The organism is Roseomonas haemaphysalidis, from assembly GCF_017355405.1.
In the GTDB taxonomy this organism is placed as follows: domain Bacteria; phylum Pseudomonadota; class Alphaproteobacteria; order Acetobacterales; family Acetobacteraceae; genus Pseudoroseomonas; species Pseudoroseomonas haemaphysalidis.
In genome coordinates, this window is the sequence record NZ_CP061180.1 from 1 (window position 1) to 109709 (window position 109709).

The window sequence follows — 109709 nt, forward strand, 5'->3', positions numbered from 1 at the left end:
AAGTAGGGATACGATAAGGTGGAGTTATCGCGCGTCGTACAGTGTGAGGGGATCTGCTTGGGTCGGAAAGCGACCCTTAGGTCGGCATCTCACATTGAAGATCGCCATCTACAGGCACAGTACCTACCGCCTAGGCGGCCGATGGATAAAAGACTGGAACGTTGACGCAATTCGCCTTTAAGTAGAACAATTGCATAGGGAGAAATTTCGCTTTGGATGCTCCCACTCATGGTTCGGACAGCAGCGTGGATCTTATTTCTGAAGCAGTTTCGCTACGGCCCTCCGATGAGGTCGAGCGGGTTTGCTCCGTGCAACGGACCGGACTGCTGGATACGCCGCTGGACCCCCGCTTCGACAGGCTCACACGCCTAACAGCACGCCTCTTCGACGCGCCACTGGCCATGGTCTCACTGATGGATAGCGACCGCCTGTGGCTCATGGCGGCAGTGGGCTTTGCTCAAGGCCTCAGCGCCCCTCGGGACGACACCTTCTGCGCTTACACTGTCCTCGATCCGACCCAGCCCCTCATCGTACCTGACACCCGTCAGGATCCACGTTTTGCATCAAACCCCTTCGTCACCGGTCCTGAGAGTATCTGCTTCTATGCAGGCGTGCCGGTGCTTGATGCAGAGAAACGAGTGCTTGGCAGTCTCTGCGTCTTTGACACCAAGCCTCGCCATCTTTCCAGCAGTGAAGTAGAAACGCTGTGCGATCTGGCCTTCCAAGCTTCGGTCATTCTGCAGATGGAGCAAGCCGCCGCTGCACAGCGAGAGAGTGAGGAGCACCATCGCTGGGCCGTGGCTTTGAGCCCGCAGAGCCAATGGGTCGCCGATGCCAACGGCAACCTCCTCGAAATCCGGGCTGAGTTCCTGGACCAGCTGGGCATGACACTTGATGAAGTGCACGACGAAGGTTGGATACGTTCTGTGTTCCCGGACGATCAGGCAAGGGTCAGGGACACCTTTGTCCATTCGCTCCGGACGGGAGAGCGCATGGATTATGAATTCCGGTTCTGCATGGTCGACGGCTCGCGACGCTGGGTGAGAAGCCGAGCAGCGCCGCGTCGGGATGAAGCGGGACAGATTGTCCGCTGGTACGGCGCTGTCGAAGATATCGACGACCGCAAGACGATAGAACTGGCAGTGGAGGAAGGACGGCGGCGCCTCGAAGGGGTCCTCGAGAGCACCACGGACTTTGTCGCCTTCTTCGACCGTGACTGGCGCGCGACTTACCTGAATCCGCACTTTCGCTGTATCGAGGCTTATGCCGAATTACTAGGCAAGGTCCTGTGGGAGGCTATGCCAGACCTGATTGGCAGCTCGGTCGAGAAAAGCCTTCGACAGGCACAGGACAGCGGATCGCCGGTGAACCTGGAATGGTACAGTTCGCGCCTGGGTGGCTGGATGGATGTTCACGCCTATCCAACCCCGCAGGGCATCTCGCTGTTCATCCGCGACGTGACTGAACAGCACCAGCTGAGCCAGCAGCTGCTGCACCAAGTTGAGCATGATCCGCTGACTGACCTGCCCAACCGCACCCTCTTGCATAGCGAGTTGCGAGCACGTCTTGGGGGAAACCCGCAAGGCGTTGGGGGCCAGGCTCTGTTACGGCTGCGGTTGGACGGTTTTCGGTCTGCGACCGATACGTTCGGTCCGGCGATGGGGGAAGCGCTGATACAGCGCGCAGCCGAGCGGTTGCAGCACTTCGTGCAGGCTGGCTGCTTTGTCGCCGCCCTAGATGGGCCTGAATTCGCAGTGCTGCCAGTTAGTACGATACAGAGGCCAACCCTGGATGCTTTGGCGAATGACCTTCTCGACACTCTTGAGCGACCCTACAGCGAGAACGGCAGCACGATCCGCCTCAAGCTCAGCGTTGGCATTGCCCGGACACCCGACGATGCGCAGGATGCCGACCAGCTTCTCCAAGCCGCCGAGATTGCCATGTCCCAGGCAAGGAGCGGTGACGGGCAAGGCTACAGCCATTTCACGGCCAGCATGCGTCAGGGGCTCGAGAACCGACATCAGCTGGTTCGCGACTTGCGCGAGGCGGCGGAACGCTGCGAAATCAGCTTGGCCTACCAACCGCTCGTCGACTTTCCCCTAGGTCAGATCGGTGGTTTTGAGGCTCTGATGCGCTGGCGCCATCCAACGCGAGGCGCCGTGTCGCCGGCGGAATTTATCCCAGTGGCCGAGCAGAGCGGCGTGATCATGGAACTTGGCGCCATCGCTCTTCGCCAAGCGTGCCAAGACGCGATGACATGGCGGTCCCCTGTGCGCGTGGCCGTCAACCTATCTCCGGTCCAGTTCCGCGACCCAAAGCTGGTGGCCTTAGTCGCTCACATCCTCGAGGAAACTAAGCTCCCGGCATCCCGCCTCAAGCTGGAGATCACGGAAACAGTGCTGCTCGAGGACAGTGAGACGAACCTTGCAGTTCTGCACCAGCTCAAGGATCTCGGCGTACTGATTGTCCTCGACGACTTCGGGACTGGCTACTCCTCGCTCGGCTATCTCCAACGTTTCCCGTTTCATAAGTTGAAGATCGACCAGAGCTTCGTGCGCCCGCTGATCGAAAGACCCGAAAGCCAAGCCATCGTGCGGTCTATCCTCGACCTCGCACGCGCCCTGGGGATCGACACCACGGCTGAGGGTGTCGAAACGCAGGAACAGCTGCAGTGGCTTGTCCGAGAAGGCTGTGGCCAGATCCAAGGCTATTTGCTAGGGCGTCCGATGCCGGCCGGGGACGTTAACCGCTTCCTCCAGGACTTCGCATGCCCAAGGGGTCATTGATCCTTCGAATCAAGCTTTGTGTTCTAGCTTCTGAAAGGGGCGGCACACCGGTTTAAACGTTATCGTTCTTGAGACTGAACGATAAGTAGGTCAGGCGCTTCGCACCTGCCGCAGGAAGTCCCGCACCGACCCCGACAGTTCCTGCACCTGGCCGTTCAGCGCGCGCGTTTCCTGGTCCACCTCGCCGGTCATGCGGTGGCTTGTTGCGGCGGTGTCGCGCAGCCCTTCCATCTGCTGGTCCACCACCCGGTTGCCGTCCGCCGCGCCCTGCACGCTGCGCGAGATCTCCGCCGTGGCACTGCCCTGCTGCTCCACCGCGGCGGCGATGGCCGTGGCGATGTCGCCCATCTCGCCCACCGTGGTGCTGATGCTGCGGATCGCCTGCACCGCGCCCTGGGTGGCGGATTGCATCTGCTCGATCTGCTGGCGGATGTCGTCCGTGGCGCGGGATGTCTGGCTGGCCAGCCCCTTGACCTCGCTGGCCACCACCGCGAAGCCCTTGCCGCTGTCGCCCGCCCGCGCCGCCTCGATCGTGGCGTTCAGCGCCAGCAGGTTGGTTTGCCCCGCGATGTCGCCGATCAGCCGCACCACGTCGCCGATCCGCCCGGCGGCATCCGACAGCGTTTGCACCACCTGGTCCGTTTCGGCGGCGCTGCGCACGGCGCGGCTGGCGATGTCGGCCGACTGCGTCACCTGGCGCGTGATCTCGCGGATGGAAGCGGTCAGCTCCTCTGTCGCGGCGGCGACGGTGTTGATGTTCTCGCTGGCTTCGCGCGCGGCGCCGGCCGCGGTGCCCATCCGCTCGCTGGCCAGGGCAGCGGTTTCGCCCATGCCGTGCACGCTGGTGGCCAGGTGCTGGGTGGAGGCCGTGACACCGTCGATCACGCCGTTCACGCCGGTTTCGAACCGCTGCGCGAAGCCGTGCATCAGGGCCCGGCGCGCGTCCTGCTCGGCCACCGCATAGGTTTCCAGCAGCACTTCCAGGTCCAGCCACGCGGCGGCGGACAGTGCCGCGGTCATGGCGGCATGCCTCCGCTGCTGCTGGCCGCGCCGCCAGCCCCAGCTTCCGGCCGGTGCCAGCCGCGCGACCACGGCGGCGGACACGGTGCGGTGGCACAGGGTCACGGCATAGGCCGGCGCGCCGTGCCGGTACAGCGCCTCGGCCAGGGCCTGCGCGGACGCGTAGAAGCCGTCGCCGAGCTCGCCGCAGATGACGCGCTCCCAATGCGCCAGGCGCGGGCCGTGCACCGCCGGCTGCTCCAAGGCGTGGCGGATTTCCGGCCAGGGGTCGAAGGCTTGGTGCAGCTGTTTCAGCAGCACCGGAAGCGCTTGGCGGGCGAAGCCGGCGTTGCTTTGCAGCAGCAGGATGCTGTCCGGCGTCAGGCCAAAAGCATTTAGACGGTGACGGTGGGCACGATCCGACGCGTCGATCATGAGATGTCTCCTGTCAGGAGGCTTCATGCTTCTATCAGGATTGCTGCATTATGAATGTCACCAAAGAAACTCGTATTTCTAGCTATCGACTGACCTGTCCCCGTAGAAGTGGGCCGCCGATCGTGTGAGATCGGTGGTGCAATTTGGAGGGTTGGAATGGCTCGGAAGCAGCACAAGCCTGAGGAGATCGTGGCCAAGCTCCGGCAGGTCGAGGTTCTGGTGGGTCAGGGCAAGACGGTGGCTGACGGTGCTCGGGCCATCGGGGTGACGGAGGCGACCTATTATCGCTGGCGATCGGAGTATGGCGGCCTGAAGCTGGACCAAGTTCGTCGGCTGAAGCAGCTCGAGCAGGAGAACAGCCGCCTCCGGCGGGCAGTATCGGACCTGACGCTGGAGAAGGTGATCCTGAAGGAAGCCGCTTCGGGAAACTTCTGAGCGCTGCCCGTCGTCGCGTCGCGGTGAACCATGTCACAGCGGCGTTGCAGGTCTCTGAGCGCACGGCCTGCCGGGTGCTGGGCCAGAACCGTTCGACGCAGCGCAAGCCGCGGCGGGCGGCCGACGACGAGGCAGCGCTGACCCGGGCTATTGTTAGACTGGCCAAGCAGTATGGCCGCTACGGTTACCGGCGCATCACCGCCCTGCTGCGCGCTGAGGGCTGGGCGTGCAACCACAAGCGGGTGGAGCGGATCTGGCGGGCCGAGGGGCTGAAGGTGCCACCGCGACAGCCAAAGCGCGGGCGGTTGTGGCTGAATGACGGATCCTGCGTGCGGCTACGCCCGGAGCGGGCGAACCACGTTTGGGCCTACGACTTCGTGGAGGACCGCACCCGGGACGGACGCAAGCTGCGGATGCTGAACGTGGTGGACGAGTTCAGCCGCGAATGCCTGGCGATCCGGGTGGCGCGCAAGCTGAACTCCCTCGACGTCATCGACGTGCTGGCGGACCTGTTCATCCTGCGCGGGATCCCCGGGCACATCCGCTCGGACAACGGACCGGAGTTCGTGGCCACCGCGGTGAAGAGCTGGATCACCGGGGTGGGTGCCGGAACGGCCTACATCGAGCCGGGCAGCCCGTGGGAGAACGGCTACGTGGAAAGCTTCAACGGCAAGCTCAGGGACGAGCTGCTCAATGCTGAGGTGTTCAACAACCTGGCGGAAGCCCGCGTGCTGATCGAGCAATGGCGCAAGCACTACAACACGGTACGCCCGCACTCCGCGCTGCGCTATCGGCCACCCGCGCCGGAGGTGATACTGACATTACCAGCCGTGCTGACGGGAACGCCAAGTCCCGCCGGTTCAACCCCACCCAGGCCGCCCGTACACTGACATTTTGCTCGGATCACCTCATGGGGGCTGGTCAGTACCAGGCTGCCTCCACGCGAGAAAGACTATAAATGGTGATGAGCGCTGTCGACGCATGGCATACGATGCTAGAGAGTCAGTGGTTGCGTGAGCGGCCGGACGACATGCGTACACCGTTTGCCCGGTATCAGCCGGGTTCTTACGTCAACCTGCGCCGAACTCACGTAGACGCCTGCTGCCTTGTCCCATGCTGGATGTCCAGTTCGGGCAGCCATGCAATCCGCCCGTGAATTGCTACCAAGCCGATATTGCTGAAAAACTACCGCCCCGGCCCTCGGCCAAGCCGGATTCCTAGCCGCTGCTGCTCAGCCTCCTGCGATCGTACCTGGGCCCGCTCCTGCGCCTGCACCGCCTGCTGCCCGTCTCGTACCGCGCTGACGGCCCGGCCGATCCCCGCCAGTCCTTCGCGTGACAGTGTGGCGGTGCCTGGGCCCGCTGTGTTGCTCGTCCCTACCACCTGCGCTCCGAGCCGCCGCTCTGCAGCATCGGCCATTGCATGGAGCTCCGCTGCTACCTCCGGCCACGCCAGCACTTCCCGCTGCCAGGCCTTGGCGACCTCCGGGCTCTGCCTGGCCACCATGCTATGCCAGTAGGCCTGTGGGCCTGTCTGAGTGCCCTGGGCCATGCTGGCTGCCCTGGCCTGCTCCACCGCCTCCACAGCCCGCCAGGCGCGCTGCGACAGCCCGGGCACCTTGACGCTGTCCCGGGCCCGCTGTGCCTCCACCTGTGCCACGTAGTCCGTCCCCGCCTTCTCGCGCGCCACGTCCTCGCGCTGCAGCCCGCTGACGATCGAGCCCGTCGCACTCCTGGCCCCAGCGCGGTCCAGCTGCGCCCCATGACCAGCGAACAGTCCTTCCCGCCCGCGCAGTGCCCCCAGTTGTTCCGGCCGCTCCCGCAGCCTCCGGGCCGCCTCGGCGCGGTCGCCCTGGCTGTCCTGGAGCAGGGCCACCAGTTTGGCCTCCGCCTGCCCTGGATCGCGATACGCCGCCCGGAGCCACTGCGCCCGGTCTGCGGCCTCCTGCCGTACTCTCGGATCCTGCTCCACCGCCCGGGCGATCTCCTCCAGGGTGCTCCCCCGCCCCAGAGCGTCGCGACCCGTCGGATCCCGGTAGGCCGGCAGCAGCGGCGGGGGTGGTGGCTCCAGCTTCCGCTCCGCCCAGTCCAGGTACTGCGCTGCCGCCTGATTGCTCGCCCGGGCCCGCTCGATCGGCGAGCGCAGCACGATTTCGCTGTCGGGTGCCAGCGGGTGAACGCCGCGGCGGTTGGCAAAGGCGGTCTGCGCCCGGGCTGTGCCTTCGGATCCCGCGTAGTCCAGCGTCAGGTCCTTGGCCCTCTGCCGCGACAGCGTCCGGGTAAGCCCTTCCCGGCTGCCCAGCTCGTCGCGGGCCCAGTGCAGCCGGACCCCCTCGCGGTGCCGCGTCAGCGCCACGTAGGCGCTATGCCGGTCCATCGCGGCGCTCGCCAGCACATGGGCGCGCTCCACCGTCACCCCCTGCGCCTTGTGGATCGTCGCCGCGTAGCCGTGCGTCAGGGCGTCGTAGTCCTTCACCGCGAATGAGACCTCGGGGGCTGGGGTGGCCGCGTCCTTCGGGTCGAGCCGCACCGTCAGCCGTGCCGCCTCGCCCTGCCCCTGGACGCCGGTCACCGTGCCCAGCGTGCCGTTCTTCACCGCCGTGCCGCCCTGCCCGTCCGGTGTGGCCCCCAGCGCCCGTTCGTTGCGCAGGAACATGATGCAATCCCCCACGGCCACAGGGCGCTCGCCTTGCGCGGTCTGGATGCTATGGTCCGGGCCGAGCGCCCCAGCCCCCCCGAGCTGCTCGCGTGCCAGCCGGTTCAACTCGGCCGCGTCCGCCCGTGTCGCGGCTAGCATCAGCTGGCTGCGACCGGACGCCTCTTGCCACCCTGCCAGCCAGCCCTCGACCAGCGCCGCCCGGGCCTCCGCCTGCGTCGCGTGCCCCACCACCATGCCGGCCTGCTCGTAGCGGTCGAGGGCGGCGCCGGTCCGCCCAGTGGCCAGCGCGCGGGTGGCGTCTCTTTGCCACCCCTCTCGCTGCCGCCGCACCTCGGAGATCTCCGCAGCCCCATGCCGCTCCGCCAGCGCGCGGAATGCCGCCCCCGCCTCGATCGCCTGCAGCTGCTCCGGATCCCCCACTAGCACCACCTTGGCGCCCGCCTGCTGCGCGTGCTCCAGCACCCGCTGCATCTGCCGCGAGCCGACCATCCCCGCCTCGTCCAGCACCAGCACGTCGCGGGCCGTCAGCTGCTCCCGCCCCCGCGCCCATTGCCACTCCAGGCTGGCGATGGTCCGCGAGGCGATGCCGCTGCCCGCCTGCAGCCCCTCCGCCGCGATGCCCGACAGCGTCGCGCCCCGTACCCGCAGCCCCTCGGCTTCCCAGGCCTCACGCGCCACGCCGAGCAGCGCTGACTTGCCGGTGCCGGCATAGCCTAGCACCAGCGACAATCCCTCCGCGCCGGCCAGGTGCCGCACCGCGTCGCGCTGCTCGTCGCTGAGCGTCAGCCCCCGCCCCTGCGCCTGCCGCAAGGCGCGGTCCTGCAGCCGTGGTGCCACTCCATGCGCCTGGGTCCCCGCCAGCGCCGCCGCATGCCCTTCCATGCGCTGCTCTGCCGCCAGCATGTCGCGCGTGGTCCAGCGCTCCCGCCCCGCCGCGTCCTGCCCTAACCGCACCAGCTCTGGTGCCCCCTCCACCCGGGCCATCGCCTGGGCGAACTGCTCTGGCCCATCCGAATGCCGGGACACGAACCGCGCCAGGTCCTGCCGGGTGAAGGTCGACTGCTGCTGCGTCAGGGCGTCGAGCACCACCATGGGATCGGCCAGGATGCGCTCGCCATTGCGGCGCGCGATGGCGTCGTGCTCTGCCTGCCGCTCCGCCGCCTCGCCCCGCTCCGCCCGCCGCATCCCGGCCGGCCCCACCTTGTGCTGCGGCTCCAGCGCGATGCCCTGTGCTGCCAAACTGCGGTGGTCGATCCGCACATCGTGCCCCAGCGTGGCCAGCCGCTCGTTGGCCAGCTCGCCCCAGCGTGCCCGCCAGCCTTCCAGCAGGGCCGTGCTGTTCCAGTCGCGCTGCTTGGCCCCGAACGTCGCGTCCGACCCGTCCGCCTGCTGCCCCGGCACCACATCGCGCATGGTCAGCAGCACATGCGCGTGCGGCTTCGGTTGACCGTCCTCGCCCACCGGGCTGTGCACCGCGAGATCGGCCACCATGCCGCGCGCCACGAACTGCTCGCGCACGAAGTCCTGGGCCAGGGCGATCCCCTCGGCGCGTGACAGCTCGCGGGGCAGCGCGAACTCCACCTCGCGGGCCAGCTGCGCGTCCTTCCTCTTCTCACCCACCTCCACCGCGTTCCACAGCACGCTGCGGTCGGCCCAGGCGGCCGGCGCGCCATCGGGCAGCAGAACCTCGGTGTGCAGCACATGCGCCTTGGCCGTGAAGTCGTGCGCCACGCCGGTGCGGTTGTCCTGCAGCCGTTCGGCCGCACGATACGCCGCCGCCGCCACCACCGAACGTCCGGCACCACGCGAGATCACCTGCGCCGAGAGGTGGTAGATCGCCATGCCGCCCTATCGCCCGGATCGGCGACCGGTGCGAGCATCGTTGCGCCGCCATCAGACTCACCGTTCCGCGACGTCGCCGCAGGCGACGTATAAGCGCCATTTCTCCGCTTTGCTTTGGCATGACGGGATGGGCGGGTCTGCTATGGCGGTGACGATCTTGGGGGGTGACCTCGCCCGCCTGGAACTGATCTGCGATGCTGCGACCGACCCTGAATGTGGAGTTGATCGTCGATGTGGGAACCCTACCTGCGGGCTGTTCTGCCCGAGACCACCGCTGTTCACCGCCAGCGGCTGGAAAGCCTGCTCGGTCACCCGCTGCCGGACCACTACTGGTCGCTCGCCGTGGCGCACCAGGGCGAGGGCCTCGACGAGGACAGCATGGCCGACCCGCAGTTCGCCTCGCTGATCCTGCTGCTGGTGCTGCCTCCCGAGGAGGTCAGCCCGGACGCGGTGAGCTACTGCGTCGAGACCTGCTGGCAGACCATGCGCGATCGGTATCCCCCCGGCCTGCTGCCCTTCGCCGATGACACCGGCGGCAACCTCTGGGCCTTCGATGCCCGCAGCCATCCCGAGGATCCCGCCATCGTCTTCATCGACCACGAGCTCGCCGGCGAGGACGGTATCTCCCCTGTCGCGCCCAGCTTCGATGCTTTGCTGGCGATGCTCGAGGCCGGCAGCTGATCGCAATCGACGCATGGGCCAGGGCAGCGCTGATGCAGCGCTGCCAGCGTGCTGGAGGAGCATCATCCCGTTGCCCGTCGCCAACTATTGCCGGCTCGATTCTTCCCTGAGGTAAGGGTTTCCCCTCGCGTCCCAGCGTGTCATCCCCCGCCGCGTAACGCCCGGACACCCCGCGGCACTGAGTAAGGGGGATCCCACCATGGCACCACGCCGTCCGCGCGACATCGACGCTGAGCTACGCGCCCTGCAGGACAAGGCCCGCCTGCTGCGCAACAAGCAGAAGTCGCAGCTCGGCGAGCTGCTGCTGGCCACCGGCGCCGCCGACACCCTCGATCCCGACGCGCTCGCCGGCCTGCTCTTGCACGGCCTCGAGCAGGCCAAGGCCAACCCACAGGCGGCCGAAAGCTGGCGTCAGCGTGGCGAGGCCTTCTTTCGTCGCACCACCAGTGGAGCCAACGGCGGTAGCGCAGCCACCGACGGCAAGCCCGCGCCCGCGACTGGTCGCATTGCGCGCCGCGATGCGGAGGACGCGGCACGCCCGGCTGCGGAGTAGCCAGGCCATCGCCCGCGCCGGGGCCGCCGCCGCCCGCGGTGATCACCGCGACTGGGCCGCAGCGCGCCGCGAGCGCACCCGCCAGCTGATCGAGCTCGGCGGCCTGGTGCACAAGGCCGGACTGGTCGAGCTGGTCGATGATGACCGCGCCACGCTGCTCGGCGCCCTGCTGGAGCTAGCCGGACGGCTACGCGACGGCGAGGCATACGGCAGCGTGGAGGCCGCTGCCCCGGAGCATCTCTGCGCCCGCTGGCGGCATGCCGGGCTGCGCGCCTTCCATGCCGAGCGCGAGGCGGCACAGGCCGATCCCGCGTGATGGGTGTGCTGCATGGGCTGCGCCTGCTGGCCAGCCTGCTCCTGCTGCTGCTCGCCCTGCCCTTCGCCCTGGTCGGCTGGGCCTGGGTGTGCCTGCGCAGGATGGGCCCATGCGCCCTGGTCGGCGCGTTCCTCGGCTTGTCCTGGAACGCCGTCATCGTGCTCGAACCGCTCAATGGCCGCCACGCCGTGATCGGACTGCTGCTCGGCGCCCTCGTTGGCCTGGTGGTGGCGCTGGTCGAGCTGATCGGTCCCGCCTTCTCCGGCCGCGCCGCGCCCGGCACCTCGCACGGCTCCGCCGCCTGGGCCTCGCGCCGCGCCCTGCGGCAGGGGCTGGCCGCCCCGGCCCTGGCCCGCGATCCCGCTGCCCTGCTGGTCGGCCGCGATCCCGGCCGCCGTGGCGGCCTGCTGCGGCATGCCGGCCCCGCCCACCTGCTCACCATCGCCCCCACCCGCTCCGGCAAGGGCGTGGGCACCGTGCTGCCCAACCTCTTGCTCGCCGACCGCGCCATCCTTTGCGTCGACCCCAAAGGCGAGAACGCCCGCATCAGCGCCCGCGCGCGGCGGCGCTTCGGGCCTGTCTTCGTGCTCGATCCCTTTGGGGTGTCAGGACAGCCCGCCAGCGCCTTCGATCCGGCGGGGCTGCTCGACGCTGGCTCACCCGACCTCGCCGACGACGCCACCACGCTGGCCGATGCCCTGGTGTTCGACCCGCCGGGACAGGTGTCGGACGCGCATTGGAACGAGGAAGCCAAGGCGCTGATCAGCGGCCTGTTGCTGCACCTCGCCTGTCGCGGCGCCCCAGGGCAGCGTGGGCTGCCCGCGCTGCGCCGGCTGCTCACCCTGCCGCCCGGCGACTGGCAGGCCCTGCTGCGCGCCATGCTGGCCGATACGGCGGCCGCCGGCGGGTTGGTGTCCCGCGCCGCCGCCCGCCAGCTCGGCAAGGCCGACCGCGAGGCTGCCGGCGTGCTGTCCTCGGCCCAGCGCCATACCCACCTGCTCGACAGCCCGCGCCTGACCGCCTCGATGAGCCGGACTGACTTCCAGTGGAGCGACCTGCGCCAGGGCAGCGCCACGGTGTTTCTGGTGCTGCCGCCCGACCGCCTGACCACCTACAGCCGCTGGCTGCGCCTGCTGATCGCGCAAGGCATCCAGCAACTCGCCCGCACGCCGCAGCGGCCCAACACACCGCCAGTGCTGCTGCTGCTCGACGAGTTCGCCGCCCTCGGCCGGCTGGAGCCAGTGCTGCAGGCCGCCGGCCTGATGGCCGGCCTCGGGCTGCAGCTCTGGCCCATCCTGCAGGACCTCGCCCAGCTGCGCGCCGCCTACGGCCCGTCTGCCGCCACCTTCCTAGCCAATGCCGGGCTGATCCAGGTCTCGGCACCGGCCGACCTCGACACCGCGCAGTGGCTGTCCCGGGCACTCGGCAACAGCACCGTGGTCTTCGAGACCGGCAGCACCTCCCGCTCCATCCCGGACAACCCCGAGGGCCACGGCTCGAGCAGCCACAGCAGTTCCACCCAGCTCACCGGCCGCCCCCTGCTCAACCCCGACGAGGCTATGCGACTGCACCCCGACCGGCAGGTGCTGCTGCGACCGGGCCAGCGACCGGCATTCACCGCCAAGCTCAGGCATTACGAGGACAAGGAGTTCGCTGGGCTGGCGGACAGCTAATCCAGTTCCCAACGATGTTCCGCGACCAGACAGCTAGGGGCCGGTGCTTGGCAGACCTTCACTCGATCCGGATCGTCATGTTTCGGATCAGGGGTCCCCTGCGGTCTGACCTGGATCGGGTGAAGACCCGTATTTCTTCCCCCCCCCCCAGCTTCGCGGAACGAAGCTGAGTGTCTTGAACCGCTCTCCGTCACGGGCGACCGCATGGCGGCATGTGCCGCAGCCTCGTTCAAGGCACAGATGGTGTCCAATGGCGTTCTCACCGACACTTCGCCAGTGAATCAGGTGAAGGCGGACAGCTCCAGATAGCCGCCGGAATCACCCGCCGGCTGGCGGGCGATGCGCTGGCCTTGATCTCATGCTAGGAACAGCACCGATGCCCCTGCTGGCGAGAGCAGGGTCATCGGCGACATGGACCGCTTTCCGTCACCGGGGCGTGTGACCCGTCAACCCGTTCAGCAGTCCGGCCAGGCCACCCTGCCCCAGCTCGCCCTCATGCCGCGGCACGCCGCCCTGGGGCGTCGCGCGGTCAACCAGTTGGGGCAGCATGGTGCTCAGTTCGGCCAGCAGGCTGGAACGGTCGGTGCCGGCGTGCCGCGCGGCCTCGTCGAGGTCCTGCGGATCGAAACTCGCCTCGAGCTGCTGCGGCGAAACCGCTTGGTTGGGACCCGGCGCCATCCAGGAGTCGACCTGCGACCCCAGCCCCTGCCCCCGCATGGTGCCAAGCAGGCCGCCGAGCCCTCCCAGCAAGCCGCCCAGCCCACCGCCCGAGCCACCACCGAGCAGGCCGCCCAACCCGCCCGACGTGGCCGAACCTCCGCCCAGCAGGCCACCCAGCAGCCCGCCGAGGCCACCGCTCGCCGACGATGCCGCACCGCCGCCCAGCAGGCCGCCCAGAATGCTGCCAAGCCCGCCGCCCGCCGTGGGGGCCGCCTGCATGTCGCCCGTCTGCGTGCCGCTGGCCTGGGCATGCTTCATCAACTGCTGGATGAGCAGCGCCACGGCGGCCATCTTCACCGTATTGCTCATGCCGCCGCCCAAGCCACCGCCGGACTGCCCGAACAGAGAATTGCTCATGTTGCCGTTGCCTTTCCAAGGATCTCGGGAAACAACGTCCACACCGGCAGTTCTGTTGTCGGGGGCCCGCCGCTTTCACGGCGGAGGGCGGCCCGTGCCTATTCGGCGCGGATGCCCGCCTCGCGCACCAGGGTCGCCATGCTGTCGCGCCCCTCGCGCACGAAACGCGCGAACTCCACTGGCGAAGAGCCCACCGGCAGCGCCACGATCTGGTCCAGCCGCGCCCGCACCTCGGGGTCTACCAGCGCCGCCGCCACGGCCGCGTGCAGCCGCTCTGCCACGGCGGCTGGCGTGCCGGCGGGGGCGAACAGCGCGCACCATTCGGCAATGGTCAGCCCCGGCAGCCCTGCTTCCGCGAAGGTTGGCACGTCCGGGCGCGAGGGCAGCCGCGCCTCTGTGGCCACCGCCAGGATGCGGGCTCGCCCACTATCGGCGACCGGCCCGGCCGAGAGTGCGGTGATGAAGCAGCCGTCCAGCACCCCCGCCGCCAGGTCGCGAGCCGCATCCGCCCCGCCGCGATAGGGCGCGTGGGTCAGATCGATGCCCGCCAGTCGCTGCAGCTGCACCAGCGCCAGGTGTCCCGCCGTGGCGTTGCCCTGCGTGCCAATGTTCAGCGCGCCCGGACGGGCCTTGGCGAGGGCCACGAACTCCGCCAGCGTCCGCGCCGGGCTGTCTGCCTTGACCGCCAGCACCTGCGGAAAGGTGGTGGCCAGCGTCACCGGCAGGAAGGCCGTGGTGTAGTCGAAGGACAGCCCGCGCAGCAGGCTCGGATTGACGAGGTGCGAGGAGGCGTCCCACAGCAGCGTGTGCCCGTCTGGCGCCGCCTGCGCCACGGCCGCGCCGCCGTTGGAGCCGCTGCCGCCTGTGCGGTTCTCCACCACGACGCTCTGCCCCAGCCGCTCGCCCATCCGGGGGGCGAGGACCCGGGCCGCGCTGTCCGCCGCGCCCCCGGCCGCGAAGGCCACGACCAGGCGGATGGGCCGCATGGGGAATGTCCCCTGCGCCCGCACCAAACAGGGCGTGGCGAGAGCCGCGGAAACGCCCAGCAGCGCGCGACGATGCAACATGGACCGCTTTCTCCCCACCCTGGATGCAGACTTTCTTGCCCGGATGGGAAGCCACCCCTGCCCGCCCCGTCAAGCCTGCCGATGTCTACCCGCTTTTGCTGAGGGACGGATGACGCATCCGATCCGCCGCGCCAGTCGGCTCCGACCGCCCGAACGGAGTGGTGCAGCGGCGGGCATGGTTGCGGATGGGTGAGGTGCAACGAACGGAACCAAGGTCGCGCAGCCGGAGCTGCAGCAGGCCAGGGCCGTACGTCCTCCTGTCCGCGCTATCAGCCGCGCACGGAAAACCGCTCCAAGGCCGTCAGCCGGCGCATGGGCAGCTCGACTGGCCGGCCGTAGATGCTGTCGCAAAGGAAGGCGCATTCCTGTTCCTGCGCCCCCTCCGGCACGTCGGTGTACCAAGCGCGCGGCTGGTCGTTGACCTCGCCGTTCCAGCGGTAGCCGCGGGCCTTGAGCGTGTCCTTGTGCTGGAACGGCGCGTCAGCTGCCCAGATGCGCCAGCTGGCCTGCCGAGCGGTCTCTAGCAGGCGGGCCAGGCCAGTGACACCGGAGCGCAGCAGGGGGCGGGCCAGCACCTGCAGCGTGGCGTGGCAGTCGTGCACGGCGCGATGGCCGTCGAAGAACAGCCCATGCTTCATGGCGAGGTAGCCGAGCTTGCTGCCCTCGAAGCCCTCGGCGGCCCAGTCCACCTGCTTCAGGGAGCAGGCCCAAGGCTTGGTGGCGAAGGCGTTGCAGAACGCCTCGGCGAAGCGGCGGTCAAAGGCAGCGTTGTGGGCGATCACCAGGGCGGCGGGGGCGACGAACTGCGCCACCTCCGCCGGGTCGATGCTGTGGCCGGCGACCATCTCGTCGGTCAGGCCGGTCAGCGCGGTGATGGCGGGTGGGATGGGTTCTGCAGGCTGCCGCAACCGGCTGAAGGGCTCGCCCACCGTGTAGACGGTGCCATCCAGCCCGTAGGTGAAAGGCAGCAGGGCGAACTCGATGATCTCATGCTGCAGCGGGTCGAGGCCGGTGGTCTCGAGGTCGAGCAGCAGACCCAGGCGTGTCGGCACACCAGACGGGGCGTGCAGCGGCGGCGGCGGCGTGATCCGTCGCAGCACACGGTAGTGCCCGCTGTTCTCCAGCAGGGCTGCCATGGCCTCGAGTTGCGAAGCATCAGGCAGGTCATTCAGCGCATCCGGCATCGCAGGTGCATGCCCGCGTTGCCGTTCTGGCGCCAGATGGTCAGAGCGCGAACGAGGACGGTCCGCCATTCCGGCTTGGCTGTCGCCTGTGTCCGAGCCGCAGCGTCCGGCTCCGTTTCAGGGCGGAGCCCCGCTCGACCTGATCCGAACGACCCGGCCGCAGGGTTTGCAGGAGGCCAGCTGTGGCCTGACGCAGATGGTCCTTTGCCGGTCGCTGCAGGGTGACTAACCGGGTGATCGCGGACTGCTGAGCGCGGCGGCACTCTGCCCGCTGATCTGACGGCCGCCACCCCGGATGAGATCACCAAGGCCCTGGCCTGTACGCTGCGCTACGACGCCCGCGGCAAGCCCCGCCCGTCCGGCGGCCAAATGGTCGCCATTTGACACCAAGCTGGCCGATGCCTTCGCGAAGGCCAAGGGCTAGCCGGTACCACCCAACGAGCTGCTACGGATCGGCGCGCAGGGTTTTGCGGTTAACGAGCTGCAGCGTTTTTTGGTGCGGCGGGAATACCCGGTGGTGGTGGACGGCATCTTCGGCCGGGGCACCGACGTGGTGGTGCAGCAGTTCCAGCAGGCACGCGGCCTGAAGCCGGACGGGATCGTCGGCGCGGCGACCTGGGCCATGCTGCGGGATGGCGAGCGATAGGGCGGTTGCCCTACCGCTCGCCACAGCGTCACGCCTTGCGGCGGCGGACCATCGCCAAGCCAGCCAAGCCGGCGCCGAACAGCGCGATGCTCATCGGCTCGGGTACGGAGGTCGGGGTCGAGACGGTCCAGGCGCCGCTCACAGCGCAGGTGGCTGTGTCGATCCTGCAGGGGGACTGGGCCTGAGCAACGAGGCCGCTGGCCGTAGAACCCGTGCCGGTGAGGCGAGCATCGTAGCTGCTGCCATCATAGACGAGGCTGCTCCCGGTCACGTTGCCGACGCTGTCAAACGCCAGGGCGAAATTGATCATGCCAGTCACGAAGCTTGGGCCGACACCATCACGACCGATGGTCATGCTGATGAAGCGATCAACATCGCCGCGAAGCGTGGTCTGATTGCCGTTGGCATCGCCGTTGCCGACGATGGAGAAGACGGTCTCAGCGGACGTCAGCACCAGCTGGATGTTCAGCGGCACGGGGGCAGCAGCGCCCGGCTGTGACACGCCAGCGAAATTATAGATCACCGCAGCCTCGGCCGAAGCGAGCGGCGCGACGGCAACGGCGGTCATCAAGGCAGCAGCAGCGAAAATGGACTTCATAGGTATCCCCTCCCGGAATACAGTGGGAGGTTGCAAAACCCATGCCTATGCGATTTTGGCTCTAAATCTATTGCGTTAAACGGCCGATTAAGAACCGGCGCGCACGATCTGTAAAGAATATGAACGGGGTGTCAGGTAGCGACGGCTATCGGGCTATCCCGTCTAGCGGGACTATCCACTGCGCTCAGTCGAGCGTGGGGGCATGCCGAATTGGTCCGCGGCGGCCATGCGTGGGTGTACCGGCAATACATGACCGACCGCTCGCTACTGCCGCTGGAGGCAGAGGCCCGGGCGGCGCGGCGGGGGCTGTGGTCGCTGCCTGAGCGCGAGCGTATCCCGCCCTGGGCGTGGCGTCGGCAGCAACGGCGGAGATAAATGCCGCACAGCGCACGGTGGGATATCCCACCGTGCGCTGTGCTTGCCATCACGCCTTACGGCGGCGAACCACTGCCAGACCAGCGAGGCCAGCACCAAACAGCGCGATGGACATCGGCTCGGGGACGGTGGTGGTGGTGGTCTGCACGCCACTGAATGTGCAGCCCGGCTGACTGTCGTTTGCTGTGCAAAGGCTGGTGCCGTCGCTGGCGAAGCGCCCGAAGACAGATGCGGTGCCGTCAAACGACAGCCACGAGTTTTCCATGCCGGTGTCGACGCGGACGAGGCCTGAGAGCAGACCACCCGCGGCCACGGAGATATCAATCCGGAAGCGGGCCTGATCAGGAAGGCCGAAGGGCGGCGGCGTCACAAAGTCATTCAGGTCAAAGCTGACCGTGCCGCGCCGCTGTGGCGCGTTGAAGAGGTTGAACGACAGGCCCACGACCCCTTCGAGCTGCGTCGGGCGCGTGCCAGTGAAGTTGAAGTTGTCCGAATAGGCGCTGAAGCCGTTCAGGGCGGCTTCATCCGTCACCGCCAGCGTGAAGCTGGTGATCACCGGCAGTGTGGCTCCGGTGTAGGGCGAAGAGGTCGGGCTCTGCGTGGTGTGCGTTGTCTGCGTGAAGCTGTAGATCACGTCGGCCTGGGCCGAGGTGAGCGGTGCGGCGGCCAAGGCGGCAACCAAGCCAGCGGCGATCAACGACTTCATGGGTATCCCCTCCTGGAACAGATACCTCCGGTTGCAAAACCCATGCCGGTACAATTCAGCTTACGATTCCATTGCGTTACGATTTTGGTGGCGACCTGCACTCGCGATATGTAAAGATCACGAACGCGTTGTCATGGTACGCAGAGTGACCCTAAGTTCAGTAAGCCAGTACCCGTAGGATGTCCTCCAGCCGCGTCGTGTAGCGCGGTGACAGCCGCTGCGCCCGCGTCGCCCAGCTGCGCGTGAAGCCCGTCGCCGCCACACGCAGCGTGCCTCGCCCGTAGCGGGCGTTGATCGCGTCCATCACCCCCATGGTCTTGGCCGAGGCCTGGGGACTGCGCGTGGCAAACAGCCGCTGCTGCTGCCCGGCCGGCACCAGGTCGTTGAGGATCACCCCCGCCTTGGCGTAGCGGAAGCCGTCCCGCCACAGCGGCTCCAGCAGCCGCACCGTCTCGCTGATCAGCGACCGCGTGTCGCTGGTCGGCTCCATGCGGCAGGCGCGGCTGGCGCTGTACTGCCGCCCCTGCTCGTGCGGGTTAATGTGCAGGAACACCGATAGGTGGCAGGCCTCCAGCCCGTCCGCCCGCAGCTTCTCCGCCGCCCGCGCGGCATAGGCCGCCGCCGCCTCGCGCATGTCGTCCCAGGTGGTGACCGGCCGGCTGAAGGAGCGCGTGCAGGCCAGCCCCTTGCGGGTGGCCGCCAGCAGCTGCAGCGGCAGGCAGGACACGCCGCGCAGCTCCATCTGCACCCGCGCGCCCACCACGGTCAGCCCGTCGCGCACCGCCCGGGCGTCCAGGTTTATGAAGTCGGCGATGGTCTCGATGCCGCTGGCCTGCAGCTTCTCGGTGGTGCGGCGGCCGATGCCCCAGACCTCATCCACCGGCAGGCGGCGGTACCAGTCGGCGCGCACCTCTGGATCGGTGAGGTCGCACAGCCCGCCCAGTTCTGCGTGGTCTTTGGCGATGCCATTGGCCAGCTTGGCGATAGTCTTGGTCGGCCCCCAGCCAACGCAGGTGGGGATCTTCGCTACCCTTCGCACCTCCTGTCGCAGCCCAGCGCAGAAGCTCTGGAGATCCACAGGAATGTCCAGGTCCAGGAACATCTCGTCGATGCTGTAGGACTCCACCCGGGGCACCCGCGACACCAGCACGTCGTACACCCGCCGGCTCATGTCGCCATACAGGCTGTAGTTGGACGGCAGCCACTGCACCTCACGCAGGTCGCGGCGGTCGCGCACCAGGTGCCAGGCGTCGCCCATCTTGATGCCCAGCGCCTTGGCCTCGGGGGTGCGGGCGATGGCGCAGCCGTCATTGTTGGACAACACCACCACGGGCTGCGCTCGGAGGGTCGGGGCGAAGGCGCGCTCGGCCGAGCAGTAGAAGCTGTTGCCGTCAATCAGGCCGTAGACGGCGGGCATCTCACACCCGCTCGCGCACCAGGCTGGCGACCACGGCCCAGATCTCCGCCCCCTCGCCCAGTAGCAGTGGCTCGCGGTCGGCCTAACCGGAACGCAGCCACCACTGCCCGGCATGCCAGCGCAACTGGCCGAGCAGCACCTCACCGCCGATCATGATGATGGCCACCACGCCGGAGCGGGGCTCGGCCGCCGCGTCGACGATCAGCACGTCGCCAGGCAGGATCCCTCGCCGGGCGAGGGCCTCGCCCAGGGTGATCGCCGGCGGGCGACACAAAGCCGGTGGTCTCGGCGCCCGTGTAGGCGCCCTGCGGCGACAGGTCGGGATGACGCGGCGGGGGCATGCTGCGCGCTCAAGCGGGATCAGGGCGTGCTGAAGCTGTACCCGATCCCGCGACCCACGGCCTTCGCCTGGGCCAGGAGTTCGGGCAGGGCGTCGAGCGGGCCGAGTGGGGCGCGGGACAGCGCCACGATCGGATCGCCTATTAGGGTCATCACCTCGAAGTCGAGCTGTCCCTCCTCGGTAAGCGTCACCCAACAGCGATGTGGCGCGAAGGCCGCCTTGACCTGCTGCCGCACTGCTTCGGCCTGTGCCGCGTCGAAGGACGCGGTCACAGCCGCAGGACCGCTTGGCCGAAGGCGTCGCGCGCCGCCATCAGGGCGCCGAGGCTGCGCTGGTGCAGCTTGGCGCTGGCGGCGTCGCCGGGGTCGATCTCGCTGCCCATGTCCTCAGCCGCTTCGACGCCTTCGGCGAGCTGGCCGTGCACCTCGTCCAGCAGTTCGCGGAGGTCGTCGGCCTCCATGGTGGTGGCCCAGCCACTCAGCACATCGGCGGCCTCACGCGTCAGGCGACCGGCGTCGAGGCCGCGGGCGATCAGGCCGGAGATGCGCTGCAAGGCTTCCTTGGCGGGATCGGTAGCCGCACGGGGGGGGGGCAGAGACTGGCGGCGGGTGGGCGTGGGCATGGCGGGGGACTCCATGTGGGAAGCAGATCCTATAATCATGAACGAAAGTAGAACAAACCTTAAGCGCGACCACGTGATTTGCGTGTCGCGAAAATTCTACCCAGGCTGCTTATGGCGTTTGCTGTGGCACCGCCGCCCTACGGTCGTCCGGGGGGACAGCGAGGGGTTGCCGCCGCCTGGACCCTCTGTGTCCGGGCGGCGTGCAGACAGGATGTCAGGCTTGAAGTCCAAGCAATGGAGGCCTGCGAATGCCCCCCTCCCTTATCGAACGTGGCGTCTACTCGGCTGATGGCTTAACCAGCGAGAACCACGTGATTGTTGTCGTTCTCGATCTGCTCAAGGTGTTGAGCAAGCGGGGAGCAAAGCCACCTCCTTTGCCGTCTAATCCTCCGAGCCTCGTGCCCTGCTCCATCGTGATCACTGAATGGGATGATCCAAATGGAGTCCGGCTAGGACGTGTGCGCTTCGTTCATCGGGATGGCGCGGACCTGTTCAATCAGATCTGGCAGATGTCTGATCCGACTAGCGCACGATAACTCACAGGGGCGGATCGCGAACCAGTGGCGCGCGTGGTGACCTATGAGTTCGACATAGATCGCAAGACATCCGCCAGGTCGCGGAAACAGCGTTTATGCATAGGAAACACCAGCGCATAAGCGTCGGAGATCAATGCTGGCTCCTCATCATCACCGTCATATTTCTGTTTCCATCGGAGCCCGGCGACGAGAACCATCAATGCGGCCCGAAGCGATCCCTCCGCGCCCGCCGCATACGCTTCCACGAGGTCCGCAGCTATGGCGTAGCTGATCGTTTTCGACATGGCGCTTTTCCTAAATGGGCGCACCACGCCATAGAGCCTTCTAGCAGCTGAGATTGCGGCCAGCACCATCACGATCTGGTGCGACAACAGAACATTTCAGGCCGCCGCCGCAATCATATGCACGATAAGTATGTATTATCGTTCCTAACAAATTGACATGCGCGATTGTCCCGACTGCCGCCGATACAGCTGCTTAAAAGTGGGGCTGGGCGCCACGTGCCCTCTACGAAACCGGCAGGGGTACGGTGATCGATAACGTCTCCCCTGCTCGCCTGGAGTGGCCCCCGATTCGACCGGACACGGGGCATAGACCTGAGGGCCTAGGCTTACGCCTGGGCATACGCCTATGCCGAACGATCCGACGCGTGTTGAAATTATCACCCGCCGAGAGCGGCGCCGCGACTACAGTGCCGACCACCAGCTGCGGTTGGTCGAGGGAACCATGCAGCCGGGTATGACGGTCTCGGCCGTGGCCCGCCTGCACGGTGTCTCAACTAGCCTGCTGTTCGGGTGTAGGCGGCACATGGGCGAGGGCGGCAGGGCCGCTATCCAGGCCGACGACGACGTGGTGGCCGCAGGGTGGCTGCGTGAGCTGGAGGGCCGCGTCATTGCCCCGGCCTCGAACTTGCGCTGGTCCTCCGATGGTTTGGAGATCCCGTGCTGGAACGGCGAGGTCGTCCGACTGGCGTTCGCCATCGACACCCACGACCGCGAAGTCATGGCCTACGTCGCCACCACCAGTGGCATCAGGAGCGAGATGATCCGGGATCTCATGCTGGCCTGCGTCGAGCGGCGGTTCGCCGCCCTACGGGCGCCCCACCCCGTGCAGTGGCTGGCCGACAATGGCTCGGCCTACACACCGCCCACGATACGCGGGAGATCGCCGTGGCGCTGAACCTGCTTGTCTGTTTCACACCCGTCCGCAGCCCTGAGAGCAACGGTGTCAGCGGAGCCTTCGTGAAGAATCTGAAGCGCGACTACGCCCACATCCACCCCAGGCCCGACGCTGCTACCGTTCTGCAGCAGCTCCCGACCTGGATCGAGGACTACAACGACGTCCACCCCCACAAGGGCTTGTAGATGCGCTCACCCAGTGAGTTCATCCGTGCCCAGTCTTAACCAGCCCCGTGTCCGGTTTGAGGGGGGCAACTCCAGCGCCCCCTTGTTTGGCGTTGCTTCCGAGCCGTTCGCACTATGAACCCCGAAGGCCGGAAATGCTGGAAGGGGGATGCCCTGATCCACGACGCCGCACCAGGAACGGACAGGGGACATAGATGGCGGGCCCAGGGGCCGTGACGAGCGGGATTAACCTATCTATCCGAGTCGCAGAAATACGTGGGGAATCCAGTGAGCCTTCACCTGTTGAGGAATCGAGTGAGCGCACAGGCTGACCGGGGAAATGAGTGAGCAAGGCAGGGAAAGGAGTGAGAAGGCCTATCGAGAATCAAGGACTTGCGAACGCTGTCCCGAGGAAAGGAGTGAGCAACCTAATAGTAGAATCTCTAATAGCTTCTAGTAGCTCGGCTCACTCCTTTCCTCAGGGACTTTTACGCAGCGATGCGGCAGTGTCGGCCCATGGGAACGGTGCATGAGCTGCTGGAAGCCAAGGGACGAAAGGGCGCATTGGAAGCGGGCATCGACCGGTCCGTTGTCGAAGCGGCCGCTGCCTACCTTGCAGACGAAGACAATGGCCTCGGATTTGCCTATTCCGGCTGGGCGCAATGCGCTTTGCCTCATAAGCGTCTGGCAAACGACGCGCCCTGGGGCATTATCTCCGAACGCGTAAAATTAATGGTAGAACCAGGTCGCCGCCAAGTTGTCAGCTCGGATGGACAACAAAGCTTTGAGTTCGTAGGCGTCCCTTTCGGCAGCCATGCTCGACTCATTCTGCTTTATCTACAGACTGAGGCGCTTAGAACAGGAAGCCGGGAAGTAGAACTGGGAGGATCCATGCGCGGATGGTTGGCGCGTGTTGGAATTCCAGCAGGCGGAATGACAGGGAAGTCAGTCCGAGACCAAGCTGAACGCATTTCCCGATGCAAGTTAACATTTGATATTTCAACGGGAGGGCGAGCTTCGGGTCTAGTGCAACAGACTATCGTTGACCGCGCCCTCTTTATTGAAGGTGAGGAGGGCCAAGGGTCGCAGGGCCGTCTCTCTTTAGAAACGGCCAAACTAAGTGAAGGCTTCTTCGAGCAGCTGCAGAAACATCCTGTTCCACTAGAAGAGGCTGCTATTAAAGCTCTTAGCAACAATGCACCCGGCCTAGATTGTTACCTTTGGCTAGCATATCGCCTGCACGCCCTCCGAGATGATCGGCTAGTCCCTTGGACTGCCCTCAAGGCACAGTTCGGCACTGGTTTTTCGAAACTTTACCATTTTAAAAACAAATTTCCTGGCACATTAGCCCTGGCTACTGCCGTATACCCAGGAGCTAATGTTGAGGTTACAGACGCTGGTGTAATTCTCAAGCCGTCCAGGCCTCCCGTCGCGCCGAGACAAATTTCTTCAGGCCGATAAATTTCATCGGCCCTGCTCCATATCGGAGATACGGCTCACTGGATTCCCCGCCCTCATTGGAGGACAAATGGGGTCAAGTGTTCATGAAGCGAAATGGCAACCGCATAGTTGCCGCCTCCGCCCCGCCCCTATCCATTTGATTCAACTTGGCCCTCGATAATTAGAGAGCGCCCCCCGAGTTCCTTTTCGATCTGCGAAATTTCCTCCGAGAGCCGAACAATTTGCCGAGCAAGGATTTCCCGGCGCCTAATCAAGTCATCCCTACGTTTCACCGCAGAGGCATCCACTGGCTTTATTTCGGATAGAAACCGCATGATCTCCGATCTTGCGGCTTGAGGGCGAACCAAACCGCGGTTCCGAGCCAACGGCATGTGGTGCTCCGGCACTAAGGTCAAGTAGTACGCGGCGCTGTAGCTACGAGGAAGTTCAGCCTCCCTGAAACGACCTCTCTCAACGGCTTCGGCTACCTCCCGTAGCTGGTAGGCCACTGCACGTCCGAATGGAAGCTGCGGCAGGATCTTAGATTCGAACTCGCCTTTATTGGCCGTGATTGCATGTAAAAGATAACGCCCGATGGACAAGAAGCGCCTTTGCGCCTCGTCCCAAAGCTTTCCGATTTCCCGGACATAGTCCTCAGGGCGGTTTAACGGGACTATGGTCGCTGCGAAATCCTCAGAGCGAGATGTCGTTGATATGATGGGCGCTGCAGCTGCGCGAGCCTTGATGTCTCTGGACGAAAAAGTTTTTAGAGGAGGCTTAGACATCGACCGACACCTTCATACCGAGAGCGTGCATGGCGAATGTGAAGACACCGCGGACATCGGACAGCCCGTTCGCTCCCTTCATTTCTGCCACTCCTAAGCCTATTTCATCGCTCACTCGAATGCTTTCGTAGAGGCGGATATCGAATGGGCATAGGTCGCCAGCCTCTATGAGGCGCTGCTTGGCGCGGTCGAAACTACCCGCGGAACGCATTGTCAGATTGAGCACAAAAGCTGAAGGTCTCTGTTCACGGCGGATAAAAGCCATCCACTCAACAACCGATCGCAGGTCACCAGCTCCTTGTCCTGTCGGCACGAGAACAAAATCAGCCAGGAGGAGAAGATGACGCATTTCTACAGGAGAAGCGTCCACACCAGGAGGCGTATCAATGACGAGGAGGTCTAATTTTCCCAGAGCCTCAGCCTGATGCATGGCTTCTTGAAGCCTAGACAAAGGGATAGCTACGTTCGGGATGTTGACAGCTTCGTCCGGTCGAACTGCGTACCAATTGGTGAGGCCACGTTGTGGATCGAGGTCGATTGTTGCTACGCGTAATCCAGCGTGTGCTGCGAAGACAGCCAAATTCCGCGTCAGACAGGTTTTGCCACTCCCACCTTTGCCTGATGAACAAACCAAAATTTTAGGACGCGCCAATTTGGATGGAGAAGCTGCTATGTCCCGCATTTTGACCCGAGCCGCTTTTCTGCTGCGTGTCGTCGCTTTCACCGCAACCACTCTCCTCCAAACTCGAAAATGCTTACCGAGACCTGAATAACACTGGAAGCTGTGGCTCAGCAACCTGACGTCGGCTGCAAGGTCTTACGGCGTAAGATGTGAGGAGGAGCGTTATCCATATCGCTTCAAATTGCAGGACGCGATGACCATGCACAGTCGGGTGGGGTAGAGACCGTGCAGCTTTCGACCGTAGAGTCAGTATATAAATTCACGGCGGCAGAACTGCGGTCGAGTACAGCGTCACAAAGCGGGCTGCCTTGAGCGAGCAGTTCCGCATACCTTAGGTCGGCTTGGTGTCGCGGACGGACCACCGCCTAAGGACCTACCGGCGCCATCGACGCCGGCGTGGTGGAGCTTGGAGCTCAGCCCGCCGCAACTGCGGCCGAACGCATCTGCGGCAGTGCGTAGGGCGGCACCAAGCGCGGCGCAGTAAGCCTCGCAAGCGGTGCTATTTAGTAGCAAAATCCCGTCCTTGTGCGGGTTCTAGCGGAGCACCTCGATTAGCATCTCTCTGCAGCCACGCAGGTATCGGGGCCGCCAGAATGATGGCCGCTCGACAACAAGCCCAGCGCCTTGCGCGTGCCGCGGCATGACGAGTTGCTCTGAAATAATCAGATTGGCGTCCTTATGAAGGCGAAGCGCCGGCTCATCATGCTGCCATAGGAGACGCTGCCTGGAAGCCGCGCGTCAGAGCCGCCCGATGCTGCCACGCCGAGGCCATGCCGGCGATGCTACCGGCTAGCGCCAGCAGCAAGGCCGGCACACGCGGGTCGCCCAGCACGGCAACCACGCCTTCAACACCCTTGGACCCGATCGAGGGTACCAGACAGGCGTCCAACATGGCCCGGAAAGCATCGCCCGCCGCCCCAGGCGGATGCAGCTTAGCGCGATGGCCACGGCCAGATGCGTCTAGCCCGTGCCGGTGCCGCCGACCAGCACCGCGTTGCGCTGATCATCGAGGAACGCACCGGTGGCCATCTCCCGCACCAGCCCCTCGTTGATCGGGGTGTCCGCGAAGTCGAACTCGGCGATCTCCTTGATCAGCGGCAGCTTGGCCACGCCGACCTGATAGCGGATCGAGCGCGCCTGCTTCTCGGCAATCTCGGCTTCCAGCAGAGTGCCGACCAGCTGCTGCGCCGGATACTGCCGCTTGAGCGCGGTGCTGAGCAGCTCGTCATAGGCGGCTTTCATGCCCACCAGCTTGAGCTCGCTCATCAGCTCCAGCACCTGATGTCGTTCCATGACTTTGGCTCCTGAGGGTGTCGTAACGGGCGCAGTCGGCGATCGGCTCATGCCGCAGCCGCAATGCGTCGGGGGTGGCGATGTCCGGCGGGGTGGTTGCGGGGCGCTGGCGCGACAGGGCGTTCAGCACCACATCGCTGCTGCACAGGCCTGCCGCGAGCGCCTCGACGCAGGCGGCCTCCACGGCGGGCAGACCGTCCAGGGATACGGCCTGCAGGATGGCCACCATCTGCCGGTCGCCATCCACGCTGCCACGCAGCCGCCCCTGCACACGGCCCAGGGCGCTGGGCAGCACCCAACCCTTGAACGGGGCACCATTGCGCAGCGCACCGGGCTTGCGCGCCAGCACCGGCACGTAGTGCCAGGGATCGTAGACGATCTGCTCGCGGCCAAAGCAGCGCGGATGCTCGCCGACCACCTGCCCGTCCTGGCGGATCAGGATCCGCTCGGCATAGGCATGCACCTCGACCGGCCGCCCGACCGCCTGCGCCATCACCGAGTAGCGGTTCTTGTCATAGGCCACGAGGCAGGTTTTGGAGACGGCCGAGGTCCGGGCGTTGAACCCGTCGAACGTCCCGACATAGGGCACCAGGGCGGGCCGCTCCTGCTCGAACATCTCCCACACCGGGCAGTCGCGGCGCTCGGGATGCGGGTGGCTGCGGGCGTAGAGCACGCATTGCTCGAGCAGCCAGCCATTCATGTCGTGCAGCGAGGCGAACTTCAGGCGTGGTTTAAAGAACCGGTTTCGCACCAGGCCGACCTGGTTCTCCACCTGACCTTTCTCCCAGCCCGAGGCCGGTGTGCAGGCCGTTGGCTCGACCAGGTAGTGGCTGCACATCTGCAGGAACCGGCGATTGAACTGTCGCTCGCGCCCCACCCCGACGACGTCGACGGCTGTGCGCATGTTGTCATAGATGCCGCGCTGACAGGTGCCGCGGAAAAACGCGAACGCCTTGTCATGCGCATCGAACACCATCTCCTGGCTTTCGCGCGGATAGGCGCGCACGAACAGCATCCGGCTGTGACACAGCCGCTTCTGCGCCACCCGCACCGCGACCGTGGCGCCGTGCAGCACGACGACCTCCTGCGACCAGTCGAACTGGTACGCCTCGCCGGGCTCAAAGCTCAGTGGGATATAGGCGTCTGAGGTCGCCGTGCCGCGCTGCCGCTGTCGCGCCCGGGCGTAGCGGCGCACGGTATCATAGCCACCGGTGAACCCCTGCTGCTGCAGGTCCTCGAACACGCGGATCAGATCGAGCCGCTCACGACTGGGCAGCCGCTCATTGGCGCCGAGCCGCTGCTCCAGCAACTGCGTCCAGGCTCCGAGCTTGGGCCGCGGCTGCACCTGACGCTCGTAGGTGAAGGCTGTCTCGCCCGAGCGCAGCACCCGCCGCACCGTGTTGCGCGCCAGACCCAGCTCGCGCGTGATCTGCTTGATCGACTTGCCGTCCACGAAATGCGCCCGACGCACCCGGGCCATCATGTCCACCGTCAGCATCCCCCCCGCTCCCCCTCTGAGGAGGGGCAGCATCTCAAATTCAGGGGGTCACTTTTGAATGCCGATCACCCCGACAGAGGGGTCAATCTTCGGGTCTGACTCAATTTCGCTGCTGTCGCGTGGTGCCGTGGAATGGTGTTCATCGCAGGAACGACCATGACCTCGAGATTTGACTTCGCATCCCTGGTGCCGCCCGGGCTGAGGGTCGACACGGTGGTCGACCATCACGGAGTGCTGGTGGTGACGGCCCGCAGCAGCGCCAGCACGGCTTCTTGCCCACTGTGCGGCACGCCCTCGCACTCCGTGCAAAGCCGCTACCTGCGACAGCCAGCGGATCTGCCCTGTGCAGGTCGCCGCGTGCGCCTACAACTGCTGGTGCGCCGCTTCCGGTGCGGGCTCGAGAGGTGCCACGCCAGATATTTGCCGAGCGGTTCGGCACGGGGGTGCTGGCCGAGAGGGCGCGTCGCACCGGGCGGCTGGATGAGATCGTTCATCATCTCGGTCTGGCTCAGGGTGGCAGGCCAGGCCCCGCCTTCGCCCAACGACTGATGCTGCCCGCCAGCAACGATACGCTGCTCCGCGTCGTGCGGCGGCGAGCCTCGCCTCGCATCGGGCCACTGGCCGTCGTTGGCATCGATGACTGGGCTTGGCGCCGCAATCATCGCTACGGCACGATGGTCTGCGATCTCGAACGTCGCAGCGTGGTGGCCTTGCTGCCAGACCGCGAACCATCGACCGTCGAGAGGTGGTTGCGGCAGCATCCCGGCATCCACGTCGTGTCGCGCGATCGCGGCGGTGGCTACGGTGAGGCCGCGGCGCGAGCCCTGCCCCATGCAGTCCAGGTCGCCGATCGCTGGCACCTGATGGAAAATGCCAGCACTGCGTTCCTCGACGCCGTGCGCCTGTCCATGCGGGCAATCCGAGGAGCACTCGGCGCCACGACCATTGACCCGGCGCTGCTGACCGCGGCCGAGCGACTGCAGCACGAAGGCTTCCTTCGGCGCGAGGATACTGCGCGGCAGATCCTCACCCTCAAGCAGGCGGGCCACTCGATCAAGGAGATCGTGCGTTGGACGCGACATAGCCGGTGGCTGGTGCGCCAAACCATCCAGGGCGTACCGAGCGAGGTATTCCGTACGCGGCAGACGTCTCTGCAGGCCTACCTGCCGACCCTGCAGGCCGAATGGCAGGCGGGATGCCGCAACGGGGCGGAACTCTGGCGCAGGCTCCAAGAGCAGGGCTTCAAAGGCTGCTTGCGCGTCGTGGCCGAATGGGCGGCACGGCGGCGGCGCGCGGAGCTGATGCAGGCGCAGGGCCTGCAGAAGACACCATCAGCCCGTATGCTGGCCCGGCTGATGACGATGGCGCGACAGCATCTGACCCGGGCCGACAGCGTGATCGTGGCGGCTATCGAAGCGGGTGTGCCCGGCCTCGCCGACGCCCGGCGTCTCGTGGACCAGTTCAGGATCATGATCCGCACCAAGGTCGTGGGTGGTCTGGAGGCGTGGATCAAACAGGCCCAGACCAGCCTGATCGCCCCGCTGGCGCGAGGAGTCGCCAAGGATGTCGCCGCCGTCCGGGCTGCCATCACCGAACCCTGGTCGAACGGGCAGACCGAGGGACAGATCAACCGGCTGAAGATGATCAAACGGCAGATGTATGGTCGCGCCAAGCTCGACCTGCTGGAAGCAAGGCTCATCGGTGCCCCGTAAGCGCACAGCTATCAGGGAAACTGCGTCAGACCCAATCTTCCACGCCGATCCACAGCTCATCCCACGGAAGCCCGACTGAGATACGGCCTACAGTGCCAATTAAGGCACCTCGCCGTCCTCTTCTGCATCGGGACGATAAGCCGAGAATCGCGTTCCAAGGATCGCAGACCAATGTCGGGGAAGGGTGGAAAGCGGTCATAGTCTTGGCCAGCAAGAGACTCGTGTCCGCTTCCGTTCTCCCATCTCACCCGTGCTTCCGCAGATCAGTCTTGCATCGTGACGACAACGTTGCCGAACGCGCCATGGCCGAGATGGTCAAGCGCGGTCGGTAGCTCGGACAACGGGTAGCAGGAGTCTATGACCGGCTTGATGCCGGCATGGTCCACAGCCCGGACAAGTCGTTCCAGTGCGCTTCGACTGCCGGTGCCGATGCCATGGATCGTCACATCCTTGAGCATCAACGGCATTGCGGGGGCCGTGAAGTCAAAGCCGGCAAGCGCACCGATCTGACAGACCTTGCCGCCGACCGCTGCCAACTCGACGGACTGGCCGAGGTGTGCACCACCGATGACTTCCAGGACGACGTCCGCCCCTCGATCACCTGTGAGCCGGTAAACCTGCTCCATCCAGTCGTCACGTTCAGCGAAAATGAAGTGGTCAGCCCCAATCTGTCGTGTTCGCTCCTCATCCTCGGTACGACCACAGACGATCACCTCAGCACCGTGCGCCTTGGCGATCTGCAACCCGAAAAGGGCCACCCCCCCGGTGCTGGGGATGAACACCGTGTCGCCCGCGCGAAGGCCGGCGCGTTCAACCAGCCCGAACCAAGCCGTGAGGCCGGCCACTGGCAGGGTGCAAGCCTGTCGATCATCCAACGACGCGGGTGCCCGGACGAGCCAATCTTCCGGCATGGCAAGGTACTCGGCGAGTACGCCAGGATAGTAACCTCCGAGCGTCCTGTATGCCGGCGTTCGGGCTGTGCCCGGGCGCAGTCCATCGATCCAGTCCGGCGTGGCGGTCGAGATCACACGATCCTGCATGGCGAACCGTGACGCTCCCTCGCCCAATCCTACAATTTCACCCGCCAGATCGGAGCTGGGCGTGAACGGGAAGCGGAGCGGCAGACCGCGGCCCGTCTCGATCACCATCTTGTCGCGATAGTTGAGCCCCACCGCCGCGACGCGGACAAGGACCTCACACGGGCCGGGCACTGGGACCGGTACATCGCGCAACCTCAGATGCTCACGCCCGATCGCATCGATCTCCCACCGCCGCATTGTCGTCATCCCGATCTCCTCGTTCATGGCGGGCGGCATTATGCCCGTTGCTCAGGAGATAGCTGGGGGCATTGTTGACGAAAATGACCTATGACCGGCACGATCTATTGCGCCTGGAAGGTACAATCCATGACGCCAAGCGAATTCGCCGAAGTGCGGGCATTTCTTCTGGTGGCCAGTGAGCGGAGCTTCCGCCGCGCGGCAAAGCGTCTTGGGGTATCACCTTCGGCACTCAGCCGGACGATACGCTCACTGGAGGAGCGCCTGAACGCCCGGCTTCTGAATCGAACGACGCGCAGCGTGGCGCCGACAGAGGTAGGACAAACGCTGTATGACCGTGTGGTGCCCACCATGCAGGCGATGACCGCCGCCATGCGCGACGTGGGCGGACACGCCAGTTCTCCGTCGGGCACGGTCCGAGTCAACCTGCCAAGTATAGCAGCGGACCTGACGATCGGTCCCAAGCTGGGTGCCTTCGCCGCGGCCTATCCCGCGATCCGGCTCGATCTGGTCGTGGACAATGAGATGGTCGACGTCGTGGGTGCCGGGTTCGACGTTGGCGTCCGCTCCGGCGACCAAGTCGGCCGCGACATGATCGCAGTGAGGCTCTCGCCGGACTTGAACATGGTGGTTGTCGGTTCGCCAGCCTATTTCGCCGATCGCCCTCCTCCCTGCTCACCACGCGACTTGGCCAGCCATCGCTGTCTCACCTACAAATGGGCGAAGACCGGCGCGCTGATGCCCTGGGAGTTTGACGGGCAGAAGGGGCGGACAACGATACTCGTCGACAGTCTGCTGACGGCAAACGACACCGATGTGCTAGTTGCTGCTGCTTTGCAGGGCGTGGGTGTGGCTTACCTCGCCGAAACGACCGCGCTGCCGCACCTTGCCGCCGGTCGATTGGAACGTGTGCTGGACGGGTGGAGCAGGCCTGTTCCAGGTTTTCATTTGTATTATCCCGACAAGACGCGCATGCCACCAGCGGTCCGGGCTTTCATCGACTTCATGCGATTACGTGATGACTAATGGCGAGAGTCTGGTGTGGGTCGGGGGCGGCGCTAGCTGCCCCAGCCACAGGGCCTACCGCTGCCGGGGGTGGAAAGCGGTCTAAGATGCTGCATGGTACTGCCACCGACTTGGCCGGCCACCTTGGTCGTTCAACAGAGAGGGGCGCTCAATGACGCTGCGCAGTTTGGCGACCTTCGCATGGCAGGCCGACTACGGGCAGTTCTACCTGATCGACCCCGAGGACACGGCCTTCCTACCGCCCACTGAGATAACGGCCGAGATGGAGATGCGCCGTCTCCAAGCCCTTCCCTGCGGCCTCGTGATCTATACGGAGGGGTGCTTGCAGCAGCATATCCGCATCGCCATCCACGACGCCGAGCCCGATCATCCGCAGCAGGATCCGATCAGCGGTGAACCATGGACCCAGGTGGAGACGAGCGACGCACGATTTCCCTCGCGAAGGTTCGCAATCACCAGCCCGTCCATGCCTGATGCCTTGCCCGGTGGCCCTTTCTTCTTCCTAGACACCGATAGCTACCGAGTTCGCGTCAGCTGGAAGGAGTTCCAGGGCAGCCGGGACGACAGCGTTCCCGTCGAGCCGGATGTCATAGAGTTGACGCTCTGGCCGAGCTGATCCACCGCACGAGAGATGCCGAAACGTCTGCAAAGGGTCGCCTGCTGCGGTAGCCCTTTCGGCCGGAGCTTGCATCGGATCAGGTGGGAAGCGGACTTCTTTGCGACCGGCATCTGCCAGCGCATCTGTCAGAGCTATAGTCTCCGCATGAGCGGCGCCCCTCGCATTTCATTACTCCTCGACCTGCCGGAAGGACTCGATAAGCTGCGAGCCAAGGCCGCTGGAGAGGGCTTTCGCTTTATGGAAAAGCTTGCTGCCGAATGGCTCTCCGGTGCGAATAGATTTGCCGGGCCAGGTGAGGTGCTCCTCGGTGCTTTTCAGGCGACGGAACTCGTCGCGGTCGGAGGCCTCAACCGTGACCCTTATGCAGACCAAGCTGGTATCGGTCGGCTGCGACACCTGTACGTAAAGAAGTCTGCACGCCGCTCCGGCTTGGGCACTACCCTCGTACTTCAGTTACTCGGCCACGCCGAAGGCACCTTCCATTCAGTCCGGCTCAAGACAGACACGTCGGAAGCCGCTGACTTCTACGTCAGCCTTGGCTTTTGGCCTGTGCAGGACAGGACTGCCACCCACGTCAGGTGGTTTCAACGATCATAGAGGTCTGCTTTGGGGCGGCTGCGGACATACTCGGCTGCCGAACCATGGCACCGGCGCGCCCCCTGTAGGTCAGGACCGATATTAAAACTTTTTATCGTGCTTCCTGAGTCGTTGAACAGGCGCTTCCGATCTAGGAAGCGCCTGCCTTGCACGAGGTTGCTGACTAGGCGGCGCGGACCTGGGTGACGAAAGTCTTGACCTCGCCCGTCAGCTGCTCGGACTGCCGTGACAGTTCCCCCGCCGCCGCCAGCACCTGACTGGCCGCCGCACCGGTGTCGTTGGCGTTGCGGCTGACGGCACCGATGTTCAGCGTCACCGCCTCGGTCGCCTGGGCGGTGCGCTGCACAGTGCGGGCGATCTCGCCGGTGGCCGCACTCTGCTCCTCCACTGCGGCGGCAATGGTCACCGTGATCGCGCTCATGTCGTCGATCGCGCTGGCGATGCCCTGGATCGCGCCCACCGCCTGCTGCGTCGCCGCCTGGATCTGCGCGATCTGGGCGCCGATTTCCTCGGTCGCTTTGCCGGTCTGCTGCGCCAGGCTCTTCACCTCGCTGGCCACCACCGCGAAGCCTTTGCCGGCTTCGCCCGCCCGCGCCGCCTCGATCGTCGCGTTCAGCGCCAGCAGGTTGGTTTGCCCCGCGATGGAGGTGATCAGCCCGACCACGTCGCCGATCCGGCTGGCGCCTTCCGCGAGCGCGCGCACCGTCGCATCCGTTTGCCGCGCCCGCTCCACCGCCTGTCCGGCAACGCCGGAGGCCTGGGTCACCTGCCGGCTGATCTCGATGATCGAGGAGCTGAGCTCCTCGGCCGCCGCCGCGACCGTCTGCACCCCGCCGCCGGCCAGCGCTGCCGCGTCACTGACTTCGCTCGCCTGGGTGTTGGTTTGCTGTGCCGTCACCGACATGGCGCGGGCCGTGGCTTCCAGTTCGGTCGAGGCAGAGGACAGGATGCCCACCATGTTGCCCACCCGCCGCTCGAAACCCTGCACCAGCGTATCGACCTGCGCCGCACGCTGTTCCCGCCCCGCACGTGCCTCCGCCTGCTCGACCGCCAGACGGTCGGCGGTTGCCATGTTGTCGCGGAACACCTGCACCGCCACCGCCATGCCGCCAATCTCGTCGCCGCGGCCCACACCCGGGATCTCAACGGTCATGTCGTGGTCCGCCAACCGGCGCATCGCCGCCGTCATCGCCGAGACAGGACCCGAGATGCTGCGGATCATCGATATCCCGACCACGAGGCAAGTGACCAGCATCAGGGCCAGAAGGACCCCGATCCAGGTCATGCCGCTTGTGCCTACCTCGTTTGCATGAGTGGCCAGCATGTCGGACTGCCGTCCCTGGAAGGCCACCACTTTCTCGATGGCGCCGCGCAGCGCGACGCCTTCGTTACGGATCTCCGTCGCAAGCAGGGCCTCCGCTTTTTCCCGCTGGCCGTTCTGCTCAACCAGGGCAGCAAATTTCTGCTCGGCGGTCCTGAACCGATCCCAGCTGGTACTGACCGCGCTTGCGAGTTGTCGTTCTTCGTCTAGGTCAGCGCTTGCTTCATAATCCGCGAAGGTCTTGATAAAGATCTGCCGGGCTTCGGCATTCTTGTTGTTGAGATCGGCCCGCATTTCGGCGGTCGGAGCGATCAATAGCAAGCCATCCGTGACGCGGATCCGTTCAATCTGGGTGGCCATGCTGGATAGCCACCGTAAGCCACGCACATTCTCGCTGATCGCCGAGGTGGACGCATTCAGCTGCTTCATCTCACGCATCGCATACAGGCCAAGCATGGCCGCGCACAGACAGATGACAGAGAACGCTGCGATAATTTTAATGCGGACGCTGAGATTGCTGAGGAAAGACAACATGGCCGATCTAGCTCCTAGGCAGTGCACCAGATGCTAGTTGTGTCTAGTTAACGCCCCCTTTCGGCATGTCATTCTCTGCGTTGATACAGAGCATTCTCAAAAATACTCGCCTCTTTGCGCTAGCAAACGAAGCATCAGCTAGACCAAAAGCCTGCCACCTTGGCATTGTTCGGCGTCGGCCTATTACCTCGCTCTGGTGCGCCGTCGCAGGGCCTGATGTATAGCGCGCAAGGTTCCTGCCGCGCGCCTCCTCTCAACATCCCTAATGAGAAGTTATCGTGCTAAGGAGCGCTTGTGAGTGAGCTTTTCCGGTAAGCAAATAGGACGCCGTGTTGTTAGCCGGAGCGGAGCAAAATCGCATCCGTACCGCAGTGTCTTCGGCGACATCCGAGGTGACCTGGATCGGTCCGTCATGCATGGCTATGATGGTCTGCTCCAATCCTAGCCCAAGCCCGGCGCCCCCAAGGCTGCGCTGCAGCATGTCACCCGCGCCGGGCTGATTCCAGAATTTAGCTAGCGCTTCCGGTGACAATGACGAGGTTGTGCACGGTAGACCGCTGGCACCTTTTAGAAAATGCGAGCGGGCCTTCCTTGACGTTGTCTACGGCTTCGTGAGGCAAATACGGCAGGTGTAGGGTGGCGCCATCGTCTATCCGTTACAGGCCTTATCCCCGCCTCCTTGTCCCGGCATCACACGGTGCGCGTGACCTTCAGCAAATTAGCTGGTGCATCCGGATCCAGGCCTAATCCCGAGGCCAGCCGGGGGATTGCGCCATAGAAGCTTTGCAAAGCGGCCACTGGTGCTATGCGTGACGGCAGTCCTGGTACCACCGGCAAGGCTACCGCACCTGCTGGCCCGGCGCCCGCCACTAGCAGTCGCCCTCGTAGCGTTAGGATCCTATCAAGCACGGCTTTCGCCTGTAGCTCCGCGGCGTCGCTTTGCAATAGTGCCAGGACAGGGAACCCGCTCCTCACGAGTTCCACAGGACCATGCAGGACTTCCGCGGTGCTGAAGGCCTCGGCATGGATGCGGCAGGTCTCCTTCCACTTTAGCGCCATTTCCGCAGCGATGCCAAAGCCCGGGCCACGGCCAAGCACAAAGCGCCCGGCCGTGCCAAGCGTCGCCAGCATGGGCAGCCAGTCTAGCGCGGCCGCAGCCTCCAGGGCCGCTGGCAATGCCGCCACCTCTCGCATCAGGGCCAGGTCGCCGCTCCAATGCGCCGTGAGCTGCAGAAAGGCGGCCATGGCCGTGAGGCACGACTTGGTGGCAGCCACGCTGAGTTCCGGGCCAGCCGCCAGCGGGATCGCCACCTCACACCGCGCGGCCAGCGGCGAGTCCGGGTCGTTGACGAACCCCACCACCAATACGCCGCCCGCACGGGCCGCCTCGGCCAGCCGCAGCAGATCCGGGCTGCGGCCAGATTGCGACACGACGAGCAGCAGCCCTCCCGGCATCACCAGCGGCCGACCATAGACCGACGCGACCGACGGACCTAGTGAGGCCACCGGCCGGCCCAGCAGCGTCTCCACCAGATGCTTGCCATAGGTGCAGGCGTGGTCGGAGCTGCCGCGGGCGCAGGTGGCGACCTGCGCCGGCGGCGCGGCGCGTAGCCGCTCGCCCAACCGCGCAAAGGCGGCGCCGCTCTGCGCGATCTGCCGGCGCACCGCGTCGGCGGCTTCCGCCGCCTCCCGTGCCATCATCGATGTCATCGTCGCGGTGTCCCTCGTGTCAGATGGCGGCCAGCGCCTCTGCGCCGATCAACGCGGCACCGAGCACGCCAGAGGAATGGCCCAGGCTGGCGGGCCGGATGGGCGTGGTGAAGGGCGCCGCCATGGCCTGCCGGGCGACCGCCTCGCGCCCCTGGTCGAACCACAACGGCAGGGCGGAGGCGCCGCCGCCCAGCACGATCACGTCCGGGTCCAACAGATTGACCCAGTTGCCGACGGCGCGGCCGAACGCCGCCGCCGCCTCGTCCAGAAGCCGCGCCGCCAAGGGATCGGTGCCGGCGCGCGCGGCGATGGCGGCCAGGCCGGCGGGCTCGCCCCCCAGGGCGCGATAGCGCCGCTCCAGCGCGGTGCCGGACAGATACTGCTCGGCGCAGCCCTGACGGCCGCAGTAGCAACGCCGTCCGCCCGGCTCCAGGCAGGCATGGCCCCATTCGCCGGCGATGCCGTGCCGCCCGGGCCACAGCGCGCCGTCCACCACCAGCCCACCGCCGATGCCTGTGCCCAGCGTCAGCCCCAGCACCATGCGGTGGCCGCGCCCGGCGCCGAGCCGCGCCTCACTCAGCGCGAAGGCATGTGCGTCGTTGATGATGGCGGGCGGCAGGCCTGTTGCCTCACGCAGCAGGGCCGCCAGCGGCGCGCCGTCCAGCCACGGCAGTACACAGTTGCGCACCTGCCCGCTTCCGGTCTCGATCGAGCCCGGCAGGCCGAGGCCGAGCGTCACCGGTCCGCCCGCCGCGTCCCGCGCACGGCGTACCAGTCGCGCCAGCTGTGCCACCAACGGCTCTACTCCGCGACGCTCGGTCGGCTCCCGCTCGCGCAACAGCGGCGTATCGAAGCGCGCGCCGGTCAGCGCCACCTCGACCTTCGTACCGCCGAGGTCGATGCCGATGTGATGCGACATCTGCCCCCTAGCCCCGGGCCAGCGCCGCGCCGTCGGGGCGGAAGACGTGCAGCAGGCCGGGCATGGCGCGGAACTGCCGCATCTCGCCGGCGCGCGGCATCGGCCCGCGCTCGGTCAGGCGGATGGCGATCTCGATGCCCGCCGCCTCGGCCAGCAGCAGCGTCTCGGCGCCCAGCGGCTCCACCACGCGGATGGTAGCGGGGAAGGCATCCCGTGCACCAGGCTCGGCGGGGACGATGTCTTCCGGCCGCAAGCCCAGCACCACGGCGCCGTCCGGCACGCCGGCGGGGGCCGCAAAGGTCAGTCCGGGCGCCACCTCGGCCCGGCCGGCGGCGACACGGGCGGGCAGCTGGTTCATTGCAGGCGCGCCGATGAAGCCGCCGACGAACAGGTTGACCGGGCTGCCGTAGATCTGCATCGGAGCGCCCACCTGCTCGATGCGGCCGTCACGCATCACCACCACGCGGTCGGCCAGCGTCATTGCCTCCACCTGATCATGCGTGACGTAGACGATGGTGGTGCCGAGTGCCTGGTGCAGCTTCTTGATCTCGGTCCGTACCGTGTTGCGCAGCTTGGCGTCGAGGTTGCTCAGCGGCTCGTCGAACAGGAACACCGCCGGGCGACGCACCATGGCGCGGCCCATCGCCACGCGCTGGCGTTGGCCGCCGGAAAGCTGGCCAGGCTTGCGGTCCATCAGCGCGTCGAGGCCGAGGATACCGGCAGCCTCATCCACCCGCTGGCGCACCTCAGCCTTGGCTACGCGGGCGACTTCTAGCCCAAAGCCCATGTTCTGCCGCACTGTCATGTGCGGGTAGAGCGCGTAGTTCTGAAACACCATGGCGATGTCTCGGTCCTTCGGCTCCAGATGCGTCACCACCCGCCCGGCGATCTCGATCTCGCCGCCCGAGGTCTCCTCCAGCCCCGCGATCATGCGCAGGGTCGTGGACTTGCCGCAGCCGGAGGGGCCGACGAGCACGATGAACTCGCCATCGGCGACATCCAGGCTCATGGGGTGGACGACGGTGTTGCCGTTGAAGCGCTTCTCGACGGCGCGCAGGCGGAGTTCGCCCATGGTTCAGCTCCTGTCGATCAGGCGCGCGACGGCGCCATCCAGCTCGGTCTCCGCGGCGGCCTCGGCGGTGTCCAAGGCGTCGAGGCGGGCGGTACGGTCGGCCAGCGTGGCACTGTATCCAGTGAGGCTGGCCGCCAGCGCGCCGGGGCCGCCGGGCAGGGTGCGCACGGCGACGAAATGTTCCGGGCTGGTGAGCTGGCGCAGCTCGACGGGGGAGAGTGCCGGGGGCCGGCCGGCGACCTCGGCGAAGGCCGCCGCGAAGCGCATGTCGTCCAGCGACGACAGGCCCCTGCCGGCCTCGATCAGCTGGCGCGACAGCAGGGCGGCCACCTCATGCGCCTGGCGGAAGGAGAGGCCCTCCTGCCGTACCAGCGAATCCGCCAGCTCGGTCATGCCCAGGCAGGCGGCGTCGATGGTGGCGCGCACGCGGTCCTCGCGGATGCGCACGGCGGTGATGAAGTCGGTCAGCAGCGGCAACAGGCGAGAGGCGGTGTCGAAGGCGGCGTAGCCGGCGGCCTGGGTGGGGCCCTCGGCGTCGTTCATGTCGGTGAAGGGCGTGTTGTGCAGCGTGCCCATGACCACGTCGCACTGGCCCATGCCGTGCGAAGCGAGCAGGCGCATGTGCTCAATCGGCACCGGGTTGCGCTTCTGCGGCATGATGGAGCTGACCTGCACGAAGCTGTTGGGCACGTAGAGCTGCGCCATCTCGAAGGAGGACCAGGCATTCAGGTCCTGGATTACGCGGCCGAGGTTGATGAACAGGATCTTGGCCTGCGCATAGGCGCTGGCGAGGTAGTCGGCGGCGGCGATGCAGCCGTAGCTGTTCTCCTGGAAGGTCGCGAAGCCGAGCAGCGCTGCCATGCGGGCGCGCGACAGCGGGAAGCCCGTGGTGGTGATGGCCGCCGCCCCCATGCTGCACCGGTCGGCGTCGGCATGGGCGTGCAGCAGCCGGTCGATGTCGCGCAGCAGCACCTCGGCGAAGGCGCAGAGGTAATGGCCGAAGCTGGTGGGCTGCGCCGGCTGGCCATGGGTATAGGCAACGATCAGCGTGTCCGGCTCGCGCCCAGCCACCTCCAGCAGCCGCTGCGCCAGCGCGCAGACCTGCCGCAGCAGCCCGCGCAGCCGCGCCTTCAGCGCCATCTTGAAGATGGTCACGTCCATGTCGTTGCGGCTGCGCCCCGTGTGCAGCCGGCCGGCGAGATCGCGCCCCACCCGCTGGCCCAGCAGGTGCTCGGTGACGAAGAACAGGTCCTCGAACTCGCCGGTATAGGTCATGCCCGCGAAGTCGGCCTCGCGCTGGATGGCGGCGAGGGCGGAGAGGATGCGGGCGGCATCCTGCGCCGAAAGGATGGCCTGCTCGGCCAGCATCACCGCATGGGCGCGGTTCACACGGTCCAGGTATCCACCGAAATGGCGGCGCGTCTCGTCGAATAGCGGCGCCAGCACGGCATCGCGGTAGGCAGGCGCGGGGAAGCGGCTGTCGTCTTGCATCGGGCTCAACCCTTCAGGCCGGTCAGCGCGATGCCACGGATGATCTGGCGCTGGAAGAACAGGAACAGCAGCAGCGTCGGCACCGTGGCGACGGCGGCGCCAGCCATGACCAGCGGCCATTCCGTGCTGTTCTCGCCGGAGAAGAAGGCGAGGCCGACGGGCAGCGTGTAGAGCGTGCGGTCGTTGGTGACGATCAGCGGCCAGAGGAAGGCCGACCAGTTGGACAGGAAGGTGAAGATGGCCAGTGCGGCGAGGGCCGGGCGCACCAGCGGCATGGCGATGGTCCACCAGATGCGGAACTCCGACAGGCCGTCGACCCGCGCGGCGTCCAGCAGCTCGTCCGGCACGGAGTTGAAGAACTGCCGCATCAGGAAGGTGCCGAAGCCGGTCATCAGCCCGGGGAACATGATGCCCCAATAGGTGTCGATCCAGCCGAAGCTGCGCGCCATGACGTACCACGGGATGACCAGCATCTCGGTCGGCACCATCATGGTGGAGAGGATCAGCACGAAGACCAGCCCGCGCCCGCGGAACCGGTATTTCGCCAGCGTGTAGCCGACCAGGCTGTCGAAGAAGAGCACGGAGGCGGTGGTGGCCAGCGCCACCAGCACCGAATTGAGGAACCACAGCGGGAAGCGCCCGTCGCCTAGGATTTTAGCGTAATTCGCCAGCGTCGGCTGCGCCGGCCACATCGACAGGGTGAAGACCTCTGCGCCCTGCTTCAGCGAGGTGACGAAGGCCAGCCATAGCGGCAGCACCATCAGCAGCCCGCCCAGGAACAGCAGTGCCCAGATGCCCCAGCGGCCGAGGTCGCGGCGGCGCGCGATGCCGGTCGCGCCGTTCATACTGGTGCTCATTGGGGCTGCTTCCCCAGCACGCGCAGCTGCACCAGGGTGATGGCCAGCAGGATCATGAATAGCACCACCGTGCCGGCCGAGGCATAGCCCATGTCGAAGCGCACGAAGGCGGTCTGGTAGATGAACATCACCAGCGGCTTGGTGGCGTTCAGCGGCCCGCCCTGGCCCTCGCTGGTCATGTTGAACACCTGGTCGAAGATGCGCAGCAGCTGGATGGTGTTGATGATGACCAGGAACACGATGGTGGGCTTCAGCAGCGGCAGGGTGATGCGCTTCAGCACCTGCCAGGCGCTGGCGCCGTCGATCCGTGCGGCCTCGTAGTAGTCGCCGGGGATGGCGCGGATGCCGGCCAGAAAGATCACCACGTTGAAGCCCAGGCTGGTCCAGACCATCGCCGCGCTGATGGCGGGCAGGGATTGCGACGTGGAGAGCAGGAAGGGCTGCGCGGGCACGCCGAAGCGGCCCAGGATGTCGTTGAACAGCCCGATCGGCGGCGGCTGGTAGAACCAGCGCCAGATCCAGGCGACGGCGACGGTGGAGACCAGATAAGGCAGGAAGTACAGCGCCCGCAGCAGCCCCTGGCCGCGCGTCACCTTGTCTAGAAAATAGGCGATGGCGAAGGACAGGATCAGCCCGCTGGGCAGGCCATAGAGCACGTACCAGGCGCTGTTCCACAGCGCCTGCCAGAACACCTCGTCTTCCCACAGCCGGAGGTAGTTGTCCGCGCCCGCGAAGCGCGGCGGGCGGCCCAGCAGGCTCCAGCGATGGAAGGACAGCCAGAAGCTGTCCAGCGCCGGGTAGAAGCGGATGACGCTGTAGAACACTGCCGGCACCGCCAGGAAGGCATAGGCCCAGAGCGCTTGGCGCTGCCGGATGGTCATGGGATCGCGGCCCTCAGCGGTCGTAGAAGTCGTCGAGCACGGCCTGCTCGCGCCGCGCCATGCGCCTGACCGCCTCGGCCGCCGGGCGGTTGTTGGCCACCGCATCGTCCACCGCGTCCAGCAGCGCCTGGCGCTGGCCCAGCTCATCTACCAGCAGTGTCGCCTGGCCGTATTCCAGCCCCTTGATGAAAGGACCGATCTTGGGGTCGGCCAGGTTGGTGGGGGTGGTGGCGATCGCCTTGCGCGCCGGCAGCTCGCCCACCTTGCCCAGCCAGCCGGCCATCACCTCGGGGCTGGCGAGGAAGGCCACGAACTTCGCCGCCGCCTCCAGCTTGGCGCCCGTCGCGCCGCGGGTGATGCCGTTGGCCCAGAAGGAGGGCGAATTGGCGCGCTTGCCGTCATGCGTCGGCAGCTCGGCCACGCCGTAGTCCAGGTCCGCCTGCCCGTTCAGCGCAGCGAGGCGGAAGGAGCCGTCGATGTTCATCGCGGCGCGATGCGCGCGGAAGGCGGTGACGTCGTCGGTCATGAAGCCGGGGAAGCCGACCTTGTCCTTGCGGATCAGGTCCAGGTACCAGCCCATGGCGGCGGCGCCGGCCGGCGAATCATAGGCCACCTTGCGGCCATCCGTCGAATAGGGCTCGCCGCCGAACTGCCGTACCAGCACGTCGCGCAGCCAGTTCACGCCCTGGCCGGAGGGCTGCATGGCAGCGCCCGCCACGGTGATATTGCCCGCCGCGTCCCGCTGCGTGAGCTTGATTGCCATCTCGCGGAATTCGGCCAGCGTCGCCGGCGGCTTGGCGGGGTCGAGCCCGGCCTTACGAAACAGCTCCTTGTTGTAGAACAGCGCCAGCGAGCGCACGGCGGTGGGCAGCGCGTAGTACTTGCCCTCGGACTTCGCGGCACCCACCAGTGGGAAAAACTCCGCCTCGATCGCGGCGGCGGGGAAGACGCTCTCGGGCAGCGGCTGCAGGTAGCCGCCCTTCAGGTATTGCGGCAGCCAGCCAAAGAAGAGGTTGACCACGTCCGGCCCGGTGCCCGCCGGCACGGCGGAGGCGACCTTGGTGCTGAAATTAGCGTAGGGAAAGGTCTCGTGCTTCACGCGGATGTTGGGGTTCTGCTTCTCGAACTCCGGGATCAGCGCGTTGACCGTGGTCTCCTTGGCGGGAAACGCATACTGCCAGTAGGTGATCTCGGTCCGCGCCTGCGCCAGGGCCGGCATGGCCAGGCCCGCCGCCGCCGCGGCCGTCGAGGCCATCAGAGCCCGCCTGCTCAGGATCATCCTTGCCATCCCCACCTCCGGGCCGTGGCGCGTCGCGCCGGGCCGTTTAAATCCAATGATTGGATTTGATCGGAGCCGGCGCTGTCTGTAAAGCCCCAACTGCATGCCTGCCCCCTCACTCGCCGGCACCAACCTGGCCCGCGCCAAGGGCTTCAACCGCCGCGTGGTGGTGGAGGCGCTGCGCCGCCACGCCCCCTGCAGCCGGGCGGAGCTGGCGCGGCTCACCCGTCTCTCGCCGCAGACCATCTCCAATATCGTTGCCGAGTTCCTGGACGCCGGGCTGGTGCAGGTGGAAGGCCGGCGCGCGGGCCCCGGGCTGCGCGGACAGCCGCAGGTGGACCTGACGCTGAACGCCGACGCGGCAATGGCCATCGGCCTGTCGCTGGAACATGACAGGCTGCGCGCCATGGCCATGAACCTGGACGGCACCGTCCGGGCGGAATGGAGTGCGCCGATCGCCGATGCCCGCCCCGCCGCTCTGCTGCCCCGCATCGCCGAGGCCGTGGCGGCGCTGCGGCTGGAAGTGCCGGCGCAGCCCTGGGGCGTGGGCCTGGCGATGCCCGGCCCCTTTGCCACCGTGCCGCACAGCTTCGCGGGCCCCACCACCCTGCCGGGCTGGCAGGGCGTACCGGTAGCCGAACGTGTCAGCGTATTGCTTGGGCTGCCGGTGCTGGTGGAACGCGATGCCGCTGCCGCTGCTCGCGCTGAGTACCTTTACGGCCATGCGCGGGACCTACGCAGCTTCTTCGTGCTACATTTCGGGCGCGGCCTCGGCGGCAGTGCCTTCGGCGACGGTCAATTGCTGCGTGGTGCCCGTGGCAATGCCGGCGAGATCGGGCTGATGGTGTCCGTGCCCGGCGGGCGCCCGCACCCGGGCGGGCCAGATGGCTGCCTGGAAGCTTATGTTTCGCTGCACGCGCTGTCCGACAGGTTGGCCGAGGCAGGGCTGGGACGGGTCATGCCGGGCCTGGACCATCCAGTGCTGCGCGACTGGATCGCTGAGGCTGCCAGCCATCTGCGGCCCGCCATCGGGGTGGTCGAGACGCTGTTTGACCCGGAAGCGATCCTGCTGACAGGGCATCTGCCGGCACCTCTGATGGCGGCGCTGATCACGGCGCTGGATCCCCTGCCGCCTTCCATCGCCGCCCATAGACAGCGCCGGCTGGCCAGGGTGATAGCCGGAGCGACGGGAGCCGACAGTACAGTGCTCGGTGCAGCGACGTTGCCTTTCTACGACTGGTTGGCCCCGGACACAGAGGCACTTCGCAAGCCCAAGCAGGAGCAGGCAAGCGAACTACCGCGGGTTAAGGACTGGTGGCGTTACTAGCTGTCTAGTTGCGAACGGTTTGGCGTTCCCAACGATGATACGGGCTTTGGCGATATCCTGCGGCCCGGCCTGACCGGTAGGCTTTGCACCGCGGAGCTTTCGTCGGATAGTAAGGCGCTCGGCAACGACCTGGTTTGGCGTCTGGCCCTGCAGGACCCGAAGTTCCTGTATGTAGTCAACAACCTGCTGAAGTCGTAACCGGAGCGGGTCGCTACTGATCCGAAGTGGTTGCTACTGACCGGTTATAACGCCAGATAATCGTGCGTTCGTTATGGCACCACGGCGATAGGCCGTTTTGTCAAAGGGTGACGCAGGACTTCCAGAGGGAGGCCGTAGATCGCCTCCAACTGCCCCGGGTTCATCAGTTCGTTCGGTGCGCCGCGGAATATCAACTGCCCCCGACGCAGCGCAAGGATGTCGTCGCAGTACCGGGCTGCCATATTGATGTCGTGCAGCACCACGACCGCGCCGGTGCCGCGCTCCCGGCTGAAGTGCTGCACTAGTTCCAACACCTCGATCTGATGCGCGAGATCCAGCGCCGCAGTCGGCTCATCCAGCAGCAGGCAGCCAGCATCCTGGGCGATCAGCATGGCGAGCCAGGCGCGTTGCCGCTCGCCGCCGGACAGGCTGTCCACGACCCGCCCGGCGAGGGGCTCCAAACCGCTCAGCGCCAAAGCTTCGGCGACCTTGGCACGGTCCGTGGCGCCGAAGCGGCCCAGCGCGCCGTGCCAGGGGTAGCGGCCCTGCGCCACCAACTCACATACCTGCATGCCGTCGGTGGCCGGCATGTGCTGCGGCAGATAGGCGACGCGCTGCGCGTATTCCCGCGTGCCCCAATCCCGTAGCGGACGGCCGCCGAAGAGCAGGCTGCCGGTCGTGGGCGCCTGCTGGCGGGAGAGCAGCTTCAACAGGGTCGATTTGCCGGAGCCATTGTGGCCGACCAGCCCGATGATTCGTCCTGCTGGTAGCGTCAGGCGCAGCGGGTGCAGCAACGTCCGGCCGGGCACCGCGAAGCCGGTGTCGCGCAACTCGTAGAATGGGGCGCCTGTCATCGTTTTGCGGCCGGCAGCGGGCAGGTCGAACAATAGTCTAGTTCCTCGATCAGGTAGCGCAGGCAGCAGACGCGGCGCTCGCGCCGCGCGTCGGCGCCCCGATAGCGCACCGGGCGGTACAACGGGTTGCCGCCGCCGCCGGGCAGCAGGCGGTTGTCCAAGAAGCCTTGCGCCGCCGCCAGCCCGGGGGCCGCCGGCGCCAGCGTCCCGACCTGCCGCACGACGTTCTCGAAGACGTTCCCCGCATTGCTCCACAGCACGCGCGGTGCGATGCCGCCCACCGCCGCCAGCGCGTCGATCAGCGGCGCCAGATGGTGCTCGCGCAGCGTGGCGAAGCGGTCAGCCGCATCCACGCCACGGCCTGGTCCCGGCAGGCGGAGGGCAATGGTCTGCCCTTCGGGCGCCAGCACGACGCCGACCTCTCGCAGCGCCAGCGGCAGGTCGAGGTCCAGCAGCAGGTTGGCCGCCAGCCCCGGCACCAGCCAAGGCGCGACGTGGTGCTTGAACCACAGCGAGGCACAGGCGCGGCGGTCCGGCGGCATGGCGTAGCGGCGGCCGAAGCGGGCCAGCGCGTCCTCCAGCACGGCGGGCTGCAGCAGTTGGAGGCCGGGCATGGCGTCGCAGGCGGCCTCGGTCGGCAGCAGCGTGGTGGCGTAGCGGGCCAGCGGACCGGTCAGCAGCCGGGCGAGGATCGGCAGGGTCATCGGCGGGCCAGCAACCAGATGACGTAGGCACTGCCCATCAGCGTGGCGACCAGCCCGGCCGGCAGCTGCCAGGGGAAGGCGGCGGTGCGCCCCAGCCAATCCGCCAGCGCTATCACCAGCGCGCCCGCCAGCGCGGCGCCGGCCAGGTGCGGCAGCGGCCGACGAAGCCCCAGCATCCGCGCCAGATGCGGCGCCATCAGCCCGGTGAAGCTCAGCGGCCCGACCAGCAGTGTGGCGGCAGCGGTCAGGCCGGCCGTCAGCAGGAGCAGCGCCAGCCGGGCGCGGCCCAGCGCTAACCCCAGCCCCCGCCCGACCGCGGGACCCAGGGGCAGCAGCGTCAGCCAACGCGCCGCCAGCGGGGTGGCCAGCAGCAGGGGCACCGCGACCGCGACAGCCAGCCACGCATCCTTGACGGTCACCGTGTAGGTGGAGCCTGCCAGCCAACCCAGCAGCAAGGCCATGCGCGGGTCGCCGCCGGCCAGCAGCAGGACCGTCACCGCGCCGGCCAGCATGGTCAGCGCTACCCCGGCCAACAGCATGTGGTCTGGCGAGAAGCCGCTGCGGCGACCCAGCAGCAGCAGCACCGCCAGCACGCTCCCAGCCCCCATCGCGGCCAGTCCGGTGAGCAGCAGCCGGTCGGTACTGCCCAGCAGCAGCACGCCCAGCATCATCGCCAGCCCCGCCCCGGCGGAAACGCCGAGCAGCTCCGGGCTGGCCATCGGGTTACCGGTCAGCCGCTGGATCAGCACGCCCGCCGCGCCGAGCATGGCGCCGGCGGCGAGCGCCGCCACCAGTCGTGGCGCGCGCCAGGTCAGCAGGGGCTCCAAGGCCGCGCCGCCGGCCCAGTGCCAGGTGCCGTCGGGCAGCCGCCCCAGGCAGAGCGCCACGCCCACCGCCAGCAGCAGCGCGACCCCCAGCAGGAGCAGCGGCCCGGCCGGACGCGCCACCTTCGCCAGAGGCACGTCGGCCACCGGCCCGGCCATGCCGCGCGGCATGCGGCGCATGAGCCACAGCAGCAGCGGCGCGCCCAGCAGCGCGGTGACGCCGCCGGCCGGGATGTCTGGCCCGGCCAGCAGCCGCAGCGCCTGGTCGGTCATCGCCAGCAGGCCGGCCGCAATCAGGCTGCCCCAGAGCATCCGCTGCCCGGGCGTGCGCGCGCCCGTCACCCGCGCCAGCGCCGGCCCCGCCAGCCCGACGAAGCCGATACCGCCCGCCGTTCCCGCCACGGCCGCCCCCAACAGCACGGCGACGCCGAGGCCCAGCGCGCGGATTAACGGCAGCGGCAGGCCAAGGCCGCGCGCCCCGGCCTCGCCCAATTCCAGCAACGCCAGCGGCCGGCGCAGCAGGGCCGCCAGCACCGCGGCACCCCCCAGCCAGGGCAGCAGCGCCAGCGGCATGGACCAGCTGCCCTGGCCCAGGCCGCCCGCCAGCGTGATCCAGAGGTCGGACAGCGCCTCGAAGTTCAGCAGCACCAGGGCCCTGTTGCCGGCATCCAGCGCCAGCGAGACCACCAGCCCGGCCAGGATCACCGCCAGCGGCGCGAAGCCCTGCTGCCGGGACAGCAGCAGCACCAGCAGCATCGCCAGCACGGCGCCGGCCGTGGCGACGAGCGGCTGGCCCAGCGCCAGCCAGCCCGGCGCCCAGAGCGTCACGGCCGCCAGGGCCAGCCGCGCGCCGGCGAAGATGCCCAGCGTGCCCGGCTCCGCCAGCGGGTTGCGCAGCACCTGCTGGAACAGCGCGCCCGCCAGCCCCAGCGCGGCGCCGCACAGCAGCCCCATCGCTAGGCGCGGCGCCAGCGCGTGCCACAGCAGGATGCGGTGCAGCGTGTCGCCCTGGGCCAGGGGGGCGGCCGAGAGCAGGAACAGCAGCAGCGCCGCGCCTATGCTCAGCAGCGCCAGGATCGCGGTCGGCCGGGGCATGTGCCGCTCAGCCATGCGGCGCCCGCCCGGGCAGCAGCGCCGCCAGCTGAGCCGCGAAGCGGATGGCGGAGAACACGCCGCCGCTCGGATAGATCACCGGCATGGCGAGCACCCGCCCCTCGCGCACCGCCGGCAGGGCCTGCCAGAACGGGCTGTCCCGCAGCCGCGCCAGGGCCCGCGCCGTCTCGGCGCCCCGGTCGAAATGCACGATCGTGGCATCGGCCATCCCGGCCAATGACTCGATGCCGGTGGAGGCGACGCCGGCGGCGTTGCTGCGCCCGGTCCAGGCGTTGCGCAGGCCCAGCCGCTGCAGCACCGCGCCGATCATGCCGTTGGCGCCGAACACCGCCATGTGGCGGCCATCCTCTAGGAAGCGCGCCGCCAGCACCGGCCGCCCGGCCCAGTCCGTGAGTTGCGCCGCCGCGGCCGCCAAGGCGGGGGGGAGCAGGGCGGCCTGGGCCCGCGCCTCGGCCTCGCGCCCGGTCAATGCGCCGATCCGCGTTAGCAGCGCCTCGGCATGCTCCAGCGGCTGGCCGTCCGGTGCGAAGGCGGGCAGCCAGGCGACGCGGGCGATCCGCTCTAGGCGCTCGAGTGCCGGCGCCTGCCAGGACGGGGCCAGGATCAGCTCCGGCTGCAGCGCCTGCAGGAATTCCAGGTGCGGTTCCTGCGGCGGCCCGAGATCCGGCACGCCCGGCGGCACTGGCGGCTGCGCCACCAGCCGCTGGTAGAGCGGGATGTTGGCCAGGGCCGCCGGCACCACGCCGAGGCTCAGCAGGCACTCGGTCAGCAGCAGGTCGAGCGAGACGACGCGCGGCGCCGGCCCCTGGATCTGCCCCTGGGCCGATGCCGGCCATGGCCAGGCGGCGGCCAGCATCGTGCGGCGGCGAAGCCTCACCAACGGTAGTTCAGCGCGGCGAACCAGGTGCGTGGCGCGCCGTAGCGGCAGCCAGTCGCGCCCGAGCAGGTGAAGTAGTCCTCGCCCAGGATGTTGTGCGCGTTCAGCGAGACCGAGGCCCCCGGCAGCTTTGGCAACAGTGTGTCGAGGTCGTAGCGGATCGAGGCATCGACCAGCACGTAATCGGGAACGTCTCTGCTGAATCCTGCAATATTGGTCTCGCCCACGTAGCGCGCGCCGGCGCCGATCTTCAGGCCGGGCACGCCGATGCCATCCAGCTTGACGTCGCCCCAAAGCGCCACGGTGTTGTAGGGCGTCAGCGAGACACGCTGGCCCTTCTGGCTGGCCAGCGTGCTTTCGGTGGTACGCGCGTCGGTATAGGCATAGGACGCGACGAAGCCGAAGGGGCCGTATTCGCCCTTCGCTTCCAGTTCCACGCCCTGCGAGCGGACCTCACCCGCCTGGATCGAGAAGTTGCTGTTCACCGGATCGGCCACCAGCGCGTCGGTCTGCGTCAGCCGGTAGGCGGCGGCGGAGAAGATCAGGTCGGTGCCCGGCGGCTGGAAGCGCAGCCCGGCCTCGTACTGCGTGCCGCGCGTCGGCGTGAAGGCGGCGCCCAGCCGGTCGGTGCCGATGTTGGGCGCGAAGGACTGGCTGAAGCTGGCATAGGGCGCGATGCCATTGTCGAACAGGTAGACCAGCCCGGCGCGGCCAGTGAAGGCGCTGTCGTCCTGGCTGGTCACGGCGTTGGTGTGGAACACCGTGGTGTCGCGCCCGGACCAGTCGTGGCGGCCGCCCAGCGTCAGCACCAGCCGGTCCAGCCGGATCTGGTCCTGCAGGTAGAGGCCGACCTGGTCGCCCTCGGCGCGACTGCCGGAATCGATGCCGCGGTTGACCAGCGGCCGGCGGCCGTAGACCGGGTTGTAGAGGTTGATGGAGGGCGTGGTGCCGGAAAGGTAGCGATGCGAGTTGTAGCGGGCGGAGAAGTAGTCGATGCCTGCCAGCAGGGTATGCGACAGCGGCCCGGTCCGGAACTTGGTCTCCAGCGAATTGTCGGCGGTGAAGCCGGTCGAGGCCTCCTCCCGCTGGCTGAGGCCGCGCGTGACGGTGCCGTTGGCCGCCAGCGCGCCGAAGGTCAGGTAGTCCCAGTTGCCGGAGGAGGTGAAGTAGCGCGCGCCGCTGCGGAAGGTGACGACATCGTTGAAGCGGTGTTCGAACAGGTAGCCGGCGGTATAGGCATCGACGTCGAAGCGGTCGAAGCCGGGCTCGCCGTTGAAGTAGCTCCGCGTGATGGTGCGGGCGCGCACCGGCGCGTAGGGCAGGGGGGCGGCGAACTGCGTCTCGGTATGCTGGTAGCTTGCCAGCAGCGTGAGCGAGGTGTCGTCGTCCGGCTTCCAGGTCAGGGCCGGTGCGATGTACTGCCGGTTGTCCTCCACGTGGTCCACCCAGTTGTCGGACTTCCGCCACAGGCCGGTGAGGCGGAAGCTCAGCGTGCCATCCTCGGTCAGCCGGCCGCCGTAGTCGGCGGCCAGGCTGCGGCGGCCGTAGCTGCCGGCGCCCAGGTTCAGCTCGCGCAAGGTTTCCTCAGTCGGGCGCTTGCTGGTGGCGTTGACCAGTCCGCCGGGGCTGAGCTGACCGTAGAGCACTGAGGCGGCGCCACGCACCACCTCGATCCGCTCCAGCCCGTAGGGTTCCTGTGCCAGCCCGTAGACATTCGGGTTCAGCCGCAGCCCGTCCCGCAGCACGCCGCTGTAGCCATCCGCGACGTTGAAGCCGCGGATGGTGAAATCGTCCGCCATGCGGCTGAAGGTCGCCGCCTGGGCCGTCAGGCCCGGGGTATAGGCCAGCGCCTCTGTCACGCTGGCGGAGTCCGTGGCGCGGATCTGGTCGGCGGTGACGATCGAGACCGACTGCGGCGTCTCCAGCAGCGGCGTATCGGTTTTGGTGCCGGTGCTGCCGATCGTGGCCGAATAGCCCGGCACCGGGCTCCAGCTGCGTAGCGGGCTGGCGGTGACGTTGACCTGAGGCAGCAGCAGCGCGCCGCCGGAACTGCTGGCCGGTGCGGGCGCCGGCGGCAGGCGGCTGAGCACCACCGTGCGATCGGCGCCGATCCGGCCGGCGAGGCCGGTGCCGGAGAGCAGCCGTCGCAGGGCGTCCTCCCGCGTCAGGCTGCCGGACACGGCCTGCGAGGTGGCGCCCGACACCATCGCGGCCTCAGCAGTCACCTGCAACCCGCTTTGCCGCGCGAAGGCGTTCAGTGCGGCGCCGAGCTGCTGGGCCGGGATGTTGAAGGCGATGCCGGCTGGTCGGCTGGCGGCCGGCTGCGGCTGCGCGGCGGCGGGGGCAAGCGGCACGAAGGTAGCCAGGGTCGTGCCGACGAGTAACCAGGTGGCGCGGCGGAGGCGATGGGGCATCATGGAGTCAACCTGCTTCCTGTCAAGCGAATGCGAGGCATTCGCGTATTGGACAGCAGACGAAGAGCGCGGCGGGAACTTTCACATCGCAGAACAAAAACACCGAAAAAAACTTAGGTGCCCGCCGTGAGGACAAAGACCAATCGGGTCAGCGTCCTGACCCGCCCGCCGGCGGGCTGCACCAGTGCCGCCAGGGCCCGGCCAATGTCACGCAGGTCGTAGCTGCCGGTGACGCGGCGCGCCGCCAGCGCGGGGTCGCGCAACACGATCCAGCCAGGATGATAGTCCTGCAGCGTCTCCACCACCTCGGCCACCGTTGTGTCCTCGACGAAGAGCAGTCCGTCGCGCCAGGCGGCGACCTCGGCGGGCGGCAGGCGGCCGCGACGCGCCGCGCCGTCGGCCCGCCGGATCGTCATCCGCTCGCCGCCCCCCAGCTCCGCCACCACGGGCGGCGTCGCGGTACTGTAGGCGAGGCGGACGCGGCCATGCTGCACAGCGACATCCAGCTGCGCCTCGCCCAGCCGCAGGTCGAAGGCGGTGCCGATGACCGTCACCTCCAGCCCCGCGGCGGTGACGATGAAGCGGCGCGCCGTGTCCGGTGTTACCTCGAAGAACGCCTCGCCACGCAGCAGCACCACGCGGCGGTCGCCGGGGCTGTCATCCGCGGCGATGGCGCTCCGCGGCGCCAGATGCACGGTCGTGCCATCGTCCAGGACCAAGCGGCGGGTCTCGGCCGTGCCGGTCGCCTGTTCCCGCCGCCACCAACTGCGGGCGCCGGGCGAGGTGACGGCGAGCAGGGCCGAGGCCGCCACGGCAGCCCCGCCTAGCACCAGCCGCCGGCGCCGCAGCGGCCGCCTGGCTAGGCCCGGCGGCAGCCCAGGTGCCTCCCACCGTGCCGCGAACGCCGGAGGCACCTCGCCCAGCAGCGTCCAGGCTTGCTCGGCTCGCTGCCAGGCATCGCGGTTCGCCTGGTCCCGCGCCTGCCATGCGGTCCATTCGGCGCGCAACGCGCCGTCCTGCGGCGTGGCCTGCAGCCGCAGCAGCCACGCCATGGCCTCCGCCAGCGCGCTATCCCCGGACGCCCGATCCATGCTCATGGCACTCCGCTCTCGGCGGCGGCCGGGGCGACATGCCCAGGTCGCCCTGTCCTTGCCGCGAAGACGAACCATGGCGCGGCTTTTTTCACGGCGATCACCGGGGCGGCCCACTATGGTCCAGCGCTGCGGCGATCTGCAGCAGCGCGCCATGCACCAGCCGGTGCGCCGTCGGCACCGAGACACCGAGCCGGGCGGCGACCTCCTGCAGCGTGTAGCCCCCGAAGCGCTGCATCTCCACCGCGATACGAGCATTATCCGGCAGTGCGGCCAGCACGGCCGCGACGGCCTGCACCTGCTGCTGATGGATGCTGTCCTGTTCCGGCGTCTGCCGGTCGGCCGGCGCCATCCATGGCACCGGGTCCCGCTGCCACCGCTGCTCAACGCTGCGCCGGCGTGATTGGTCCCAGGCCAGGTTGCGGATGACGCGGTACAGATAAGCGAGCGGATTCAGGAAGCCGGGTGCCGGTGCATCCCGCGCCATCGGATCAATCCGTAGAAAGGCGTCCTGCACCAGATCCTCGGCCTGCACGCGGCTGCCGGTCAACGAGGCCGCGTAGTCGATCAACGCTTTCCGATGCGCTGCGTAGAGCGCCGAGTTGCGGTCTTGCGTCACGGCACACGAGGTCCACGGAATGGTGCACGGCTATGGCGCCGCACTGAAGCAACATGTACCTGAAATGAGAACGATTATCAAATAGGCTAGCTCTCTATTAAATTTGGGGCCGGGTTCCCCTTAATCGTCGATGAGCAAGCATGTGGCTGCGCGTCATCGCGCATGAAGCTTCGCTTGCAGGGGCTGGACGGTGGGAAGCGTTCATGGAGGCCATCGGCCGGCCCCACTCATCAAGTGCCATCCTTCAGTGAAGATTCGTCAGTCGTGATCTGACTTTGCCATGAGGAGGCCAGAGACCCAGTCAACGGAGGCACGGGTGCGCGGAAAGGATTGTGGCAGATCACCCATCCGGTGCGTCAGTCGAAGGGCGGCACCATGACCGTCATACCGGGCCTTAGCCCCGGGAGGTGGTCGCGGACTGCCGGGTAGTGCGGCTCGCCGGGACGGTAAGTGAGCCGTGCGTCGCCGATCATCCCTCCTGGCCCCTCAGCACGTAGATCCAGCACGATGGTCCCGTCAGGCAGCATCGTCGCGATCCCGATACTCGGCGTCTGGCCGGCCAGCTCGGCCACCAGGCCGGTCGGTTCCGCGGCGGCGCCAGACGCCAGCACGAAAAGCGCCAGGGGAATGGCGAAAGGGCGGAAGGCCATGGTGCTGCTCCTTATCCCTCGGCGTGACGATCAAGGAGGCTTAAGGGGGCCAGAAGGGCCCGCTCGCACTCGGCATGGTCCAGGACCGGAGATGTGACGTCAACCGACCCTCTCCCGCCAGGACTCCACGACCTCGCCGGAGCGGCATGCCGTCAGGGACGAGATTCCAGCGGCGGGAGGAGCCTTGACCATATCGTTTCCGTGGCACCGTGCAGGACTGCATCGGTCAGGAGCAGCTGGAAGGGAAACAAAGCCGACCGGTGGTTCGCTAGTTGTGCGGCGTGGGATCGACCTCTTCAGGCCACCGTTGGTGCCATGTGATCAGCGTGGGGAGGTGATCCTGGACCGGTCTCCGCGCAATCATCACGTTTCGGCCAATGCACGTCGTGGGAGCTTGCCGGTTCGCGCGAAGCCAGGGCTTGTTGCCGCGATGGCCACCGGCCATCGACTCTGAACCGATGGAAAGCCCAGCTCATGACCTCACGACGTCTTCTGCTTGCCTGCACGATGGCCCTGCCGCTGTTGCCGAGGCCAGGCCATGCCCAGGCCGCGCTGGGGCTAGCGGAACGGCGCGCCATCGCCGCCTATCGGCAGGACAAGTGGCCGGCGATCGAGCAAGGCATCCAGCAGGCTGCGGGCTTTGCGGTGCCGGTCGAGGTGGAATGGGACCAACTCACCATTCCGGGCGATGCCGCGCACTACGCCGATGATGCCTTCTTCGGCAAAACGATCTTCGAGCCTCTGACGACCGCCCTGCGCGGCATCACCCGCGACGAGATGGGTCGCGACGCACTCCGCGCAAAGCTGAAGCGCATCCACGTCCGTTACGACGAGAAGACGGTCCCCGCCTCGAACTACCCGAACGGGCTGACATTTGCTGAAGGCGTGCTGGACATCAACTGGCGTCCGTTCGCCAATGTGCACGACCTGCAGCCCCGCATCGACGCGCTGACGCAGATCCTGGAAAAGAATCTTTAAACCCGACAAGCCCCTCCGGACAGCGGGGCGGGGTGGCCGGCAAGCGGGACCACACCGATGTTCGTGGCGGAAGAACTCGGCATACCGGCTGGCCAGGACGCAGACATGAGCAGCGAACAACGCCTTTGAAGGCGCGAAACAACGAGGCCTGGGCGGAGCGTGGCGTGCGATGGCGGGCGCTGCTGGCCCTACTGCTCGGAGCGGCCCTGGCCACCCTCCCCAGTACGCTCTTCTCCATAGTACTGTTTCACCATATGCAGCGCCTGGCGCTGCCCATGTTTTCCGTTGCACTGTTTTATCCGCCCTATCCGATCGGCCTTTTTCTGGCGTCACTGCCTGCGGCGGCATTCCTTGATCGGTTTGGTCCAAGGCGCATCTTTCTCGTTTCAATTGCGCTCGTATCCGCGCTTTCAATCGCCGCGGCACTGCCCCTCGAACCCTGGGTGCTGATCGGTCTGCGATTCTTGCAGGGCATGGCTTCGGCGGGTCTGCTTGTCGCCTGCCTCGCCCTTGTTCGACCGGTGTTTGGCGAGGCGCGCCAGGGCATCGGACTGGGCTTTGTGGTCGTGGCAGGCGTGGCCGGCGCAGCCCTGTTGCCCATGCTGCTTGGACTAGCTGCGAGCATCGGCCCCGCAGGCCCTGTGCTGATCAGCCTGCTTCTTGTCCTGACCGTCTTTGCTATGGGATGGCAGGCCCTGCCAGCGGGTGTGCCGAACGCCGTCCTCGATGTCATGGGGACGGTACTGAATTTCCTGTCGCTCGGTCTGCTGCTAGGTGCATTACATTTTGCGCGGTTCCGGCCGTGGCTGAGCTTGGCGCTCTTTATCTCAGGTTTGCTTGTCCTGACGCTCTGGGTTTGGCGGCAGAAAGGCCGAACGGTGTCCGTACTGCCCCTCGACCTGCTGATGCGGCCAGAGTCCCGCTACGCGGTGGGAGCCGCATTGCTTGGCGGCCTGGCCATCGCGGCCATCGGTACGTCGACACCGTCCCGCCTGATGGTCGGCGAAGCGGTTTCGCCGGAAGCACTAGGCCTTCTGCTGCTGGTTGCTGCGGCCGCGACGATCCTGGCCGCCTGTCTGGGTGGCTGGGGTATCCAGCGGTGGTCAGGCTGGCAGGCTGCCATGGTCGGAGCCTTGTTCCTGACGGCTGGCGTAGCGATGCTCGCTCTCCCCTGGGGCGGCATGGCCGGCGCCTCGGTCGCCGTGGTGATCCTGGGTGCCGGTCGGGGACTCTTTGAAAGCGGCAATGCCCGTGCCCTGGTCGGTGATGCACCACCGGGGCGGGAAGCGGCGGCGGCCGGCCTGCTGGTCGCTGCCGGCGCCCTGGGTGGCGTGCTGGCGCCCTTCCTGACGTTGCTGCTGTTCCTGCTCGGGGAACCAGCAGGTGATGATCCGGACAATGCCTTCCCTGCCGGCCTCGGCCTGCAAGGGCTTCTGGTTCTGCTGGCAGCATGGCTCAGTAAGGGCGGGGGCAAGCCGTCTCCGCCAACCCGCCGCAGCGCGTAAGCGGCCGCCCAGGCGGCGGGCGCCAGGGCAACAGCTGCTGCGTTCGATCCGTGGCGATCTGGTCAAGGGCTGGCACGGCCGAAGGCCGCGTACCCAGGCGCTGTCCGCTGGCTATTGCAAACCGTGCAGCACATGGGCCAGCGCCAGCAGCAGCCCGCCCAGGCTGGCCAGCAGCGTCGCCCAGTCCCACCTCCGGCGCGCTGCACCCGCCGCGATGCGTTTCACCAAGGTCGTCAAGGCTTCGGCGGTGAGTCGGGCGAAGAACCACAGCATGAGGGCATTCAGCGCCAACAGGGTGCCGCCCACCGGCCGCAGCGTGGACAGCAGGAGAAGCAGCGTCGCCGTGCCGCCGAAGCGGCTGGTTTGCAGGGCATCGCCCGCTGCCTGGAAGCCGCGCGTCAGCGCCGCCCGATGCTGCCACGCCGAGGCCATGCCGGCGATGCTACCGGCCAGCGCCAACAGCAGGGCCGGCACACGCGGGTCGCCCAGCACGGCAACCACGCCTTCAACACCCTTGGACCCGATCGAGGGTACCAGCCAGGCGTCCAACATGGCCCGGAAAGCATCGCCCGCCGCTGGCAGTCCTGGTGGCCAGCTCCGGTCGTCGGCACCCAGCAGCACCACGAAAGGAAGCAGCACCAACCCGGTCCAGCACGCCGCGGCGGCCACACGCTGTGGCCGCGCCGCCGCCGGACCGCCGGCGGCGAGAAAGGCGGCATGAGCGGCATGGCGGTCCGCAGGCGCCGGCTCGGGCGCCGGGCCGGTCCAACCGCGGCTGTCGATATCCATCATGCGGCCCCCCGTCCATGGCAGGCTGCAGGATGCCTCACCGACGCCCCCGCCACCATTGGGCAGGCAGATGATCCCTGCCACGGGAAGCCGAAGCATCAGCGGTCATGGTAGCAGCGGCAAACCCGTGCGTCCCATAGGCTGGCAGCCCACAGGGAACTTCGCCATGCCACTAGGCCACCGGCGCACAGCGGATCGCTGGGTCAGGCCCTCACGATCATGCCGATCACCTGCGATGCCTTCACCCGGGGCGCGCAGCCGCGTCATCGCTGTTTCGCGAAGGACCACCCCCATCACCGCCAGGTTCGACTGCCCCTCCCCCGCCTTGTCGGTGCACGAGGCCCCGACTAGCATGCAGCCCATGGCCGAGATCTCCTGGTTCTTTTCCTACCGCCACCTGCGGAGCGAGGCATCGAGCCACGTGATCACCTTTCGGCGCGGCCAGCGAGTGCGTTCCGGCCGCGGCCTCGCCTTCTGGTTCCGTCCGGATCGCACTTCGATCGTTGAGATCCCGGCCGACGACCGCGACACGGACTTCGTGTTCCAGGCACGTTCGCGCGATTATCAGGTGATGACGGTGCAGGGCACCATCACCTGGCGCGCGGCGGAGCCGGAAGCGCTGGCGTCGCGCGTGGACTTCACCATCGACTTGCGCACTGGCAGGCTGCGCACCGACCCGCTGGACCGCATCGCCAGCCTCTTGATCGGTCTCGCTCAGTATCAGGCGGCCCGCTACGTGGAGCACCGCGCCGTGCACGACCTCCTGGCCGAGGGCGCGGCCCCGTTGCAGGACGGCATCGCCGCCGCGCTGGCGGCCGACCCCCGGCTGCGCGAGATGGGGCTGGCCGTGGTGACAGTGCGCATCGCCGGGCTGAGCCCCAGCGCCGAGCTGGCGCGCGCGCTGGAAACGCCCACCTTCGAGCGGGCCCAGGGGCTGGCCGACGAGGCCGCTTTTGCTCGCCGCGCCCAGGCGGTGGAAAAAGAGCGCGCGATCGCCGAAAACGAACTGTCCACCAAGGTGGAGCTGGCCCGCCGGCAATCCGCTCTGATCGCCCAGGAAGACGAGAATGCCCGCCGCACCGCCGAGGGCCGCGCCGAGGCCGGGCGCATCGCCGCCGAGGCGGAAGCCGGGCGCATCCGGGTGGTGGAAGCCGCGCGCAACGCCGCCGAGGGCGAGCGTCTGGCGTTGCTACGCGACGCCGACCCGGCGGTGCTGCAGGCCCAGGTGTTGCGCGCCTTCGCCGACAAGCTGACGCGCATCGACACGCTGAACGTCACCCCCGACCTGACGGCGGCACTGGGCGGGCTGCTGCGGTCGCCCGCCGCCGCTCCGCGCGGGAGCGACGCGCCCGCGCCGTGACCGGCGCCCTCGCCCCCCGGCTGGTGCTGGTGACGCGCGAAACGGAGTATGACGGGCTGCTGGCCCGCCACGCCACGCGCGGCCAGGCCGTGGCCTTTCTGCGCCGCCGTGCCGAGGAAGCCGCCGGGCCGGCGGACTTCCAGACCCTGGACCAGCTGGAAGCGCAGCGCGCGCATGTCGCGGCGCTGCTGGCCGAGATCCGGGCCGGCGCGCCAAAGGGCTGGCGTATTGCCAGCGTGCGCCGGACGGAGCTGGACCGCTTTCTGTTCGCGCCCGAGGATGTGGTGGTGGCGGTGGGCCAGGACGGGCTGGTGGCCAACCTGGCCAAATACCTGTCCGGCCAGCCGGTGATCGGCGTCAACGCCGAACCGTCGCGCAACGCCGGCGTGCTGGTGCCGCACACGGCCGCGGCCGCCGCTGCCATGCTGCCGCGTGCCGCCGCTGGCACGCTGCCCACCGAGCCGCGCACCATGATCCAGGCGCAGCTCGACGACGGCCAAACGCTGCTGGCGCTGAACGAGATCTTTGTTGGCCACAGGAGCCACCAGTCGGCCCGCTACAGCCTGCACCACGCGGGGCGGCAGGAAGCCCAGTCCTCGTCCGGGCTGATCGTTGCCAGCGGCACCGGCGCCACGGGCTGGGCGCTGTCCATCTCGCGCGCGACGGGCGTCACGGTGGATGTGGCGCCGAATGAGCCGGCGGCGGTGTTCCTGGTACGCGAGCCCTGGCCCAGCCGTGCCACGGGCGCCAGCCTGTCGTATGGCCGGCTGCAAGGCGACGAGGCCTTGCTGGTGGTGTCGCGCATGAACGAGGGCGGGGTGGTCTTCGCCGATGGCATCGAGGCCGACCGGCTGGACTTCGCCTGGGGGCGGACGCTGCGAGTGTCCGTCGCCCGGCAGCAACTGCGCTTTGTGCCGGGCAGCCCGCCGCGCCCGCCTGCCGCCGCGCGCGTTGACCCGCTGAAGCGCCGGGGCCCGGTGCGCGTGGCGCCGGCGGTGGCCGCCGCGCCGCCGCCCGCCGCCCCGCCCGTCCAGCGGCGGCGGCGCTGGCGCCGCGGGTTGCTGCTGTTGCTGCTGGCTGCTCTGGCCATACCATTGGTCCGTGGCTGTGACACCCGCGCACCGCCGCCTCGCCAGCTCGGCCCCGGTGAAAAGGCCCCGTTATCGGACAAGCTCGCGCTCTAACAAGGCGGCGTGCGGATGCGCGCGGAAGACATTGCCCCTGAGACCGAAGCCACAAAGGGTCGTGGTCAGCACCACCGCATCAAGGGCGGGCCACCAACGCCTCGCGTGCGCCGCCGGATCGTCCGCCACCTGTACTGTCAAGTGACCTGGAAAAACGGAGCGGCCGTTGCGACGCGTCCGCGCGGTTACCGCTGTGCCGGAAGGACAGCGGGCGATGTCCTCTGATCCATCGCATCAACGCGGACCTGCGCTCATACCGTCCAGCAGCGCCGTCGTTTGCTGTCGGATGTCTGCCCAATCTGGGAGAAATTGCGCTGCCAGCGTGACCTGCACGGCACTGTCTCCCCGCATCCACCACAACTGGCAGCTCAGTCCGGACTGGCACATCATCAGGATGCAAAGATGCTCCGGCCGCCCGTCCGCATAGAGAATCAGTTCACGCAATCCCTGGATGCCCCCGAGTCGTAGCAGGCCTGGCGGCGCCTCGCCTGCTTCGGGGACCAGCGATGCCAGCCGGAAGCCGGGCGACAGGGCGAACTGATCGATCATGCTGTTTTGCCACAGCGCCAGAAACCGGGTTCTTGGGTCCGGCAGGGTTGCCAGCGCCTCGACACGCGTGGTGGCGGACAAGTCCTGGAGCAGGATGTCTAGCAGCCCGTCCGCGTAGCCCAGTCTGTGCTGTGCCGGCGGGGGATGCATCCCCGGCCAAACTGGCTGCAGCCTCAGCGTTTGGGTGAAACCTCGGGGCGGTGGTTGAATACCGTCTTGTGGCAGCAATGCCGACGGCACGACATAGCGTTGCCCCGCGACTTCGGCCGACACGATCGTGGAAGCCTGAAGCGATGGTCCAAGGAGGAGGAGAACCAGGATAGAACGGATCATCGGACTTCAAAGGCCGACAGATGTAACATTGCGGATGGCACGTCACACGAATGCCGCATGCTCGACTGCCCCTGTCATCCATTCGTTCAAAATTCAGAATGAAAATGCATCCGTCACTGGCCAGGCGAACAGCCCGGCAGCACCCGGCTGAGCGTCCTCGCCACGATACCTACCCCCGCAGCCCATCGTCACCGTGCCGCCAGCCGCTGCAGCATGACCCCCAACAAGGTCAGCAGCACGCTGCCCAAGGTGGCTGCCCCTGCTGCCAGGACTGCCCTAAGCGGACCGGCATCCAGCGCTTCCTCCAGCCACCACAGTCCCAGGATGAACAGGATGGTCCACGGGCCGAGCAACAACCAGTCCAACGTTCGGCTATGGAGCACATCATCCTTGGAGGCGAAGCTTATGCCGATGGCCAGCAACCCTGCCACTGTACCGATACCAGCCGCCAACGCCACCCGCCCCAGCGACACGCTGTCCAACTCATGCTCGATCCGCCCCGCCAATGCGATGGTCATCGCGACCACCGCCCCGCGCAGGAGCCAGCGTGCCAGATGGCGGAGGGTGCTGTTGGTGGAGGGATGAGAAGGTCCACGGTCGTGACCTGAGCTGTGCATCATGCTTCTGCCTAGCGACTTGGCGAAGACGTTTCTACTGCTTGCGGATGTCAGCCTGCCCGCTGATCCACATGAGGATCGCTGTCCTGCGAAGCGGCTTCGCTTGGAAATGCAAAGTTATCGCACCTCAAAGCGTGCTCGTAGGATCAGGGGGGGGGCGGAATTCAAACCTGGTAGGTGATGAGGAGGCTGCAGGCGAACAATAGCGCTGCGGCGGAGCCGAGTGCGCTCCTGGCACCGTGCAGACTGCTCCAGAGACGCAGCAAGTGACGGCTTTCCGCCCCCGCGTCCTCCGGCTGCATCGTCATCAACTGCTTGTTCGTCGGCATGATGACCAGCATCGTGAACGGCCAGTTGGCGAGCCGCAGCAGCCTTCCCACCATCCACTGCTATTCGAGCAGGTAGTACCAGGCAACGAGCCCCGCGGCTCCTCCCAGCACGGCCAGGCCGGCCTGGATGGGCAGAGCACGTCTGTAGCTACTGCCACTGCGCGAGCAGGGGCTCATCTCCCAGGCCCATCCTGGCGGGATGTTCGACGAGAGTGATGTAGAGCGCGGCCCCAGCAAACAGGGTCGCAGCGACAAGGGCAATAAGGCCAAAGACCACCTGAATTCTCCTCTGGTGCGCTACGGGAGACGCGACCATGCCTGATGCGTCTCCCCGATACCGATCGGGTTGAGACGCCGAGGCTGAGAAGAGCCCGTCCAAGGATGGGTGCAGGAGCGACCAACCTGCCACTCTATTTTCGGCGCGGCCACAATGCCGGATGCCCATGGAGATGGCAACGCGCTTATCGAGCGATCCAGTGCCCGGTGACGGCTTGCTTCGGTCAGAAGCGAACCAACCGATGCGCGCAAGCTGTCTCATGCAACGGTCGGAGACTTCTAACTCTCCCCCGTACCCCTACGACGCGGGAAGCTTCATCTTCATAAGATCCCGGATCAGCGCCGTGTCCGCAGGCGAAACCGGGTTGTAGACGATCATGCCGAGATCCGACCGTTCCTCGACCACGAAGGAGGAGTATTCCAACTCGATGACGCCGAGGGTCGGATGGCGCAGGCGCTTGGTTCCCCCGCCATGGGCACCCACTTCGTTCTCCCGCCAGAGCGCCGTGAACTCAGGACTGATCTGACACAGCTCGTCCACCAGCTGGCTGACCTCGGACATAGCGCCAGCCCGCGCCGCATCCGCGCGGAAGGCACCGACCACAAAGCGGGCGACGCTTTCCCAGTCGTGCTGAGCAGCGCGGACCCGGGACTGGCCGAACATCAGGCGCAGGATATTACGCTGCCCGGGGGGGAGGGCGCCGTAGTCCGTCAATACCGCCGCGGCCGCCCGGTTCCACGCCAACACATCCCAGGTGGCGGTCTTGATGATCGCGGGACTGAACTCAAGCGCGTCGAGCAGCCGCTGCAACCGCGGCGACACGCCATCGGCCGCCCTGTAGCGCACCTCCGGCGGTCGTCCGAGGCCGAGCAGGAACAGATGCTCGCGCTCCATGTCGGTCAGCATAAGCGCGCGAGCGATCCGGTTCAGCACCTCGGCGGAGGGAGCACCGCCCCGTCCCTGCTCCAGCCAGGTGTACCAAGTGACGCTGATATTCGCGCGCCCGGCGACCTCTTCCCGGCGCAGGCCCGTCGTCCTGCGGCGGGATGTGGAGAAGCCCAGAGCTGCGGCGTCCAGGCGACTGCGCCGGTCTTTGAGGTAAGCGCCCAACCCGCTTTCCGCTGCCGCTAGACCAATCAAGATGGTGGACCTTATACCCCGATAACGTCACAGCTTTAACAGGGTCAGGAGGAGGTGGATATCCGTCGAAGGACAGCAAACAGGCTTTCGACATGCGTGTGTTCGTGACCGGCGCGACCGGGTTCATTGGGTCGCGGCTTATCCCCGAACTCATCCAGGCCGGGCATCAGGTGCTTGGCCTCACCCGCTCGGCCGCCGGTGCCGAGAGGCTCGCGGCCCTGGGCGCGCAGGCGCATCGTGGGGCGCTGGATGACTTGGTCAGCCTGCGCCGCGGCGCCGCAAAGGCTGATGGCGTCATCCATTGCGCCTTCGACCACGACTTCTCGAACTATGCGACCAATTGCGAGAATGACCGGCGCGTCATTGAGGCGATCGGCACGGAGCTTGCCGGCTCCGACCGCCCGCTGGTCATCACCTCCGCCATTGGGATGGGCAGCCCGGGCCACGGGGAACCTGCACGGGAGGAGATCTTTAACCTCGACCACCCAAACCCTCGCCGAGCCTCCGAGTTCGCCGGCGGGGCACTGTTACAGGCCGGCGTCAACGTCTCAGTCATGAGGCTGCCGCAGGTCCACGACACCATCCGGCAGGGCCTGGTCTCGCCGCTGATCGAACTGGCCCGTGCTAAGGGCGCCGCCGCCTATGTGGGCGACGGCCTGACCCGATGGTCGGCGACCCATATCACCGACGTCGCTCGCCTCTACCGGCTGGCATTGGAAAAAGCGAAGCCGGGCGGCCGCTACCACGCGGTGGATGAGGAGGGTGTGACGGCCCGTGATATTGCGGAGGTCATCGGGCAGGGCCTGCGTGTGCCGGTGATCTCGATCCCGCCCGGCGAGGTGCAGGACCATTTCGGACCGCTCGGCATCTTCGCCGACCTCGACATGCGAGCCTCCGGGCTATGGACGCAGAAGCGGCTGGACTGGAAGCCGAGGGGGCCAGGCCTGCTCGAGGACCTCCGGGCGATGGACTACGGAGCTATTTGACCAAGCGAGGGAGATAAAGCAGCCTCGAGCCCGGCTACGAGCATTGGAGCAGGCGGTGGCCGTTTCCATGGGAAATCACCGGCCGAGTTCAGGCATCATCGAACCAGCCAAGCGATTCACGATGAGGGCTCTTTTGATGCCCAACTCTGAAGGCTCGATGTTCAAGCTTAACCCTGCGCCAAAGATCATTACCTTCGACTGCTACGGCACGCTCGTGCAATGGCACGAGGTGCTGCTGCGGGAAATTGGAGCAGCCCTCGTCGTACAAGGTTGCGGCGTGGCAGAGGCTGCCGCGGTCCTCGACACCTTCTCGCGGCACTCGCGGCGCCTGGAGGTAGAGAGACCCCACCGCCTGTATAGGGACATCCTGCGCATCAGCTTTCGTGCGGCTCTCACGGAGCATAGCGTCGCTGCTAGCGATGACATTATGGAACCTCTCGCGGCCACGATCCCGACCATGGGGCCACATCCCGAGGTACCGGATGTGCTGCGGCGGCTGCGCGAGCGCTAAAGCTCGCGGTCTTCACGAACTCGGATGAAGACCTCATCGTCCATAACCTGACCCGGCTTGGCGTGCCGATCGACTACGTGATGACCGCCGAACGAGCGCAAGTCTACAAGCCGTCCCCAAAGCTCTTCGAGCAAGCTTATCGCATGTTGGGAGTCAGGCTGGATGAAACGGTTCATGTCGTGATGGGCATGTTTCTCGACATGAAGGCCTGTCACACGTTTGGAGTGCGGGGTATCTGGGTGAAGCGGCTGGGGCAACACGGAAATTTGGACTAGCTTCCCTATGCAGCAGTCTCTGATTTAAGTGGAGCCGCGGCGCTCCTCCTGCCAGCACAAGACGGATTAGGCGCTGCTTCAGGTCGATAGCGGGCGGATCAAGCCAGTTGCCGGCCGACAATCTGCTAGGCACGCGATGCCGGGATTGTCGTGCCGACGTACAAGCGGCTGGGGGCCATGCAGCCACGCCAGACGGGGGCGGGGGTCCGCACGCCCGTTCCGCCGCCCAGGCAACATGAAAGCTTCTGGAGCGTTATTGGTTCTACCGCGCCGCTCCTGTTCGCTTGGGGCCTCCTGGCCATGTGTCGGCGGACGACCAAGCGCTAGAGCGTGCGCGGTGTCCACAATCGCAGCGGGTGATCGCTCGGGAGACGGCGTGCTCGCTCCCGAGCAGTGTGGCAAGCCTGGGCTTTGAGTTACGTCAGCGCGGATTAATCCGGTTGAAGACGGTGTCGAAGCTGCCGGTGGCTTCCGCCGTCCGCTGCGGCTTGACCCGCTCGACCAGGATCTCAACGGCATCTGGGTTGGCTGCCAGTAGGTCCATGCTTTCGCGGATGAAGTCCGCTAGCGGCAGAGCCTGCGGGTTGTCGCGCTGGCCAGGCGTCAGGTCCGTGGCCACCAGCGGCGGCGCCCATTCGATGACCTGTACGCGTGTGTCACGCAGCTGATGGCGCAGGGCGATGCTGTAGGAGTGGATGGCCGCCTTTGTCGCTGAATAGGTTGGTGTGTCGGCGCGCGGCACGAAGGCCAGGCCGGACGAGACATTCACCACGGAAGCCTTCGGACGCGCGAGCAGGTGCGGCAGCAGGGCCGTGGTCAGACGGATGGGGCCGAGCAGGTTGGTGGTGATCGTGGCCTCAGCAACTGCCAGTGCATCCGGATCGGTGAGCACCTGCTCGACTTGCATGATGCCGGCGTTGTTAAACAAGACGTTCAGCCCCGGATGCTCAGCGACCATGCGCGCAGCGAAGTCGCGGATGGCGGCGGCATCACTGATGTCGAGGGTCGCGAAGTGCATGCCAGGATTGGCCGCCACCACGGCCTCCAGCGGGGCCCGGCGCCGCCCGGCGATGATGACGGCATTGCCCGCCGCATGCAGGGCCTCGGCCAGACCCCGGCCGATGCCCGTGCCGCCGCCGGTGATCAGGATGGTGTTGCCAGCGATATCCATGGCTGTGCTCCAGAGTGGAAGAGCACCTTGTGGCCTGTCCCGAAGCGTTCGATAATCTGGATTCTGCTTCCTGTCCTGTGAAGAAGAACTCAACAATGACGACGCGAAACCTTGCCGAGCTTGAGGCCTTCGCGGCCATCGCCAGTGCAAAGAGCTTCCGTAAGGCTGCCGCGAAACGCGGCGTCTCCGTCTCGGCGCTGAGCCTGACCATGCGCAATCTGGAGGAGCGCATGGGGGTGCGGCTGCTTCATAGGACCACCCGCAGCGTCTCGCCTACCGAGGCCGGGCAGCGACTGCTCCAGCGGCTGCAGCCAGCGCTGGACGAGATCGCGGCAGCCGTCGACATGGTCAACGACTTCCGTGCCCGGCCGACCGGCACCGTCCGCATCAACGCGCCGATCCCGGCCCTCGAAACTTGCTTGGCGCCACTGGCAGGTGCGTTCCTCGCCGCCAATCCGGAGGTTTCGCTGGAATTGATCAGCGATGCCGCCCGGGTCGACATCGTGGAGAACGGTTTCGACGCGGGCGTGCGCTTCGGCGAGGACTTGGCGCAGGACATGATTGCCACGCCCATCGGTGGTCCTCTGCGCTACCTCGTGCTCGGCACACCGGCTTATCTTGCGCAGCATGGGGTGCCGGAACAGCCGGAAGACCTGCTGCGCCATCGCTGCGTGCGACACCGCTTCCCCAGCGGCAGCATGTTCCCGTGGGAGTTCGAGAAGGCTGGACGGAAAGTGAGCATCACACCGGAGGGTCCGCTGACGGTGAACGACCCCCGCGTGAGCCTACGGGCCGGACTGGACGATGTGGGCTTGATCCGTCTCGTGGAGGAGTACGTCCAGCCCGGCATCGCGGCGGGGCAACTCGTGCCGGTGCTGGAGGATTGGTCTCCGCCGCTGCCGAACTGGTTCCTGTACTATCCAAGCCGGCGCCAGATGTCCTCGGCCTTCCGAACTTTCCTCGACTTCGTGGCAAGCAACGTGCCGCCTGTGCCATGACCTGATAAGGCATTATCGCGTGCCTTCGACTGCCAGCTTGATGTCGCAGAAGAGGAAGGCATCGAGCAAGCTTGATTGGGATCCTCTGACGGGCGGTACCACCTCTGGCACAGGACATCCCCTCTGGGATGTTAGAGGGCCGTACACATGACCGATCCCGCCAACACCGAAGGTTTCAAGAACTGGGGCACTGGGCCGTCCAGCGCGCGGCCTGAAAGCGTCGGACCACACGATGTGAATGAGGGACAGTTCGACCCCGACGCCAAGCCGATGGACCCATCCAAAGACTACAACGGCCAACCAGGCGACAATAAAGGCCTGGGCATCAAGGATGGCCCCGGCGGCCCAGTGAATATCAAGGTTAAGGGCAGCGACGAACCCGAAAAGGTCCCAGAGACCAATAAACCCCGCACTGGCGGCTGATTACGATCCCTGCCTGTCACCCTTATTGGCAGATGGGCGGCTGGCTGAGTGGCCCTGCTTTCAAGGACAGGGCGGGGGTTAGAGGCAATCCCCGCATCGCCTCCATCTCTTCGCCGGGCATCCCAACGAGTTCTGGCCTTGGTGCGCTCTACCATCGCTACGGGAAGGACATTTTGGGATCGACCGTGGACCACCTCACGCAGCGCTACTATGGTACTTAGCCGCCCTCTCCCAGGTAGAGGGCGGAAAGCGGTCCAAGATGCTGCATGGTACTGCCACCGACTTGGCCGGCCACCTTGGTTGTTCAACAGAGAGGCGCTCAGTGACGCTACGGTATTTTGCGACCCTCGCATGGCAGGCTGATTACGGGCAGTTCTACTGGTCGACCCCGAGGACACGGCCTTCATATCACCAACCGAGATAACGGCCGAGATGGAGAAGCGCTGTTTCCAAGCCCTTCCCTGCGGTTGGAGGTGGTGAAGCTGCCGGAGTGACCTGTCCCCGTAGAAGTGGGCCGCCGATCGTGTGAGATCGGTGGTGCAATTTGGAGGGTTGGAATGGCTCGGAAGCAGCACAAGCCTGAGGAGATCGTGGCCAAGCTCCGGCAGGTCGAGGTTCTGGTGGGTCAGGGCAAGACGGTGGCTGACGGTGCTCGGGCCATCGGGGTGACGGAGGCGACCTATTATCGCTGGCGATCGGAGTATGGCGGCCTGAAGCTGGACCAAGTTCGTCGGCTGAAGCAGCTCGAGCAGGAGAACAGCCGCCTCCGGCGGGCAGTATCGGACCTGACGCTGGAGAAGGTGATCCTGAAGGAAGCCGCTTCGGGAAACTTCTGAGCGCTGCCCGTCGTCGCGTCGCGGTGAACCATGTCACAGCGGCGTTGCAGGTCTCTGAGCGCACGGCCTGCCGGGTGCTGGGCCAGAACCGTTCGACGCAGCGCAAGCCGCGGCGGGCGGCCGACGACGAGGCAGCGCTGACCCGGGCTATTGTTAGACTGGCCAAGCAGTATGGCCGCTACGGTTACCGGCGCATCACCGCCCTGCTGCGCGCTGAGGGCTGGGCGTGCAACCACAAGCGGGTGGAGCGGATCTGGCGGGCCGAGGGGCTGAAGGTGCCACCGCGACAGCCAAAGCGCGGGCGGTTGTGGCTGAATGACGGATCCTGCGTGCGGCTACGCCCGGAGCGGGCGAACCACGTTTGGGCCTACGACTTCGTGGAGGACCGCACCCGGGACGGACGCAAGCTGCGGATGCTGAACGTGGTGGACGAGTTCAGCCGCGAATGCCTGGCGATCCGGGTGGCGCGCAAGCTGAACTCCCTCGACGTCATCGACGTGCTGGCGGACCTGTTCATCCTGCGCGGGATCCCCGGGCACATCCGCTCGGACAACGGACCGGAGTTCGTGGCCACCGCGGTGAAGAGCTGGATCACCGGGGTGGGTGCCGGAACGGCCTACATCGAGCCGGGCAGCCCGTGGGAGAACGGCTACGTGGAAAGCTTCAACGGCAAGCTCAGGGACGAGCTGCTCAATGCTGAGGTGTTCAACAACCTGGCGGAAGCCCGCGTGCTGATCGAGCAATGGCGCAAGCACTACAACACGGTACGCCCGCACTCCGCGCTGCGCTATCGGCCACCCGCGCCGGAGGTGATACTGACATTACCAGCCGTGCTGACGGGAACGCCAAGTCCCGCCGGTTCAACCCCACCCAGGCCGCCCGTACACTGACATTTTGCTCGGATCACCTCATGGGGGCTGGTCACTTCATGCTGCTGCCGCGGCGCTGGGTGGTCGAGCGATCCTTTGCCTGGGCAACACGGTTCCGGCGGCTGGTGAAGGACTATGGAGCGCTACGCCAGCACCCTTGCCGATCTGCACCTCGTCGCCCTCGCCTGCCTCATGCTCAAGCAGGCCGCTCAACTCGCCGCAGGTTCATAACAACCTCTAGGCGGCTAATGAATATTTTCTAGCTTGCTCCGAGTTCCCCGGAGTTCACGGATCGCGAGCAGGACATTCATCCATCGACTGATCCCTTCGTGGTCTCCTGCAAAGTAGAAACGATCGACATGCTCAAGTGCCTTGGCTTCAGCATCGTCACCAAAGCGGTTCATCGTAGCTTGTGCCGATCTGTAGTCGTCTAGCGAAGCCGAGGATAGGGGATCGAGGTTATAGAAGGGTGTCATGTTACTTTGTCGCCTAGCGTAGTCAGCGGCGCAGCAGCCATGAAGGTCTTAATGATTGAAGGCTGCCGCACGCTCACACGGACGTTCTCAAAAAGTCTTCTGCGTGGTCAACGCAGCGTATGAGGCACGCTGACACGGAGCAGATTGGCCGTGCTGAACAGAATGCGTGCGCAGGGTTCCTCCGCATGGGCCGCAGCGACCGCCAGATGTTCGATGGTGCGGATCACCCCCTCGATACGTTGGGCGAAGGTCATATCTGCGTCGTCAACGAGAGCACCGTTCGAAGCCTGGGCAGCAGGGTCGAGGGCATCCATGGCGTGAGTCCATATTGGCTGGCTATTCCTCACGGGTTCGTGAGTGAGCGCATCTTGCCAAGCTTTGTCACGGCCACAAGGGCGGCTTTTTAACCCTTTGCATCATAAATGCGACAGTGTTTTTGCTCGAAATGAGCAGACAGCCGTAAAGTCATGTTTAAAATCAGTTTATGGATCTCTGTCGAGAAAAATTACATTTCGTTCAAGCGATGAAGTGCCTTGCATGTGTCCATTAACCTACTGCTAACCTTGGGTTGTTTGACAGCCCAGGAAGGTTTGGAGCATTCCAGCCGCCATGAGCCGACCCGACCTCACAGAACTCCAATCAAGTGTGCACGCCGCGCTGCTCACCGCTATCCGCGATGAACTGGGAGAGAGCGTGCTTGACCGCCATCGCCTGCTTGAATGCTATACCTCGCTCAAGCGCAGCCTGTCAGAGGCTCCATCACCAAATGACGCGGTCATCAGCGACATGGGCTATCGGGCCATGCTGGCTGCAGAACTTGAAACCGTGTTCATGCAACTGTACGACAAAGCACGGGATTGCTGATCATCCTGTGGAAGCCTGTCCAGGACGCAGGTACTTCTTCACTTAAGCGTAAGTTTGATAAGTACGGCGTCCGCCTCGCTTAGGCATATGTGCTGCGCACGCTAGTCTCTCAGCGTGCTGAGGGCGCCGTGGCCGAGGATGTCCGCCCGGCCATGCAGTCACTCATGAAGCTGTGGCGGCCCCCTGCGGTCAATGGCCGGGCCCCCACATCGGTACTGCAAGCTGTCATGCGATTGCGTTGAGTAACCTGTGCCGCAGTGGGTTGGCAGGTTAGGGAACACCTCTATCCCAGCGAGGCCGCACAAACCTGACAGAGCATAGAACGACAATCCATGCGGCTCAGGATCCGTACCTCGGGCTAGGCGTTGATGGGATTGGCTGATGCTACGGCAGCCCGAGGTGTTGCCATGGCGGACCTGTTCTGGCTGACGAAGGCGTAGATCCGCAGGATCGCGCCCTACTTCCCGCTTTCGCACGGCGTGCCACGGGTGGACAACCAGCGGGTGGTCAGCGGCATCATCTACGTCATTCGTCACGGGCTGCGCTGGCGCGACGCACTTGGCCAGTACGGGCCGCATGAGACGCTGTACCACCGTTTTATTCGCTGGAGCCGCCTTGGCGTGTTCAACCGCACCTTCGCATGCCTTGCAGGGCAGGCCGGTGAGCCCGACCGCTTGATGATCAACGCCACCCACCTCAAGGCCTATCGCACAGCAGTCAACCTACTAGAAAAAGGGGGCTGTTCCCCGCCGTATCGGAAGGACCAAAGGCGGCTTGAACTCCAAGCTCCACGCTGCCTGCGAGGGAAAGGGCCGACCGCTGGTCCTGCTGCTCACCGAGGGCGAGATGAGCGATCACAAGGGCGCGACGCTGATGCTACCCAGCCTGCCACGGGCCAAGGAATTGATGGGCGACAAGGGCTACGACAGCAACCGCTTCCGCCAAGCGTTGATCCAGCGCGGCATCGCTCCCTGCATCCCATCGAGCCGCAGCCGCAGGCTACCACTCCCCTACGACAAGGCGCTCTACCGGCAACGTTATCGCATCGAGAACATGCTCGGCCGTTTGAAAGACTGGCGCCGCATCGCCATGCGCTACGACCGATGCGCCCACACTTCCCTGTCCGCCATCTGCCTCGCTACAATCGTCTTTTTCTGGATTAGTGAGTTCCGAGCCTAGAGGCTGTTATGGACCTTCGGATCGGTAACGATCAGGTTGCGGGGGCATGAGTGTCCGCAAGTCCTACCCCTCTGATGTGTCTGATGAAGAGGTGGCGCTGGTCGCGCCGTACCTGGTGCTGCTGCCCAAGCACGCTGGGCAGCGGGAGCACAGCTTGCGCGAGGCGATCAACGGCCTGCGCTATGTCCATCAAGACCGGCGCGCCCTGGCGCTGGATGCCAAACGACCTGACGCCCTGGGCTGCCGTCTATCAACAGGCACAGCGCTGGCGGCGGCAGGCTGCTTCGAGGCGCTGGCCGAGGATCTCCGGACGGTGCTGCGGCAGGCGGCCGGACGAAAGGCGCAGCCCAACGCTGCCATCCTAGACAGCCGGACGATACGCTCCCCACCCGAAAGCAGCGAGCGAGCAGGATATGACGGCGCCAAGCGCAAGAAGGGCACGAAGCTGCATTTAGCGGTCGACACGCTGGACCATCTGCTGGCGCTGCACATCACGCCCGCCAGTGCGGATAATCGCGCTGAGGTTGGTCCCCTGGCGCAGGTGGTGCCAGGGGTCACCCATCTTGATGGCGAGCGCCTTGGCCTCCGCGGTGCGGGCGATGGCGCAGCCGTCGTTGTTGGACAGCACCACCAACGGCTGGGTGCGCAGCGTTGGCGCGAAGGCGCGCTCGGCGGAGCAGTAGAAGCTGTTGTCGTCGATCAGGCCGTAGACGGCGGGCATCTCACACCCGCTCACGCACCAAGCTGGCGACCACGGCCCAGATCTCAGCCTCCTCGCCCAGCAACAATGGCTCGCGGTCGGCTTGGCTGGAGCGCAGCCACCACCGGCCTGCACGCCAGCGCAACTGGCCCAGCAGCACCTCGCCGCCGATCATGATGATGGCCACCACGCCGGAGCGGGACTCCGCCGCGGCGTCGACGATCAGCACATCGCCGGTCAGGATGCCGCGCTGGGCCAGGGCCTCGCCCAGCACGCGCACCGGTTGCGGTTGCGGTTGGGTCGGCGCAGGTCGAGCACGTCGGACAGGTCGATCGGCCGCTTCAGGTGGTCGCCGGCGGGGGACACGACGCCGGTGGTCTCGGCGCTGGGATAGCCCAATGGCCCGGCAGGCAAGTCGGGATGGCGCGGCGGGGTCATCGCCGAGGCTGCGGCGGCTCAGCGCTGTACGTAGCCTGGTCGACGAAACTGCTCATCCGGCAGAGCTCGAATGCGCCACAAGGTCCAGCATACCGCCTGCTGGTAGCAATCGAGCCGGGGGGGCCCACTGCTGGCGCGGATCGACAAGTAACCAACATCTACGCCGAGCACAGACCCAGAGGCTGTAAGGCCGCTGGGCGCTTGCGTGCTCCGACGGGACAACAGCCTACCGAACAAGCGTCACCAGCTCGGAGTATACTGGCAGAGCCGCATCGGCGGTGAAGAGGCGAACTGGCTCGCTCATGGCCTGGGCAATGAGCAGGCGATCAAAGGGATCGCGATGATGCGGTGGTAGGTTGGCGACCCGGATGGTCGCCACAGCGCGCACGGGTAGCTCCACAAAGCCGGTATCCAGCGCGGCCAGCAGGATCTGGCCAGGATCGCAGGTGAAGTCCGAGCGCCCCAGCGCGACCTTGATGGCGATCTCCCACAGGCTGGCAGCGCTGAACAGCACCTCGTTCTGCGGATCCTCCAGCACAGCGCGTGTGGTCGCATCCAGCCGCTCTGGGCTGGTGAGCGCCCAGAGCAGCAGGTGTGTATCCAACAGTAGACGCATCAGCCCCGCTCGAAGATTGCCACCACGTCGTCCGGCAACGCCGCATCAAAGTCGTCCGGCACGTGGATCCGTCCGGCCAACCGACCGAGCTGGCGGCGGGGCATGGCCGCGACCTCTTGCAACGGCACCAGGCGGGCAACGGGGCGCCCGGCGCGGGCGATCAGGATCTCCTCGCCTGCCGCAGCGGCGTCGACCAGACGGGACAGGTGGGTTTTGGCGGCGTGAATGTTGACAGTCTGCATGAATGCTCCTTAAGGCGACGTTATCAAATGGACTAAGCTTAGTCCACCGAAAATGACCTGCGGATGAGTGGCCATGATGCAAGAAGATACCCTCCGCTGACCGCGGTCATTCAACAACCTTCTCAGGACTTGCCAGCAGGCCAATCATTGCTCGGCTAAGGTTGAGCCGGCGCTACGATGGATAGCTGTGGCGGCTGCGCGGTGAGTGAGATCTATCGATCTTGTTCACTCCGCTCAGTGACTCGCTGCAGCGTTTACCAAGCGTTCATTTGGGCCTGCTACAAGATCCGCACTGCGGCGGCGTGGTGAACGCCCTAACTGGTGACAGGCCCTAATCGGACCAGCGCTGGCCATCAGGCCCGTGTGGAAGGGAGCAAGCAGACCGAATCCAACTCAGCACCACCTGAGCAATTTACGATGAACCTAGAGGAACCTACGTCGGCGGTGTGCACATCGTATCGGTGTGATGAGTGGGTTGAATAGTCGTTGAGGTTGGTATGTGACGCCACAGTGGGCGAGGGTCGCAGACCAGCACCAAGGTCCTTATTGTCCCCGCCTCGCCCGGTCAGGCAGCGATGTGATAGGGGCTGTTAGGGACCTGAAGGTCTTTAACGAGCAGGTTGCGTGATATGAGTATCTGCAAGCCTTATCCCCCCGACGTTTCTGATGATAAGTGGTCGCTGGTCACGCCCGACCTGACGCTGATGCCCGAGCATGTCGGGCAAAGCGAGCACTGCTGTGCGAGGTATTTAACGGCCCGCGATACGCGATCAAGGCCGGCGCCCTTGACGCTGGATGTCATACGATCTGCCAACCTGGGCGGCCGTCTATCAGTGGGCGCGGCGCTGGTTGGCGGATGGCGGCTTCGAGGCCCAGGTTAAGGACCTTCGGATGGTACTGCGCTTTGCTGACGGACGAGAAGCGCAGCCCAGCGCTGCCATTGCTGATAGCCGGAGGTTGTGTTCCTCACCTGAGTGTAAGGAGCGGGCTGTGGTCGAGCCAAGCGTAAGAAGGGTTTTAGGCCGCATCTGGCGTTCGACACTCTCGGCCATCTGCTCGCGCTGCACGTCAGGCCTACCAGCGCGGATGACCCCGCTGAAGTCGGACGGCTTGCCCAGGCAATACAGGGTCTCCACCTGTTAGAGTATCACACTGGCCTATGTCGACTAGGGCTACACCGGTACGCGGGCGGCCGAAACTGCCAGAGCACGGCATCGAACTGGATGTGGTAAAGCGGCCAGAAGCCAAGCGCCGCTTCGCATTTCTGCCATAGCGCAGGGTGGTCGAGCGATCCTTTGCCTGAGCGACACGCTTGCAGAGGCTAGTGAAAAACTATCAGCGTTATGTAAGCACCCTTGCCGATTTCCACCTCGTCGCCTTCGCATGCCTCATGCATACGTATGTTCCCCCAAGCGCCGCGGGTACATAGCAGCCTCTCTCGTCTGCGGTAGCAGTGGAGAAGTGATCTCGTCAGCGTAAACCACCTGTGGCGGAACGCGTCGCTGGTGACCGCCTGAGGCACAAAAAGATAATTTGATTAACTCCATCAAACTACCCTCAGAGAAATTTTGTGAGGGAATTGGGCTATGGATTTCTCTGAACTGATGGGTACCCTGTGTCCGGCAGGCGCCTGCAACGCTTGTGGTGGCTGTAGTACTCAGCTACGAAAATATGTCGAAAATGCTGACGCGTATAAAAACGATCCAGCGATTAAGAAGTCAGAGTATTCTCCCTCAAAGGTTCCGATCGAAATCTCAACTGTGCTCTATGAAAGCTGGGAGGCAGCGTACTGGACAGGAGGAAAAATCAGCAAGCCAACAGTAATAACTTATCATTTTAGTGATGAGCACGCAGATTTCCATGGAAACGTTGCCGGTGTCACATACACCTCAACGGGTAACAGCTATGCATGGAACGAGCAGTGGAAGGAGGCTATCCGCCTCGCAGCGTCCGTCCATAATGCGGCGACAGGAATCATGCTTATCGAAGTCGATGACCCCACAAAAGCTGATATCACGTGGCGTATCGAAGAAATGCTTGAGGTAAGTGGGCTTGGGCTAGTCATGGCCCCAGGCCCTACAGCATTTAATGGCGATATTTGGATTAATGCCAAGTATATCGATCAGTTACAAAAAATGGATCTTATGCCGGGCGGGCAGGGGTTCGAATTCGCTATCCATGAATTTGGCCATGCGATTGGCATGAACCATCTTTACGCCGGGCGTTATGTCCTACCGAATGTAGCATTCGACCGGTCGGTCTCGATCATGACGCATCAAGAAGATCCGACCGGCTTGATGCATTCCTTGTCTGCTATCGACATTGGAGCCCTGTCTTACATCTACGGGACTAATGCGCAGAAGGAGGCTGCCCCTGTGCAATGGGAGCAGCTCTCTGGTGGTGGATTAAAGAGCGTAGGCTCTGATGACGGCAATACAATTGTGGGGATTGGGGGGAAGGACTGGGAAGTCGGAGGCCGTGGGAACGACAAACTCAATGGTGGAGAAGGAGATGATTTCCTCGATCCAGGGCTTGGCACGGATATTGTGCTCGGTGGAACCGGAACGGACACCCTCATTGTAAGTGTCCGAATGCGCCACCTCATGCAGAATCCAGAAAATTTAATATTCCGAAACAACACAATGCAGAATGATGACCTTTCTGGGAAGGAGGGCATCTTTAAAAATGGTAGTAACACAATAACGTTCACTGGCATTGAGAAAATCCAGTTCCTGGATGGCATTCTTGATCTTCGTGACGTTACTTGGAATGTATTCAAGGAAGCAGACTTTGTAGAGCGCATTGTAAAAATCGTCACGGGATCGAGTGCGGATGATGCGCAACTGAAATATTATGCTGAGGCACTACTACTAGGTGGCGCCTCTGAACTACAAATTGCTTCTGACGTCTATAAAGATTATCTTGGCCGTTTTCCGCAAAAGGGCGACTTCGATTTCGTCTATAGTATCGTTAGAAATTCTTATAAAAATCTCCCTGAGAGTGACGTCGTGGAAGGCCTCGTGCGGGGTCTTGAAAAGGGGCTGTGGACCCGAGATCAGCTTATCCTTCGTGTAGCCAACTCAGCCGAGTTGCTGGGTGATGAAGGCATTCTCGCAAAGCCTTTAGCCGATAGTTCAACCCTCCACCACAAGGAGATTCAATTCGGCGATCTCAAAGCCGGAGTTAACAATGGCTCAAGTGCGAGCGAGGTTTTTGTTGTTGACCACGGCGGAGTCGAAATCCGTGGAAATGCGGGTCATGATCAAATATTTCTAGCGATGACTCGCCCGGAAAAAATTGACGACATGATCAAGTTTTCTCAGGCTTCTTCACAAGAGAAGAAGTCGGGATCTTTTTACTTGGGTAGCGAGAAAGTTAATTTCAGCTCGGTCGAGCAAATCAGGTTCATAGATGGCAGCTTCAATTTCAGTGCTGATAGCGTTGCCGCACAAGTAACGAGGGTCTATCTTACCGCCGTTGGACGCGTGCCAACAGCTGATGAAATTGAAAAAATTGTCAATTTGATTTCTGCTGGCACTGAAACTACCCAGACATTGGCACAAGATCTTGTTCGATCTGCGGAATTTTCTGCAAAGTATGCTACAATTATTGGTTCTACCGCGAGTGAAGCTGTTTCACTGAGGGGCGATTTTGTAACCCATATTTGGCAGGTTGCGCTTGGGCGTAGTCCTAATGCTAGCGAAATGAATCAATGGCTAAATATTCTCAGTAATCAGGGGCATTCGTATACAGGCTATCTAATTGATTTTCTTGCTTCATCCAGTCAAGGAAAAGCTAATTTTGCTAAAGTAATTGACGCTGGTATCTGGGTCCCGGATCATGCAGGTTTAGAGATTTCACGGATATTTCATGGCCTCGTAGGTCGCCTTCCTGTTGACAGCGAACTTGCGCCATTCGTCTGGAAGGGTGTGGCTGGTGGAGTCTCGTATGATGTAATCGCGAATGAGATTTTGGAGCGCTTGGCGCCGGATTTGGCTAAAATTCAGTCTACTAAAGAATTTGTCGAAGCAGTTTCCATCAAGATTCTCGGTCATAACGTAGATGAGAGTATCATAAATTTTTGGGCAGCCCGGATTGATTCAGGAGATCTCGGACGAGGAAATTTAGTCCTTGTACTTGTTGATGACCCTATCCAATACGGTCGGTGGCTCGGAAGCTCAGCATCTTCACAGGACGCTATCACCCAGAAAGCCGTTCAGATACAAATCGATTCTGATGCGATCCGCGAAAACGAATACGGGACTTTTGTTGGAAAATTGAAGTGGGATCAGCATTCAGTTGGATCTCTCCATTACAGTGTTAACGATGACAGATTTGAAATCAACACCAACGGTGAATTGGCGCTCCGTAAAAATATCTCTCTTGATCATGAAAATTCTCCGGAAATCTCTCTTGTTGTTTCGGTGCGCGATGATTCGTTTCTAAGTCAGAGCACAAAAATTGTCGTCAGGGTGCTGGACGTCAACGAGGCACCCAGTGCCTTGACGCTGAGCAGCACGAGCGTGCGGGAAAACGACAAGGGCGCGGTGATCGGCGTGCTGAGCGGCCTCGACCCGGACCGGGGCGACGAGCTGCGCTACAGCGTGTCCGACGACCGCTTCGAGGTGGTGGGCGGCAAGCTGGCGTTGAAGGCCGGCGTGGCGCTGGACTTCGAGCGCCAGGCCACGGTGCCGGTGTCGATCACGGCCACTGACAAGGGTGGCCTGACGATCAGCCGCGACTTCACCGTGCAGGTGCTCGACGTCAACGAGGCGCCCAGTGCCCTGACGCTGAGCAGCACGAGCGTGCGGGAAAACGACAAGGGCGCGGTGATCGGCGTGCTGAGCGGCCTCGACCCGGACCGGGGCGACGAGCTGCGCTACAGCGTGTCCGACGACCGCTTCGAGGTGGTGGGCGGCAAGCTGGCGTTGAAGGCCGGCGTGGCGCTGGACTTCGAGCACCAGGCCACGGTGCCGGTGTCGATCACGGCCACTGACAAGGGTGGCCTGACGATCAGCCGCGACTTCGCCGTGCAGGTGCTCGACGTCAACGAGGCGCCCAGTGCCCTGACGCTGAGCAGCACGAGCGTGCGGGAAAACGACAAGGGCGCGGTGATCGGCGTGCTGAGCGGCCTCGACCCGGACCGGGGCGACGAGCTGCGCTACAGCGTGTCCGACGACCGCTTCGAGGTGGTGGGCGGCAAGCTGGCGTTGAAGGCCGGCGTGGCGCTGGACTTCGAGCACCAGGCCACGGTGCCGGTGTCGATCACGGCCACTGACAAGGGTGGCCTGACGATCAGCCGCGACTTCACCGTGCAGGTGCTCGACGTCAACGAGGCGCCCAGTGCCCTGACGCTGAGCAGCACGAGCGTGCGGGAAAACGACAAGGGCGCGGTGATCGGCGTGCTGAGCGGCCTCGACCCGGACCGGGGCGACGAGCTGCGCTACAGCGTGTCCGACGACCGCTTCGAGGTGGTGGGCGGCAAGCTGGCGTTGAAGGCCGGCGTGGCGCTGGACTTCGAGCGCCAGGCCACGGTGCCGGTGTCGATCACGGCCACTGACAAGGGTGGCCTGACGATCAGCCGCGACTTCACCGTGCAGGTGCTCGACGTCAACGAGGCGCCCAGTGCCCTGACGCTGAGCAGCACGAGCGTGCGGGAAAACGACAAGGGCGCGGTGATCGGCGTGCTGAGCGGCCTCGACCCGGACCGGGGCGACGAGCTGCGCTACAGCGTGTCCGACGACCGCTTCGAGGTGGTGGGCGGCAAGCTGGCGTTGAAGGCCGGCGTGGCGCTGGACTTCGAGCACCAGGCCACGGTGCCGGTGTCGATCACGGCCACTGACAAGGGTGGCCTGACGATCAGCCGCGACTTCACCGTGCAGGTGCTCGACGTCAACGAAGAATATGTTGCACCGCTTCCGACTAAGAATTTGCAGCCCGGAATTACTATTGCCGGCTTTACTCTTGCGGAGAATAACACCGCAACAAGTACGATTTCCCTGAGTAAAATTGAAGCTCTACAGCGCAATAATGATGGAACAATATTTTTAAGAATCGCAGGTGGAGAAAATATATCGATCAATGCAGAGGTTAAATCAATCAAAGTTGGTGACGGCGAAATCAATTATTCAGGTGATTCCTCGCCTGCCAAGGTGATGATGATGTATGAAGGTCTGCTAGGTCGATCAGTTGAGAAATCTGGGCTTCAATTTTGGAATGATCACCTCAATTCCGACCAAGATCTCTCTGCGATTGCTTCTGGTATTATGGCAAGTGACGAGTTCAAGTCGAGGTTGAACGCATCATCCAATTCGGAATTCGTGAAATATCTTTATGAAAATATCTTGGACCGCCAAGCAGACGAAGAAGGTTTTAACCACCATATATCTAGTCTAAATCAGGGTTTTAGCAGAGAGAACGTTGCATCAAGCTTTGTAATAAGCTCCGAAGCAATTGATCGATTTGAGTTTAATAATCCGAACGGTGTTTGGACAACTGATAATTCAGCAAGAAAAATATCTATGCTTTATGATACTATTTTTGATCGGGGTATTGATGAGGAGGGTCTGAGGACATGGAAACTGGCTTTAAACGGCGGTGAAAATCTGGAAGAAATTGCTAAAAGCCTTATTGCTTCGCATGAGTTTGAGAGCAAAAATCATGGTGCATCTAATGAGGATTTTTTAACGACGTTTTATCATAATTCTTTTGGAAGAGGCGTTGACGAAGCAGGATCTGTTTTCTGGCTTGAGAAAATAAATGTTGGCGAAGTTTCTCTCGAAAAACTAGCTGTGGATATTTCTATGTCAATTGAGCACGTGACCCAATTTGATCGACATCCTGCATCTGACATATTTGGACTATAGCGTTATTTTGCTGGTTTTTACGGGGCAGACTTTCACCAAGTCTGCCTCCCCCTGATGTGGTTTGTTAGCGCTTAAAGGTGGAATCATTTGCTGTGGAAGCAGTGGAGATATCATGCGGATGGAGTTGATGGACGCATAGTAAGCGATGCTGCCCTGCTAATGAAGCCCTGTCGACCGCAAAAAAAGAGACTATAATAACACCTGCGGCGTGCCATGGAACCGTTCGTTTGTCGCTACCGAAATGGGTACTAAGTGACGTCCTGTGCCTGCTGAATACGACACCCGGTGAGATGGCGGCGCAGCGCTTCATCCGCTGGGTCGGGCATGGGGTCTGAGAACACCTGTTATGTTTGGTGAAAGACAAAGGCCTGCAGCATGGCCTGTTCTTACTCAACGACAATAATATCTAAGCGTGCCAGAAGGCTGTAGCTGCAGCTTGAAGAAGGGCCTAGGGTCCGATGCGATACGCGTGAGGCGCTTAGCCGCTCGTGCGGCGTCTACGACACCGAAGCCTGCGTGCTGACTGACGGCAACGGGCGTTCCGTCGCTTTCGGCTCGGCCTCAAGCCAAGCCCAAAATCTATTGATGGAGCGTGCCTCGCTCGGCTGTTTGCCAGAAATGCCAAGTTGGGTGGTGGCGGACTGCGGCTACACCAACCATGCCTCGCGCAAGCACATTCGGAGCATCGGGGGTGACCAGCCCCCATTAGGGTCGGTTAGTTCCTGAGCCAATCGAGCGAGGCGGCAAGGCAGAGGACACCCAGGAAGAATTGAGCAGTCTTCTCGTAGCGTGTGGCGACAGCCCGCCGTTTTTTGAGCCGCGCCTGGAACCCGGTTGCGGTTGTGGTAGGTCCAAGGTGGACAAGCGACCGGCGCTTCATGGCGCTGCGGCGAGATGGCGGGACGTGCCCCGATGCTCCAGATGTGCTCGCGCAAGGCATGGCTGGTGCAGTCGCAGTCAGCCACCACCCAGGTCGGCGTTTTCGGCAACCGGCTGAGCAGGGCACGCGCCATCGGCAGTTCGTGGGCCTGGCCCGGTGCCAGGCTGAAGGCGACGGCGCGGCCGCCGCCGCCGTCAGCGATCACGCAGGCCTTGGTGCCATAGCCGCCACGTGATCGGCCAAGAGCCTCACGCGTATCGCGTCGGGCTCCAGATCCCCCTTTTTGGCCGCACCGGCGGCCTTCTGATGTGCTCGGATATTGCTGCCATCGAGGAAGATCATGCCCAACCGCACGCCTTTCTCCTGTACCAGGCTCAGCAGACGTTCCCAGACACCATGCCTGCCCCAGCGAATGAAGCACTGCGCCGCCATCCACCAGGGGCCGTACTCGGTGGGTATGGCGCGCCACTTGGCGCCGTTCTGGCAGCGCCAGATGATCGCTTCCATCGTGCGCCGCAGGTGGTGATGCTGCGTCTTGCGGTGTGGGCGGCAAGCCTCGATCAGCGGCTCCAGCACCACCTACTGCGCGTCCGTCAGCACCACTTCGCCTCCCCCTCTCCACTGTTCCCGTAGCAGATAGGTCAATGGTCAGGCGCTAACAAACCCTAGGTGATCCGAGCAAAATGTCAGTGTATAAGCGGCTGAAGCGCTTGGGTGTGGTGGTCGAGGTCCAGCGTTAGCCTTCGTCGGTCGCCAAGCCCTTCATCGGGCGTGAAGAGCTTGTCAGCAAAAAGTATTCCTGTGGCGTCCATTGGCCAAGAGCCATGTGGGGACAGCTCTCATGATAGTCCCACCGCCAGGCCTCGATCACCGCCTTGGCCTCGGTCAGCGTGTCGAACCAGTGCAGGTTCAGGCACTCATCCCGCAGCGACCCGTTGAACGTCTCGATAAAGGCGTTATCGGTCGGCTTGCCCGGTCGCGAGAAGTCGATCCGTACCCCATGATGGTAGGCCCACAAGTCGACCAGCTGGCTGGTGAACTCGGCGCCATTGTCGGCGAACAACACCTTCGGAGCGCCCAGCTGGCGAACCAGCCGGTTCAGCGCCTCGACAACGTGCTCGCCCTTGAGCCGCTGGCCCACCTTGATCGCCAAGCCTTCGCGGCTGTAAATGTCGACCACGGTGAGGGCTCGGATTTTTGCGCCGTTGTTGAGTTGGTCGTGGATGAAGTCCAGGCTCCAGGCCTCGTTCGGATGCTTCGGCGCGCACCGGGCTTCCCGGTGCACCACCATCTTGCGCCGCCGCGGCCGTTCGGCTCGCGCAATGTCAGACCTTCCTCGCGGTACAAGCGCCAGACCAGGTTGCGCCCCACTGTCCAGCCGTCACGTCGAAGCATGATGCGTACCCGCCGGTAGCCGTAGCGGATCCGTGTCGCCGCGATCTCGCGCATGTGCTGCCGGATCTCAAGCCGCAGATCACGCGTGCTCGGTTTGCGCTGTGTGGAGCGGTGCTGACGCGTCAGAGAACAGGCCCGGCGCTCGCTGTAGCCGTGGCGGCTCGCCACATAGGCTACAACCTCTTTCATGAGCGCTGGCCGGGGAACTTTTTTGACAGCACATCCTGCAGCACGGCTTTGTCCAGGCTGAGCTCGGCCACCAGTTTCTTCAGCCGGGCATTCTCATCCGTGAGCTGCTTGAACTCGCGGACCTGATCGGTCTCTAGACCCGCCTACTGCTTCTTCCAGCGATAGAACGTCTGCTCCGAGATGTCGATCTTGCGGGTCAGGTCAGCCACCGGCAGGCCCAGCTCGGCCTGCTTCAGCACCGCCACGATCTGCTCCACTGAGAACCGCTTTTTCATGGCCAATCTCTCCATCCGTCATGGGGAAATCCGCCGAAAGACTATCATCAGATCCGGACCACTTTCGTCATTTCACCTCAGGCACTTAAACACCTCGGCCACCACATTCTCGAAGGGAGTCTTAGGTCACTATGCTAAGCAAAAATTTTACGCTTTAACGTATGGCTGTTCGGACAGAGGCTTAAATTTGATGTTAAACAAACCTTGGCATGATTTTGTGATGTTTCAATCATGCGATCCGCAAGAATACTTTGAAATGTTGTCTTCTACTAGCAAAATAAATAATTTATATTGTAAAAATATGAATATACTTTATAACAGTTTCTGTGGATACCTGCGAGGATTTCATAGTTGGCATGCTGCCTTTAATAGGATTGTTTATGCCAACTATCTTTTAGACGCCCAATTCAGGGGATGGCTCATCTACCTCGATGCCGATGCTTATGTGTACGACCTTTCTTTTGACATCACAAAATATCTAGTAGGCAACAATAAAAATTCCTTTATTTTTACTAGAGGTAGTGATAGTGGACATAATTGGGATGTGAACGATGGAGTATTTTTTTGCAACTACTCGCACGAAGACACCAGAATATTGATCAAAAAATGGATGAATTCTTTCGAGCGCACTTCAATTGCAGATCTACGGAAAGCAAGAAATTGGTATGATGTGCCGTCTGACCAGCAAATGCTACAGGAAATTCTCAAAGAAAATGATGATTTGACGCACAATATTTTGTACGAGAGCCATGACTTCATGAATTCGCGCAGAGCACGTTTTCTCAAACAAATACTTAGGTCAACTGCTACGGACATGGCTGGCAGAATAGAAATAATAGACCGTGATATAGCTTATTCGTTAAATAAATATAGTGAAATTCAGAAATGAATTTACTCTGAAAATCATTGCTTGCGCATCTTAGACTCCGTATGAGCGGACTTTCGGGGCGCCTGGGCGCTTCTGCCGTCCCAGATGTAAGCAATGTGGACCGGGCGACACCGGGCTTTGCAGGCAGCGTATGGGCGCCCCAGTAACTCGGATCTAACCGACCAGAAATTGCGGACTATGCGGCTTCTGCCGCTACCCGCTAGCGACCGTTACAGACACTCCGGAAGCGATTAGAGGCTGGCACTGATCACGATCTGTTACTTGGCTCGCCCGGGGCCCGGCTGGCATATGCTGCCGGTTTATTTCGGGCCGTGGCAACCCCTTTCTTTGTGCTTTATGAGCCAGATGCGATGGTTCTGCCCATCACACTGCGCAACCTCGCGCTAATAGTGAAACGCTAGCGGGTAGGTTGCCAGATCAGTCCGATCGTAAGCGTGCTAGCTAGTCAAAAGGAAGGCGTCGCCTACTGATGGTCAACGTGACGTATTTTGATGTGCTGAACGCATCTAGGGCAGTTCCCATCGTCAAAGCAATCTGCGCGGTTGCTATGGCTGAAGCAGCTTTTTTGACGACATTTGAATGATCAATGGCAAAATCAGGGTTCTTTGAAAGCGCGGTGGAAGCTGTCTAGCACCGGCTGGATCATGTAGCGCAGGAAGCTGCGGCTACCGGTCTGGATCTGGGCCTCGACGGGCATGCCAGCCCGCAGCTCCACGTTTTCCAGCCGGGCCAGCTGGTCCTGGTCCACGGTGATCTGCACGCGGTAATGGCTGGCGCGCGTGCGGTCGTCCATGGACACGTCGCTCGCCACATAAGTTACGTGGCCATGCAGGAACGGCACCAGCCGCTGCTTGAAGGCCGGCAGCCGCACCTCGGCCTGCAGCCCGGGGTAGACCACGTCGATGTCGCTCGGCGACAGCTGCACCTCCGCCACCAGGCGGTCATGCGACGGCACAAGCTCCATCACCGGCTCGCCCGCGCGAACCACGGCGCCGAGGTTGAAGAACTTGCTGTTCATGACGGTGCCGTCTTCCGGCGCCACGATCTCGCGGCGGGTGGCGACATCCTGGGCGGCCCGCAGCTTCTCATCCGCATCGTTCAACCGGGACCGCACGTCGCGTGCCTCGGTCGAGATCTCGGCACGGCGCTGGTCGCGGGTCTGGATCATCTGGCTGCGCGCTTCCCGCGCGCCGGCGGCGGCCTTCTCGGTCTGGCCCAACAGATCCTGCAGGTTGCCTTCAAAGGCGGCGGCCTGTCGTTGCAGCCCCAGCAGGCGGGGCATGCGCTCCAGGCCCTGGGCCACCAGCGTCTTGACGTCCTGCTCCTCGCGACGGATCAGCTCGAGCTGCCGCCGCTGGCTGCCGATCTGCGCCTGCGCGGAGGAGGCGGTCGCCTCCTGCTGCGCCGCGCGGGCTTCCAGCACCTGGATCTGGCTGTTCAGGCTGGCCTGCCGGGCCGCGAACAAGGTGCGCTGGCCGGTCATCGCTTCCAAGCCACGGGCGTCCGTGGTGCCCAGCAGCTCCGCCGGAAAGGCGATGTCGCCGGCCCCCTCGTGCTCCGCCTGCAGGCGGGCGAACTGCGCCAGCAAGGCCCAGCGCTGGCCACGCAATGTTTCCAGGCTGCTGTCCGACTGCACCTCGTCGAGGCGCATCAGCACCTGGCCGGCCTTCACCTGGTCGCCATCGCGCGCCAGGATCTCACGGACGATGCCGCCTTCGAGATGCTGGATGGTGCGGCGGCTGCCTTCGCTGCGGATCTGGCCGGGGGCGATGGCGGCCTCGGCCAGCGGCGCCAGGGTGGACCAGGCGGCGAAGCCACCCATGAACAGCACGATGGAGCCGATCCCCAGCATCATCGGGCCCGAGGTGCGGGGCCGCTTCGGCAGCACCGGTGCCGCCACCAGCGGCGGCAGGTTGCGGCGGTCCGTCAGGGCGCCGGAGGGAGAAGTGGTTACGCTCATGCCGCGCCTCCAGGCGCCAGGCGCCCTGCCGGGGTGAGTTGGGTGGACGGCGCCGTGGCCGCCGTGGTGGCGGAGGCCGGGCGCGGCGGCGGCATCAGCCGGCGCAGCACCTCGGCCCGCGGCCCGAACATCTCGGCCGCCCCGTCACGCAACAGAAGAACCTTGTCGACGCCCTGCACCAGCGCCGGGCGGTGCGACACCAGGACCACCGTGGCACCCTGGCTCTTCAGCGTGTCCACGGCGCGCTGCAGGGCGGCCTCGGCGTCGCCGTCAGGTTGGAATTCGGCTCGTCCAGCACGACCAGCTTGGGGGCGCCGAACATGGCGCGCGCCAGCCCGACCAGCTGCCGCTGGCCGCCGGACAGATGCTGCCCGCCTTCGCCGATCTCGGTGTCGTAGCCCTGCGGCAGGCGCAGGATCATGTCGTGGCAGCCGGCCAGCATGGCGGCGGCGAAGACGTCGTCGGGCTCGGCCTCCGCCATGCGGGCGATGTTCTGGAACACCGTGCCGTCGAACAGCTCCACGTCCTGCGGCAGGTAGCCGATGTGGCGGCCGAAATCCTCGCGCTTCCAGGTGAAGACGTCGGCGCCATCGAGCCGCACATGGCCGGTGGAGGCGGGCAGGGTGCCGATCAGCATGCGGATCAGCGTGGTCTTGCCGGCCGCCGAGGGGCCGATGATGGCGAGGCTCTCGCCCGGTTCCAGCGAGAAGGTCACGCCCTTGATGATGGCGGTGGTCTGGCCGGGAATGCCGTAGGTGACGCGCTCGACGCTGACGTGGCCGAGCGGTGCGGGCATCGCCAGCCCGGGCGGGCGGATGCGTGGCATGGACAGGAATGCCTTCAGCCGCTTCAGCGCCTGGCGGCTTTGCACCAAGCCCTTCCAGCCGCCGATCAGCTGCTCCACCGGGGCCAGGGCGCGGCCCATGATGATGGAGCCGGCGATCGAGGCCCCCGAGGTGATCTCCTGCTGCAGCACGAGGTAGGCGCCCACGCCCAGCACCGCCAGCTGCACCGCGAGGCGGAAGAACTTGGTGGAGGACAGCAGGATCGCCGCCCGGTTCGCCGCCTTCTGCTGGGGGCCGGCGATCTGGTCGACGCCGGTCTGCCAGCGCTGCATCACCGCCCCGGCCATGCCCATGCTGTCGATGACCTCGGCATTGCGGGCAATGGCATCGGCCCGGCGCTGCGCCGCCTGCGCCGCCGTGTTGGCCTGCCGCAGCAGGGCCGAGGTCGAATACTCGTTCAGCAGCGTCAGGCCGAACAACAGCACCGCGCCCGCCAGGGCGATCATGCCCATCACCGGGTGCAGCAGGAAGATGGCGGCCAGATAGATGGGCACCCAGGGGACATCGTAGACCGCCAGAGCGCCCGGCGAGCTGACCCAGGACCGGTACACCGCCAGGTCCCGCAGGGCCTCCATCCGGTAAGGCCGGCCGCGCAGCTGGGCTTCCAGCGCCCGCTCGAACCCTTCCGGCGCAACGCGGGCCTCGACCCAGCTGGCGATGCGCTGCATCACCTGGCTGCGCACGGCTTCCAGCACCGCCAGCAGCAGGATAGCCCCCAGCGCGATCAGCGTCAGGAACAGCAGCGTATCGAGGCTGCGGGTGGCGAGCACCCGGTCGAACACCTGCATCATGTAGATGGAGACGGTGAGCTGCAGCAGGTTCACGACGCCGCTGCAAAGTGCAACAAAAATAAACTCAGTTTTGCACCGTTTGATTGCTTCCGATAGAATTGAAATTCTATCAACTTTTTCTAAGTACATCTAATTTGTACAATAAAGCGTTTTAACAATAATCTTTAATTTGACCAAGACTGACATTGTAATTGTCCACTGATCTGACGCACCAAGTTTTTCACAAAAAGCTAAAGATTTTCTTGAGATAAAAATTCAAATTGAGAGAAAGAAGATTTTAACTTTTCCCGAGTAAAACACTTTTCAATTGACAGGAAATAAAATTATGCAGGAAAATACGATCGATCAAAGAATGGTGCATATCTCTGCAAAAGAAATACTTAGAATAGGACAATCATCTCAGGGATTTCATATGCCCATCACTGATAAATCCGGGCTAAACCTATGTGTTCATATGGATCATCAACAAGCACATAAACTTTTCGTCGATCTACAAATGACAATTATTTCGTGGATTTCACAGAAAGGACCGCAGATTGTTGAGATGCCAAAGGCATTAACATCAATAGATGTGCATGAATTCAATGTTGGAACATCAAATTCATCAGATAAAATCGTTGTAAAGGCTTACAATAAAGTACAGGAATCAATAGACATAGTTATTGATCGAATTGGAGCCAATCGCTTAGCGGAGGAACTACGAAGCCGGACAGAAGAGTTTAAGTAAATCTCTTGCCTATGGTAGGATTCGGCGGCGACGTGAGCCACCTTGCCGGCCGTTGCCGCGCCGATGATATTGGTCGACCTGTTCCTGCATCCGCTGCGCAATACCGCGCCCAGCCTGCGCCTGCTGGGCGATATTCTCGGCCGGTAGGCGCAGGCGGAGGCCTTCATTGCCTTCCAAGACCTCCAGTTGCAAACCATTCGTGACGGCATGGCCGGCGCACCGCCAGGCCCCACGCTGTTGTTGCATGCTCATGCTGATCGCTGACCTTGTTGCTGGTCCGCTGGTCCGCTGGTCCGCTGGTCCGCTGGGACGGGCGCCGTGTGCCATGCCTTGGACCTGCGTGGCACAGCAACAGTGGTACCACCTTGTTCCCTGGCCCCGTGGGCGGCTCGATGAACCTAGAATATGTCGTCATCGCCAACCCTGAAGGCCATATCGAGACAGAACGGCCGATGGCGGGGGCTGTGGGCGGTATCTCAATCGGACCTAGCGTCACGCCGGCACAGATCGCGACCGATCTTCTGCGTGTCACTCAGGGCGCCGGGCTGGCAGAACTGCAGAGGCTGTTATGGACCTGCGGCCAGTCGAGCGGCCTGTCTGAGCATGAGGCAGGCAAAGGCGACGAGGTGGAGATCAGCGAGAGTGCTAGCGTAGCGCTCATAGTCCTTCACCAGCCGCCGGAACCGTGTCGCCCAGGTAAAGGACCGCTCGACCACCCAGCGCCGCGGCAGCAGCACGAAGCCGCGCTTGGCGTTCGGCAGCTTCACCACCTCCAGTTCGATGCCATGCGCTCTGGCGGCCTCACTGGCCCGCTCGCCGGTGTAGCCCTGGTCGACATAGGCCAGTTCGACGCTCTGCCCGGTGGAGACCTGTACAGCCTGCGCCAGGCGGCCGACTTCGGCGCGGTCATCCACGCTGGCAGGTGTGACGTGCAGCGCCAGCAGATGGCCTAGCGGATCGACCGCCAAGTGCAGCCTCGAGCCATTCTTGCGCTTGGCCCCGTCATAGCCCGCCCGCTCGCTACTCTCAGGCGAGGAACGCAAAGTCCGGCTGTCGAGGATGGCAGCGTTGGGCTGCGCTGTTCGTCCGGCTGCCCGCCGCAACACTGCCCGGAGATCCTCGGTCAGCGCCTCGAAGCAACCTGCCGCCAACCAGCGCTGCGCCTGCTGGTAGACGGCAGCCCAGGGCGGCAGGTCGTTTGGCATCCAGCGCCAGGGCGTGCCGGTGTTGATGACGTAACGCAAGCCGTTGAACACCTCGCGCAAGCTGTGCTCGCGCTGCCCGGCCACCTCGGGCAGTAGCGTCAGATAGGGCGCAACCAGCGCCCACTCGTCATCGGAAACATCGGACGGATAGGGCTTGCTGGCACTCATACCCCGCAACCTGATCGTTACCGACCCGTAGGTCCATAACAGCCTCTAGGCCACACAGACGAGGCAGCGGCACGCACTGTAGAATTCTTCCAAAAACAGTCCTTTGAGCAACGTGGCGATCCTGACCATGGCACGTCGGATCCGGCCAAAGCGATTTGTGAGACTGTCCCCGGGAAACGCGATGGCAGTCATCAACACGTGTTTTGCCACCGAGACCTACGGAAATACCTTTCTCACGCCTTTGGACATTGATCGGACTAAGATAGCATGTTGCACGTCCCCCTAAGGGGAGGCGTGAGTGATGCTATCAGACGGAACGCCTCTGGCGGCCGCCGCGCGGCTTGGTGCCGAGGCCAATCTGCTTGGCGAGCGAGGAGCGATGTTTGGCGTAGTTCGGCGCCACCATCGGATAATCGGGCGGCAGGTTCCAGCGTTCGCGGTACTGTTCGGGCGTCATATCGTAGGCCGTTCTGAGGTGGCGCTTCAGCATCTTCAGCTTTTTGCCATCCTCTAGGCAAATCAGGAACTCGTCCGTCACCGACTTCTTAATTGATACGGCCGGCTCTGGCCGCTCGGCCACCAGAGCGGGTGTGGGGGCGGCGCGACCGAGACTGGCCAGCGTACGATGCACTTGCTCGATCAGCGACGGGACCTCAGGCAGCGACACCGGGTTGTTGGAGACATGCGCGGCGACAATCTGCGCCGTCAGTTCCAGCAAATGTTGGTTAGCCATTTCTTCCATCGATATTCCTGACACGAGGTTTGGGAGCCAGTTACAAGGGGTGGAAAGCAGTCTTCCATCATAAGCTAATGGAACTAGGGTGAAGGCAAGGTCAGCGCCTGAAAAAAACTAGAATTACCCAAAAACATGGCAATAAGTGGTCAACAAGGCAGTTCTTGTGATCCAAGCTTTCAACGATCGGACAGAGAACGTTTGTGCTTGCTTACCACGCCATCGAAGCGCTTCCTGTCGGTCTTGGCACCAAGGGGAGGCAAGCATGTTGCTGCATCGATCGCTTCAAATCGGTTTACTTGGATTGACCCTAGCCACCATGTCATCCAATGCCTTTGCCCAGACGCCGATAGGTCCAACAAAACGACAGCCAACAGCCGCCCAAGCTGCCCAACAGGATAGGATGCGTTCGTGCAACACAGACGCTGGCACGCGTAACCTAGCTGGCGATGCCCGGCGGACGTTTTATGAGAGAGTGCTTGGCTGGACGCTCAGCACCAACGCGTCCACAGCCCAACGCCGCTCAAATGGCGCAAAGAGAACGAATGACGTCGTGCAACGCGGAGGCAAGTACGCGTAATTTTGCGATAGACGCTCGGCGTAGCTTCATGAGCGACTGTCTGGCCGGGCGGACACCGTTGCCAGCAACTCCCGCTCCTCGACGATAATGACCACAAGGCAGGCGGCCTTATCCACACCAGGATCGCTGGCTTCCGGTCGTCTGCTGATCAACCCGGACGCCATTGCGCATTTATCCGCTAGTGCATCAGGCCAACGCCTGACTGAACTGTCTGTAGCTCGTCGTAGGCTGCGAGAACGCAGCGCCACATCTGCGCACCTTCATTGTCGTCCTGATCGATTAAGCGGCAAATGTGACGTAGAATAGTCTGCTCGGCTTCAGCGCCAAATTCGTCCATGACCACTTTTGCCGCACGATAATGGTCTAATGTTAAGGCGCCGCCATCTTGCTGTCCATGTTCGCCAATCATGTGATTTCACTGTCCGGAATTATGGCGGAACCCTTATCGAGGGACAGCGCTTCTTCCTGTGTCACCAGTAGGGCAACTGTGAGAACAGACTTGCGGCCCTGCGTCGACAACTTGTCCCACAATTCCAGAAGTTGCTGCCTTGCCAGAACATGCGGCTCAACGTAGCCGCCAATTAGCGGCTGGATATCGCCATTGACGAGGCGAGCGGCACGAATACGCGCAGGTGGACGGGGAAGATCTCGGCTAAGGGGCATCACGTAGAATCCAGGTTGCAACCACATAAACCGATATATCACGGCTTTGTGAGTAAAATTTTGTGTTAAGGTTTCCGGAAAGCCAGCCTGGGGAGGATCTTGGCCTCCCAACCTCTTCGAAGCGTTAGCTAACAACGTCTTAGCAACGTGACGACGACGGCAAAGCAGTGGCAAAAAATACTAAGTATCCCGATTCAGGAAAATAACAAAAAAATGGTCGCCGCACAGTGAAAATTTATGTTGTCAACACATCTGGCCTGCAAAATACGGCCTATGCACCCATGCGTACGGCTGAGCGCAGATGTATCGTAGCCGTGCTGTGCTTGACACTGGTTACGATAAGATCATCTGTTCCCTGACATTATTGCGCAGGCTGCCACTCGCATTGTCATGTGGCGAAGCGTCCGACCTTCTTGAAGGTCCTCCTGGACACCTCGCCTATCGACTACAGCAATATACTCATAAAGGCCCGGGAATTCAGTGCTGTGGCTCGTGGCCTAGTGCACAGTCTCGTCGCAGTGAACCATCGTCACGTCCAGCGACTTTGCCTACCGCCTCAACTTTCACCACTGATGGCCATGTAACGCGCAGTGAGTGATTCGCTGCGCGCCGCTGTCTTCGGCTCCATCACTTAGGCCAACCTGGCCTCCTGGGCGTATGCCCAGGCACCCGGCTTCGAAGTGCAGGTGTTCGAGAGCAGTGCTGGCGACCACGAGAAGCACGTCGACACTGGCGGGGTGACCCGCGTCTCCCGCGATGCCTGTTGTATGGCCGACCCTGATCGCGACAGCTTCACGCTGGTGGCCAGCGACGGCAACTACGAGCCCCTCGTGCGACAGCTGGTAGCAGATCGCTTCCACGTCACGCTGTTGTTCTAGGTGCATGCCAGCCGCCAGTTACGGCTGGCCGCCAGCCACTTCCACACGCTTGCCCCCCACATCGCCGAGCTGGCGCTGGACTGACACGGCGTCTTTAGAGGCATTGGGATTCCTGCGGTAGCCATTCTGTCTGCCCAGGCTCCGTCACAGCGCTAACCTGCCTAAGGCACGCCATATCAAGACAATCTCGGGTTGCAGAATGTTTAGGAGTAGGATCGCCACATTATCGTGCCTGGGCGGCTTGTGCTGTGCCATTTTGGCCACTCGCAGCCTCATAATTGCGGAGAGTGTAACTCTCTGCAGATAGCACAGTGTCCTGCTCAGCCAGGACTGCTATCCGCCTTTTCTCCACCACCAGTAGAATCCCATGGGCGTTATCGATCGTTCAGCAGCGGACGGCATCCTCGGCGGCATGCCATTCTCCGTCATCAGCCTGATGCTGCACAGCTTCGAGGCCGATGTCCGGCAATACACACGTATCATGCTCAAAGCTGCGCATGCTGGCGATCCCATCGCCTATCTTCGAGCCTCACAGGCCCTCACTGAGGTTGCCATCCAATTCGGCGCGGTTGAGCTCGCCCGGCTGGCTCGAACAGCATCGGATCGCCCCCTGCCGATACCGGACTTGCCGATCGTTCTGGCTGGTGAAGACGCTATTGGGGAGATGAAGCGCGCCTACCGTCTTATGCCGCTGGTGCCAGGCATTGACGCTACCGCGCAGCACATATCTGACCCGCCATCGTCACCAGACTGACATTTTTCTGGTCACCGTTCCGCGTTAAAATCAACGCTTAATAGTTGAGCAAAGCAGGCCAAGCTTTCAATGCCCGCTGTCCTCAGACTCGTTTGTTTTCACTGCTTAAGCCTTGTATGACGGCCCGATTCGAGTTGGGGCGGCTGTGTCTGGTAAGCCGGACTGATCAGGCTGAGTCAGGGCTGCTCTCGGTAGCGTGCCTGGCAGATGTACCGCCAGGCAGCCCTAACCACCACCAAATTGGCGAAGGTGGACGATTAGATCGCTTTGGGACGCTGGACCATTGTCAGTCCGGCAAGGCCCATGCCAAACAGCGCCAGAGACGCCGGCTCCGGCACGGCGGTCGGCGGGTTGATCGGACCGGTGAAGGCCGAGCCGACGACGATCGACTGACTGGCCACCGTTTCATAAGCGTATAACAGCGGCGTGGTGCCGTTGAAGCGCACGAAGCCGTAGGTACCATCGGCGATGGTGAATGCCAGCACGACGGAGGTGTCGTTCAGCGAGGCGCCGATATCCGCCTTGGTCGGATAGGAGACGAAGAGATTGCCGCTGCCATAGACCACCGTGCCCCGCTTGGTGAACTTCGAGGTCGGCCAGGGTGGACTGAAGAAGGGTGCACCAAACGACGTCACCGCGGCGGTGCCGGTGGTGGAGATATCGACGGACTTGAAAATTTCGCCGTTGTTGCCGAACAGCGTGTAGCTGGCGTTCGGCGCGAAGCTGGAGGACGTGCTGCCGCCTTGGACGGTGATATTGCCGATATTGCCTATCACGGCGGCGCTGGCGGGCAGGGCGCTGGCGAGGCCAAGAGGCAGGGTTCAGACAGCGAGGGCAGGGAGGGAGGCAAGGCGCTTCATGGAGATCGTTCCTGCTTCACCGTTGGGAGGCAGCACAAGCTTCCACACCCATCTGATGAATTGCCGGACCAAACGCTATCACTCTATGAACGCGCGATAAATTTCTTACATAATCAAATATTGCTAATATGATATTGTTTAAACGAAAATATCGCTCGTTTGACAGCCGGACCGATAGTGACAGACTATCGTGCTTTAGTTCTCACTTCTGGCATTGCACTGGGGTAGGACACGGCTCGTGAATGATTACAAGTAAACTTATCCAGTAACTCTGGAGGCATGCGTAGCAGCGCGCTTTACGAGATTTAGCCGACAGTGAAAATGCGCGCCCGTCTTGACCTGCTGTTTACCAGCGCATCGGCATCTTTGAGCACTGCTTCAATAGGATGGCCTGTGTGATGTCCGGTATCTCCGATTCATTTTTGCGCCGCGCCGGCCGCATTGGGATCGTGCCACGGCTTCTGATCGCCTCTCTCCTCGCGGTGGTCTTGGCGGTCATCGCCGTGCAGGCCTGGACGATGCGCATTGTCCAGGATGAGCAGAACGACAGTGTACAGCGGATGCTGCGCACCAACCTAGCGGTACTGCACGACAAGCTGCAAGGTATCGGTACCGAGTGGCATCTGGGGGAAGACGGCCGCTTGACGCTCGACGGACAGCTGCTGAACGGACGTGACGATATCACCGACAAGGCTGGTCAGCTCGCAGGTGGCGTGGCCACAATTTTTGCGGGGGACACCCGCATAGCGACCAGCGTCAGGCGTCCTGACGGTGCGCGGGCGGTGGGCACCAAACTCGCCGCGGGGCCGGCCCGCGAGGCAGTGCTCGGGCGCGGGGAGACCTATGTCGGCAATGCCGACATTCTGGGCACCCCCTACGCGACCATCTACGAGCCGATCCGCGACGTGTCTGGCGAACCGGTGGGCATCCTATTTGTGGGCGTCTCTATGGCTGAAGCGAATGTGGTCATGCACCGTATCATCCTCGAAGCTTTGTTGGCGGGGCTGGTCGTCATCATCGTCGTGGGTACAGTGCGTTGGTACGCTCTCCGCTCGTCCATGCGCCCGCTGAGTAGCCTAGCTGCCAGTGTGCGCTCTATTGCGGAGGGGAACCTCGACCAGCCTTCACCTTGTGCCGAGCGGACCGACCAGCTGGGCCAGATCGGGCGTGCCATCGAGATGCTGCGCGACGGCGCGCTGCGAGCACGAGAGGCCGACAAACAAATCGCCACTGAGCGTGCGGCCAAGGATCGCCGGCAGGAGGCCATGGACCGCCTGACGCACGATTTCGGTACCACCGTCTCTGGCGTCCTTGTGAAACTCGGCCTATCGGCTGAGGGTATGCGCGGGGCCGCCGATCAAATGGCCGACGGCGCAGAACAGACTCTGCATGACATGGCGGGCAGCACCGCTGAGGCTGGGAATTCTTCGAGAAGCCTGGCCACCGTGGCCTCGGCGACCGAGCAACTCACTGCCAACGTGGGAGAAATATCACGCCAAGTCAGTCAGGCCGCTGATGCCTCCAGGGACGCCGTTGCCCAAGCACGCACCACGGATACCACAGTGCAGGGACTGAGTGAGGCAGCCAGCCAGATCGGTGAGGTGGTCCGGCTCATCTCAGATATTGCTGGCCAGACCAACTTGCTGGCCCTGAACGCCACCATTGAGGCAGCGCGGGCCGGTGAGGCCGGCAAGGGCTTCGCAGTGGTGGCGGGGGAGGTGAAACAGCTTGCCGCTCAGACGGCGCAGGCCACCAGCCGCATCGGCGCCCAAGTGACAGCTATCCAGTCAGCGACCGATGAAGCTGTCACAGCAGTACGTGGCGTCGCGACGGCCATCATCCAGATCAGCGACATCACCGGAAACATCGCCGCTGCGGTTGAGCAGCAGGGCGCGGCCACGCGGGAGATCGCCTTGCAGGTCCAGGGCATCTCCCGCGCCACAGACATCGCTACCCAGGCGATGCAAGGCGTCTGTGCCACCGCCGAGCAATCAGGCACCGCCAGCCGCCGTGTGCTCGAGGCGGCCAATAGCGTGAACGACCAATCTCGAGGTCTGCGCGAAGAGGTGGATGATTTCCTCAACGCAATGCGCGCGAGCCAGCAAAGTGGTGACCGGCGACGCTACGAGCGTATGCCGGGTGGGGATGCGCCGGTGAAGCTGCGCTGCGATACGCACGGCTCCGGGTCCGCCACGATCCAGGATATCTCGCTGGGTGGCGCGTCCCTCATCTGTGAGTGGCCTTGCGATGTCGGTGCGGAGGTACTGGTGGGTCTGCCGGACACGAATGATTTCGTTTCGGCGAGAATTGTCGACTCCAGGGATAGCGTGCTGATCGTGTCGTTCCGACAGGATGAAAGAACGCTCGGCTGCGTCTCGCGCGCGATAGACGTTATCATGGTCAGATTGAAGCAAGCAGGACATGCATTGGTCGCCTGAAAGACATTGCTGCGCTGCGACAGAAGCTAACACTTTCTAATGGTATAGCCTCGCAAGTTTTCCCTGCAGCAAGGAGTTTCTGGTGCGATACACACACTTTGTGATCTTTGTTATTATAAGCTGCGCAATCTCGGTTTCAGTCTCAGCACATAGCGCCTTCGATGGCTTTCGGCTTGGCATCGAGGCCACTTATTCCGAGACAATTCTCGAGGTTAACGCCAGCAACCCAAAGGGCGCTGCAGTCCGCAATGCCTACACTACTTTAACGCAAGACGAATCTCAGCTTGCAGCGAGCAGTGCGCAGGTTGCTGAGCGACGCATCGCTTTCGAAGCAGGCATCCGCCACCTCATTGCGAATCAGCAACTTCTGAGCGTAACCGAGAAGCAAGCAGCAATCAATCCGCAGGCTGCGGTCACGCTGGATCCTTTGCTCCAACAGATGCGGCAGCACCTCCTGCATGAGGCGGCTTCGCTTCAGGCTGCCTCAGAAGCGATCAAGGCAAGCGAGGAAGCCATAAGGGCGGGCGAAGCGCTCTTGATGGCGGGACAAGAGCGAGTGGCGGAGCTCAGCTCTTTTCCGGCCGTATCAACGGTTACGTTACCTGGTACCACGGCCCGAGTCAGTCTGGGTTGGGGTACAAGTTGGGCAACCCGAATGGGAGGCATTTATTATGGTGTGGAGATTGATGCTGCTCCCGGTGTCGGTGATGCTGTCGTACGAGTGCCGAACCGCTACGATACCCGCGTCGAAGGCGGGCTGACCTTCGGGGCTGCAGCACGGTTTGGGTGGGTGCCTGTGCCCTGGGCCATGCCCTACGTGACCACTGGCATGGAAACGCAGAAACTACGCATCGAGCGCAGTTCAAGCAGTGGCACCGAACACCTCACCGGGTTCCGCACAGGTTTCGGCGTCGAGTTTTCTGTAGCAGACAACAACATCATCCGGGTTGGCTATGATCGTACCATGGCCCCCGATAGCAACTTCGCAGGTGCCAAGGTGACGCCATTACGCAACACCTACCACGTCGGGCTCGTACGTCGCTTCTGATCCGGCTCTGTAAAACATAGTCCTAATGGACTGCGGTGAGCAGTTATCGCGTGCCTATCGTCGCAGGCCAATGCGGGAGAGGGGTGGGAAGCGGACAATTCACAACATGGTACAGGCCGTCCACACCAGTGGAATGACTTATCAGGGCGGCGAAATGCGGTACCAGCGACTTACAAGACTGCTTCCCACTGTCGGCTTATGCTGGACTATCGCAGCATGTGCAGCCACTCCAGAGACCGCAGACTGCTTACTAAGCAGCACATCGGTCAGCGCATCTATGTCTGAGAACAGCAGGCTGATTGAGGCGCTAAACGGCATCGCCCTTCTGGGTAAGACTTCGGCCCGATTTTACTCGGCTGTCCAATACGCGGATCTTCTGGCCGCAGCTTCCAGCGGTTCCAGAGTGTTCCACCCTTATGTCAACCCGAATCAGATTGGCTATATGGTGTACGACGTCGCAGGAGAACAGCTTGAAGCTAGAACGACAGCTTCATGCTCGTCCATCACGGTAGTGATCCGATCTTCGCCGTCGGGGAAGATAGAAGACCTATACGCAACGTGGAATCTGGCGTCAGACGTGACCCTGACGCTGCAATCGGTTTTGCCTCTACTTAATTGGAGGCAGAGGACCTCACCTATCGAGATGGATCCATCTCCTCACTACTCGCTCGGAAATGCAACTCATCCGCTAGGTTTGACAAATACCGTTGTTGAGTGCGTTGAAGATGATAGCAACATGCGTCTCTCAGTACAGAATCATGAAAACGGCCAGTCTATACCGCGGGGCTGGAGGCTCATGCTCGGTGACTACCCGAAGCGCTGCGGTGGGGAGGCTAAATAGAGTCGGCTGCCGACATGCTTGATTGCCCGACACATGGCAACTGGGTGCCAGGCCCGATATTGAGTTATCGCGTGCCTCGTGCCGGAAGCCGGATATCGCCAATGGTCGCCGTAATTCGCCTGGAGCGCTCGAGCCATTGATCTCGGCTTGAGGGGCTCTCGCCCAACGGGCATGAGCTCGGGCGTTCCCCGATTGGCCAGCAATCTGTCCAGATGCCGCCGCGTCGCAGAAGCAGGTGCCGACCGTCGTCGCTCACGACCAGGCGTGGATCGGCTGTGAAGGAGCCATCCTCGGAATATGTGATCTGGCCGGGCATCGCGTAGAGCGGCCGCCATCGTATGCCATCCATTCGCTCCCAAACAGCGAAAACGGTGTCCGTCGGGACAGGCTCGTAGGTCATCACGACGACCCGACCGTCTGGCAGCGTGATCTGATCAGCCTCGACGCGCATCGGCATAAGGATCGCCAAGCCAGCAGCTAGCGCAACGAGTGGACCTAATGCGAGCAACGGGATGGTCCGTTGCCATCCCCGCCGAGTGGCCCCGGCAATCAGGAGCGAGGCGACAAGCATCGGGAGACCCGCGTCAGCAACGTGCCGGATCCAGCTAGGCAGGATAATGGCCGACGATCCATTCTGAAGTAACGCAACGCCGATCACGAGGCAGAGGTAGACCAGGACGAGGGATGTGCCTCCAAGCAGGAGGTAGCGGCGGAGCAGAACGAGGTGCGTCATATTAGCTCACCGGAAGGGCACTGAGCCTCGCCGAAACAACCCTTCCGCCAAGTCCGTCTCAGATCGCTACCTAGAGGAGGGGATGAAGCCGTGGCAGCAAGGCAGTTCGCCATCCACCCCAGGCTAGGCCCAATATCCCGTGCCCTGATTTATGGTGCGGCGGAGATCGAGCCGGAAGCCTGTGCATCGGCTTAACCGATGCTGTGTCTCGGCAGCTTGGCTTCAAAAGCCGCGATACGGCGCTGCATGGTGTCGTCCATCAACTGCACGAGCGGGGTATGCTGGCCAACCCTGGCCGAGGTGACGGCCAGCTGCGCGAGTGCGGCGCGGACAGTGGCGAGTACGGCCGGATCTGTCTTGGCCAGGCCGGTGACGACGGCCTGCAGAATGGCGACATCGGCCACGATCTCGAACATCAGGGACGGCGGCGGCTCGGTGGGCAAGACCCGCTGTTCGCTGGCCTTGTCGCTCATCGCGACACACGGCTGGCAGCGTAGAGCCGTTGATAGACAGCCTCGAAGGCCGCGGCGAGTTGCGCGCGGTAATCCATGTCGGTGACGGTGTTGTCCGGCGACACGGCGTTTTCGAGGGTTTTGCGAAAGGAATCGCGCAGCGCCATCAGGCGGGGCCGATCAACGGGATCGTCGCCCACCTCCTCGCGGAGGGCAATCGTAAGGGCTTCCTGAAGATCGTAAGCGCGCTCGTTCAACACCGAAGGTTCCTCTGCTGGGAAGGCACCCTAGGCCAAGAAAGCTGGCCGCAACAACGCTCTGTAGGTTGAAATGGTTTAACCCTAGGTTGATGACAAAATATTAATGTTAACAATCGAAATGGCACAATCGAAGCTTTACAGGAAGTTGAACAGACAAGCTTATTTTCGCGTCTGAGGCGATTCTCAAAACATGAGACAATGCGCGTAAATCTTCGATTGTCGTGGTTTGTCGATGTGTAAAGATACTCGACGTCACGAACCCGTGATCTCTGTAATCCTGCCCCCCGAGACAAGACGTCCATGAACGCCATTCCGCCCGCCGGCCACACCCTCCAGGACGAGATCGAGGGAGCCATCGTCACGCTGGAACATTTGGCGGTGCAGGCCGCGCATGCACAAGAACCTTGTGCACAGATCCTGTTCCGCACGGCAGAGTTGCTCAGAGTCACAATTTCCGTGGGTAAATAGGGTGCTTGTAACGGCAGTGCCAACGATGCAAGCCGTCAAATATCCCAGAACAGACCTACTCTCAGAGGTTGGCAAAGCGTTTCAAGAGGGCGTTACAACTGGCCTCAGCCTAAGTTCGCAAGCGAGCGAGTGCCCCTACCCTCATCACCGTCTAGCAGACCGCTTCCAATGGATGGATGGCTTTGCCAAAGGTCGTAGCCAGGCACAGCAAGGTATGAGTCCGGCCCAAGGGGGCTGTTGGTCTGATAAGCGCGGGTTACCTAACCTGACGAGATAATCTCACGGTTCCGTGATAGCCAGCTGGTGGACACAAAGCGGTTAAGCTCATGGCACCTCTTGCTGCGACCCTGCTGAAGAAAGTCAGCCTGTGCGGCCTCTTCGCTGGTGCCTTGCTGATTCCTGTCGGAGCCTACACAGCGGCACCGGCTGACTGTCGCCTCAGTATGTCACAGCAGAAGCAGCCTGGCATGTTCAGCGACTATGCTGCAGTGGAGCGATCGGCTGGCAACGATCCAGCATGTGGAATCACTACTGACAGGCGGTAAGGCGCCGCCTAACTCAGCGATATGCTATCGACTAAAGGCAAACATAGACCGTCCGACAGCCGGCACGATAAGGTCTTATCGCGTGCCTTGTTGAACCGCACGATGTCCGGGAGGGTTGGAAACCGGACCATCGCCGCAGCACAACCTGCGGCCCGTCCGGCCGGCATCGAGCGGAAAACGGCCTCCCATCCGTCCTGGCCTCGCCTGGGCGCGGCAAGGCCGGATCAGAGACCGGGAAGCTCAATCCACCGCTTCCGACACGAGCCGGAAAAGAGAGGCAAGCGTCTGCCGCGTCCGCTGCGCCGCATCGTAATCACCCCCCGGTGCCGTCATGTACGCGCAGGACGCGAACCGATTGTACCGTCTTACGTCGCGATCGCATTGCGCAATCCATGGCGCGGAACGCGCGTTGGCCAGCCTGTGAAGCGCCCGCGCGTCGTTGCAAATCGTCTTTGCGTTATCGGTGCAGGCCTGCGCGAACGCGATGTAGGTGAGGTAGTCCGCCCTGTCCTCGTCACGAACCGTGTGCCCGCGTCGCGCCTGGATGGCCTTGCCAAGGAAATGGCAGCCTTCTGGATCGATCAAGATGGCCGTGTTGTGGAAGAAGCAGGCCTTGGCAAGCGCCTCGAAAGCCGTGTCGAGGTCGCGCTGCACGCCGGTCCCGGTGAGGTACATCCAGCCGATATACTTGCAGGCATAGGGCCCCTGGCCTGTGTCGTCGCCGTCGCACGTGGTCGCCAGCCTTTGCCGGGCGCGAGCGTAATCGCGCAGCTGTCGGTTGTGCAGGTATAGCTTGCCTGCTTCGTAGCATCCCAGGGTGGTGATGCGCGCGTCGCATGACATGTCGTAGTGTTCCAGCGCCCCACCGAGATCGCCGCGCCGCGACGCGCTGACACCCCTGCTCCAGCACGTGTCGACGTTGAAATCGGCCTCGCAGGGCGGGGATTGCGCCGCGCGAACTGGGTCGTGGATCGGGTAGTTAGGAAACGACAAGCCATCCGACGTTCGCTCCCTGCCGATCGCACGCAGGCGCGCTAGCAGCCCGTCGGGAGTGCGTGCGATGCTGTCCGGCCGGCATTCCAACCGCGCAAGCGGCGTGCCGTCGCGATCAACCGTCAACAGCCCGAACGGGCGGAGGGTGGATGAACCGGACCCCGCCCCTTCCCGGAAGCCGGCGGCGAAGCGGTAAGCCGTGTCCCCGTTCCCGAAGGTGACGATTTCATCGATCGTGTTGCCGGGGCCGTTCTGGCGCCGGTAGTCAAGATTGGCCAGCGAGTCCGAGAGGGTCAGCTCCGGGTTCTGCTGCGATGGGCCGTAGCGGTAGGTTGCCCGATCGCCCTCGAGGACGACCGAGGCTTCCCGGTTCTGCCCTGCGATCCGGCATGTCAGGACCACCTGCGTGCCGGCTGGATCGGCTGCAGCAACGCGCGTAGCCGTCCAGGAACCCACGACGGTAACGGCGATCGCCAGGACACGCAGCACCCTGGAGCCGTTCGAGATGCAGTTGGCGCTCATTGCCCCTCGTATCCTGTGAACGTTTGCGTGATCCGGATCGGAAGCCAGCTTAGCCTACCTCGCACGTGTCGCGAACCGGCCGTGGGCGCCGGCCCGGATGGTATCGACAGGGACGCACGTCAGGAAGCGGGAGGACACCGCTGGGGGATAGCGAGAGTCAGCTATGGGTCGAGGGAAGCGCTAGGTCGTTAGCTGGCGCCTGTGCCGTGGGGCCAAGCTGAAGACTGCCGGGATAGTCTGGGCGGAGGGCGTCGTCGTGAAGTTGCTCCATTGTTTGAGGAGGTTGTTCTCTCCCCGTGGTGAGGACGTTCTGGGATGGCCGGACGATGACTCCTGGATCCCGACCACCTGCACACATGCCGAATTCCGACTGGATGCCGGCTATGCGGTGACGCCGTACGTGCCGGGCTGGATGCTGCCGGTCGGTGCGCCGGACGATCCGCCGATCCCGTTGCCGGACCTGCCGGAGATTGCCGGCCACGTGCTGACGGCCGATGCCGTCGGGCTGGAGGCCGAGTTGGTCCACCATTTCTCGCGGTTACCCCCGCTGCCCGGGCTGGCGTGCCAACGCGAGATCGCCCCGTTCTCGAGCCTCTCGGTAAACCTGCTGCTGTGCCTGCCGGGGGAGGCTCCGGTCGTGGCGGACATGTTCGCGGGTAGCCGATTGGCTGCCGCTTCTCTGCTGGATGATCTCTCGGACACGGCGGGTGTGGGTGGCACAGTCTACGATAACCAAGACCAGGGCTGGGCTCTGCGGATCCTGATCGAGGCCGACGCGGTCCTCGTACTGGACTGGGATCCGGAGGAGGGCGACCCGCGGGAGGGGGCGCGTGCCCTGCGGCTTCCTCGCAGAGCCGTGGCCGAGCAAGCCGCCGCCGCGAGACGGCGCCTTGATCATCTGCATGCGACCCTGCTGCGCGCGCTCGGGCGTGACCTGTGGTCCTGCCCAGTTCAAGATTGATGTCGGCCATGAAGTGTCTGCCACGGTGGCTTCCTCAGCCAAGGTCTAGCGCTAGGGAGGGTGGAAAGCGGCAGTTGCTCATGTCTTGGACGCGGGCGGCTATTTGCTGAGTGTCTTTGCCGAATAGTCAAATGAATGGCTGACCACGAGACCAATTGGAAACTGCAAGGGCTACGACGAGGATCTCCGTGGACCCGTAGCCCCTGGCTGTGTTGGTGGTAGTCCTGGCAGTCTTCCTGCCACTACCCTTGGACAGTAAGACGCATGGTCACCTTGCCGGTGCGGTTGCGGTAAGTGCCTTTGTCGCTGCCATACGCTGGAGCCAACATCAGCGAGAGAAGGCGAAGAAGGCACAACTAAAAGCGCAAGGCTTGATGGCCTCGGAGGCTCCTCCGCCTGTCTGGGACAAGAACGTCATGGACGGCAAGCGTAGAGAGCCGACTGGACAGCAGCCATGGGTTTGAGGGGCTGAGGGTTTCCCACTACTGAAGAATATCTGTTTCGGGTCGGCTGCGGACATGCTCGGCTGCCCAAACCATAGCACCGGGGTGCCTACTGTAGGTCAGGCCCGATATACGCAGGACATCATTCTAGTTCGGGCGACTCGCAAAGCGGAAAGCCGCTCGTCATAACTGGGGAATGGAACCCCCCAAGCCAGACATCCATCCAGAGGCAGGAAGAGCCTTCCAGGAAGGCAGGAGGGCCGGCCGCGATCTCCGATCGCAGGCCAGCGAATGCCCCTATCCCCACCGCTAGCTGGCGGAGCGTTTCCAGTGGATGGATGGCTTTGCCAAGGGCCGTAAGCAAGTCGCTCAAGGCAGCCAGGCCAATTAGTCGGGTGAAGCCTGATAAGGGCTGTTAACGACCGGTTTGGACAACCTGCAATGGACGAGCCATACTCTCATAAGCGAACAGTGCGAGATAATCTTGAAAACTGAGGGCCGGAATTGTCATCCGCACCCCCAAAGAATCATGTTCTTTTCCGCCTGTGATGTCCCAATGGAACTCATCACCAAACATCTTCCTGCATCTCGCGATCAAAGTTCGCGAGATAGCCGGACAACCGGTTTGATCAGAATGGATGTAAAGGGGGTCGACCTGGAAGGAGACACTTCCTGGATGATCATAATCCATAGGTGGTGTGTACCCCGTATGCGCTGGCGAAGTGCGGTTCCGTACCCGGGGAATGCACGTAGATTGGATTTACCTTATACGAAATTTTTGCAAGATTGCAACCTGGGCGCGAACTTAAGAGGAAGTTCACGCCACTACCTGACTAGTCAGGAGAAGTTAGCTGGGCCCCAGGGAGAGGGTGATACCACCATCATGGCGTTTATCCGATTGGTGGCGGCAGGACGACGCCAGGTGGCAGCTGCGTAAGGTCTTGCCACCAGTCTATCACCAGGATCCCGACCTGCTGGGTCCGGCAGTCCATTCCGTTCCAGGGATGGCCGTTCAGTTCAAGGTAACAGTGCTCCATGTCACAAAGCAGCACGCCACCTCGATATCCCCACACCACATGATCGAACGTGTCCCCAAGGATGAACGCCTGCCGCCCTAATATCATCACGTTCTCCGTCTGTAGCGATCGACTATCGTTGCGTCATCGGCAGAGAAGAGTGTGTTCAGGAATGCGCGACCATGCGTTTTATTACAGTCTACCCGACAAACCAGGGCACCCTGGCATTTGCGAAAGGCTAAGAACGATAAAAGTGGGTGGTGTTATCGTGCTTTACAGACAAAGCGCGACGGACGTTCGACGACGCGTTCTAGGCTTTCGTCAGCCTTTTGCGCGGACGAAGCGGCCCGTAAAAGCCACTCCATTCCATGCCCAATGCGTTGGCTCGCTTGGCCAGCACGCCAGGTGCCGATAGCAAGCTCACGACGGGTGAAGCCATGATCACTGGGTCATTCAGCAGCCGCCCGATATGCCGTCCTCGCGACCACAACAGTCCGAACAGTAGAATTAGCATCAGCAGCAATCCCCATGTCACGAGCCCTTGGCCAAAAATGTATAGGCCGTAGGGAGGCGACAGGATCGTACTGAGCTTGGACAGGCCAACGCCCACGACTGGCAAGAGGATCAGGAAGCCTAGCAGCTCCAATGGTAACCGGCGGAAGATGCGGAGGGCGGCATTCACATCCTCGACTGGCACGTCGTCGAGGGACAGTTGCTCATCGTTCACCATGCTTCACAGAGCCTTTCGCGTCGACATAACCTTCGGGCGCGGAGAGGCATCCGTCCAGGGCGCAGAGGCGGAATGGTATGTGACATTCCGGAGCTTCCCGCCGCCCTTGACGTATGCCAAGGCACAGTAAGACCACTTGGAGTAGGCAGAAGTCAGATTGTGGTAATCATCGCCTGACGACTCATTCGGCGCGCGCTTCCAGGGGGTATCGTGCTTCCGATTGGCTTTATGCGGTGGGTCCGGGGGCGCCATCGCGCCCCCGGGTTCGTCCTAGACCCGCGGCCTACAGGCTCCACTGCAGATGCGCCTGGCCCTCGGGCGAGGTCGCGAAAGCCATCAGCACATCGCCCCGGTCGGCCGCCTGGCTGGCCAGCACGGTTTCGTAGAAGCCGACCTCGGCAGCGCTGCCGTCACGACCCAAGCCATTCTGGTACAGGCTGGCGATGAAGTCGTGGTCCGTCTGCGCGTCATGCACCGCGTGGAACTCGATAGAGTTTTCGAAGCCGTCGCCAAGCTGACTGAGCGTGATGCCGGTCTTCAGCAGCGTGTCAAAGAAAACCAGGCCGCCCGCCTCGGCCTCGCGGCCGAACGCAGCCGCGTAGCTGGCCCGGATCAGGCCGCTGTCCTCGCCCGGCACGAACACGCCAGCTGCGGTGAGCGGATCCCAATGCTCCCGCGCCTCGGCGGAGTCCGCCACCCCCATGAGAACCTCGGCGCGGGATACGCCGTGCGTCAGCAGATCCAGGAAGTACGCCCGGCCCGCATCCTCCGCCTCGCGACCCAGCAGGCCGCGATACAGGCTGTCGACGAATTCGGCGTCCGTGCCGCTCGGGTGCCGCGCCTGGTACTCGGCGCTGTCGAGGAAGCCCGACGCCACCAGCAGCTTGTCCGGCTCTGTTCCATTGACGTAGGTCCAGAAGCTCAGGCCATTGTCGTCCGCATCACGGCCCAGCAGACCGCTGTAGAGCCGCGCCAGATAGGCCGCGCCGCTGTCAGCCGCATAGTGGATCAGGCCATCGGCCAGCTGAATCTGGCTGGTCCCCGCCGCGGGGGCCAGCACATCTCCATCGGCCAGGCGCACCGCAACGTCGGACGACGTCATGGCCTCCACCGGGCGCGACACCTCGCTCGTGTCGATCCGCTCCGCAGCAATGCTGCGCGCGGCGACCAGGCCCGTGCCGGCACCGGTGACCGTTTCCGTGCTGCCGGCGCCATCGACATAGGTCGCCACCAAACGCAGGCTGTGGCCGATGTCATCGCGTGTCAGCAGGTAGCTGCGCTGGCTCGCGTCGGCGATGTCGGTGTAATCGCCCGTCGCATCGGCGCGCTGCCACTGGTAGTGGACTGTCCCCAGGCCGTCGACGTCGGCCAGCGTGTTGCTGGCGCTCAGCGTCTGGCCGCGGACCAGGGCACCGCTGGCCATCAGCTCGCCCGTAGGAGCAGCATTGCCGATCGGCGTGACCGGGATGGGCGACAGGTTACCCGCCAGATCGCGGGCGACCACCTGGATATCGTGCGGCCCGGCACCCAGGCTGCCAGAGAAGCTCCAGTGGCCGTCCCCGCTCAGCACTGCCACCCCGAGGTCGGTCGTGTCATCCAACACCTGCACGGTGGTGCCGGGGGCCTGCTCCACGGTGCCGGCCAGTTGCAAGGTCTCACCGCCGCCGGCCGGCTGGATCAGCCGCGCGCTGGTCACGCCGGCGGTGGGCGCGGTGCTGTCGAGCACGAAGTCGAAGGTTGTGGGCAGCGACACATTGCCGGCGGTGTCCACCTGCCGCACCAGCACGTTGTGCTCGCCGTCAGCGCTGCCGTCGGTGGCATAGCTCGGTACAGCGGTGCTGTAGGTCAGGCCGCCGTCGATCGAGTACTCGATCGCGCCATCCAACTCGGCCGGGACGACCGAGATGGCGCCATCGCGGGTCACTCGGTCGGTGCCGGAGCTACCAGTGTCGTGGGCCAGTGTCACCACGGGGGCGAGCGGCGCCGTGGTGTCGAGTATGAAACTGAAGAAGCTGGGAGCTGATGCATTGCCGGCGGCATCGACCTGCCGCACCAGCACGCTGTGCTTGCCGTCGGCGCTGCCATCGCCAGCATAGCCGGGTGCGCTGCTGCTGTAGGTCAGGCCGCCGTCGACCGAGTACTCGATCGCGCCATCCAGCTCAGCCGGGGCGACCGACACGGTACCATCACGGGTCAGCCGGTCGGTGCCGGAGCTGCCGGTGTCATGGGCCAGGGTCACCATGGGGGCCAGGGGCGCCATGGTATCGACCACGAAGTTAAAGGTCGTGGGCAACGACACATTGCCGGCGGCGTCGACCTGCCGCACCAGCACGCTGTGCTGGCCATCGGCAAAGGTATAGCCGGGTGCGCTGCTGCTGTAGATCCCGCTGCCATCGGTCGAATACTCGATCACGCCACCCGGCTCGGCCGGAGTCACCTGCAGCGTGCCGTCGCGGGTCACTTGGTCGGTGCTGGAATTCCCGGTGTCGTGGGCCAGGGCCACCGTGGGGGCGAGTGGCGCCGTCGTATCTGGCAGCGTCAGGGCGAAGATCTGTGCCTTGATGCCAGAGCCGCTGGCGTCGGCTCCCAGGCCGCTGGTGTCAGACCAGGCGATGACCAAGCCACCGTTGGTCAGACCCGTGATGGTGGGCGCGTACTGATAATTCTCCGTCACGGTGTTCACGAGGAACTCGCCGCCGATCCTGGCGCCGGCCGCGTCGAAGACCTGCGCCTTGACGCCAGAGCCGCTGGCGTCGGCTCCCAAGCGGCTCGAGTCCTGCCATGTGACGACGAAGCCACCGCTGGTCAGGCCCGTGATGGTGGGCGCGAACTGATTATGTATCGTCTCGGTATTCACGAGGAACTCGCTGCCGATCCTGGCGCCGGACGCGTCGAAGACCTGCGCCTTGATGCCAAAGCCTTCAGCGTCGCCTCCCAGGCCGCTACCGTCCATCCAGGTGACGACGAAGCCACCGCTGGACAGGCCCGTGATGGTGGGCACGTACTGATCATTTAGCGTCTCGGTATTCACGAGGAACTCGCTGCCAATCCTAGCGCCGGCCGCGTCGAAGACCTGCGCCTTGACGCCAAAGCTGCTGGCGTCGCCTCCCAGGCCGCTCTGGTCCTGCCATGTGACGACGAAGCCACCATTGGCCAGACCCGTGATGATCGGCGCACCCTGATCATCTAGCGTCTCGGTATTCACGAGGAACTCGCTGCCGATCCTGGCGCCGGCCGCGTCGAAGACCTGCGCCTTGATGCCAGAGCCGCTGGCGTCGCCTCCCAGGCCGCTAGCATCACTCCAAGTGACGACGAAGCCACCGCTGGACAGGCCCGTGATGGCGGACGCGCCCTGGTCATTCGCCGTCTCGGTATTCACGAGGAACTCAGTGCCGGTCTTGGCGCCCGCCGCGTCGAAGACCTGCGCCTTGATGCCAGAGCCGCTGGCGTCGCCTCCCAGGCCGCTCTGGTCCTGCCATGTGACGACGAAGCCCCCATTGGACAGGCCCGTGATGGCCGGCACGTGCTGAGCATTCTCCGTCACGGTGTTGACGAGGAACTCAGTTCCGGTCCTGGCGCCGGCCGCGTCGAAGACCTGCGCCTTGATGCCAAAGCCGTTGGCGTCGCCTCCCAGGCCGCTCTGGTCCATCCAGGCGACGACGAAGCCACCATTGGTCAGACCCGTGATGGCCGGCTCAATCTGATAATTTTGCGTCTCGGTGTTCACGAGGAACTCGCCACCAAGCTTAAACGCAGCCATCACCGCTGTCTCCAATTTGGGCCGGATCGGCGACGTTCTGGCGCAGTCCAGGCGGACCGCCGAGGCATCGCGTTATCACGCAAATTTGCGCTCGGTGTAAATTCTCTTATTTCGGGAAAGGGTCCTTTGGGCTGCTTGAGGCGCCCGGTGTGCCCTCCATCTCACACTTCAGAGACCGAGACGCCTCACAGCCCAGCTCGCGATTCGGAGAGGAGAGGTCGCTAATGGGCAACCACATGAAGC

At 64.1% G+C, this 109709-nt stretch carries 90 protein-coding genes and 11 pseudogenes; 40 read left to right on the plus strand and 61 right to left on the minus strand.

Annotated elements, in window-relative coordinates; all coding sequences use genetic code 11:
- Positions 1-308: 308 nt before the first annotated feature.
- Positions 309-2786, plus strand: a complete 2478-nt coding sequence (locus tag IAI59_RS21580; protein WP_207444014.1) for an EAL domain-containing protein — start codon at positions 309-311, stop codon at positions 2784-2786.
- A gap of 90 nt (positions 2787-2876) precedes the next feature.
- On the opposite strand, the gene IAI59_RS23415 is transcribed toward IAI59_RS21580, so the two are convergent.
- The gene (locus IAI59_RS23415; protein WP_272877402.1) at positions 2877-4220 is read right to left on the minus strand and encodes a methyl-accepting chemotaxis protein; all 1344 of its coding nucleotides are present in this window, start codon (positions 4218-4220) and stop codon (positions 2877-2879) included.
- Positions 4221-4376: 156 nt separating this feature from the next.
- On the opposite strand from IAI59_RS23415, the gene IAI59_RS21590 reads away from it, so the two are divergent.
- Positions 4377-5545, plus strand: a protein-coding gene (locus IAI59_RS21590; RefSeq protein ID WP_207420058.1) for an IS3 family transposase whose coding sequence is annotated in 2 segments (ribosomal slippage) — positions 4377-4641 and positions 4641-5545 — 1170 coding nt in all. Because the reading frame shifts where the segments join, the coding sequence is not laid out codon by codon here.
- A 295-nt stretch (positions 5546-5840) separates the two neighbouring features.
- Here the strand turns inward: IAI59_RS21590 and traA are convergent.
- Complete coding sequence (gene traA, locus IAI59_RS21595; RefSeq protein ID WP_207419830.1) at positions 5841-9155, minus strand: Ti-type conjugative transfer relaxase TraA; 3315 nt, start codon at positions 9153-9155, stop codon at positions 5841-5843.
- A 231-nt stretch (positions 9156-9386) separates the two neighbouring features.
- Between traA and IAI59_RS21600 the strand changes: the two genes are divergently transcribed.
- The 4 genes from IAI59_RS21600 (at position 9387) to IAI59_RS21615 (ending at position 12378) form a co-directional block, all read left to right on the plus strand.
- Positions 9387-9836 carry an SMI1/KNR4 family protein gene (locus IAI59_RS21600; RefSeq protein WP_207419829.1) on the plus strand — a complete coding sequence of 150 codons (450 nt, stop codon included), beginning with the start codon at positions 9387-9389 and terminating at the stop codon, positions 9834-9836.
- A gap of 199 nt (positions 9837-10035) precedes the next feature.
- Positions 10036-10389 (plus strand): conjugal transfer protein TraD, encoded by a 354-nt coding sequence (gene traD / locus IAI59_RS21605; protein ID WP_207419828.1) that lies wholly within the window; start codon positions 10036-10038, stop codon positions 10387-10389.
- Between the two features lie 7 nt (positions 10390-10396).
- Positions 10397-10705, plus strand: a complete 309-nt coding sequence (locus IAI59_RS21610) for a conjugal transfer protein TraD (RefSeq protein WP_336512486.1) — start codon at positions 10397-10399, stop codon at positions 10703-10705.
- Positions 10705-12378 carry a type IV secretory system conjugative DNA transfer family protein gene (locus tag IAI59_RS21615; protein WP_207419826.1) on the plus strand — a complete coding sequence of 558 codons (1674 nt, stop codon included), beginning with the start codon at positions 10705-10707 and terminating at the stop codon, positions 12376-12378. The genes IAI59_RS21610 and IAI59_RS21615 overlap by 1 nt, the downstream gene beginning before the upstream one ends.
- A gap of 426 nt (positions 12379-12804) precedes the next feature.
- Here the strand turns inward: IAI59_RS21615 and IAI59_RS21620 are convergent, their stop codons facing one another.
- From IAI59_RS21620 to IAI59_RS21630, 3 genes are all read right to left on the minus strand, one after another.
- Complete coding sequence (locus tag IAI59_RS21620; RefSeq protein WP_207419825.1) at positions 12805-13455, minus strand: YidB family protein; 651 nt, start codon at positions 13453-13455, stop codon at positions 12805-12807.
- 98 nt (positions 13456-13553) lie between these two features.
- Positions 13554-14441, minus strand: coding sequence for a Bug family tripartite tricarboxylate transporter substrate binding protein (locus IAI59_RS21625; protein ID WP_237181056.1), 888 nt, complete (start codon positions 14439-14441; stop codon positions 13554-13556).
- 350 nt (positions 14442-14791) lie between these two features.
- On the minus strand, positions 14792-15706 hold the full coding sequence (locus IAI59_RS21630; RefSeq protein WP_207419823.1) for a 3'-5' exonuclease: 915 nt from the start codon (positions 15704-15706) through the stop codon (positions 14792-14794).
- Positions 15707-16187: 481 nt separating this feature from the next.
- Between IAI59_RS21630 and IAI59_RS21635 the strand changes: the two genes are divergently transcribed.
- Positions 16188-16352, plus strand: coding sequence for a peptidoglycan-binding domain-containing protein (locus IAI59_RS21635; protein WP_272874701.1), 165 nt, complete (start codon positions 16188-16190; stop codon positions 16350-16352).
- Between the two features lie 28 nt (positions 16353-16380).
- Here the strand turns inward: IAI59_RS21635 and IAI59_RS21640 are convergent, their stop codons facing one another.
- Complete coding sequence (locus IAI59_RS21640; RefSeq protein ID WP_207419821.1) at positions 16381-16950, minus strand: PEP-CTERM sorting domain-containing protein; 570 nt, start codon at positions 16948-16950, stop codon at positions 16381-16383.
- 210 nt (positions 16951-17160) lie between these two features.
- Here IAI59_RS21640 and IAI59_RS21645 point away from each other — a divergent pair, with 210 nt between their 5' ends.
- Positions 17161-17325: a thermonuclease family protein gene (locus tag IAI59_RS21645; protein WP_272874700.1), complete on the plus strand. Its 165-nt coding sequence runs from the start codon at positions 17161-17163 to the stop codon at positions 17323-17325.
- A gap of 49 nt (positions 17326-17374) precedes the next feature.
- Here IAI59_RS21645 and IAI59_RS21650 read toward each other — a convergent pair whose 3' ends face one another.
- The 6 genes from IAI59_RS21650 to IAI59_RS21675 all read right to left on the minus strand — a co-directional run bounded on the left by IAI59_RS21650 (position 17375) and on the right by IAI59_RS21675 (position 21317).
- Positions 17375-18031: a PEP-CTERM sorting domain-containing protein gene (locus IAI59_RS21650; protein ID WP_207419819.1), complete on the minus strand. Its 657-nt coding sequence runs from the start codon at positions 18029-18031 to the stop codon at positions 17375-17377.
- 157 nt (positions 18032-18188) lie between these two features.
- Positions 18189-19448: a Y-family DNA polymerase gene (locus tag IAI59_RS21655; protein WP_207419818.1), complete on the minus strand. Its 1260-nt coding sequence runs from the start codon at positions 19446-19448 to the stop codon at positions 18189-18191.
- An 82-nt stretch (positions 19449-19530) separates the two neighbouring features.
- Complete coding sequence (locus IAI59_RS23210) at positions 19531-19722, minus strand: LexA family protein (RefSeq protein WP_237181053.1); 192 nt, start codon at positions 19720-19722, stop codon at positions 19531-19533.
- Between the two features lie 86 nt (positions 19723-19808).
- Positions 19809-20060 carry a hypothetical protein gene (locus IAI59_RS21665; RefSeq protein WP_207419817.1) on the minus strand — a complete coding sequence of 84 codons (252 nt, stop codon included), beginning with the start codon at positions 20058-20060 and terminating at the stop codon, positions 19809-19811.
- Positions 20057-20410 (minus strand): hypothetical protein, encoded by a 354-nt coding sequence (locus tag IAI59_RS21670; RefSeq protein WP_207419816.1) that lies wholly within the window; start codon positions 20408-20410, stop codon positions 20057-20059. Before IAI59_RS21670 ends, IAI59_RS21665 begins: the two co-directional genes overlap by 4 nt.
- A gap of 577 nt (positions 20411-20987) precedes the next feature.
- Positions 20988-21317, minus strand: coding sequence for a hypothetical protein (locus IAI59_RS21675; RefSeq protein ID WP_207419815.1), 330 nt, complete (start codon positions 21315-21317; stop codon positions 20988-20990).
- 259 nt (positions 21318-21576) lie between these two features.
- Between IAI59_RS21675 and IAI59_RS21680 the strand changes: the two are divergent.
- Together IAI59_RS21680 and IAI59_RS21685 are read left to right on the plus strand one after the other, a co-directional pair.
- A pseudogene (locus IAI59_RS21680) lies at positions 21577-22310 on the plus strand (DDE-type integrase/transposase/recombinase).
- Positions 22311-22805: 495 nt separating this feature from the next.
- The gene (locus tag IAI59_RS21685) at positions 22806-23750 is read left to right on the plus strand and encodes a replication protein RepA (RefSeq protein ID WP_207419814.1); all 945 of its coding nucleotides are present in this window, start codon (positions 22806-22808) and stop codon (positions 23748-23750) included.
- Between the two features lie 756 nt (positions 23751-24506).
- On the opposite strand, the gene IAI59_RS21690 is transcribed toward IAI59_RS21685, so the two are convergent.
- From IAI59_RS21690 to istA, 3 genes and pseudogenes are all read right to left on the minus strand, one after another.
- Positions 24507-25238 carry a ParA family protein gene (locus tag IAI59_RS21690; RefSeq protein WP_207419813.1) on the minus strand — a complete coding sequence of 244 codons (732 nt, stop codon included), beginning with the start codon at positions 25236-25238 and terminating at the stop codon, positions 24507-24509.
- A gap of 921 nt (positions 25239-26159) precedes the next feature.
- Positions 26160-26489: pseudogene (locus tag IAI59_RS21695) on the minus strand (ATP-binding protein); the annotation flags it as partial.
- On the minus strand, positions 26422-27987 hold the full coding sequence (istA, locus tag IAI59_RS21700; RefSeq protein WP_207419811.1) for an IS21 family transposase: 1566 nt from the start codon (positions 27985-27987) through the stop codon (positions 26422-26424). The gene istA and the pseudogene IAI59_RS21695, both read right to left, overlap by 68 nt.
- Positions 27988-28143: 156 nt before the next feature.
- On the opposite strand from istA, the pseudogene IAI59_RS21705 reads away from it, so the two are divergent.
- Positions 28144-29699 (plus strand): annotated as a pseudogene (locus tag IAI59_RS21705) (ISL3 family transposase).
- A gap of 263 nt (positions 29700-29962) precedes the next feature.
- Here the strand turns inward: IAI59_RS21705 and IAI59_RS21710 are convergent.
- Entirely contained in the window at positions 29963-31003 is a 1041-nt protein-coding gene (locus IAI59_RS21710) for a zinc-dependent alcohol dehydrogenase family protein (protein WP_237181052.1), read from the minus strand.
- A gap of 63 nt (positions 31004-31066) precedes the next feature.
- On the opposite strand from IAI59_RS21710, the gene IAI59_RS21715 reads away from it, so the two are divergent.
- The 3 genes from IAI59_RS21715 (at position 31067) to IAI59_RS21725 (ending at position 33218) form a co-directional block, all read left to right on the plus strand.
- A complete protein-coding gene (locus IAI59_RS21715) occupies positions 31067-32002 on the plus strand; it encodes a LysR family transcriptional regulator (RefSeq protein ID WP_237181051.1) in 936 nt (311 codons plus the stop codon).
- 151 nt (positions 32003-32153) lie between these two features.
- On the plus strand, positions 32154-32618 hold the full coding sequence (locus tag IAI59_RS21720) for a hypothetical protein (RefSeq protein ID WP_207419810.1): 465 nt from the start codon (positions 32154-32156) through the stop codon (positions 32616-32618).
- Between the two features lie 147 nt (positions 32619-32765).
- A complete protein-coding gene (locus IAI59_RS21725; RefSeq protein ID WP_207419809.1) occupies positions 32766-33218 on the plus strand; it encodes a GNAT family N-acetyltransferase in 453 nt (150 codons plus the stop codon).
- 163 nt (positions 33219-33381) lie between these two features.
- Here IAI59_RS21725 and IAI59_RS21730 read toward each other — a convergent pair whose 3' ends face one another.
- From IAI59_RS21730 to IAI59_RS21765, 8 genes are all read right to left on the minus strand, one after another.
- Positions 33382-35073, minus strand: a complete 1692-nt coding sequence (locus IAI59_RS21730) for a methyl-accepting chemotaxis protein (protein ID WP_207419808.1) — start codon at positions 35071-35073, stop codon at positions 33382-33384.
- 690 nt (positions 35074-35763) lie between these two features.
- Entirely contained in the window at positions 35764-36783 is a 1020-nt protein-coding gene (locus tag IAI59_RS21735) for an SIS domain-containing protein (RefSeq protein ID WP_207419807.1), read from the minus strand.
- Positions 36784-36802: 19 nt separating this feature from the next.
- Complete coding sequence (locus IAI59_RS21740) at positions 36803-37702, minus strand: ROK family protein (protein ID WP_207419806.1); 900 nt, start codon at positions 37700-37702, stop codon at positions 36803-36805.
- A gap of 7 nt (positions 37703-37709) precedes the next feature.
- The gene (locus IAI59_RS21745) at positions 37710-38774 is read right to left on the minus strand and encodes an ABC transporter ATP-binding protein (RefSeq protein WP_207419805.1); all 1065 of its coding nucleotides are present in this window, start codon (positions 38772-38774) and stop codon (positions 37710-37712) included.
- Positions 38775-38777: 3 nt separating this feature from the next.
- A complete protein-coding gene (gene argH / locus IAI59_RS21750) occupies positions 38778-40265 on the minus strand; it encodes an argininosuccinate lyase (RefSeq protein ID WP_207419804.1) in 1488 nt (495 codons plus the stop codon).
- A gap of 5 nt (positions 40266-40270) precedes the next feature.
- Positions 40271-41122, minus strand: a complete 852-nt coding sequence (locus IAI59_RS21755; protein ID WP_207419803.1) for a carbohydrate ABC transporter permease — start codon at positions 41120-41122, stop codon at positions 40271-40273.
- The gene (locus IAI59_RS21760; RefSeq protein ID WP_207419802.1) at positions 41119-42003 is read right to left on the minus strand and encodes a carbohydrate ABC transporter permease; all 885 of its coding nucleotides are present in this window, start codon (positions 42001-42003) and stop codon (positions 41119-41121) included. The genes IAI59_RS21755 and IAI59_RS21760 overlap by 4 nt, the downstream gene beginning before the upstream one ends.
- A 13-nt stretch (positions 42004-42016) precedes the next feature.
- Complete coding sequence (locus IAI59_RS21765) at positions 42017-43258, minus strand: extracellular solute-binding protein (protein WP_207419801.1); 1242 nt, start codon at positions 43256-43258, stop codon at positions 42017-42019.
- A gap of 127 nt (positions 43259-43385) precedes the next feature.
- Between IAI59_RS21765 and IAI59_RS21770 the strand changes: the two genes are divergently transcribed.
- On the plus strand, positions 43386-44609 hold the full coding sequence (locus IAI59_RS21770; RefSeq protein ID WP_207419800.1) for an ROK family transcriptional regulator: 1224 nt from the start codon (positions 43386-43388) through the stop codon (positions 44607-44609).
- Positions 44610-44878: 269 nt separating this feature from the next.
- Here IAI59_RS21770 and IAI59_RS21775 read toward each other — a convergent pair whose 3' ends face one another.
- The 8 genes from IAI59_RS21775 to IAI59_RS21810 all read right to left on the minus strand — a co-directional run bounded on the left by IAI59_RS21775 (position 44879) and on the right by IAI59_RS21810 (position 53953).
- Positions 44879-45661, minus strand: a complete 783-nt coding sequence (locus tag IAI59_RS21775; RefSeq protein WP_207419834.1) for an ATP-binding cassette domain-containing protein — start codon at positions 45659-45661, stop codon at positions 44879-44881.
- Positions 45658-46365: a siderophore-iron reductase FhuF gene (gene fhuF / locus IAI59_RS21780; protein ID WP_207419799.1), complete on the minus strand. Its 708-nt coding sequence runs from the start codon at positions 46363-46365 to the stop codon at positions 45658-45660. Before fhuF ends, IAI59_RS21775 begins: the two co-directional genes overlap by 4 nt.
- Positions 46362-48284: a Fe(3+)-hydroxamate ABC transporter permease FhuB gene (fhuB, locus tag IAI59_RS21785; RefSeq protein WP_207419798.1), complete on the minus strand. Its 1923-nt coding sequence runs from the start codon at positions 48282-48284 to the stop codon at positions 46362-46364. Before fhuB ends, fhuF begins: the two co-directional genes overlap by 4 nt.
- A 7-nt stretch (positions 48285-48291) precedes the next feature.
- A complete protein-coding gene (locus tag IAI59_RS21790; RefSeq protein ID WP_207419797.1) occupies positions 48292-49179 on the minus strand; it encodes an ABC transporter substrate-binding protein in 888 nt (295 codons plus the stop codon).
- Complete coding sequence (locus tag IAI59_RS21795; RefSeq protein ID WP_207419796.1) at positions 49176-51596, minus strand: TonB-dependent siderophore receptor; 2421 nt, start codon at positions 51594-51596, stop codon at positions 49176-49178. The genes IAI59_RS21790 and IAI59_RS21795 overlap by 4 nt, the downstream gene beginning before the upstream one ends.
- 110 nt (positions 51597-51706) lie before the next feature.
- Complete coding sequence (locus tag IAI59_RS21800; RefSeq protein ID WP_207444022.1) at positions 51707-52684, minus strand: FecR family protein; 978 nt, start codon at positions 52682-52684, stop codon at positions 51707-51709.
- 100 nt (positions 52685-52784) lie between these two features.
- Positions 52785-53303, minus strand: a complete 519-nt coding sequence (locus tag IAI59_RS21805; RefSeq protein WP_207419794.1) for an RNA polymerase sigma factor — start codon at positions 53301-53303, stop codon at positions 52785-52787.
- A 356-nt stretch (positions 53304-53659) separates the two neighbouring features.
- A complete protein-coding gene (locus IAI59_RS21810) occupies positions 53660-53953 on the minus strand; it encodes a hypothetical protein (RefSeq protein ID WP_207419793.1) in 294 nt (97 codons plus the stop codon).
- Between the two features lie 474 nt (positions 53954-54427).
- On the opposite strand from IAI59_RS21810, the gene IAI59_RS21815 reads away from it, so the two are divergent.
- Positions 54428-54931: a hypothetical protein gene (locus tag IAI59_RS21815; protein ID WP_207419792.1), complete on the plus strand. Its 504-nt coding sequence runs from the start codon at positions 54428-54430 to the stop codon at positions 54929-54931.
- A gap of 125 nt (positions 54932-55056) precedes the next feature.
- Positions 55057-56436, plus strand: coding sequence for an MFS transporter (locus IAI59_RS21820; RefSeq protein ID WP_207419791.1), 1380 nt, complete (start codon positions 55057-55059; stop codon positions 56434-56436).
- 111 nt (positions 56437-56547) lie between these two features.
- Here IAI59_RS21820 and IAI59_RS21825 read toward each other — a convergent pair whose 3' ends face one another.
- Positions 56548-57228, minus strand: a complete 681-nt coding sequence (locus IAI59_RS21825) for a hypothetical protein (protein ID WP_207419790.1) — start codon at positions 57226-57228, stop codon at positions 56548-56550.
- A gap of 358 nt (positions 57229-57586) precedes the next feature.
- Here IAI59_RS21825 and IAI59_RS21830 point away from each other — a divergent pair, with 358 nt between their 5' ends.
- Both IAI59_RS21830 and IAI59_RS21835 read left to right on the plus strand, forming a co-directional pair.
- Positions 57587-58585: an SPFH domain-containing protein gene (locus tag IAI59_RS21830; protein ID WP_207419789.1), complete on the plus strand. Its 999-nt coding sequence runs from the start codon at positions 57587-57589 to the stop codon at positions 58583-58585.
- A pseudogene (locus IAI59_RS21835) lies at positions 58582-59505 on the plus strand (diacylglycerol kinase catalytic domain-containing protein); the annotation flags it as partial. The gene IAI59_RS21830 and the pseudogene IAI59_RS21835, both read left to right, overlap by 4 nt.
- A gap of 498 nt (positions 59506-60003) precedes the next feature.
- On the opposite strand, the gene IAI59_RS21840 reads toward IAI59_RS21835, so the two are convergent.
- The 4 genes from IAI59_RS21840 to IAI59_RS21855 form a co-directional block, all read right to left on the minus strand.
- Complete coding sequence (locus tag IAI59_RS21840; protein WP_207419787.1) at positions 60004-60651, minus strand: hypothetical protein; 648 nt, start codon at positions 60649-60651, stop codon at positions 60004-60006.
- Between the two features lie 188 nt (positions 60652-60839).
- Complete coding sequence (locus tag IAI59_RS21845) at positions 60840-61169, minus strand: hypothetical protein (RefSeq protein WP_207419786.1); 330 nt, start codon at positions 61167-61169, stop codon at positions 60840-60842.
- 263 nt (positions 61170-61432) lie between these two features.
- Positions 61433-61651 (minus strand): anthrone oxygenase family protein, encoded by a 219-nt coding sequence (locus IAI59_RS23215; protein ID WP_207419785.1) that lies wholly within the window; start codon positions 61649-61651, stop codon positions 61433-61435.
- A gap of 520 nt (positions 61652-62171) precedes the next feature.
- Entirely contained in the window at positions 62172-62984 is an 813-nt protein-coding gene (locus tag IAI59_RS21855) for a helix-turn-helix transcriptional regulator (protein ID WP_237181050.1), read from the minus strand.
- A gap of 122 nt (positions 62985-63106) precedes the next feature.
- Between IAI59_RS21855 and IAI59_RS21860 the strand changes: the two genes are divergently transcribed.
- From IAI59_RS21860 to IAI59_RS21870, 3 genes are read left to right on the plus strand one after another with little or no spacing between them, the layout of a single operon-like run.
- A complete protein-coding gene (locus IAI59_RS21860; RefSeq protein WP_207419784.1) occupies positions 63107-64000 on the plus strand; it encodes an SDR family oxidoreductase in 894 nt (297 codons plus the stop codon).
- Positions 64001-64055: 55 nt separating this feature from the next.
- Positions 64056-64511, plus strand: coding sequence for an HAD family hydrolase (locus IAI59_RS21865; protein WP_207419783.1), 456 nt, complete (start codon positions 64056-64058; stop codon positions 64509-64511).
- A gap of 47 nt (positions 64512-64558) precedes the next feature.
- Positions 64559-64786 (plus strand): HAD family hydrolase, encoded by a 228-nt coding sequence (locus IAI59_RS21870; RefSeq protein ID WP_237181057.1) that lies wholly within the window; start codon positions 64559-64561, stop codon positions 64784-64786.
- 421 nt (positions 64787-65207) lie between these two features.
- On the opposite strand, the gene IAI59_RS21875 is transcribed toward IAI59_RS21870, so the two are convergent.
- The gene (locus tag IAI59_RS21875; RefSeq protein ID WP_207419782.1) at positions 65208-65957 is read right to left on the minus strand and encodes an SDR family oxidoreductase; all 750 of its coding nucleotides are present in this window, start codon (positions 65955-65957) and stop codon (positions 65208-65210) included.
- A 14-nt stretch (positions 65958-65971) separates the two neighbouring features.
- Here IAI59_RS21875 and IAI59_RS21880 point away from each other — a divergent pair, with 14 nt between their 5' ends.
- The 4 genes and pseudogenes from IAI59_RS21880 to IAI59_RS21895 all read left to right on the plus strand — a co-directional run.
- Complete coding sequence (locus IAI59_RS21880; protein WP_237181254.1) at positions 65972-66955, plus strand: LysR family transcriptional regulator; 984 nt, start codon at positions 65972-65974, stop codon at positions 66953-66955.
- Positions 66956-67102: 147 nt separating this feature from the next.
- On the plus strand, positions 67103-67378 hold the full coding sequence (locus tag IAI59_RS21885) for a hypothetical protein (RefSeq protein ID WP_207419781.1): 276 nt from the start codon (positions 67103-67105) through the stop codon (positions 67376-67378).
- A 557-nt stretch (positions 67379-67935) separates the two neighbouring features.
- A protein-coding gene (locus IAI59_RS21890) for an IS3 family transposase (protein WP_207420058.1) occupies positions 67936-69104 on the plus strand; the annotation gives its coding sequence in 2 pieces (ribosomal slippage) (positions 67936-68200 and positions 68200-69104; 1170 coding nt in all).
- 35 nt (positions 69105-69139) lie between these two features.
- Positions 69140-69314 (plus strand): annotated as a pseudogene (locus IAI59_RS21895) (transposase); the annotation flags it as partial.
- 14 nt (positions 69315-69328) lie between these two features.
- On the opposite strand, the gene IAI59_RS21900 reads toward IAI59_RS21895, so the two are convergent.
- Together IAI59_RS21900 and IAI59_RS21905 are read right to left on the minus strand one after the other, a co-directional pair.
- Positions 69329-69559, minus strand: coding sequence for a hypothetical protein (locus tag IAI59_RS21900; protein ID WP_207420045.1), 231 nt, complete (start codon positions 69557-69559; stop codon positions 69329-69331).
- A 107-nt stretch (positions 69560-69666) separates the two neighbouring features.
- The gene (locus IAI59_RS21905; RefSeq protein WP_207420046.1) at positions 69667-69873 is read right to left on the minus strand and encodes a hypothetical protein; all 207 of its coding nucleotides are present in this window, start codon (positions 69871-69873) and stop codon (positions 69667-69669) included.
- A gap of 295 nt (positions 69874-70168) precedes the next feature.
- Here IAI59_RS21905 and IAI59_RS21910 point away from each other — a divergent pair, with 295 nt between their 5' ends.
- On the plus strand, positions 70169-70423 hold the full coding sequence (locus IAI59_RS21910) for a hypothetical protein (protein ID WP_207420047.1): 255 nt from the start codon (positions 70169-70171) through the stop codon (positions 70421-70423).
- A 109-nt stretch (positions 70424-70532) separates the two neighbouring features.
- Here IAI59_RS21910 and IAI59_RS23490 read toward each other — a convergent pair.
- A pseudogene (locus IAI59_RS23490) lies at positions 70533-70658 on the minus strand (PsiF family protein); the annotation flags it as partial.
- A gap of 205 nt (positions 70659-70863) precedes the next feature.
- Between IAI59_RS23490 and IAI59_RS21920 the strand changes: the two are divergent.
- Positions 70864-71602 (plus strand): IS5 family transposase gene (locus IAI59_RS21920; protein WP_237181259.1). Its coding sequence is split into 2 segments (ribosomal slippage): positions 70864-71151 and positions 71153-71602, totalling 738 coding nucleotides; the frame shifts between segments, so codons are not numbered across the junction.
- A gap of 46 nt (positions 71603-71648) precedes the next feature.
- A pseudogene (locus IAI59_RS21925) lies at positions 71649-72161 on the plus strand (transposase); the annotation flags it as partial.
- Here the strand turns inward: IAI59_RS21925 and IAI59_RS21930 are convergent.
- The 5 genes and pseudogenes from IAI59_RS21930 to IAI59_RS21945 all read right to left on the minus strand — a co-directional run.
- Positions 72114-72323 (minus strand): annotated as a pseudogene (locus IAI59_RS21930) (Y-family DNA polymerase); the annotation flags it as partial. The pseudogenes IAI59_RS21925 and IAI59_RS21930 overlap by 48 nt on opposite strands.
- A gap of 1 nt (position 72324) precedes the next feature.
- Complete coding sequence (locus IAI59_RS23220; RefSeq protein WP_237181255.1) at positions 72325-72576, minus strand: LexA family protein; 252 nt, start codon at positions 72574-72576, stop codon at positions 72325-72327.
- Entirely contained in the window at positions 72540-72740 is a 201-nt protein-coding gene (locus IAI59_RS23225; protein ID WP_237181092.1) for a hypothetical protein, read from the minus strand. The genes IAI59_RS23220 and IAI59_RS23225 overlap by 37 nt, the downstream gene beginning before the upstream one ends.
- 226 nt (positions 72741-72966) lie before the next feature.
- A complete protein-coding gene (locus IAI59_RS21940; RefSeq protein WP_207420049.1) occupies positions 72967-73356 on the minus strand; it encodes a type II toxin-antitoxin system VapC family toxin in 390 nt (129 codons plus the stop codon).
- Complete coding sequence (locus tag IAI59_RS21945; protein WP_207420050.1) at positions 73356-73598, minus strand: type II toxin-antitoxin system Phd/YefM family antitoxin; 243 nt, start codon at positions 73596-73598, stop codon at positions 73356-73358. The genes IAI59_RS21940 and IAI59_RS21945 overlap by 1 nt, the downstream gene beginning before the upstream one ends.
- 629 nt (positions 73599-74227) lie before the next feature.
- Here IAI59_RS21945 and IAI59_RS21950 point away from each other — a divergent pair.
- Positions 74228-75027: pseudogene (locus IAI59_RS21950) on the plus strand (transposase).
- A 157-nt stretch (positions 75028-75184) separates the two neighbouring features.
- Positions 75185-80464, plus strand: coding sequence for a DUF4214 domain-containing protein (locus IAI59_RS21955; protein ID WP_207444026.1), 5280 nt, complete (start codon positions 75185-75187; stop codon positions 80462-80464).
- Positions 80465-81179: 715 nt separating this feature from the next.
- Here the strand turns inward: IAI59_RS21955 and IAI59_RS21960 are convergent.
- Positions 81180-81923 (minus strand): annotated as a pseudogene (locus IAI59_RS21960) (IS5 family transposase).
- 157 nt (positions 81924-82080) lie between these two features.
- A pseudogene (locus IAI59_RS21965) lies at positions 82081-83203 on the minus strand (IS3 family transposase).
- On the opposite strand from IAI59_RS21965, the gene IAI59_RS21970 reads away from it, so the two are divergent.
- Complete coding sequence (locus tag IAI59_RS21970; RefSeq protein ID WP_207420052.1) at positions 83202-84092, plus strand: hypothetical protein; 891 nt, start codon at positions 83202-83204, stop codon at positions 84090-84092. The pseudogene IAI59_RS21965 and the gene IAI59_RS21970 overlap by 2 nt on opposite strands.
- A 595-nt stretch (positions 84093-84687) precedes the next feature.
- Here the strand turns inward: IAI59_RS21970 and IAI59_RS21975 are convergent.
- The 3 genes from IAI59_RS21975 to IAI59_RS21980 are packed head-to-tail and all read right to left on the minus strand — an operon-like array spanning position 84688 to position 87721.
- Positions 84688-86052, minus strand: a complete 1365-nt coding sequence (locus IAI59_RS21975) for an HlyD family type I secretion periplasmic adaptor subunit (protein ID WP_207444028.1) — start codon at positions 86050-86052, stop codon at positions 84688-84690.
- Positions 86049-86291 carry a hypothetical protein gene (locus IAI59_RS23230; protein WP_237181256.1) on the minus strand — a complete coding sequence of 81 codons (243 nt, stop codon included), beginning with the start codon at positions 86289-86291 and terminating at the stop codon, positions 86049-86051. The genes IAI59_RS21975 and IAI59_RS23230 overlap by 4 nt, the downstream gene beginning before the upstream one ends.
- Complete coding sequence (locus IAI59_RS21980; RefSeq protein WP_237181257.1) at positions 86279-87721, minus strand: type I secretion system permease/ATPase; 1443 nt, start codon at positions 87719-87721, stop codon at positions 86279-86281. The genes IAI59_RS23230 and IAI59_RS21980 overlap by 13 nt, the downstream gene beginning before the upstream one ends.
- 292 nt (positions 87722-88013) lie before the next feature.
- Between IAI59_RS21980 and IAI59_RS21985 the strand changes: the two genes are divergently transcribed.
- Positions 88014-88415 carry a hypothetical protein gene (locus IAI59_RS21985; protein ID WP_207419985.1) on the plus strand — a complete coding sequence of 134 codons (402 nt, stop codon included), beginning with the start codon at positions 88014-88016 and terminating at the stop codon, positions 88413-88415.
- 566 nt (positions 88416-88981) lie between these two features.
- On the opposite strand, the gene IAI59_RS21990 is transcribed toward IAI59_RS21985, so the two are convergent.
- Together IAI59_RS21990 and IAI59_RS21995 are read right to left on the minus strand one after the other, a co-directional pair.
- Positions 88982-89788, minus strand: a complete 807-nt coding sequence (locus IAI59_RS21990; RefSeq protein ID WP_207419984.1) for an IS5 family transposase — start codon at positions 89786-89788, stop codon at positions 88982-88984.
- Positions 89789-90095: 307 nt separating this feature from the next.
- Positions 90096-90530: a Ros/MucR family transcriptional regulator gene (locus IAI59_RS21995; protein ID WP_207419983.1), complete on the minus strand. Its 435-nt coding sequence runs from the start codon at positions 90528-90530 to the stop codon at positions 90096-90098.
- Positions 90531-90924: 394 nt separating this feature from the next.
- On the opposite strand from IAI59_RS21995, the gene IAI59_RS23235 reads away from it, so the two are divergent.
- Together IAI59_RS23235 and IAI59_RS23240 are read left to right on the plus strand one after the other, a co-directional pair.
- Entirely contained in the window at positions 90925-91101 is a 177-nt protein-coding gene (locus IAI59_RS23235) for a PsiF family protein (protein WP_237181260.1), read from the plus strand.
- Positions 91067-91189: a PsiF family protein gene (locus IAI59_RS23240; RefSeq protein WP_207419981.1), complete on the plus strand. Its 123-nt coding sequence runs from the start codon at positions 91067-91069 to the stop codon at positions 91187-91189. Before IAI59_RS23235 ends, IAI59_RS23240 begins: the two co-directional genes overlap by 35 nt.
- 90 nt (positions 91190-91279) lie before the next feature.
- On the opposite strand, the gene IAI59_RS22005 is transcribed toward IAI59_RS23240, so the two are convergent.
- Positions 91280-91510: a hypothetical protein gene (locus tag IAI59_RS22005; RefSeq protein ID WP_207419980.1), complete on the minus strand. Its 231-nt coding sequence runs from the start codon at positions 91508-91510 to the stop codon at positions 91280-91282.
- Complete coding sequence (locus tag IAI59_RS22010; protein ID WP_207419979.1) at positions 91507-91764, minus strand: hypothetical protein; 258 nt, start codon at positions 91762-91764, stop codon at positions 91507-91509. Before IAI59_RS22010 ends, IAI59_RS22005 begins: the two co-directional genes overlap by 4 nt.
- Positions 91765-93009: 1245 nt before the next feature.
- On the opposite strand from IAI59_RS22010, the gene IAI59_RS22015 reads away from it, so the two are divergent.
- Positions 93010-93396 (plus strand): hypothetical protein, encoded by a 387-nt coding sequence (locus tag IAI59_RS22015; protein WP_207419978.1) that lies wholly within the window; start codon positions 93010-93012, stop codon positions 93394-93396.
- A gap of 257 nt (positions 93397-93653) precedes the next feature.
- Here IAI59_RS22015 and IAI59_RS22020 read toward each other — a convergent pair whose 3' ends face one another.
- Positions 93654-94172, minus strand: coding sequence for a PEP-CTERM sorting domain-containing protein (locus tag IAI59_RS22020; RefSeq protein ID WP_207419977.1), 519 nt, complete (start codon positions 94170-94172; stop codon positions 93654-93656).
- Positions 94173-94642: 470 nt separating this feature from the next.
- Here IAI59_RS22020 and IAI59_RS22025 point away from each other — a divergent pair, with 470 nt between their 5' ends.
- Positions 94643-96694, plus strand: a complete 2052-nt coding sequence (locus IAI59_RS22025; RefSeq protein WP_207419976.1) for a methyl-accepting chemotaxis protein — start codon at positions 94643-94645, stop codon at positions 96692-96694.
- Between the two features lie 82 nt (positions 96695-96776).
- Positions 96777-97742, plus strand: a complete 966-nt coding sequence (locus IAI59_RS22030) for an outer membrane protein (RefSeq protein ID WP_207419975.1) — start codon at positions 96777-96779, stop codon at positions 97740-97742.
- Positions 97743-99507: 1765 nt separating this feature from the next.
- On the opposite strand, the gene IAI59_RS22035 is transcribed toward IAI59_RS22030, so the two are convergent.
- Positions 99508-99789, minus strand: a complete 282-nt coding sequence (locus IAI59_RS22035) for a hypothetical protein (RefSeq protein ID WP_207419974.1) — start codon at positions 99787-99789, stop codon at positions 99508-99510.
- Positions 99786-100025: a hypothetical protein gene (locus IAI59_RS22040; RefSeq protein ID WP_207419973.1), complete on the minus strand. Its 240-nt coding sequence runs from the start codon at positions 100023-100025 to the stop codon at positions 99786-99788. Before IAI59_RS22040 ends, IAI59_RS22035 begins: the two co-directional genes overlap by 4 nt.
- A 303-nt stretch (positions 100026-100328) precedes the next feature.
- Here IAI59_RS22040 and IAI59_RS22045 point away from each other — a divergent pair, with 303 nt between their 5' ends.
- On the plus strand, positions 100329-100496 hold the full coding sequence (locus tag IAI59_RS22045; protein WP_207419972.1) for a hypothetical protein: 168 nt from the start codon (positions 100329-100331) through the stop codon (positions 100494-100496).
- A gap of 785 nt (positions 100497-101281) precedes the next feature.
- Here the strand turns inward: IAI59_RS22045 and IAI59_RS22050 are convergent.
- On the minus strand, positions 101282-102556 hold the full coding sequence (locus IAI59_RS22050) for a tetratricopeptide repeat protein (RefSeq protein WP_207419971.1): 1275 nt from the start codon (positions 102554-102556) through the stop codon (positions 101282-101284).
- Positions 102557-102812: 256 nt separating this feature from the next.
- On the opposite strand from IAI59_RS22050, the gene IAI59_RS22055 reads away from it, so the two are divergent.
- Entirely contained in the window at positions 102813-103517 is a 705-nt protein-coding gene (locus tag IAI59_RS22055) for a hypothetical protein (protein WP_207419970.1), read from the plus strand.
- 1769 nt (positions 103518-105286) lie between these two features.
- Here IAI59_RS22055 and IAI59_RS22060 read toward each other — a convergent pair.
- Both IAI59_RS22060 and IAI59_RS22065 read right to left on the minus strand, forming a co-directional pair.
- Entirely contained in the window at positions 105287-105706 is a 420-nt protein-coding gene (locus IAI59_RS22060) for a hypothetical protein (RefSeq protein WP_207419969.1), read from the minus strand.
- 283 nt (positions 105707-105989) lie between these two features.
- Complete coding sequence (locus IAI59_RS22065; RefSeq protein ID WP_207419968.1) at positions 105990-109466, minus strand: DUF4214 domain-containing protein; 3477 nt, start codon at positions 109464-109466, stop codon at positions 105990-105992.
- Positions 109467-109709 lie beyond the last annotated feature (243 nt).

Bases quoted from the DNA above. Each gene is read 5' to 3' on its own strand.
- IAI59_RS21940 (WP_207420049.1), bottom strand. From the start codon at position 73,356: ATGCGTCTACTGTTGGATACACACCTGCTGCTCTGGGCGCTCACCAGC.
- IAI59_RS21630 (WP_207419823.1), bottom strand. From the start codon at position 15,706: ATGCCGGATGCGCTGAATGACCTGCCTGATGCTTCGCAACTCGAGGCC.
- IAI59_RS21725 (WP_207419809.1), top strand. From the start codon at position 32,766: ATGAGCGGCGCCCCTCGCATTTCATTACTCCTCGACCTGCCGGAAGGA.
- traD (WP_207419828.1), top strand. From the start codon at position 10,036: ATGGCACCACGCCGTCCGCGCGACATCGACGCTGAGCTACGCGCCCTG.
- IAI59_RS21650 (WP_207419819.1), bottom strand. From the start codon at position 18,031: ATGAAGTCGTTGATCGCCGCTGGCTTGGTTGCCGCCTTGGCCGCCGCA.
- IAI59_RS21810 (WP_207419793.1), bottom strand. From the start codon at position 53,953: ATGGCCTTCCGCCCTTTCGCCATTCCCCTGGCGCTTTTCGTGCTGGCG.
- IAI59_RS22010 (WP_207419979.1), bottom strand. From the start codon at position 91,764: ATGCCCCTTAGCCGAGATCTTCCCCGTCCACCTGCGCGTATTCGTGCC.
- IAI59_RS21670 (WP_207419816.1), bottom strand. From the start codon at position 20,410: ATGCCCACGCCCACCCGCCGCCAGTCTCTGCCCCCCCCCCGTGCGGCT.
- IAI59_RS21625 (WP_237181056.1), bottom strand. From the start codon at position 14,441: ATGCGGCCCATCCGCCTGGTCGTGGCCTTCGCGGCCGGGGGCGCGGCG.
- IAI59_RS21735 (WP_207419807.1), bottom strand. From the start codon at position 36,783: ATGACATCGATGATGGCACGGGAGGCGGCGGAAGCCGCCGACGCGGTG.
- IAI59_RS21710 (WP_237181052.1), bottom strand. From the start codon at position 31,003: ATGAACGAGGAGATCGGGATGACGACAATGCGGCGGTGGGAGATCGAT.
- IAI59_RS21845 (WP_207419786.1), bottom strand. From the start codon at position 61,169: ATGACCATCGCATTGGCGGGGCGGATCGAGCATGAGTTGGACAGCGTG.
- IAI59_RS21640 (WP_207419821.1), bottom strand. From the start codon at position 16,950: ATGAAGTCCATTTTCGCTGCTGCTGCCTTGATGACCGCCGTTGCCGTC.
- IAI59_RS21620 (WP_207419825.1), bottom strand. From the start codon at position 13,455: ATGAGCAATTCTCTGTTCGGGCAGTCCGGCGGTGGCTTGGGCGGCGGC.
- IAI59_RS23415 (WP_272877402.1), bottom strand. From the start codon at position 4,220: ATGATCGACGCGTCGGATCGTGCCCACCGTCACCGTCTAAATGCTTTT.
- IAI59_RS21985 (WP_207419985.1), top strand. From the start codon at position 88,014: ATGCAGGAAAATACGATCGATCAAAGAATGGTGCATATCTCTGCAAAA.
- IAI59_RS21800 (WP_207444022.1), bottom strand. From the start codon at position 52,684: ATGGATCGGGCGTCCGGGGATAGCGCGCTGGCGGAGGCCATGGCGTGG.
- argH (WP_207419804.1), bottom strand. From the start codon at position 40,265: ATGCAAGACGACAGCCGCTTCCCCGCGCCTGCCTACCGCGATGCCGTG.
- IAI59_RS21740 (WP_207419806.1), bottom strand. From the start codon at position 37,702: ATGTCGCATCACATCGGCATCGACCTCGGCGGTACGAAGGTCGAGGTG.
- IAI59_RS21990 (WP_207419984.1), bottom strand. From the start codon at position 89,788: ATGAGTGCCAGCAAGCCCTATCCGTCCGATGTTTCCGATGACGAGTGG.
- IAI59_RS22025 (WP_207419976.1), top strand. From the start codon at position 94,643: ATGGCCTGTGTGATGTCCGGTATCTCCGATTCATTTTTGCGCCGCGCC.
- IAI59_RS22015 (WP_207419978.1), top strand. From the start codon at position 93,010: ATGGGCGTTATCGATCGTTCAGCAGCGGACGGCATCCTCGGCGGCATG.
- IAI59_RS21970 (WP_207420052.1), top strand. From the start codon at position 83,202: ATGGCCAATCTCTCCATCCGTCATGGGGAAATCCGCCGAAAGACTATC.
- fhuB (WP_207419798.1), bottom strand. From the start codon at position 48,284: ATGCCCCGGCCGACCGCGATCCTGGCGCTGCTGAGCATAGGCGCGGCG.
- IAI59_RS21615 (WP_207419826.1), top strand. From the start codon at position 10,705: ATGGGTGTGCTGCATGGGCTGCGCCTGCTGGCCAGCCTGCTCCTGCTG.
- IAI59_RS21685 (WP_207419814.1), top strand. From the start codon at position 22,806: ATGGGAACGGTGCATGAGCTGCTGGAAGCCAAGGGACGAAAGGGCGCA.
- IAI59_RS21775 (WP_207419834.1), bottom strand. From the start codon at position 45,661: ATGACAGGCGCCCCATTCTACGAGTTGCGCGACACCGGCTTCGCGGTG.
- fhuF (WP_207419799.1), bottom strand. From the start codon at position 46,365: ATGACCCTGCCGATCCTCGCCCGGCTGCTGACCGGTCCGCTGGCCCGC.
- IAI59_RS21885 (WP_207419781.1), top strand. From the start codon at position 67,103: ATGACCGATCCCGCCAACACCGAAGGTTTCAAGAACTGGGGCACTGGG.
- istA (WP_207419811.1), bottom strand. From the start codon at position 27,987: ATGCTGACGGTGGACATGATGGCCCGGGTGCGTCGGGCGCATTTCGTG.
- IAI59_RS22005 (WP_207419980.1), bottom strand. From the start codon at position 91,510: ATGATTGGCGAACATGGACAGCAAGATGGCGGCGCCTTAACATTAGAC.
- IAI59_RS21745 (WP_207419805.1), bottom strand. From the start codon at position 38,774: ATGGGCGAACTCCGCCTGCGCGCCGTCGAGAAGCGCTTCAACGGCAAC.
- IAI59_RS21795 (WP_207419796.1), bottom strand. From the start codon at position 51,596: ATGATGCCCCATCGCCTCCGCCGCGCCACCTGGTTACTCGTCGGCACG.
- IAI59_RS21600 (WP_207419829.1), top strand. From the start codon at position 9,387: ATGTGGGAACCCTACCTGCGGGCTGTTCTGCCCGAGACCACCGCTGTT.
- IAI59_RS21730 (WP_207419808.1), bottom strand. From the start codon at position 35,073: ATGTTGTCTTTCCTCAGCAATCTCAGCGTCCGCATTAAAATTATCGCA.
- IAI59_RS21975 (WP_207444028.1), bottom strand. From the start codon at position 86,052: ATGAGCGTAACCACTTCTCCCTCCGGCGCCCTGACGGACCGCCGCAAC.
- IAI59_RS21715 (WP_237181051.1), top strand. From the start codon at position 31,067: ATGACCGGCACGATCTATTGCGCCTGGAAGGTACAATCCATGACGCCA.
- IAI59_RS21910 (WP_207420047.1), top strand. From the start codon at position 70,169: ATGAGCCGACCCGACCTCACAGAACTCCAATCAAGTGTGCACGCCGCG.
- IAI59_RS21815 (WP_207419792.1), top strand. From the start codon at position 54,428: ATGACCTCACGACGTCTTCTGCTTGCCTGCACGATGGCCCTGCCGCTG.
- traA (WP_207419830.1), bottom strand. From the start codon at position 9,155: ATGGCGATCTACCACCTCTCGGCGCAGGTGATCTCGCGTGGTGCCGGA.
- IAI59_RS22060 (WP_207419969.1), bottom strand. From the start codon at position 105,706: ATGGTGAACGATGAGCAACTGTCCCTCGACGACGTGCCAGTCGAGGAT.
- IAI59_RS21955 (WP_207444026.1), top strand. From the start codon at position 75,185: ATGGATTTCTCTGAACTGATGGGTACCCTGTGTCCGGCAGGCGCCTGC.
- IAI59_RS21825 (WP_207419790.1), bottom strand. From the start codon at position 57,228: ATGATGGATATCGACAGCCGCGGTTGGACCGGCCCGGCGCCCGAGCCG.
- IAI59_RS21905 (WP_207420046.1), bottom strand. From the start codon at position 69,873: ATGGATGCCCTCGACCCTGCTGCCCAGGCTTCGAACGGTGCTCTCGTT.
- IAI59_RS21770 (WP_207419800.1), top strand. From the start codon at position 43,386: ATGCCTGCCCCCTCACTCGCCGGCACCAACCTGGCCCGCGCCAAGGGC.
- IAI59_RS21875 (WP_207419782.1), bottom strand. From the start codon at position 65,957: ATGGATATCGCTGGCAACACCATCCTGATCACCGGCGGCGGCACGGGC.
- IAI59_RS21720 (WP_207419810.1), top strand. From the start codon at position 32,154: ATGACGCTGCGCAGTTTGGCGACCTTCGCATGGCAGGCCGACTACGGG.
- IAI59_RS21860 (WP_207419784.1), top strand. From the start codon at position 63,107: ATGCGTGTGTTCGTGACCGGCGCGACCGGGTTCATTGGGTCGCGGCTT.
- IAI59_RS22045 (WP_207419972.1), top strand. From the start codon at position 100,329: ATGAACGCCATTCCGCCCGCCGGCCACACCCTCCAGGACGAGATCGAG.
- IAI59_RS21995 (WP_207419983.1), bottom strand. From the start codon at position 90,530: ATGGAAGAAATGGCTAACCAACATTTGCTGGAACTGACGGCGCAGATT.
- IAI59_RS23225 (WP_237181092.1), bottom strand. From the start codon at position 72,740: ATGACCCCGCCGCGCCATCCCGACTTGCCTGCCGGGCCATTGGGCTAT.
- IAI59_RS23215 (WP_207419785.1), bottom strand. From the start codon at position 61,651: ATGGTGGGAAGGCTGCTGCGGCTCGCCAACTGGCCGTTCACGATGCTG.
- IAI59_RS21655 (WP_207419818.1), bottom strand. From the start codon at position 19,448: ATGCCCGCCGTCTACGGCCTGATTGACGGCAACAGCTTCTACTGCTCG.
- IAI59_RS23235 (WP_237181260.1), top strand. From the start codon at position 90,925: ATGCGTTCGTGCAACACAGACGCTGGCACGCGTAACCTAGCTGGCGAT.
- IAI59_RS21830 (WP_207419789.1), top strand. From the start codon at position 57,587: ATGGCCGAGATCTCCTGGTTCTTTTCCTACCGCCACCTGCGGAGCGAG.
- IAI59_RS22050 (WP_207419971.1), bottom strand. From the start codon at position 102,556: ATGAGCGCCAACTGCATCTCGAACGGCTCCAGGGTGCTGCGTGTCCTG.
- IAI59_RS21760 (WP_207419802.1), bottom strand. From the start codon at position 42,003: ATGACCATCCGGCAGCGCCAAGCGCTCTGGGCCTATGCCTTCCTGGCG.
- IAI59_RS21840 (WP_207419787.1), bottom strand. From the start codon at position 60,651: ATGATCCGTTCTATCCTGGTTCTCCTCCTCCTTGGACCATCGCTTCAG.
- IAI59_RS22035 (WP_207419974.1), bottom strand. From the start codon at position 99,789: ATGAGCGACAAGGCCAGCGAACAGCGGGTCTTGCCCACCGAGCCGCCG.
- IAI59_RS21900 (WP_207420045.1), bottom strand. From the start codon at position 69,559: ATGACACCCTTCTATAACCTCGATCCCCTATCCTCGGCTTCGCTAGAC.
- IAI59_RS22065 (WP_207419968.1), bottom strand. From the start codon at position 109,466: ATGGCTGCGTTTAAGCTTGGTGGCGAGTTCCTCGTGAACACCGAGACG.
- IAI59_RS21945 (WP_207420050.1), bottom strand. From the start codon at position 73,598: ATGCAGACTGTCAACATTCACGCCGCCAAAACCCACCTGTCCCGTCTG.
- IAI59_RS21765 (WP_207419801.1), bottom strand. From the start codon at position 43,258: ATGGCCTCGACGGCCGCGGCGGCGGCGGGCCTGGCCATGCCGGCCCTG.
- IAI59_RS23240 (WP_207419981.1), top strand. From the start codon at position 91,067: ATGACGTCGTGCAACGCGGAGGCAAGTACGCGTAATTTTGCGATAGAC.
- IAI59_RS21755 (WP_207419803.1), bottom strand. From the start codon at position 41,122: ATGAGCACCAGTATGAACGGCGCGACCGGCATCGCGCGCCGCCGCGAC.